Source organism: Caldimonas hydrothermalis, from assembly GCF_056746695.1.
In genome coordinates, this window is record NZ_JBWQXA010000001.1 from 335,717 (window position 1) to 445,786 (window position 110,070).

The following is a 110,070-nucleotide window of genomic DNA, read 5'->3' on the forward strand; positions in this document are numbered from 1 at the left end:
GCGGCCAGCATGGCCGCAAAGCGCAGGCCGCCGGTGGCCGCATCGTAGTAGGGGTAGGTGTGAACGGTGAAACCTGCCCCCTCGAACATCGCGCGGTGATTGTCCCAGGTGGGGTCGCTCACCCACACCTCGGACTGCGGGAAGTAGCGCTTGAGGAAGTCGCCACCCACCTTCAGCCCGCCTGAGCCGCCCAGGGTCTGTATGGTGGCGATGCGCCCGCTCTTCACCGCTTCATGGTCAGCCCCGAAGAGCAGGTGCTGCACGGCCTGTCGGTAGTTGGCCGCGCCTTCCATCGGCTGGTAGGGCCGCGCGCCGATGGATTGCAGCATCGCCGACTCGGCCTGCCGCACCGCGCTCATCACCGGCAGGCGGCCGGCATCGTCGAAGTACACCCCGATGCTCAGGTTGATCTTGCCCGGCCGGGGGTCCTTCTGGAAGTTCTCGTTCAGCGTGAGGATGGGGTCGCCGGCGTAGGGGTCGACGTGCTGGAACATGGGGTCTCCTTCAAAACGGGGCGGATCGATTATCCCGTGTCCCCCGTCAGTCGGCGGCCAGCGCCGCCTCGATGTCACGCTCGATGGCCTCGGGCTTGTCGGTGGGGGCATAGCGCTTGAGCACCTTGCCGTGGCGATCGACGAGGAATTTGGTGAAGTTCCACTTGATCGCCTTGGTCCCCAGCAGGCCGGGGGCCTGCGCCGTGAGCCACTGGTACAGCGGATGGGCGTCGGCGCCGTTGACCTTGATCTTGCTCATCATCGGAAAGCTCACGCCGTAGTTCACCTGGCAGAAGCTCGCGATTTCCTCGTTGCTGCCCGGGTCCTGGCCGCCGAACTCGTTGCTGGGAAAGCCCAGCACCACCAGGCCCCGGGCCGCATGCGTCTTCCAGAGCTTTTCCAGCCCGGCCAACTGGGGCGTGAAGCCGCACTGGCTGGCGGTGTTGACGATGAGCAGAACCTTGCCGCGATAGTCGGCCAGCTTCACCGGTCGTCCGTCAATGGACAAAGCGTTGAAGTCATAAATCGTGGTGGGTTTGCTCGCGTCGCTCATACCGAGCATGGTAGCGAGCCGGCGCGAAAGCCGAAAGGCGCGACTCCCTGAAGCCGCCCGCCCCCCCTTTTTCGGGCTTGACGCTTGGGCCACCCCCACCGCAACATCGCCACAGCCTTTTGCTGGGGCGGCGCACCGACGGTCGGCGCTTGCCGCTGGCCTCAGGAGCCCTCTTCTCATGAGCATGCGTTACCGGGTGGCCGTCCAGGGCTTCAGCGCCTTCGAACGCTCGACCTTCCAGTCCTTTTTCCGCCTGGCGGCACGGCGCCAGCCGGCCTACGACCTCGTCGAGGACCTGCACACCGCCGATCTGGTGATCGCCGACGCCGACCAGGCGGCGGCCGTCTCGGCCGTGCGCGACGCGGGCCGGTTGCCGCGCTGCCTGTTCATCGGCGCGCACGATGTGGGCGCCGGGCTGGGCCGGCTGCCGCGCCCGATCAACCTGATGAACGTGCTGCGGCTGCTCGACGAGATGAGCCAGCCTGGCGCCGACCCGCAGCGGCCGGCGGCGCCCCCCGCGTCGCCCCGCCCGGCGCCGAGCCTCGCCCTAGACGCCATGCCGGCTGCGGCCACGGGCCGTTCCCTGGCGAAGGCTCCGGCCGGCCCCGAGGTCCCCAGCGGCAGCGACTTCTCCAACTCCGTCACCGTCGATGGGGACGAACGCTTCGACCACATCCTCGTGGTCGACGACTCCGACATCGCGCTGCGCTTCATGCAGACGCGCCTGAAACGCTTCGGCTTCAAGGTGCATCTGGCCCGCAGCGGCGAGGAGGCGCTCGAGCGCATCGCGCGCCAGCCCTTCGAGTTCGTCTTCCTCGACGTGATGATGGCCGGCATGGACGGCTACCAGACCTGCAAGGCCATCAAACGCAAGGCCCCGCCGCCGGGCCGCCGGGTGCCGGTGGTGGTGATGCTCACCAGCCGGGCCGGGCCGGTCGATCGCATCCGCGGCACCCTGGCCGGCTGCGACGCCTACCTGACCAAACCCCTGTCCGAGGATGAGCTGGTGCGTGTCATCAGCACCTACGATGCCGCCTTCCAGCGAGGCTTCGAGAACACGGCCGCCGACTGACCCGGCGCCATGCCGGGGCCCCGTGGGCGTTTGCGCCACACCGCGACGGCCGCGGGCCGCGCCGCGCGTGGGGCGGGCTTCCTTGGATGGCCCGGGCGCCTCTACACTGCGGCGCTAACCCCGATGCGTGCGACGTGAGCCTGCCCCCCGACGCCCCACCCCTCAGCGCGGCTGCCCCTCCGCAGGCCCAGGGCCTGCGCTGCGGCCCTTGGGCGCTGGCCTTCCCGTTCACCTGGGCGCGCAATCTGGTCGACGAGGTGGAGCTGTCGGACGTGCCGCACGCGCCGGCCTGGCTGCTGGGAGCGGCCAACGTGGACGGCACGGTCATCCCGGTGTTCGACCTGCTGCGCTGGCTGGATCCGGCGCAGGGCACGCCAACGGGCCCGGGCAGCCATGTGCTGATCGGCGGCGACGGTGACCAGGTGGCCGGTCTGATCTTTCGCGGCCTGCCCACGCGGGTGCGCCCGGTGGGGGGCACCGCTCCCGGGGTGCCGCCGGCCCTGGCCGAGTTCGTGCGCGGCGCGGCCGTCGATGCCCAGGGCCATCCCTGGGCCCTGATCGACGCCCCGGCCCTCCTCGAGGCCTGGGCGGCCGAGCTGAGCCTGGCCTGAACCGCGATGCCCGTGACCACCCCCTCCAGGAACCCTGCATGAACCTGAGCCTGAAGCTGTTGCTGGGCGGGGCCGGGGCTGCCGTGCTCGGCGGGGTCGCGGCCTGGGCGGCCCTGCGCTGGGCGCCGGCCGCGGCAGGGCAGGCCGTGCCGTGGCCCGCCGTGGCCGCCATCGGGCTGGCCATGGTGCTGGGCGCGCTGGTGCTGGCGCACCTGGGCCGGCGCTGGCAGGCCCCGCTGCAGCAATTGCGCGACACCCTGGAGCGTGCCGCCCGCGGCGACACCCAGGCCCGCGCACACCTGGACCGCCGCGACGAATGGGGGGCGCTGGGCGCCGCACTCGACCGCGTGCTCGACGAGCGCGGCCAACGCCTGGAACGCATCGCTCACGAGAACGAAAGCCTCAACCGCTCGGTCGTGGGCCTGCTGCACACGGTGTTCCAGATGTCGAACAAGGACCTCACCGCGCGCGCGGAGGTGACCGAGGACATCATCGGCACGCTGTCGGCCTCGATCAACCAGCTCGGCGAGGAGACCAGCCGCACCCTGCACGAGGTGCAGGAGATCGCCGACCAGGTGCGCAGCGCCTGCGAGTTCGTGGGCGAACAGGCGCTGCGCGTGGACGAGACCGCGCAGGAGGAGCGCGCCGCGCTGGAGGGCATGGCCGCCCATCTCGGCCAGGCCACCTACCAGCTCGCCCAGATGGCCGCGTTGTCCACCAACTCCAGCGAGGCTGCCGAGCTGGCCAGCGCCGCCACCGACGCGGCCCTGCGCGCGGTGGACGCCACGGTGCGCGGCATGGAGACGCTGCGCGGCACCATCGCCGAGACCGAGAAGCGCTTCAAGCGCCTGGGCGAGCGCAGCCAGGAGATCTCCACCGTCGTCAACCTCATCAACACGATCGCCGAGCGCACCCATGTGCTCTCGCTCAATGCCTCGATGCAGGCCAGCAATGCCGGCGAGGCCGGACGCAGCTTCGTGGTGGTGGCCGAGGAGGTGCAGCGTCTGTCCGAATCCGCGCGGGCGGCCACCGCGCAGATCGCCCAGCTCGTGCAAAGCATCCAGGTCGAGACCGGCGACACGCTGTTGACGATGAACCGCCTGATCGCCGAGGTGGTGAGGCAGTCCGAGCAGGCCCGCCAGGCCGGCGTGCAAATGGCCGAGACGCGCGACACCACGGCCCAGCTCGTGAGCCTGGTGCAGCAGATCGCCGCCTTCTCGCAGGCCCAGAGCACGCTGGCGCACGAGCTGCGCCTGTCGGTCGATCAGCTCAACCGCGGCTCGGCCCAGACCATCCTGGCCATCGAGCAGCAAACCGAATCCACCGCCACCCTGGTGGACTATGCCCGCCGCCTGTCCGAAGCCGTCGGGCAGTTCCGCCTGCCGCCCCCGCAGGGGCAGTGAGCCGCTCATGAAGACCGAGGATCTGCTCGAGGTGCTGCGCGAGGAGTTTGCGCAGGCCAGCCCCGAAGTCGACGCGGCGCTGATGCACTGGCTCAGCAGCCCCGACGACCCGGCCCCCGCTGCCGAGGCGGCCACGCTCTTCGACCGCCTGGGCCAGGCCTGCCGCGTCGTTGGCCTGGACGGACTGGCCCTCGTGCTGGACCTGCTGCGCGACAGCGTCAGCGCGCTGGCGACCCTCGAAACGCCCGACCGCCAGACGGCCCTGGGCTGGCTCGCGCAGTGGCAACCGCCGGTGCAGGCCTACCTCGACCGCCCCGCCTCGGAGGCGGCCACGCAGGCGCTGGCCGACTTCCTGCGCAGCGGCCCGCTGGCCCCGCCGCCCGAGTCGTTGCAGGCCCTGCGCGAGCGGCTGCGTCAAGCGCCCGCCGCCCCCGGGGCTGGGGCCGACGACACGCCCGACCTCGCCGCGGCGGCCGCCGGCGCGCCCACCGACGAGGTCTCGCTCGACGTGCCCGAGGACGTGGACGCCGCGCTCTACGAGGTCTTCCTCGACGACGCCCCGGCCCAGGTGGCCACGCTGGCCGAGGCCGTGCGCGCCTTGGCGGCTGGCCATGCCGATGCCCCAACCCTGCACGAGGCCCGTCGCGTGGCCCACACGCTCAAGGGCAGCGGCCACATCATCGGCATCCGCGGCGTCGGGCGGCTGGCCCACCGCATCGAGGACGTGCTGGACCATGCCGTCGAGCGCGAAGGCCGCCTGCCAAGCGCCCTGGCGCGCGACCTCGAGCAGGCCGTGGCCTGCCTGGACCAGATGGTCTATGCGCTGCGCGGCGAGGAGCAGGCCCCACGCGACGCCCGGGACTGGCTGGACCGGCTGGAACGGTGGGTCCAGGCCATCCACGACGGCCGCGTCGAAGCCCTGGCGCTGGAGACGGTGCCCGCCCCCCTGGAGGCCGCCCCCTCCCCGCGCGACGACACGGCGTCTGTGAGCCCCCCACCGCCCGGACCCGACGAGGCGGCGCGCGCCACGCTGCGCATCGCCGTGGAGCGGCTGGACCGCCTGGTGCGGCGTGCCGGCCAGGCGCTGGTGCATCAGGGCCGGGCCGAGGAGATGGTGCGCCAGGTCGAAGACCGGCTGGCGCAGCTCGAACGGGCCCAGCGCTCGCTGCAGGACCGCCTGCGCGACCTCGAGCTGGCCGTCGACCGCCAGGGCCATGCGCTGGCGCCGCCCACGCAGGCCGAAGGCGGGGCCTTCGACAGCCTGGAACTGGACCGCTACAACGAACTGCAGTCGCTCGTGCGCTTCACCGCCGAAACCCTGGCCGACGAGGCCGAACACACCCGCGCCGCACGCGAGCAGGTGCAGGTGGCCGTGCAGGCCCTGCGCAAGCAGGGGCAGGAGCTCGTCGAGCAGCACCGCGAGCTGATCGGCGCACGCCTGGTGCCCGTGCGCCAGATCGTTGCGCGCCTGAAGCGCAACGTGGCACAGACCGCGCGGGCCACGGGCAAAGACGTCGAGCTGCGCATCGAGGGCGAGCAGATGCCGCTGGACACCGAGGTGCTGGACCGCCTGACCGAGCCCTTGCTGCACCTGCTGCGCAACGCGGTGGACCACGGCATCGAGCCCAGCGCCGAGCGCTTGGCGGCCGGCAAGCCGCCGCGCGGCACGGTGCTGCTGCGCTTTGCCCGCGACAGCCGCACCGTCACCGTCGAGTGCAGCGACGACGGGCGCGGCCTGGACCTGGCGGCCATCCATGCACGCGCGCTGGAGCTGGAGCTGCTGCAGCGTGACGACCCCATCACCGAGGCCGAACTGGCCCGGCTGATCCTGCTGCCGGGCTTTTCCACACGCAGCGAGGTCAGCGAGATCTCCGGTCGCGGCGTGGGCCTGGACGTCGTGGCCGACCGCCTGCGCGCGATGAAAGGCCGCATCGACATCGACAGCCGCCCCGGCCTGGGCAGCCGCTTCGTGCTCACGGTGCCGGCCACCACGGGGCTGCAGCATGCGCTGATGGTCGAGGTGGGGGGCCAGGTCTATGCCCTGCCCAGCGAAGGCCTGACGCTGGCGCTGGCCCCCGGGCAGGGCCAGCTCGTCCTGGGCCCGCAGGGGGCGCAGTTGCGCCATGCCGGGCGTCTGTACCCCTACCAGCGGCTCGGGGCCTGGCTGGGCCTGCCGGCCCCCGCCTCGGCCGCGGCGGCCCGCGCGGTGGTGCTGGCGCGCGTGGGCGGCCGCGAGATCGCGCTCGAGGTGGACCGCATCGTCGACTCGCGCGAACTCATCCTGCAGGACATCGGGCGCTACCTGCGCCGCCTGCGCGGTGTGGCCGGCGGCGCCTTCCGGGCCGACGGCCGGCTCGTGTTCCTGCTCGACCTCGAGGCCCTGGAGCAGGCCTACGCCTCACCGGTGCGCCGCCAGGCCGCCGAGCGGCTGCGCCGGCGCATGCAGGTCGAGCGCAAGCATGTGCTGGTGGTCGACGATGCCCTCTCGGTGCGCCAGACGCTCGCCCAGCTGCTGGGCGATGCCGGCTACGACGTCACCACCGCGCGCGACGGCTTCGATGCGCTGGATGCGCTGATCCGCCGCAAGGCCGACGTCGTGCTCACCGACCTGGAGATGCCCAACCTCAACGGCCTGGAGCTCACCCGGCGCCTGCGCGAATCGCGCCTGTGGAAGGCGCTGCCGGTGGTCATGCTCACCTCCCGCGCCACCCACAAGCACCTGCGCAGCGCCGAGCAGGCCGGTGTGGATGTCTTCCTCACCAAGCCCTACGAGGAGGCCGAGCTGCTCGCCGAGGTGCGCCGGCTGGCCTTCGCCGAAGGCTGAACGCCACGGCCGCTGCGCGACGGCCCGATCGTCGCCAGCAGCGCCGCCGCGACGATCAGCCCCCCGCCCAGCAGGGTGCGCCCCGACAGCGTCTCCCCGGCGATCGCCACCGACGACAGCGCAGCGAACACCACCTCGGTGAGCATCACCACCGCCGTGACGTTGGCCGGCAGCCGCGAGGCGCCGTGCTGGTAGGCCAGGTTGCCGGCCAGGAAGGCCAGGGCCGTGAGCCCGAGCACGGCCACCCAGGCCGCCTGGGCAGGCGGGGGCCAGGGCACCAGGCCCGCGCCGGTGGCCGGCCCCAAAGCGAGCGCCAGCGCCAGCGACACCCCCACGCAGCCCATCAGCATCGCCAGGGCGCGGCCTTCGTCGCGCGTGACCGCCGCATGGCGCCGCACCAGCACGCTGTTGCAGGCGAAGGCGAAGCCGCCCAGCAGCCCCAATGCATCGGCCAGGCTGCGCGGCAGCGGCCAGGCCAGGCCCTCGGGTTGCAGCACCAGGGCCGCCCCACCCAGCGCCAGCCCCACCCGCAGCACCCCGCCCGGCCCCAGGTGCTCACCCAGCCACAGCCGTGCCAGCAGCGCCGTCCACACCGGCATCAGGTAGAACAGCAGCACCACGCGCACCACCTCGCCGATGCTCACGCCCCAGTTGAAGGCCGCGTTGACCACCCCCGAAGCCAGAGCCATGGCCCACAGCACCGGCGTGCCCAGCACCTGGCCCAGGGCCCGGGGCCGCCAGGCCAGCAGCACGGCGCAGCCGATCAGGAACAGCCCGACATTGGTCCACAGCGGATGCAAGCCCAGGCCCTGCAAGTGGCGCATCGGCCACCAGGACAGGCCCCACACGGCGGCGTTGAACAGCAAGGCCAGCACGGGACCGGGGGAAGAACGTGGCAGAGTCATCGGACGATTGTCCCCGAGCCCGTCTATCATCGCGACACATCAACAAGTGACATGCCGTCCCGCCGCGCGGGCGGCGCCCAAGGCAGCCTGTCGGGGCTGCCCTGCCGGGGGAGTGTTGTCCGATGGCCTTCAGCGAATCCACGGTGACCCTGAGGCGCGCCCTCGTGCTGGCCAACCTGGTCGTGCTGGCCCTGCTGGCCGCGCTGATCACGCTGCAGGCCCGCACCGACCGGGCCCGGGTGATCGAGATGGCCTACCGGGACGCCGAGAATCTGGCCGATGCACTGGCCGAGCACACGCGCCAGACCCTGGCGGCGCTCGACCTCGGCCTGACCTCCGCCATCGCGGCCCTGGGCTCGCCGCCGAAGGACCACGCCCGGCTGCACGAGGTGCTGGCCGGCCGCCAGGCCGGCTCGGCCGGCACCTACGCCTATTTCATGCTCGATACCCAGGGCCGCCTGGTGGCCAGCTCCCGCACCCCGCAGCCCGAGCCCGCGGACCTGTCGGACACCGACGAGTTCCGCGTTCACCGCCAGCGGCGGGACGTCGGGCTCTACCTGGGCAAGCCGCGCCTGGGCCGCGTCGGCTATGCCCAAGGTCAGTGGATCGTCAATGCCTCGCGGCGCATCGAGACACCCGATGGACAGTTCGCCGGCATCGTGGCTGCCGTCGTCTCGCTGGACCATCTGCGCCGCTTCTACGACAAGCTGCGGCTGGGGGAACAAGGCGCCGTGGGGCTGTTCAGCGCCGAAGGCGTGCTCATCGCGCGCAGCCCCTGGGTCGAGCGTTTCCTGGGCCAGGACTTCAGCGGCCAGGCCGTCTACCGCGACCAGTTGGCCCGCCAGCCCCGGGGGCGCTTGTCCGGGGCTTACGTCACCGACGGCGTGGAACGTCTGTCCGCCTTCCGCCGGGTCGGCGACACCGCAGCCACCGTCTACGTGGGCCTGGGCCGCGACGAGGTGCTGGCCCCCTGGCGCGAGCGGCTGGTCTTCCAGGTGGCCATCGGCGCCCTGGCGATGTCCGTGTTCTTCGGGGCCTCGGCGCTGGCGCTGAACCATGTCGTGCGGCGCGAGCAATGGCAGCGCCAGCGTTCGCAGCGGCTGCGCGATCTCGCCGAGACCTTCGCCCGGCTGGTGCATGCCCCCACGGTCGAGGCGCTGCTCGAGCAAACCCGTGAGGCCGCGTGCCGGTTGATCGGTGCACAGACGGGCCGTGTTCACCTGGTGAGCCCCGGGGCCACCCCCGCCCCGCAGGCCGGCAGCCCGCCGGCAGACAACGCCGCGCAGCCCGGGACACCCGGGCGGCCGGGCCAAGGCGGCCAGGCGCAGCTGGCCGTGCCCCTGGTGGGGCAGGACGGTCATCGCCTCGGCCTGATCGAGCTGGCCGACAAGCCCGAAGGCGCCTTCACCGCGGACGACCGCAACGAGCTGATGCAACTGGCCAGCGTGGCCGGCGCGGCGCTGGAGAACCTGCTGTCGGGCCAGGAACGCGAGGCCGCGCTGGCGCAGACGCAGGCGGCGCAGGCGCGCATCGAGACCATCCTGTCCTCGATCTCCGATGCCGTCTATGCGCTCGACCCCGACTGGCGCTTCACCTACCTGAACGACGAGGCGCAGCGGCTGCTGCAGCGCCGCCGCGACGAGCTGCTCGGCCGCAACGTCTGGGAGGCCTTTCCCGAAGCGCGCGACACCGTGCTCTACACCGAGTACCAGCGCGCCTGCGCGCACAAGGTGTCGGTCAGCTTCGAGTTCTTCTACCCCCCGCTGCAGACCTGGTTCTCGGTGCGCGCCTTCCCCCATGACGACGGCCTGACCGTCTACTTCCAGGACATCACCGAGCGCGTCGAGACCGAAGCACGGCTGCGCCAGGCGCAGAAGATGGATGCCCTGGGCCAGCTCACCGGCGGTGTGGCCCACGACTTCAATAACCTGCTCACGGCCATCCTCGGCGCCGTCGATGCCCTGGACGAGCAGCTCGCCGCCGGCCCCGACGGCGCACGCCCCCACGTCGCGATGATCCGCCAGGCCGGCGAGCGCGCCGCCGCCCTCACCCACCGGCTGCTGGCCTTCGCCCGCAAGCAGCCGCTCGATCCGCGCCAGACCCAGATCAACGAACTGCTGGCCGACTTCGAGCCGCTGCTGCGGCGCACCCTGGGCGAGCACATCGACATCGAATTCGTCCGCGGCAGCGGGCTGTGGAAGGCCCTGGTCGACCCCAACGAACTGCAAAACGCCATCCTCAATCTCGCGATCAACGCCCGCGATGCCATGCCCGACGGCGGCCGGCTCACCATCGAGACGGCCAACATGTCCGTCGCGCGCGACTATGCCGAGATCCACGGCATCCAGCCCGGCCAGTACGTGCTCGTGGCCGTCTCCGACACCGGGCCGGGCATGCCGCCGGAGGTGGTGGCACGCGCCTTCGATCCCTTCTTCACCACCAAGCCGGCCGGCCAGGGCTCGGGCCTGGGGCTGTCGATGGTCTACGGATTCGCGCGCCAGTCCGGCGGCCATGTGAAGATCTACAGCGAGCCCGGCCACGGCACCACGGTCAAGCTCTACCTGCCGCGCGCCGATGCCGCCACCGAGGCCGACTACCGGCGCGTGGAACGCGCCCCGCTGGCCCCGGGCCACGAGCATGTGCTGCTGGTGGAGGACGACGACCTCGTGCGCCTGGTCACCGTGGCCAGCCTGGAAAAACTCGGTTATCGGGCCACCGTGTGCAGCAGCGGCCGCGAAGCGATCGAGCAGTTGCGCCACGGCCCGCACTTCGACCTGCTGCTCACCGATGTGGTGCTGGCCGGCGGCATCTCGGGCAAGGAGGTGGCAGCGGTCGCCGCCCAATTGCGCCCCGGCCTGAAAGTGCTGTACATGTCGGGCTACACCGAGAATGCCATCGTGCACCACGGCCGGCTCGACCCCGGCGTGCACCTGCTGAGCAAGCCTTTCCGCATCGACGAGCTCGGCCGCAAGCTGCGCGAGGTGCTCGACGGCTGATCAATGCCGGTCGCTGCGCGCGATCTCCAGCAGGTGCGCCACCTCTTCGGCGTGGTGGCGCAAGTTGTAGGCATGCCAGCGACCGATCGCCCACATCGTGCCGGCCACCACCAGGCCGAAGGCCGTGATCGCGCCAAACGCCGACAGGCCCAGCTTGGTCATCACGGTGTAGAAAGCCCCCAGGCCCAGGATGCAGGCCTGCTCATTGAAGTTCTGCACCGCGATCGAACGGCCCGCGCCCATCAGGTTGTGGCCGCGGTGCTGCAGCAGCGCGTTCATCGGCACCACCAGAAAGCCGCCCAGCCCGCCCAGCAGGATCAGGAAGGGCGCGGCCACCCAGACGTTGTCGATGAAGTTCATGCCGATCACCAGCACCCCCATCGCGATGCCCAGCGGGATGACCCGCGTGGCCCCGTCCAGGCGCATGTAGACCGAGGCCACCACCGCCCCCACCGCCGTGCCCACCGCCACCACCCCCACCAGCGAGGAGGCCTGCGTCGTGGTGTAGCCCAGCGCCGCGGCCGCCCAGGCCAGCACGATATAGCGCAGGTTGCCCGAGACGCCCCAGAACAGCGTGGTCGTGGACAGCGAGATCTGCCCCAGCCGGTCGCGCCACAGCCGCCGGTTGCAAGTGCGGAAGTCGCGCAGCATCTCCAGCGGCGAGGCCGGCAAGGGCTGCAGCGTGGCGCTGGTGCGTGGGATGAAAAGATTGAACACCGCCGCCACCACATAGAGCCAGATGATCGCGGCAATGGCCGCATCCGGCGCGTTGGCGATGCCGGTGTCGATTGCGGGCAGCAGGTCGATGGACAGCAGCCAGTTCCCCAGCACCGGCCCGACGAGCTGGCCGCCCAGCAACACCCCCAGGATGATGGAGGCGATCGTCAGCCCCTCGATCCAGCCATTGGCCTTGACCAGCTGCGAGGGCGGCAGCAGCTCGGTGAGGATGCCGTACTTGGCCGGTGAATAGGCCGCCGCCCCCAAGCCCACGATGGCATAGGCCACCAGCGGATGGGTGCCGAACAGCATCAGCAGGCAGCCCGCCACCTTGATGCTGTTGGAGACGAACATCACCTTGCCCTTGGGCAAAAAGTCCGCAAACGCCCCCACGAAAGGCGCCAGCACCACGTAGAACAGCGCGAACATCGGCACCAGGGCCGCGCGCTGCCATTCACCGGTGCCCGACAAGCGCAGCAGTTCCACCGCCGCGACGAACAAGGCGTTGTCGGCCAGCGAGCTGAAGAACTGCGCCGACATGATGGTGTAGAAGCCTTTTTTCATTCGCTGGGCTCGCTGGGCGCCGGCTTCCGGGCTGCGTGAAATCCTTGAGACTGCGGGGGCAACGGGCACTTCCTCGGGGCCGGAAGCGCCCGGGTTTATAGCATGCGGTGGCGGCCCTGCCGTGACCGGAAAACCCGTGAAAGCTTCGTCCGCAACGCTCCAGCATCGCATCCGATGCGGCGGGGCCGCTGGCAGAATCGACCGGTCCTCCCCCCCCCCCCCCGGAACCTGCGGCCATGCCCCGTCCCATCGAAGCCCTGATCCACCCCGACGCCCTTGCACGCAACCTGCAGCGCGCCCGCGCCGCCGCGCCCGACGCCAAGGTCTGGGCCATCGTCAAGGCCAACGCCTACGGCCACGGCATCGAGCGCGCCTACGCCGGCCTGCAGGGTGCCGACGGCTTTGCCCTGCTCGACATCGCCGAGGCCGAGCGCGTGCGGGCCCTGGGCTGGCGCGGCCCGATCCTGCTGCTGGAAGGCTGCTTCGAGGCCCGCGACCTGGAAGCCTGCTCGCGCCTGAATCTGTGGCACGTGGTGCACACCGAGCAGCAGATCGACTGGCTGGCCACCCACAAGACCACCTGGCCGCACCGCGTCTTCCTCAAGTTCAATTCCGGCATGAACCGGCTGGGCTTCCAGCGCGACGCGTTGCGCACCGCCTGGCTGCGCCTGAGCGGCCTCACTCAGGTGGACGAGATCTCGCTGATGACCCATTTCGCCGACGCCGACAGCGACCGCGGCATCGCCCAGCAGGTGGCCGCCTTCCAGGCCGCCACCGCCGACCTGCCGGGCGAGCGCTCGCTGTGCAACAGTGCTGCCACCCTGCGCCATGCCGGCGCGCATCCCGAGGTGCGCGCCGACTGGGTGCGCCCGGGCATCATGGTCTACGGCTCGTCCCCCGATTTCCCCGCCCACACCGCCCGCCACTGGGGCCTGCTGCCCACCATGACCCTGAGGTCCCGCCTGATCGCCACCCAGTCGCTCGAGGCCGGCGACACCGTCGGCTACGGCAGCACCTTCACCGCCCCCCATCCGATGCGCATCGGCGTGGTGGCCTGCGGCTACGCCGACGGCTACCCGCGCCACTGCGGCACCGGCACCCCGGTGCTGGTGGACGGCGTGCCCACCCGGGTGGTCGGCCGCGTGTCCATGGACATGCTCACCGTCGACCTCACCCCGGTGGAACAGGCCGGCCGGCACGCCGATCTGGGCGCCGAAGTCACGCTCTGGGGCCAGGGCCCCCACGGCAGCGTGCTGCCCATCGACGAAGTGGCGATGGCCGCCAACACCGTGGCCTATGAACTGATGTGTGCGCTGGCTCCGCGTGTGCCGGTGACGGTACGCGATTTGTGGCCGCAGACGTCATAGTCCAGACAACAGGGGCTGGCACGTCGCTCCCTCATCCGCTGCGTGGCGAGCCCTGCCGGTGCTTGGCGTGCCGACCACGGGCCCGGCGCGGCACCCTGGCCGACCTCGCCCCCAGCGTCGCTGGTCCGGTCGTCAGAGCAGGGCCTGTTCGAGCCGTTGCTTGCGGGGCTGCCAATCCGGCATGACCTGTCCAAGCCAAGCGAAAAACTCCGAGCCGTGATTCTTGTGAATCAGGTGGCACAACTCGTGCACGATCACGTATTCGACGCACGGTCGCGGTGCTTGCACCAGCCGTGAGTTCAAGGTCATTTGCCCGCCGGGGGACAAGCTTCCCCATCGGCGGCGCATCTCACGCACGACGATGCGCGGCCTCTCGTGCCCAAGACGCTGGAACGTATCGAAGACATCCCTCAGCACCGCATCGAACACCTCGCGGGCGCGCCCGAGATACCAACGTCGCAGCAACGCCTTCACCTTCGATGGTGGCAGGTTCCCAGGGCCGATGACCCACATCTCGCCCCGGGTCAGTTTCACGTGATCTTGTTGGGCGTCCGGGTCGTGGGCCTTGACGCGCAGTCGGTACTGTCGCCCCAGGTAGCGATGTGATTCACCGCTCAGATACTGCCGGGGTGCAGTGTGGGTTTCATAACGCGAGAACGTTTCCAGCTGGCGGCTGACCCAGCCGGCGCGCAGGCGAAGTTTCTCTTCGATGGTGGCGTCATTGCATCCGCTGGGCGTCAGCACGAGAACGCGCCCGTCCGGGTGTACTTCGATGCCCAGTGTTCGTCTCAACGGGCGCTCGACGACCTGATAACGGATGATCTCGTCGCCGTAGCAAACCGAGCCCCACCTACCGCTCATAACACCATCCGGTGCCTGGCCAACTGCATCGTCCGGCCGATGATGTCGTCCATCTCGCCGGTGGTGAGCATGACCCCCTTCTTGCCCTTGACCTCGTCGTACAGGTAGTCGTCGATCTCGTTCATCGTTCGGCGTTGTGCGTCCAGGTCGTCCCAAAAGCCCACCTTCTTGTTTCGTTGAATGATGGCCCAGATGTCAACAGCCGCATCGGCAGCCAGCGTTGCTGCCGTCTCTTCCGCTTTCACGTGGCCTGCCACGTAGGGCTTGAGAACGCCATACAAAGCAAGGGCATGGTCATGACCGGCCAAGCGCGCCGGGGCATCCTCACTGCGCCGGTTGACCACCGCATCCTTGATCTCACTGACCTTGTTCAGGTATTCCAGATCGGAGATGCGTTGGGCCCGAAAGTCGTCGATGGCCTGCTGGATGAGCTTCGAGAACTTCTCGTAGAACGCAGGGTCTTGCTCCAAGCGCTCGCTGATGGCCTTCTTGGTTGCGTGCGCGATCATGTCCGCCTTGGCGGCCGTCGTCCTGGTCTCACCTTGTTCTTCGACCACCTGCTTGAACGCCTTCTCATCGAAGATGTTCACGGGTTCATTCAGGCGCACCACTTCGTTCGCCGAGATGTGCGTATCCAAGAGTTTCTTGATCTTCGGCTCGAAGTCCCGGTAGTCCACCGATTCGGCGTAGCGCAGCTTGACGGACGCCTTCAGGCTCAAAAACCGCTTGAGATCGTTTTTGTAGGACTGCAGCTTCTTCTCTGGCGTCGATGCGATGAACTGCTCGGACGACATCGCGATCGACAAGGTCTTGCCATAAGCCGCCAGTCGCTCATAGAAAGAGTCGCGCAGCTTTTCATCCGCCAGCAGCCGCTCGTAGGCTTCTTCGTCGTGCTGGTTCTTGACCTCTTTGAAGAGGTCCCAGAGATCGGCGTGGCGCTGAGGCAGCTTGGCCACTTCTTCATGGATGCTGACCAAGGCCCCCGCCAGGTCGTCCTCGTCAAAGCCATCCAAGGCGCTATAGGTGGTCAGCGCCTGATCGAGCTCGCCCAAAATACCGGCGTAGTCGATGATGTAGCCGAACTCCTTGGGTTTCATGCCCTCGTCGTCGTCATACAACCGGTTCACGCGCGCGATCGCCTGAAGCAGCGTGTGCTCGCGCAGTTTGCGCGTCAGGTACAGCACCGTGTTGCGTGGCGCGTCGAAGCCGGTCAGCAGCTTGTCGACGACGATGAGAATCTCCGGATCGTCGCCGTGCTTGAACAGGTTGATGATCTGCTTGTTGTACTCCTCCTCGGAGCCATACCGCTTCATCATCCGTTCCCAGAAGGCGACGACCTCATTGGATGGCTCGTCGTCTACCTCCTCGTTGCCCTCGCGGGTATCCGGTGGCGAAATGATGACTTCGCTGGTCACGTGCCCGATCTCGTCGATGAACTTCTTGTAGGTCAGCGCGGCCGCCTTGCTCGGGGCGACGAGCTGCGCCTTGAAGCCCGTGCCCTGCCAGTTCTGCCGGAAGTGCTCGCTGATGTCGAAGGCGCGCATGTAAATCACCTGGTCGGCCTTGTTCAGCATCTCGGCACGGCTGTACTTCTTCTTCAAGTCGGCCTTCTGCGCGTCCGTCAGGCCTTGCGTGTGGCGCTCGAACCAGGTGTCGATGGCCTTCTCGTTCTGCTCCATCTCCACATGCCGCGCTTCGTAGAGCAGCGGCACCACCGCCCCATCCTTGACGGCCTGATCGATGGCGTAGGTATCGATCAAGCCACCGAACTTGGCGAAGTTGTTTTTCTCCTTTTTCATCAGCGGCGTGCCGGTAAAGCCCAGGTAGCAGGCCATCGGGAACATCTGCCGCATGCGCGCGGCAAAGCCGCCGAAATTGGTGCGGTGGCTCTCATCGACCAGGATGAAGATGTCGGCCGACTCCTCGACGTGCTTCTTGATCGACAGCGCCTTGTCAAACTTGTGAATCAGCGTGGTGACGATGTGCGCCTTGCTCTCGGACACCAGCTCCAGCAGGTGGCGCCCGCTGTCCGCCCGGTCGGGCGCGAGACCACAGGCGGCGAAGGTGTTGCCGAGTTGTTTGTCGAGGTCCACCCGGTCCGTCACCAGCACGATGCGTGGGTTGCGGATGTCCGGGTCCAGGGCCAGCGCGCGGGCCAGCATCACCATCGTCAGCGACTTGCCCGACCCTTGCGTGTGCCAGATGATGCCCCCCAGGCGTCGTCCCATGTCGTCCCGGTGCTTCACCCGCTCGAGCACCCGCTGGATGGCGAAGAACTGTTGATACCGAGCGACTTTCCGAACGCCGCCATCGAACACGGTGAACTGCAGCGCCAGGTCCAGTAGACGCGCAGGGCGGCACAGGCTGTAAAGCGTCCTGTCCTGTTCTGTCACCTGGCGCTCGCCCTCTCGTTCCATCGCGTCGAAGAACGCGCGAGCGATGGCGAAGTCGCCCGAGAACAGGGCTTCCTTATCCTGGGGCTTCAGCGGGGCATTGACCACCGCCGCAACTGTCTTCTCTTCGTCAAGTTGCTCGCGCCACAAGGCCCAGAACTTGGCCGGTGTTCCGGTTGTGGCGTACTGGCCGCCGTTCTTGTTCACGCCGAGCAGCAATTGCGTGTAGGTAAAAAGCTTAGGGATGTACTCCTCACGCTGATTGCGGATCATTTGCGACACCGCCTGGCCGACCTCGACCTTGGGCGATTTGCACTCGATGACGGCAAACGGAATGCCGTTGACGAACAGCACGATGTCCGGACGGCAAGTCTCTTGGCTTCGGGTACGCTCGACCGGGAACTCGGCAGTCACGTGGTAGTCGTTGTTGGCCGGATTCTTCCAGTCGATGTAGTGGAGGGTGAAGCTCTTGCTGTCGCCCTCGATGGACTGCTCCAGCGACACGCCCAACGTCAACAGGTCGTAGATGGCCTCGTTGGTCTTCAGCAGGCCATCGTATTTGACGTTCTTCAGGCGCTGGATGGCCGTCTGGATGTTCTCCTCGGAGAAGAGGTAGCTTTGCCCCTTGTACTGGATGCGGTTGTTCTTCTTCAGTCGCTCGCGCAGCACCCCCTCCAGCAGCACCTGCCCCGGCTTGCCACCGCGTGCGGCCAGCGCCTGCTCGGGCGTGAGGTAGGTGTAGCCCAGGCTGATGAGCAACTGCAGCGCGGGGATTTGCGAAAGGTACTTCTCGTTGAAGTGAAAACCGCTCATTTGACCGCTCCTCGCAGTACGCCTTGGAGCGCATGACGGCTCGCAACCAGATTGATATTGGCCTTGAGCAATGCCTCGCCAGAGCTTCGGAGTCGTGTTTTGCGCATCGTTAGTTACTCATCAAATCACCCAAGCTGGGTGCTTGATAGCGTTGAAAAAGTCGACGCACTCGGATTTCGGCGTCCGCCCCAGCCGTTCCCGTCGGGAATCAAGCTTGTGAACCAGGCCCTCGTAGAACGCCTGTTCCCCGGGATAGGCTTCCGGAGACGCCTTGAGCTCTAGCCATCTGCGATACACATACGAAACTGCATCGGCAACTTGAACAAGTGAGGAATGTTCCGACTTGATGGCGAATGCGGTGTTGATGATTTGGTCGAAGCGTTCTGATTGCTTGAGCTGTTGCCACACCGCCTTGCCCTTGATGGTCCTGCACTGTTGGTAGAGCCCGTCAAACCAGGGATTCGCGTAATACAGGCCATCCGACAGCTTGGGCATGTGAACCTTGTTGTCGTCAAAGATGATGACAGACAGGCCCTTGTTGTTCGACTGCGTCTGCATCTTCTTCTGGATCAGTCCACTGATGAACATGCCAAGCAGGGTCCAGTAGTCCTTCGATCCAGGTATCGCGTATGCGCCACTGGCACAAGCTGCATTGAAGGCTTGGAAGGACATACCGAAGCCGTAGATCCTCGACACCTCAACGGCCAGGTCACACATGCCCGTGAGGAACTGTTTGCGCTCATCAGGGGCTACGACGTTCCAGCCGCCTTTGCCATTGATGAAGGCTTTGGTCTTGAGCTCCTTCGGGGAACCTGGATGCTTTGCCAAAAAAGCGGCCAAGGCCTGATCGAACTGGCTTGTGTACTTGCGCAGGCGGTACGCATCGATCAGCAACCCGGCCATGACGAACACGTCACCTTCGCCGGCGTCTCCCGACTCATCGATATAGGCGAACTTCATACGGCCACCTCCTCGGGAACAGGCACGCGCCACTCGCCCGTGAGCAGCTTTTGCATCAGGCCGCGTTTTTGGCGCTTGAGGGCGTCGAGCGACCTTTCGAACAGGTCGATTTCCTCGCGCAGCGCGTTGAGGTAGCGGGCGATGGCGGTTTGGGTGGAAAGATCAGGCAAGATGACTGGAAAATTCTCTAGGTCTGACCTCTGGATGTTGGGCAATCCTGATCCAACCCGTAGCGCCATGACGCGTTCTTGATTGCCTTTGAGGCAATGAAACAGGTAGTGGACATCCACGATCTTTGCTACATCCTTGAGGGCGTAGCAGTGACCACCACACCAAAAGCGCTCGCTGTTATAGGAAACGAAACCGCATGAGTTACCACCTTCACTGATCGTGATTGTGTTCGCTTCACAATTCCAATCCGTTGTCCGGCCCGAAGGTTTTGTGCCGCCGTTGAGAGCGTAGTAAGGACCATCCTCGACCATGGCATCGCGGTTGAGCTGCTGGCCCTTCCAGACGGTGGCAATCTCAGCTAGCGTGACTGTGCGGCAAGCATTGCGTTCGCGAACTTCGCGGGCAACGGCGCCGACATGCGTGCGTGGATGCTGGCCGCGACTGATGAGGCGTGAGAGTTCGTGGGTGTAATGGCGCTCCTTAGCCGCAATCAGGCGCTCGGTGGTTTCGATGGCCCGATACCAATCACCAACGATCGCTGCGATGTTTTTCTGTTCCCACACCGATGGAAGCACAACGGGTATGCCCTCAACCGTCGCTTGATTGATCTTTTTCATGCTTCCGCTTGTACCGGTAGCATGCTTCTGGATATAGCTGACAACAGCTTCGCTCTTCAGATAGAGTTCCAAGTAATCCGGATCGACCTGGTTTGGATTGGGTCGAAAACGCATCATCAAGTCGGGGTAAGAGCACTGTTCGATCTCGCCTCGGAATACGCCGACGCGCCCCACCTTATCTGCGGTATTTGAGCGGCTAATCAGAAAATCACCAGGTTCTAACCGAAACTTGTCAACCAGGGGGTCGTCAATGGGGGCAGGTTTCAAACCGCTTGGATTGAAACCGTAACCGTCTAACGCGGCCAAACTGAGGACCCACTTACCTGTGGGCGTATCTGGGCATACTGGGGAGTAACCGTTTTGTGGGCGCTGTTCAAGAAGGGCTCCGAGTGGGGCTACCTCGAATCTTGGTTTCATCATTTTCCCTTCCTCCCTGGGCGTCCCAACTCCCGCTCGATCCGCTCCAACGCCCGCACATCCTCCGCATCGGCCGTCATACTTCCCCGCACCACCCGGTCGAAATCGGAAACATACTCCGCCTCCTGAATGCGCCGGTATTTTTCGAACTCGCTTTCCGCGTGCAGGCGGGCTGCTTCGGCGCTGATGCGGCCAGCATCACTCAGGATGCCGCGGTCGGTCAGTTCCAGAAAGCGGTCGAGCTGCTGGGCCCAGTCTTCCATCGTCATGGGGATGTGGCGGCGGGCGCGGTCTTCGGCGAGGTCGAGGTAGCTGTTGACGAGCCGCCCCAGCGCTTGCAGTTCGTCCTGGGTCAGGTAGTTCTTGGCGATGGTGACGTCGCTTTTGAGGATGCGGCCGTGCGGTGCTTTTTCCCAGGAGGTCAGGCCCATGTGGGGCTTGCTGGCATCGGCGCGGGCGTGGATCAGCTCGGCAGCGGTCTGGCCGTGGATGGCGTAGTGCAGCTTGTTTTGCACCTTGGCAAAGAACGCGCGGGTGGTGGGGGCAGCCGCGTCGTAGTCGATGGCGGTGGCGTAGATGTCGGTGATCTTCTGGTAGAAATGCCGCTCGGAGAGGCGGATTTCGCGGATTTCTTCGAGCAGGCGCTGGAAGTAGTCCACGCCGAGGAAGGTGCCGTTTTCCAGCCGTTTTTTGTCCAGCACGTAGCCCCGGATGGCGAAGTCGCGCAGCACCTGGGTGGCCCAGCGGCGGAACTGGGTGGCGCGCACCGAGTTGACGCGGTAGCCGACGGAGATGATGGCGTCCAGGTGGTAGTGCTTGGTCTGGTACTGCTTGCCGTCGGCCGCAGTGATCCGGAAATTCCGGACAACTGCGGCTTCGTCCAGCTCGCCGCTGGCGAAGATGTTGCGCAGGTGTTCGCTGATGGTGCGCACGTCCACGCCAAAGAGCGCGGCCATCAGCTTTTGGGTGAGCCAGATGGTGTCGTCCTGGTAGCGCACCTCGATGCTCTGCTCGCCCGCTTGCTGGGTGAAGATGAGAAACTCGGCGGCACTGGCGCGGATGTGCAGCGTGCCGTCGGTGGGTGGTGTCGGGGCGGTGCGTTTGCGGGTCATACGCCCTCCACCCCCAGGGCCTTGAGGTGCTCGCGCATGCGGGCGCGCACGTCCGCCAGCTCTCGTTCGAGCCGCTCGATCTCACGCTGCACGGCGGCGACGTCGATTTCCGCCTCTTCCTCGAAGGTATCCACGTAGCGGGGGATGTTGAGGTTGAAGTCGTTCCCGGCGATCTCGTCGAAGCCGGCGACATAGGCGTACTTGTCCACGTTTTGCCGGTTGCGCACAGTGGCGACGATCTTGTCGAAGTGCGCCTCGGAGAGCTGGTTCTGGTTCTTGCCGGGGATGAACTCGCGGCTGGCGTCGACGAACAGCACGTCCCGCACGTGTTCGCGCGGGCCGCCTTTCTCGCGCGCGCGGTCGAACAGCAGGATGGCCACCGGAATCGAGGTGGTAGGGAACAGGTTGCCCGGCAGGCCGACGACGGCATCGAGCAGGTTTTCTTCGATCATCGCGCGGCGGATGCGCCCTTCGGCACCGCCACGGAAGAGCACTCCATGCGGCACGACGACCGCGACCCGGCCTTCCTGAGGCAAGGCACGCTCGATCATGTTGGTGATGAAAGCCCAGTCACCCTTGGACTTGGGCGGCACGCCGCGCCAGAAGCGGTTGAAGCGGTCGTTATCCGCGTGGTCCGCACCCCACTTGTCCAGCGAGAACGGCGGGTTGGCCACGACCACGTTGAACTTCATCAGCCGGTCGCCTTCGATCAGCGCCGGGCTGTTGAGCGTGTCGCACCACTCGATGCGGGCGGCGTCCTTGCTGTGGATGAACATGTTCATGCGCGCCAGGGCCCAGGTGGCACCGTTGACCTCTTCGCCGAAGAGGGCGTAGTTGTGGCTGCCTTGGGCCTCGACCCATTGGGCCGCTTCGATCAGCAAGCTGCCGGAGCCGCAGGAGGGGTCACAAATACGGTCGCCGAGCTTGGGGTTGGCCAAGGCCGCCAACAGGCGCGAGACCATCTTGGGCGTGTAGAACTCGCCCGCCTTCTTGCCGGCATCCGACCCGAAGCGCTCGATGAGGTAGATATAGGTGTTGCCGATGACGTCTTCGGCCACCCGAGAGGGGCGCAGATCGAGCTTGGCGAAGTCCTCCAGCAAGGTCTTCAGGCGGCGGTTGCGGTCCTTGGCCTTGCCGAGGTTGGCCTCGCTGTTGAAGTCGATGTTGCGGAAGACGCCCTCGAGCTTGGCCTTGTTCGCATCTTCGATGTGGTCAAGCACGATGTTGATCAGCTCGCCGATGTTAGGCTCGTTGCGGCGTTCGTACAGCGCGTTGAAGTCCCCCAGGAATCGGTCGATGACGCGGACTTTCCCGGTCTGTGGATCTTCTTCTTTCAACTCGACATACGGCAGGACGAAGCGCTCGCGCTCGAGCTTGCGGCGGATGCGTTCGTCGTCATCGCCGTACTGGGCCTTGTATTCGGCGTAATGGTCGTTCCAGAGGTCGCTGATGTACTTCAGGAACAGCATCACCAGGATGTAGTCCTTGTACTGCGCGGGATCGACCACGCCCCGGAACGTGTCGCATGCGGCCCAGGCGGTGGCGTTGACTTCTTGTTGGGTGAGCTTTTGGGTCATGGGGTGTTCCAGTTCATGATTTCCGGCTTCACGCCTGCGCGGCTTGCTGTCGCAGGATGCCATCGAGCAGCGCCTTGCGGCGGCACCTCAATTCCTCCAACAAGGCAGCCTCGCGCGACGCGAGCTGTGCGATCTCGACGATGAGTCGCTGCCTATCAAGCGGCGGCAGGGGGACTTCGAGACCATCGAGCACCGCTTTGCCGATCATCTTCACAGCCGTTCCGGCTGCCTGCTCAGCAAGTACGGCCTGAGTCGCCGGGTGGTTGATGAACCACTGCAGGTAGGCGGGCTCGACGATATCGGCCTTTGGCCGGATCAGCAGCATCGGTGCAGCCAGCACGGCACGGCCAATGCCGGGGCCCACGAGCGCAGCCGAGTAGGTCACGCCCCGTGACCGAAACAGCAGGTCCCCCGCCTGAACCAGGTGCCGGTCTTTCAGGTCGGGCATCTGGACGCGCGCCAAGCCATCCGGGTGGAGCAGGTTTGCGTCGTCGATGTCCTTCATCTGGATGACAGCGACATCGCCTTCCGCAATCGTTTCCAGGCGGCTGCGAAACGAGTAGCCCATGCGGACCTCTGCGACGTCGAGCAGGAAGGCATTCATCGTGCTGTAATCAGATTTCTGTATTCAAATATGCTTTGTGAGCGAATCCTAGGCGTTTAAGATCAGTCCATCAAGTGCTGTAAAGAGGTTTCTGGGAATTTATGCAGGGGGCCGGGGCAGATACTCTGACGAGAGCCAGTGCGGCCAAATCATCGAATCCATGCCCTCAAGGCCCAGGCATTGCTATCCGGGGTCGGAAAGCAGACGCGGGCTCGGTTCCGTGCCCGCCCCACCAATCACGAAACCCCAATCGTTCGCGGTTGGGGTTTTCTTGTCCCATGCTGCCGCTTACCGCGTGAGACCTGCGAGAGCGACTCACCACTTCCCTTGGCTGACCCTCGCGCCCCCTGATCCGATCGCCACGACGTTCTGAGGCTTGGCCGGATCGTTCTTCATCAGGGGTTGCTCGCCGAGCTTCACGCCCTTGGCGGCGACGCTGTCCATCCCCGCCAGCTTCTTTGCGCCGCCAAGCGCCGCGAGCCGGTCGTCGTAGTACTCGAACCACGGCAGACCGGCGTTCGTATAGTCGGCTGCCGACGGAGGCTGTCCGGGCGCAGGCCGGCCGGTGGCGTGTATCCATTGCGCACTGTTGAGGATGTGAACGAAGCATCGGCTGGAGATGGACAGGTCCCAGGCGTCGTACCCGTACGCATCTTCGTAGATCGTCTGCCGCATGAGCCCGCCGGGTGCCAAGCCCATCGACAGCGGCTCGCACGCTTCGGCAACGCTGAAGTAGACGCCGGCCTCATGAACGCGCGTGCTGCGCTTGAGCATCTCTTCGTAGCGTTCGCGCTTCATCGGGTACGCGATGATCTGGAGGCCGCCATGCTCTGCGACGCCGCATAGCTGCTCCTCCGCGGTGTAGCCTTGCCCCAGCGGCATGGCGACGAACTGGCGGATCAACCCCTTTTGCACGCAAAAGCCGTCGAGCCAGGGCTGATCGGGCACCACGAGGTAATCCTGTGGATCTTGACCCAGAACGTTGCTCCATGCGTCGCCGGTCACTGCGTTGACCTTGCCGGCGGCGATCTTGATGGCAAAGGGATAGCGCGTTGCACTGGACAAGTTGATCCACAGGGCTTCGGCCTGGTACATGGGCAGCAGCACGCCGCCATGCTCGACCCATGCAGGAGGCAATCGCGCGGCATGGTCCTCGACGTGCTCCATCGGAAAGCGCCCCAAGCCCGGCGGCAGGGGGTACTCCCGGTTGTCGTCAGGGATGCGCAGCGTGCGCTGAAAGTTGACCTGGCACACCGCGTCCTTGTGCACCTCGGGAAACCGAAAGATCAGTTCGTTGTTGCTCAGCTCGATCATGGTCCGTGCTCCTTTGCGGGGCTACCAAGCCCCGTCCCTGACTTCCCGAACCACACGAAGGATGGCGTGATCGGGGACTTCTTTCAGCTGCCGCAACAGTTCCGCAAAGAGCCTGGGGCGCTGCATGATGATGTGCTGCAAGTCGCTGGAGAGCTTGCCAGCCAGGGCGAGCAAGACATCCTTGTCCTCGCCGAGGACCTCCGCCAACTTCACGATGACGTCTTCGGACGGCGGCGGGAAAACGCCCCGCTCGATCTTGGACAGGTAGGCCGGCTCGATCCCGACGCGAGCGGCCACCTGGCGGAGCGAAAACGATCGGTCGCCCGCGTGAAGGGCCTCTCTGGCCTGTCGAATGTGTTCACCAAATGGCATGATGTGTAGTGTGTACTACACATTCATCATCAATGCAAGTTCGATGGCGTAACGATGGCCCGGCTCATCCGCCGGCTGCGCCACGGCAGGAACCAGGGTCATGCGTCCTGCAAGCCGTTGAAACAAGGCTTCACGCCCCCACCCACAACATCACCGCATACACCGCCGTCCCCAGCAGCGTGGGCGCTGCCAGCCCGCCGAGCAGGCGCTGCAGGAGGATCACGGCGCCCAGGGCCACGGCGGTGGGCAGGGCGCGGGTGGGGCCGGCCGCGGGCCATAGCAGCGGAAAGAGCGAGGCCACCAGCAAGGCCGCGATGGCGGCCGGGCCGATGGCCAAGGACCAGCGGCGGATGAAGTGGGAGCGCTCGGCGCTCTGGCGCAACCCCCACCAGAAGGGCAGCGCGCGCAGCACGAAAGTGCCCAGCCCGCAGGCCAGCACGGTCAGCAGGAGCATCCAGCCGGCTTCACCCATCGTTGCCGTCCTCGGTCTCGCGCGCCTGCAACAGCTGGAAGGCCGCACCGCCCAGCATGCCGGCCGGGATGGCGACATGCGCCGGGCCCAGGACGAGGCCCAGCAGCGTGACGCCGGCCGCCCCCCACAGCGCCCTGCCCCGCCCGCGCACCCCCATCTGCAGCAGCAGCGACAGGAAGAGTGCCGGCAGCACGAACTGCAAGGCCTCATGCAGCAGGGGCACCCGGTCGACCAGCTGGGCGCCGGTCTCGGCCCCCAGCCAGGTGCCGGCGATCCAGGCACCATAGGCCCCGGCCTGCAGGCCGGCCAGCCAGCCCGCACGCTGCTGCGGGGCCAGGGTGGGCAAACGTGCGGCCGCGCAGGCGAAGACTTCGTCGGTCAGGCCGAAGGCCAGGGTCGGACGCACGCGGGCAGGGCGCGCCTGCGCCAGCTGCTCGGCCACCACCCGGCCGTAGAGCAGGTGGCGGGCATTGAGCAGCCAGATCGTGGGCACCACCGCCAGCGGCCCACCCCCCGCGGCCAGCAGGGACACCAGCACGAACTGGCTGGCCCCGGCGAAGACGATGGCCGAGATGGCCACGGCCCATGCGGCTCCCAGGCCCATCTGCACGGCCGCCAGCCCAAAGGAAAAGGCCACGGGCACATAGCCCGCCGCGATGGCCAGGCTGTCGCCCAGGCCGCGCCACACGAGGGAGGTCATGCGCCGCCCGGTTTGCTGAAAGTAAAGACGTGGGTGCCACCCCCCCAGTCGTCGCTGCCGGCGGTGGCAAACACCCGGCGGTGGCGGCGCAGCTCGAGCCCGGCCAGCGCCGCCAGGCCGGCAAAGCGGCGGGGGAAGGTCTTGCGCTCGACTTCGTAGTCGAAGCCGGCCACCATGGCTTGCAGCTCCAGCCAGTAAAAGCGCACGAAGGCCCCGATCTCGTGCACCGGGCGCTCGCGCACACCGGACTCGCACAAACGCGCATACAGGTGGCGGCACAGGCTCACGGCCTGGGTGGCCTTGCCCTCGGTGGCCGCCACCATGGCCATGGTGATGGAGCGGCGGAAATCGCGGTAAAGCTGGAGGTCCACCCCCCCTTCGCAGGCCTGCGGCTCGCCCACCCAGGCCATGCTGGCCAGCAGGTAGGCGCTGTGGTGGCGCACCAGGGCGAGGTTGCGTTCATCGACGCTGCCGAACTCCGGCAGGAATTCGTCGGCCACCACCAGCAGCCCGCCAGGCTTTAGCAACTGCAAGGCCTTTTGCAGCATGAAGGCCGTGTTGAAGTGATGCGAGGCCCCGAAAGAGGTGATGAGCGGCGTCTGGCCCCCCGGGAGATCCAGCTCGAGGAAGCCGCCATGGTGCAGCTCGAGGCCTTCGACCCCCTGGGCGTTGCGCTGCAGGCACGCGAATGCCGCCTCGTCCGGCTCGACGGCCAGGAAGCGGCAGCCCGGGTGCAGTTCATGCAGCATCAGCAGCGGCAGGCCCGGCCCGGTGCCCACATCGATGGCCTGCAAGGCAGGCTGCGGTCCGGCGAAGCTGGCAATGTCCTGGGCGGCGGCCACCACCTGGCGGGCATAGGCCGGGTGAAGCAGTTCGAAACCGTCGTAGTGCTCCACGTCGATGCGGCTGGAAAACGGCCCCTCCCGGCCACCGCGCCGCGTCGCGCCCGGGGCAGGGCGCACGTGATGCAGCTGCCGCGGCATGCACAGACGGCCACGCTGCAGCAGCACCTCGGCCGCCAGGCCGTTGAGCACCCAACTGTGGCCCTCCAGATGGGCTTCGATGGCCGCCGTCTCAGGTGCAGTCAGCTCGATGAAGGGCGATTCGGCCAGCCGGGCCAGCCGGGTGGCTGCCGCGGCCAAGGCGCCTTCGGCCCAGGCGGCCGGCGCCTGGTCGGGCCGCGTGAAGGCCCCGGGCAAAGGCATGGGCACCACGCCGACATAGGGCCCCTGGGCGTCGTCGTCCACCAGCGCCAACACCGGCCAGCGCCAGGGGCCGGCGGTGGCCTCCTGCAGCATCTGGCGCAGCGTGAGCAGGCCATCCCGCCCATGGAGCGGCTCGCCGCGCAGGCGCAGGATGCGCGCGCCCAGGCCATTGGACACCTCCAGCAAGGCGCGCTCCATCACACTGCGCACCCCCTCCCAGGCACCCGGCGCCTGCGGCCACTCCAGGTAGAGCGTGGAGGCGCTTGCCGAATAGGTCTTGCGCGGATACTCGATCACCACCATGGCCCGCCCGCCTTGCTCGGTGGCCGCGTACACATGCGGCACATCGGCGTCGAAGGCGTGGGTGTCGCCCGCCCGCACCATGCGCGGCCGATCGGCCGGCCCCACCAGCATCGCGCCTGATAGCACGGTGATGCGCTCCTTCACCCCTTCCGGGTGCGGGGCGGAGTCCTTGCGACAGCCCGGCAGGAGTTCGATCAGATAGACCTCGATCTCCGGATCGTCGGTTGATTTTTCGATCAATCGAACGATCACCCCCTGGCCCGACAGCTCGCCGCCGTCGCTCAGCTCCTCGTTGACCAGATGGCCAAAGGGCACGCCCAGGGCATTGGCCACCGCCCACAAGGTTTCGATCGTGGGATTGCCTTCGCCGTTTTCGAGCTGCGAGAGGGTGGATTTGGCCACCCCGCTGCGCTCGGACAGGCCCGCCAGTGTGAGCCCGCGCTGCTCCCGGAACCGCAGCAGATTCCTGCCAATGGCTGAGACGGTGCTCACGAGGCCTCCCTGAGAGATGCTGGCGTGAGTTCATTATAACGAACACCGGGTTCGTTCTGTCGGACGGCATCCGCAGCCGGCTTTCATGGCACGATGGCGCCGCATTGCATTCAGGGAAGGAGGTTCACGCCATGTCCATCGTCCTGTTCATCGTTGGCCTGGCCGCCCTGGTGGCCGGCGCCGAAGCCCTGGTGCGCGGCGCCTCGCGCCTGTCGCTGTCCTGGGGCATCTCGCCGCTGGTGGTGGGCCTCACCGTCGTGGCTTTCGGCACCAGTGCGCCCGAGATGGCGGTGTCGGTGGGGGCGGCCGCCAGTGGCACCACCGACCTGGCCGTGGGCAACGTGGTGGGCAGCAACGTCTTCAACGTGCTCTTCATCCTCGGCCTGGCCGCACTGATCACGCCGCTGGCCGTGCATGTGCAGGTCATCCGCCAGGAGGTTCCGATGATGCTGGCCGCCGGGCTGGTGCTGGTGGTGATGGCGCTGGATGGCGGCATCTCGCGCCTGGAAGCGGCCCTGCTGGTGGCGCTGATGGTGGGCTACACCGCCTTCCTGATCGTGCAGGCCCGGCGGGCGCCGGCGCAGGACCAGGGCGAGTTTGCCGCCGAGGCGCCCGACAGCCCGTGGGACCGGCACTGGAGCGTGCAGATGCTGCTGGTGCTGGCGGGGCTGGCGCTGCTGGTGCTCGGTTCGCGCTGGCTCGTGCAGGCGGCCACTGCCTTCGCCACGGCGCTGGGCGTGAGCGACGTGATCATTGGTCTGACCATCGTGGCCGCCGGCACCTCGCTGCCCGAGGTGGCGGCCTCGGTCGCCGCCTCGCTGCGCAGTCAGCGCGACATCGCCGTGGGCAACGTGGTGGGCAGCAACCTCTTCAACATCCTGGGCTGCCTGGGCTTGGCCGGGGTGGTGGCGCCCAGCGGCCTGCCCATCCCCGAGGCGGTGCTGAACTTCGATCTGTGGGTGATGATGGCGGCCTTGCTGGCCTGCCTGCCCATCTTCATGACCGGCCGCGAGATCGCCCGCTGGGAAGGCGGCGTGCTGCTGGCCTACTATGGGGCCTACACGGCCTATCTCATCCTGGCGGCCCAGCACCATGCCGCCCTGGCCGCCTATTCCACCGTCATGATGAGCTTCGTGCTCCCGCTGACCATCGTCACCCTGGCGGTGATGGTGGTGCAGCGCAAACCCCACTGACCACCCTCACCCGCCACATGGACCTGCCCAGCCACCAACTCTCGATGACCGTGCTGATGACGCCGGACATGGCCAATTTCTCCGGCAATGTGCACGGCGGCACCATCCTCAAGCTGCTCGACCAGGTGGCCTATGCCTGCGCCAGCCGCTACGCCGGGCGCTACGTGGTCACGCTCTCGGTGGACCAGGTGATGTTCCGTCAGCCCATCCACGTGGGCGAGCTCGTCACCTTCCTCGCCTCGGTGAACCACACGGGGAACTCCTCGATGGAAATCGGCATCAAGGTGGTGACGGAAAACATCCGCACCCAGGTCGTGCGCCACGCCAACAGTTGCTTCTTCACGATGGTGGCGGTCGACGACGAGGGCCGGCCCACGCCGGTGCCGCCGTTCACCCCCACCACGCCGGACGAGAAGCGCCGTTTCGAGGCCGCCGTGCTGCGCAAGCAGTTGCGCCGGGAGCTGGAGCAGCGCCACCTGGGCATCAAGAACGCCTGACCGGAGCTTGCGATGGCCTTTCCATGGATTGCCGCCTTCAAGATCATCCCCTGGAAGGATGTGATCGAAGCCACGCCGGCCATCGTGCGCGGGGCCAAGCAGTTGTGGAGCCGAGTGCGCCAAGACGAATCGGCGCCCCAGGCGGCGATGGAGGGCCCCGCCGCCGACCCGGGCTCGCCCGAGGCGCGCCTGGCCCAGCTTGAACAGCGCGTGGCCGAGATGGGCCGCGAGGCCGTGGCCTGCAGCGAGCTGATCCAGGCCCTGGCCCAGCACAACGAACGCCTGGTGGCGGCCGTCGAGACCCTGCGCCTGCGCACCCGCGTGCTGATGTGGGTGAGCGCGCTGCTGGCCGGCGCAGTGCTGGCGCTGTTCTTCCTGCGCTGAACCGGGGCCACAATCGCCCCCCATGGCCAAGGACAAGACGATCTACACCTGCCGCGAGTGCGGCGGCAGCGCCCCGAAGTGGCTGGGCAAGTGCCCCCACTGCGGCGCCTGGAACACCCTGGAAGAGACCGTCGCGCAAAGCGCCTCGGGCTCGAAGAACCGCTTCCAGTCCTTGGCGCAGGCCACGCCGGTCACCACGCTGGCCGAGATCGAGGCCAGCGACGTGGAACGCACGCCCACCGGCCTGGAGGAGCTCGACCGCGTGCTCGGCGGCGGCATCGTCGAAGGCGGCGTGGTGCTGATCGGCGGCGACCCAGGCATCGGCAAATCGACCCTGCTGCTGCAGGCGCTCGACGCCCTGTCCCGGACGCTGCCCACGCTGTATGTGACCGGCGAGGAAAGCGGCGCCCAGGTGGCCCTGCGCGCCCGCCGCCTGGGGCTCGATGCCTCCAGGGTGCGCGTGCAGGCCGAGACCCAGCTCGAGAAGATCCTGGCCACGCTGGCGGCCGAGCAACCCGCCATCGCGGTGATCGACTCCATCCAGACGCTGTACTCCGAGCAGCTCAGCTCGGCGCCCGGCTCGGTGGCGCAGGTGCGCGAATGCGCCGCCCACCTCACCCGCACGGCCAAGGCCAGCGGCACGGCCGTCGTGCTGGTGGGCCATGTCACCAAGGAAGGGGCGCTGGCCGGCCCGCGCGTGCTCGAGCACATGGTGGACACCGTGCTGTACTTCGAGGGCGACACGCATTCCAGCTTCCGCCTGGTGCGCGCCATCAAGAACCGCTTCGGCGCCGTCAACGAGATTGGCGTGTTTGCGATGACCGAGCGCGGCCTCAAGGGGGTGGCCAACCCCAGCGCCATCTTCCTGTCCACCCACAGCACGCCGGTGGCCGGCTCGTGCGTGCTCGTCACGCTCGAAGGCACCCGGCCGATGCTGGTGGAGGTGCAGGCCCTGGTGGACAGCTCGCCCATTCCCAGCCCGCGGCGGCTGTCGGTGGGCCTGGAGCCCAACCGCCTGGCCATGCTGCTGGCGGTGATGCACCGCCACGCCGGCATCGCCTGCTTCGACCAGGACGTCTTCGTCAACGCCGTGGGCGGCGTGCGCATCACCGAGCCGGCGGCCGACCTGGCCGTGATGCTGGCCATCCAGAGTTCGCTGCGCGGCAAGGCGCTGCCGCGCGGCTTCCTCACCTTCGGCGAGGTGGGCCTGGCCGGCGAGGTGCGCCCGGCGCCGCGCGGGCAGGAGCGGCTCAAGGAAGCCGCCAAGCTCGGCTTTTCGGTGGCGATTGTGCCCAAGGCCAATGCCCCGAAGAAGCCGATCGAGGGGCTGACCCTCCATCCGGTCGAGCGGGTCGAGCAGGCCATCGATTTGGTGCGAACGCTCACTTAGGCCTGCAGCCTTTTCCTGTCGAAGATCCTTCCGCTTGCCCTGGGGCGCAAGTCGCAGTACGGTGGTGCGGCTTTGCGAAAGTGCATTTGTTGCAATGCAACAAACTGCCTAGGATCGCACCCTTTTTGCGGCAACAAGAAGAGGACACAACATGCAACTCATCGTCTCGGCCGGGTTGATCCTGGCCGTCGTGCTGTGGGGGCTGCTGGCGCCGGCTTCGCTGGGCGCCTTCTTCAACGAGGCCCTGGGCAGCATCACCCACAACTTCGGCTGGTTCTATTTGTGGGTGGTGCTGGCGCTGGTGGTGCTGGCGATGCTGCTGGCCTTCAGCCGCTACGGCGACCTGAAACTCGGTGGCGAGGACGACGAGCCCGAATTCTCGATCGGTGCGTGGTTTGCGATGCTGTTTGCCGCCGGCATGGGCATCGGCCTGGTGTTCTGGGGTGTGGCCGAGCCCATCTCGCACTACACCGCCCCGCCCCCGGGCATCGCGCCCGAAACCCCCGAGGCCGCCAATGCGGCCATGCGCTACGCCTTCTTCCACTGGGGCCTGCACCCCTGGGCGGTGTATGCGGTGGTGGGCCTGAGCATCGCCTTCTTCCAGTTCCGCCGCGGCGCCAGCGCACTCGTGAGCGCCTCCACCGACGCCCTGCCCTGGAAACCGCTGCAACGCCTGTCGCCAGTGGTCAACGTGCTGGCCGTGGTGGCCACGGCCTTCGGTGTGGCCGCCTCGCTGGGCATTGGCGCGCTGCAGATCAACAGCGGGCTGAACACCGTCTTCGGGCTGCCGGTGGGCCGCTGGGCCCAGGTGGCCATCATCGGGGTGGTGACGGCCATCTTCCTCGCCTCGGCGCTAAGCGGCGTGACGCGCGGCATCAAGTGGCTGTCCACCTTCAACCTTGTGGTGGCCGCCGCGCTCACGCTGATGGTCTTCGTGCTGGGCCCGACCGTGGCGCTGATCGACACCTTCACCACCACCCTGGGCGCCTATGTCAGCGAGTTCGTGCGCATGAGCCTGCGCACCACGCCATTTCGCGACAGCAACTGGGTGAGCGGCTGGACGGTCTTCTACTGGGCCTGGTGGGTGAGCTGGTCGCCCTTCGTGGGCCTGTTCATCGCGCGCGTGTCGCGCGGGCGCACGATCCGCGAATTCGTCGTCGGCACGGTGCTGGCGCCCACGCTGGCCGGCTTCGTCTGGTTCTCGGTGTTCGGCGGCACGGCCCTGCACCTGGAGATCTTCCAGGGCGTGCCGGTGGCCGAAGCGGTCCAGGCCGACGTCTCTACGGCCCTGTTCGCGATGTTCGATGCCCTGCCGCTGGGCCTGGTGATGTCCTTGGCCGCCACGCTGCTGGTGCTGGTCTTTTTCGTCACCTCGGGCGACTCAGCCACCCTGGTGCTGGGCATGATGAGCACCCAGGGCAATCCCAACCCGCCGGCCCGGGTCAAGCTGATCTGGGGCGTGCTGGTGGCCGGCATCGCCATCAGCCTGCTGCTCACCGGCGGCGTGCAGGCCGTGCAGACGGCCACCATCGTCTTCGCCCTGCCCTTTGCCGTGGTGATCGCCGGCATGGCGGTGTCGCTGTGGCTGGCCGTGCGCCACGACTGGCGCGAGGAGCAAAGGCGCGAGCGTGCGCTGCGCCAGCGCATGCGGGAGCTGGCCGGTCAGAAGTGAGGCCTGCGGGCACTACGCATCGGGCCGGCCGGCGCGACCGATAGACTCGCGGCCATGAATCCCTGGATCGGCTGGGGCCTGGCGGCCCTGTTCACCCTGCTGGCGTGGCGTCAACACGGCTGGCAAGGCCTGCTGTTTGCCTTTTCGGCCATCACCTTCTGGCTGCTGCTGCAGTTCAACAAAGCCGTGCGCGTGATGCGCCAGGCCGGCAGCGCGCCCATCGGCTACATCGACAGCGCTGTGATGCTCCACGCCAAGCTGCACAAGGGCCTGCCCATGCTGAAAATCGTGATGATGACGCGCAGCCTGGGCGAGAAGGTGGGCGACGATCCGGAAGCCTACCGCTGGACCGACCCGAGCGGTTCGCACGTGACGCTGGAGTTCCGCGGGGGCAAGCTCGTGCGCTGGACGCTGTGGCGCCCCGAAGTCACCGGGCAGGACGCGCCCCCGGCCCCGTAAAATCGCCGCTTTACCCCGTTTCCCCAAGGAGCCTTGCATGGGCATGGAAGACCGCGACGGCAAGATCTGGATGGATGGCCGGTTGGTGGACTGGCGCGACGCCAAGATCCATGTGCTGACCCACACGCTGCACTACGGCTGCGGCGCCTTCGAGGGCGTGCGCGCCTACCACACGGGCCAGGGCACGGCCATCTTCCGCCTGCGCGAGCACACCGAGCGCCTGTTCAACAGCGCGAAGATTCTGCGCATGAAGATCCCCTACACCGTCGAACAGGTGATGGAGGCCCAAAAAGAGGTCGTGCGCGCCAACGGGCTCGACAGCTGCTACATCCGCCCCCTGACCTGGATCGGCTCGGAAAAGCTGGGCGTGAGCCCCAAGGGCAACACCATCCACCTGATGATCGCCGCCTGGGCCTGGGGCGCCTACCTGGGCGAGGAAGGCTTGAAGCGTGGCATCCGCGTCAAGACCAGCAGCTACACCCGTCACCACGTCAACATCACGATGACGCAGGCCAAGACGGTGAGCAACTACACCAACTCCATCCTGGCCAACATGGAGGCCACCGACGACGGCTACGACGAGGCCCTGCTGCTCGATGCGGCCGGCTTCGTCTCCGAGGGCGCGGGCGAGAACCTGTTCATCATCAAGGACGGCGTGGTTTACACCCCCGACCTGTCGGCCGGCGCGCTCAACGGCATCACGCGCAACACCATCTTCGCGATCTGCCAGGACCTGGGTCTGAAGCTCGTGGAAAAGCGCATCACCCGTGACGAGGTCTACATCGCCGACGAAGCCTTCTTCACCGGCACCGCGGCCGAGGTGACGCCCATCCGCGAGCTCGACCGCATCCAGATCGGCGCAGGCGCGCGCGGGCCCATCACCGAGAAGATCCAGACGGCCTTCTTCGACATCGTCAACGGCCGCAACCCCAAGTACGCCGAATGGCTGACCCTGGTCTGAGGACATTGGCGATGAGCAGCAAACCTGTCGACGTCGTCGAGCTGTCGGCCCGGGACCTGCAGGGCCATGGGGTGGTGTTCTGCCCCAACCCGAAGATGCCGCTGTGGAGTGCCCACCCCAAGGTCTACATCGACGTGGCCACCACCGGCGAGGGCAAGTGCCCCTATTGCGGCACGGTCTACCGGCTCAAGGCCGGCGAGAAGGTCCACGGCCACTGAGACCGGCACCTCGGCCCGCCCCCCTCGGCTGGCGGGCGGGGAGACTCAGCGCGGCGCTGATCCCGCTGTCGCGCCTGGTGCCGCCGCTGTACGAGCTCCGCGCGCGCGCATCCTGGGCGGCGCCCCGGCCGCCGGCCGATCAGATCTTCAGCGGGTCGAGTTCGGCGTAGGCGTGGTTCATCCACAGCTTCAGGCGCTGGCGCTCCATCAGGCCCAGGCTGCTGCCGTCGCCGCCGCTCGTGTTGCGCGCGGCCCAGAAGCTCATGTTGGCCGCGTCGATCTTCTGGGCCACCGAATCGTGCAGCCGCCGGATCGTGATGTGCCTGGCCCCCAGGGCGATCGCGCGCTCCAGTTCGCCCGAGCTTTCGAGCTGGCTGAAGTCGTCACCGCGCAACTGATTGAGCACCAGCACGTATTGCAAGCGACGCCCGAAGCGGTCGAGCAGCTTCTTGAGCAAGTCCACCGAGTCCTTGCCGGCATCCATCACATGCCAGTAGTAGATGGCCAGGTCCGAGACGTCGGCCAGATCGAGCACGCCGGATTCGTCCATCCACTTCACCAGCGGCGCATGGGTCTGTGCGGCCAGATCGACCAGCACGCGCCGGCCGGGGTGGTCGATGGCCGATTCGATGATGGCGTCCAGCGCCTCGTAGCGCTCGACCGTCATCGGCGAGGCATAACCGGCGTAAAAGCGCATGAAGGTACCATGCGAGCGGTCGGTGTCGAAGCCGACGAAGGGCAGGTTGTGGTCGATGAAATACTGGGCCAGAAGGCGCGAGACGAGGGACTTGCCCACGCCGCCTTTCTCGCCGCCGACCAAGTGGATGACGGACTTGGGTGCAACCTCCAGGGTTGGGATCTGCGTCATGCGGTCGATCTCCTTGCAGTTTGAGCCGGTCGCTCGGGCTTTTTCACCCGATCGCGCCAGCGTCCCACCCGCGATGATGCCAGCATGCCGCGCGTCATCCTGCTACAAGCCCACGCACCGGCCAAACCCCACCCCGGACAGCCTTGCAATGGCTGCGGCGTGTGTTGTGCGGCCGAGCCCTGCCCGCTGGGGCAAGTGCTCAGCCGGCGCCGCCGCGGCCGCTGTCGGGCGCTGCATTGGGACGCCAGCGCTCATCGGTATCGCTGCGGGGCGCTGACACGCCCGCAGCGCCACCTGCCGGGGCCCCTGCAGACGCTGTGGCCCTGGATTGCGCCGTGGCTGCGGCGCTGGATCGCCGCCGGGCGCGGCTGCGACAGCCACGCCGTGGTGCTCGGGCGCTGACTCAGCGGGCGTAGAACACGTAATCCGCCTGATAAGACACTTGGCGGCGCTCGCCTTGATGGGCCGCCGTACAGGCTTGCGCGGGCGCCACGCCGCCGCGGGTGTTCAACCGCTGGATGTAAGCCGTGCCCTGCATCACGCCCATGCCCATGGCCGGGTTCGCCTGGACGAGCTGCAGCGGGATGTTGCCCGCGCCGGCCGGCGCCACCGCGAGCTGCTTGCCGGTCACCTTCGAGCCGTCGTTGGCCTCCCAGGTCGGGCCGCCGTAGTACTTGCCCACCACCTTGCGTTGCATGTCGTAGAGCGTGGCCACTGGGGTCACGAAGACCCATTCGAACTGGCCGGCCGCACCGGCCTTGGCCCGGCATTCATAGGTGATCTCGCCGATGCCCACGGTGTGCATCGTCTGGCGTGCGCCCGCGGGCACGCGGATCTCCGGCGGCAGGCTCATGTTGTCGACCTGCGCGCTCGCCATCGGCGCGGAGGTCATCGATCCGCAGGCGGCCAGGCTGAGCGAGGCCAGGGACAGCAGGACGGTCTTGTGCATGGAAGTCTCCGATCGGTAAGACAAGGACAAGGCCGGGCATGACAAGGCCATGCCCCGGCTGTCGTCCTGTACGCAATCGAAGGCCGTGCGGATGCACGACGACGGCGGCTCAAAGCGAAACGCGGCCGGTGTAGAGGATGGGCCCGGTGGGCGCACCGGTGGGCGAGCCGCCCGGCGGCTCCAGGCTGACCGCCAGCGCCGCGGTGGCCGGCAGTTCCAGCCGGCGCCGCACCACCGTGGGCTGGTCCGAGCGAATCAGCCCCAGCGAGCGCGGTGCCCCCTGGCCGGGCACGGCCCACAGTTCCAACGCACGCCCAGCCTCGACCTGCACGGCCGCCAGGGGCCGCACGACCAGGCTGTGGCCATCGGGGCTGAGGCTGGCCACGAAGGTGTTGGCCCCTTGCGGGGCGGCCAGCACCACCACCACCGGCGGCGGCATCGGCGTGGGCTGCATGAGCAGCACCGCCATCACCACGGCCGCCGCGGTGGCCAGCACCGACCAGCCGCGCCAGAAAGCCAGCGCCCCCCACAGGCGGCCTCGCGCCGGCACGGCGGCCGTGCCGTCCAGCCGGGCCTCGATGGTGCGCCAGACCCGCTCGGACGGCGTCACCGGCGGCACCACCTCGGACAAGGGCTGCAACCGGTCCTGCCAGCGCACCACCGCCGCGCGCAGCATCGGATGGGCTCCCATCAGCGTCTCGAAGCGCCGGCGTGCCCCGCCACGCAGCGTGCCCAGCACGTACTCGGCCGCCAGCCGGTCGGCCACCTCGGGGCGCAGCGCGATCATGCGAGCCCTCCCGGTGCGAGCCGCTCCAGGCAAGTCTTGAGCGACTGCAGCGCCCGACGGATCCAGGACTTCACCGAGCCCAGCGGCTGACCCAGGTGCTCGGCCACCTCGCTGTGCGACAGCCCCTGGTAGTAGGCCAGTGCCAGGCTGTGCTGCTGGTCGGGCGACAGCCCCCCGAGACAGCGCTGCAGCAGCCGCGCCTCGATGGCGCGCTGCAGCAGCTCGGCCGGGCCGGGCTGGGGGTCGGGATGCTCGTCGTACACGTCGCGGTGGTCCTGCTCGTCGTCGAAGGCACCCTCATCGCTGAAGCGGGGGCGGGCCTGGGCCCGCCGCAAGCTGTCGATGGCACGGTGGCGGGCAATGCTGGTCAGCCACGTCAGCGGCTGGCTGCGCGTCGCATCGAAGCTGCCCGCCGCCTTCCAGACGGCCAGGTAGACCTCCTGCAGCACGTCCTCGGCCTGGGTGCGTTCCCCGGTGATACGCAGGATCACGCCCAGCAGATGCGACGCGGTGAGCCGGTACAGCTGCGCAAAGGCGGACCGGCGGCCCAGCGCCGTCTCGGCCAGCAGGCGACCCAGCTCCTGGCTGCGCTCACTCCAGTGGGAATCCGACAGGGCGGTCATGGCGGCGCATTGTGCCGCGGCAGGCCGCCGGCGTACAGCCTCCGTACAATCGGCGGGGTCTGAAAGCCAACATGAACACAACCCAGGAATTCATCCTCACCCTGTCGTGCAAGGACACCAAGGGCGTGGTCTATGCGGTCTCGGGCCTGCTGTATCAGGCCGGCTGCAACATCCTCGACTCCCAGCAGTTCGGCGACGTGCAAAGCCCCGATGGCACCGGCCTGTTCTTCATGCGGGTGCACTTCGAGGCGCCCGAGCACCTGGCCGACGTGGCCACACTGGACAAGCTGTTTGCCCATGTGCGCCAACAATTCGGCATGCAGGCCTCTTTCCATGCGCTGTCGCGCAAGTCGCGCGTGCTCATCATGGTGAGCAAGCATGGCCATTGTCTCAACGACTTGTTGTTCCGCCACCGCTCGGGCCTGCTGCCCATCGAGGTGCCGGCCATCGTGTCCAATCACCCCGACTTCGCCGAGCTGGCCGCCAGCTACGGCATTGCCTTCCACCACCTGCCGCTGCCCACCGGCGCCTCGCATGAAACCAAGCGAGCGCAAGAGCGCCAGATCGAGCAGCTCATCACCGAGCACGACATCGACCTGGTCGTGCTGGCGCGATACATGCAGATCCTCAGCCCCGAGTTCTGCGAATTCCTCAAGGGCCGCGCGATCAACATCCACCACAGCTTCCTGCCCAGCTTCAAGGGGGCCAAGCCTTACTACCAGGCCCACGACCGCGGTGTGAAGCTGATTGGCGCAACGGCCCACTACGTCACCGCCGACCTCGACGAAGGCCCCATCATCGAGCAGGACGTCGAACGCGTGGACCACACGCTCAGCCCCGAGGATTTCACCGCTGTGGGCCGCGACGTCGAATGCGTGGTGCTGGCCCGTGCGGTGCGCTGGCATGTGGAGCATCGCGTGCTGCTCAACGGCCACAAGACCATCGTCTTCAAGTAAGCCAGGACAGCCTCCATGCCCCGCCCGCTCGCGCCCCTGGCTTCGCCCGACGACACCGAGGCCCAGTTCTACGAGGCCTTGCAACAAGGCGACATCGACAAGCTGATAGCCGTGTGGGCCGATGATGACGAGGTCGTGTGCATCCATCCCGGCGGGCCGCGGCTGGTGGGGCTGGGCGCCATCCGTGCCCAGTTCGAGGCCATGTTCGCCCATGGCAGCATCCAGGCCCAGCCCGAACGCGTGCGGCGCGTGCACACGCACGACAGCGCGGTGCACAGCGTGGTCGAGCAGGTGCGCGTGATGACCGAGGACGGCCCGCGCTCGGCCCATGTGATCGCCACCAACGTCTACGTGAAGACGGCCCAGGGCTGGCGCATGGTCTGCCACCATGCGAGCCCCGGCACGCCGCGCGAACCCGCCGAAGTCTCCGAGGCGCCCACCACGCTGCACTGAACGATGGAGAGCTACCGCGCCCCGCGCTGGCTGGCCGGCCCGGGCCCGGTCGGCGGCAACGTCCAGACGATCTGGCCCGCGCTGTTCTCGCGCCGCTTCGTCGGGCCGCGGCCCGTGTATGCGCGCGAACGCTGGACCACCCCCGACGGGGACTTCATCGACGTCGACCGCCTGACCGGGGCGGCCCAGGCCCCGTGCGCCGACGCGCCGCTGCTCGTGCTCTTCCACGGCCTGGAAGGCTCCTCGCGCAGCCACTATGCCGAGGCCTTCGCCCACTGCGCCGGACAACGGCGCTGGCACTACGCGGTGCCGCACTTCCGCGGCTGCTCGGGCGAACTCAACCTGGCGCCGCGGGCCTATCACTCAGGCGACTTCGAGGAGGTGGGCTGGATCCTGCAGCGCCTGCGCACCGCCCACCGCGGCCCGATGCTGGCCGTGGGCATCTCGCTGGGCGGCAATGCCTTGCTGCGATGGGCCGAGGAGGCCGGCGAGACGGCCGCGCAGACCGTGCGCGCGGTGTGCGCCATCAGCTCGCCGCTGGACCTGGCCGCCGGGGGCGCGGCCATCGGCCGCGGCTTCAACCGGCTCGTCTACACGCGCATGTTCCTGCGCACGATGAAACCCAAGGCCCTGCGCAAGCTCGCCCAGCACCCCGGGCTTTTTGACCGCGAGCGCCTGCTGGCCGCGCGCGACCTCTACGAGTTCGACAACGTCTTCACCGCGCCGCTGCACGGCTTTCGCAACACCGAAGACTACTGGGCGCGGGCCTCGTCCAAGCCCCACCTGCACCGCATCCGCGTCCCCGCCCTGGTGCTCAATGCCCTCAACGACCCCTTCGTGCCCGCCCACAGCCTGCCCAAGCCGCACGAGGTGGGCGCCTGCGTGACACTGTGGCAGCCGCCGCAGGGCGGCCATGTGGGCTTTCCGGCTGGCCGGCTGCCCGGCCATGTGATGACCCTGCCGCAGGCGGTGACGGGCTGGCTGCACGAGCAGCTTTGAACGATCATTGCGGTATGGATGAGATCGTCAAAGCCGCGCTGAAAAAGTGGCCCAACGTGCCCGCCTGCCGCGGCTGGCTGGCGCTGGACGCCCGCGGCCACTGGTACATGCGCGACGAGTGCATCCAGGCTGCCGGCCCCTTCCCGCAGGTCAAGGGCAGCCGCATCACGCACGACAAGCTGCGCGAGTTCATCCACCGCAACTACGAGGCCGACGAGCAGGGCCAGTGGTACTTCCAAAACGGACCCCAGCGGGTGTATGTGGAGCTCGAGTCCACACCCTGGGTGTGGCGCTTGCGCAGCCGCGGGCCGGCCCAGCCTCCAGCGGTGAGCAGCCACACGGGGCACGACGTGGCCGAGGTGCGCGAATGCCTTGTCGACGAGGCCGGCCGGCTCTACCTCGTCACCGACCTGGGCCCGGGGCTGGTGCACAGCCAGGACATGCACGATGCCGCCCAGGCGATCGAGGATGGGTGGTGGCAGCCACGGGACGTGCGTGCCGCCGACCTGCCCGGCCGCTACGGCTATGTGCTCAGCCCCCAGGCCGCTGCCGCCTCCTTGCCGGCGTAAAAAAGCCGGCCCGCGGCCGGCTTGTTCGGATGGGGCTTGCGCCCCTTACTGCGAGGCGGCCGCCTCGGCCGCCGGTGCCTTGGGCTCAGGCAGATTGGCCCCGGAGTTGTTGGTCATGTAGACCACCGCACGGCCGATCTCCAGGTCGGTGAACTCGCCGCCGCCCTGGGCGCCCATCGCACCCTTGCCTTTCAGCGCCGAGTTGAGCAGGGCCTCGTAGCCCGTGGCCACGCGCGGCGCCCAGGCCGCGGCATCGCCCAGTTTGGGCGCACCGGCCACGCCGGCCCCATGGCACACCGCGCATTGAGCCTGGTACACCTCCTGGCCGCTCTTGAGCACGCGCGGCGCCGAGGCGTCGCGCAGCTCGACGGTGCCGATGGGCTGGATGCGCGCAGCGATCGCTTCCTCCGAGAAGCCATCGCTGCCCGCGCCCGTCTTGCTGCCCGAAGCCACGAAGTTGACCAGCAGGATGATGCCCACGATGGGCACCAGGAACGAGAAGATCACCGCCAGGACCAGCTGCTTGGGCGTCTTGACCGGCCCTTCGTGGGGGGCGTCGTGTTCGTCGTGGGAGTGTGCGTTGTCGCTCATGTAAGAAATTCCTCGGCTTCGAACCGGACGTCAAAGCGCCACAGCGGTCGGCAGCGCAAAACCCATCGATTATAAGCGAGCGCACGGCCGCCTTACAGGCGGCGCGGCGCGGCTGCTAGAATGTGCGTTTCACGCGCCCGTAGCTCAGTGGATAGAGTATTGGCCTCCGAAGCCAAGGGTCGCTGGTTCGATTCCAGCCGGGCGCGCCACCCAAGGCCCCGCCGGGGTCACGGCGGATGCGCCGCCCGATGGCATGATGGTGTGGCCATGCGCCAGTTCCTCCGCCGCTGGATCCCCACCGAAGATACCCTGCGCGCGCACCCTTCGCTGCGCTGGATGGGGCCCCTGCTGCGCCGGCCCTGGCTGTGGCAGCTCAACCGCCGGCGGGTCGCCCTCGGGGCTGGACTCGGCGTCTTCTTCGGCTTCCTGATCCCCGTCTTGCAAATCCTGGGCGCCGCGGTGTTTGCCGTGCTGCTGCGCGCCAACCTGCCGGTGGCCGCCGCTGCCACGCTGGTGTCCAACCCGCTGACCTATGCCCCGATCTTCGTGCTGGCCTACCGCACGGGCTCAGCGCTGCTGGGCGCAAACATCGAACCCGACCAGGCCGAAGCGCTGATCGAGGCGGTGCAGGCCCAGGACGAGCGCTCCTGGATCGACCATGCCAAGGCCGTCGGCAAGCCGCTGTTCCTGGGGCTGGCCGTGTTCGCCGTGGTGGGCGGGGTCGTGGCCTGGGCCACGGTGCACGTGCTGTGGACGCTGGCCGTGTGGTGGCGCCGCCGCGGCAGGCGGCGGCGCTAACAACTCGTGCGACACCTGTCACGCCGGGCGCTCCGGCGTGAGCGGCTGCGCACGGGCAGCGCCCCGGCCTGCGCTACCCTACGCACCCATGTGCGCTGCCCACCTTCCCGTCCGGCCGAGCGGGCCGTGCCTGCGCCTGGGGCTGCCGGCCGCCGCGCTGGTGCTGGCCCTGTTCGCCGGCTGTTCGTCCACACCGCGCAGCGGCGGCTACGACCAGGGCGACGGACCGGGCCAGCGCCCGGCGGCCGAACTCGACCGCATCCCGGATGCCGTGCCGCGCATCGAACCCTTGGCCAGCGGCCCCAACCGTCCTTACGTCATGTTCGGCCGGCACTACGCGCCACAAACGGCCGACCTGCCCTATCGCCAGCGCGGCCTGGCCTCCTGGTACGGCCGCCAGTTCCACGGCCGGCCCACGTCCAGCGGTGAGCGCTACGACATGTACGCCATGACGGCCGCGCACCCCACCCTGCCCATCCCGAGCTATGCCCGCGTGCGCCACCTGGCCAACGGCCGCGAGGTGATCGTGCGCGTCAACGACCGCGGCCCCTTCGTCGGCGGACGCATCATCGACCTGAGCTATGCCGCGGCGCACCGACTGGGTTTCGTGCAGCAAGGCCAGGCCGAGGTCGAGGTCGAGCGCATCACCCATGCCGAGATCCGCGCCGGACGCTGGCCGCGAGGCCCTGTGGAGGCGCCGGAGCCGTTCACCCGGCCGCCCCCCGTGGCCGACGAACCCCTCCACTGGGTGCAGCTCGGCGCGTTCCGCCAGCGTGACGGGGCCGAGCATTTCCTGAGCCAGGTCAGTGCCCAGGTGGCGTGGCTGGCCCCGCGGCTCACCATCGTCACCGAGGCGTCGCTGCACCGCCTGCAGGCCGGCCCCTATGCCAGTCGCGACGAAGCGCTCGCGGCCGCCGAACGCATCCGCGAGGCCTTGCAACTGGTGCCGGTGATCGTGCAGCGCTGACTCTCACGGCGCCGATCCGCGCAGCGCCAGCGCGCGGGCATATAGCGCCTTGCGTGGCGCGCCGGTGTGCTCGGCCGCCAGGGCCACGGCCTGCTTGAGCGGCAGCACCTCGACGAGGGCCTGCAGCAACGGTTCGGCGCGTGCAAGCGCCTCGTCGGCCTCGCCCGTGGCCTGCTGCGGGGCATGCAGCACGAGCACGAACTCCCCGCGGCGGCGGTGGGGGTCGCCGGCGAGCCAGTCCGGAAACGAATGTGTCGGCAAGGTCACGATGGTTTCGAACTGCTTCGTCAGCTCCCGCGCCACGGTGAGCAGGCGTTGCGGGCAGGCCTGCGCCAGGGCGCGCGCCAGCGTCTCGATGCGGTGCGGCGACTCGAAGACCACCTGGCTCATGGGCCGCGCCGCGATCGCGCGCACGGCCTGCTCGAGCTCGCGCGGCCGGGCGGGCAGGAAACCCACGAAGCAAAAGCCCGCCGAGCGCACGTCGCCCGCCACGCTCAGGGCCGCCGTGACGCTGCTGGGGCCCGGAACAGGCACCACGCCGCAACCGGCCTCCCGCACGGCCGCGACGAGACGGGCGCCCGGGTCCGAGACGGCCGGCGTGCCGGCATCGCTCACATAGGCCACGCGCTCGCCCGCGCGCAGCCGTTCGATCACGGCCTGCGCCGCCTCGCGTTCGTTGTGCTCGTGCACGGCCAGCAAGGGCTTGTCGATCCCGTAGTGACGCAACAGCGGTGCGGTGTGGCGCGTGTCCTCGCAGGCCACCGCCTCGACCGTGTGCAGCACCTGCAGGGCGCGCAGACTCAGGTCGGCCAGGTTGCCGATCGGCGTGGCCACCACATACAGTGCGCCGGCAGGATACTGCTGGGCACCGGCCGCGCGCGCGGCCGCCTCGCGCCACAGCGCGGCATCGGACCAGAAGGAGGAGGGATTGTTCACGACCAAGCACAAGGGAGACGCCGCCGAGCAGCGGGCGCTGGCGCATCTGCAGCGCGCCGGCCTGGCACTCGTCGAACGCAATTATCGGGTGGCGCGCGGCCCGCGCGCCCACGCCGGCGAAGTGGACCTCATCATGCGCGATCGCGACGGCACGCTGGTCTTCGTCGAGGTGCGAAGCCGCGCCAGCACGGCCCATGGCAGTGCGGCCGAGAGCATCGGGGCGGCCAAGCGGCGCGCCATCGTCCTGGCCGCCCGCCACTACCTGCTGCGTCTGGGCTCGCCGCCGCCCTGCCGCTTCGACGTGGTGGTCATCGAGGAGGGACGGCTGCAGTGGCTGCGAGCCGCGTTCGAGGCCTCGTGAGGCCCCCCCGTGCCCCGGCGCGCGCAGCCTGTCCTGCGACAGCGGAACCTTTGACCCCGCGCGGGCGTCCATGACGCTGACTTATGATGCCGCCCATGCTTGAACCCCGCATCCAGCAGCAGTTTTTCGAAAGTGCCGACCTGAAGTACCAGTGCGCCGACCAGCTCGCCCGGCCGATTGCCGAGGCCGCGCAGGCCGTGGTGGGTTGCCTGACGGCCGGTGGGAAGGTGCTCGCCTGCGGCAACGGCGGCGCGGCGGGCCTGGCCCGGCATGTCGCCTCCTTGCTCGTGGGCCGTTTCGAGCGCGAGCGCCCTGGCCTGGCCGCGCTGGCGCTGAGCCCCGACGCCGTGCACCTGGGCGGTCTTGGTGAGGACCCGGTGCTCGCGCACGCCAAGCAGGTGCAGGCCCTGGGCCAGCCCGGCGACGTCTTGCTGGCGATGTCGGTCAGCGGCAGCACGCCCAGCGTACTGGCCGCCGTGCAAGCGGCGCACGACAAGGAGATGATCGTCATCGCCTTGACCGGTAAAAACGGCGGCAAGCTCAAAGACCTGCTGATCGAAACCGACGTGCACATCGCCGTGCCGCACGAGCGGCCCGTGCGCGTGCACGAGGTCCATCTGCTTGCGCTGCACTGCCTGTGCGACGCGGTGGACACCCAATTGCTTGGAGAACAGGATCATCCATGACACCGCATGCTTCCCGTCCCCGTCTGCTGCGCCCGCTGGCGGCCGTGCTGGCCGCCGCCGGCCTGGTCACTGCCCTGTCGGCCTGCGCCCCCCTGCTGGTGGGCGGCGCCGTGGTGGGCACCGTGATGGTCGCCAGCGACCGCCGCAGCTCCGGCGCCCAGCTCGACGACCAGGCCATCGAACTGAAGGCCATGAACCGCCTGCGCGAGACCTTCAACGAGCAACGCGTGCACGTCAACGTGACGAGCTACAACCGCATGGTGCTGCTCACTGGGGAGGTGGCCAGCGAGGAGGACAAGCAGCGCGTCGAGCGTATCGTGGCGGGCGTGGACAACGTGCGCTCCATCGTCAACGAGTTGGCCGTCATGGGGGTGAGCTCGCTGACCTCGCGCTCCAATGACGTGATCCTGGGCGGCAAAGTCAAGGCCACCTTCGTCGATGCGCGCGACCTGCAGGCCCAGGCCGTGAAGGTCGTGGCCGAGCGGGGCACCGTCTATCTGATGGGGCGGGTCACCGAACGCGAAGCCAAGCGGGCGGCCGAACTGGCGCGCAGCGTCGGCGGCGTGAACAAGGTGGTGACGGTGTTCGAGATCATCACCGAGGAGGAGCTGGCGCGGCTGCAGCCCAACCGGCCCTCGGCGACGGGGGCCTCGCCCGGCCAGTGAGTCACTTCAGCCGGCGGATCAGGCTCGAGGTGTCCCAACGGCCACCCCCCTGGGCCTGGACATCGGCGTAGAACTGATCGACCAGGGCCGTGACCGGCAGCCGCGCACCGTTGCGCCGCGCTTCTTGCAGGCACAGGCCCAGGTCCTTGCGCATCCAGTCCACCGCAAAACCGAAGTCGAAGCGGTCTTCGATCATCGTGGGGCCGCGGTTGTCCATCTGCCAGCTCTGGGCGGCGCCCTTGCCGATCACTTCGAGCACGGCTTTCATGTCCAGGCCGGCCTTCTGACCGAAAGCAATCGCCTCGGCCAGCCCCTGCAGCAAACCGGCGATCGCGATCTGGTTGACCATCTTGGCCAGTTGGCCGGCCCCCTGCTCGCCCAGCAGCGTCACGGCCTTGGCAAAGGCCATCGCCACCGGCTGGGCCCGCGCGAAGGCGGCGGCATCGCCGCCGCACATCACGGTGAGCGTGCCGTTGATCGCCCCCAGGTTGCCGCCGGACACCGGCGCATCGATGAAGAACACGCCCTGCTGGCGCGATCGCTGGCCGAGCTCGCGCGCCACCTCGGCCGAGGCCGTGGTGTGGTCCATGAAGATCGCCCCCGGCTTCATGCCGGCCAGCGCGCCATGCTCGCCCAGCACCACCGAGCGCAGGTCGTCGTCGTTGCCCACGCAGGCGAAGACGATGTCGGCGCCTTGCGCGGCTTGCCGCGGTGTGGGCGCGCTGGCGCCACCGTACTCGGCCACCCACTGCTGCGCCTTGGCCGCCGTGCGGTTGTAGACGGTCACGCGATGCCCGGCGCGGGCGAGATGCCCGGCCATCGGGTAGCCCATCACGCCCAGGCCCAGGAAGGCCACGGTGTGGGGGGCTATCGGGGCGTAGGTCTTGGTGCCGCTCATGGTCAGACGATCGTCAAATGTTCGGTGCCGGCGGCCAAATCGGCGTTGCGGGCGCGGTTGCTGTTGAGCTTGATCTGCAGGCGCAGGTCGTTGACCGAGTCGGCATTGCGCAAGGCGTCCTCATAGGTCACGAAGTTGCCCTCGTACAGGTCGAACAGCGCCTGGTCGAAAGTCTGCATGCCCAACTCGCGGCTCTTCTTCATGATCTCCTTGATCTCGGCCACCTCGCCCTTGAAGATCAGCTCGGAGATCAGCGGGGTGTTGAGCAGGATCTCGACCGCCGCGATGCGGCCCTTGCCTTCCTGGCGCGGCAGCAGCCGCTGAGAAACCATGGCCTTGAGGTTGAGCGACAAGTCCATCAACAACTGGGCGCGGCGCTCTTCGGGGAAGAAGTTGATGATCCGGTCCAGGGCCTGGTTGGCACTGTTGGCGTGCAACGTGGCCATGCACAGGTGGCCCGTCTCGGCGAAGGCCACGGCATGCTCCATCGTTTCGCGGTCGCGGATCTCACCCATGAGGATCACATCGGGCGCCTGGCGCAAGGTGTTCTTCAGCGCCGCCTCCCAGCCGTCGGTGTCGATGCCCACCTCGCGTTGCGTGACGATGCAGTTCTTGTGCGGATGCACGAACTCCACCGGGTCTTCAATGGTGATGATGTGGCCCTGCGAGTGCTCGTTGCGGTAATCGACCATGGCCGCCAGGGTCGTGCTCTTGCCCGAGCCGGTGGCGCCCACCATGATGACCAGGCCGCGCTTGGTCATGGCCACGTCTTTCAAAATGGTGGGCAGCCCCAAGCCATCGATGGTGGGCAGGGTCTGCGGAATGACCCGCAGCACCAGGCCCACATGCCCTTGCTGCACGAAGGCATTGACACGGAAACGTCCGATGCCCTGGGGGGCGATGGCGAAGTTGCATTCCTTCGTGCGCTCGAACTCGGCGGCCTGCTTGTCGTTCATGATGGCCCGCGCCAGGGCCATCGTGTGCTGGCCGGTCAAGGGCTGGGGCGACACCTTGGTGATCTTGCCGTCCACCTTGATCGCCGGCGGAAATTCGGCGGTGAGGAAAAGGTCCGAACCGTTGCGCGCCACCATCAGGCGCAGCAGGTCGTTGACGAACTTGGAAGCCTGGTCTCTTTCCATGATGCATCCTCAGCCGCGCGACAGCAGGGCACTCAGGCGTGCACTGACCTGCCGCAACCGCAATGACAGGCGACGCGCCAGCGAGGCCAACAGGGCCAGGCCCAGGCGCGGCTCCTGCATGATCATGCGGTCGAGCCCCTGGGCATCGACCACCGCGAGCACGCAGGGGGTGAGCGTGGTGCAGGCCGAAAACCGCGAGCCTGCGTCCAGCAGCGACATCTCGCCCAGCATGTCGCCAGGGCGGGCCTCGGCCAGGCGTGCGCGCGCACCCCAGGGCTGGATGCGGTCCACCGCGATCGTGCCCTCGAGCACGATGAGCATGTAGTCGCCCAGTTCGTCCTGGCCGATGATCTCCTGGTTGGCGCCCACCTCGACGAAATCGAGGTACTGGCTCATGCGAGCGAGGTCCTGCGGGCCCAGCGCCGCCACATAACGGTCCACCCCCCAGAGCTGGGCGAATGTCTGCGCCCCGCGCTCGCGGTCATAGGGTCGCGCGCCGATGCGCTGTGCGCGCTCGCGCCAGGTCGCCTGGGGCAGGTTCTCGTCGGCGCGCTCCTGGAACATCGTCGAAAAGAAGCGCGAGTCCTCGTTGGGATCGGCGCCGCTGCCTTCGGGGACCGCACCGGTCCCCCCTTTGAGCTTTTCAATGAGTTTCTTCATGGCGGTGACGGCGGTCGCTCCCCGGTGGCGCGCACGGGCTTCAGCCCGGGAAGTTCTCGGGGAACTTGGCCTTGCCGCGCGCTTCGGCCGGGGAGATCACGTTGCGGCGCACGAGGTCGGTCAGGCACTGGTCCAGGGTCATCATGCCCATGCTGTTGCCCGTCTGGATGGCCGAGTACATCTGCGCGATCTTGTTCTCGCGGATCAGGTTGCGGATCGCCGAGGTGCCCAGCATGATTTCATGCGCAGCCACGCGACCCGAACCGTCCTTGAGCTTGCACAGGGTCTGCGAAATCACCGCCACCAGCGATTCGGACAGCATCGCACGCACCATCTCCTTCTCGGCGGCCGGAAAGACGTCGACGATGCGGTCGATGGTCTTGGCCGCGCTCGAGGTGTGCAGCGTGCCGAACACCAGGTGGCCGGTCTCGGCAGCCGTGAGCGCCAGGCGGATGGTCTCCAGGTCGCGCATCTCGCCCACGAGGATGGCGTCCGGGTCCTCGCGCAGCGCCGAACGCAGCGCGTTGTTGAAGCTCAGCGTGTGCGGCCCGACCTCGCGCTGGTTGACCAGGCACTTCTTGGACTCGTGCACGAACTCGATCGGGTCTTCGACGGTGAGGATGTGGCCGTATTCGTTCTCGTTGAGATGGTTGACCATCGCCGCCAGCGTGGTCGACTTGCCCGAGCCGGTGGGCCCGGTCACGAGGATCAAGCCCCGCGGCTTGAGCGCCAGCTCGGCGAACACCTTGGGCGCGTTGAGCTGCTCGAGCGTGAGGATCTTCGACGGAATGGTGCGGAACACCGCGCCGGCGCCGCGGTTCTGGTTGAAGGCGTTGACGCGGAAGCGCGCCAGCCCCTGGATCTCGAACGAGAAGTCGCACTCCAGCGTTTCCTCGTAGGCCTTGCGCTGCGCATCGTTCATGATGTCGTACACCATGTCGTGCACCTGCTTGTGCTCGAGCGGGTCGACATTGATGCGGCGCACGTCACCGTGCACGCGGATCATCGGGGGCAAGCCGGCGGACAGGTGCAAATCCGATGCCTTGTTCTTGACCGAGAACGCCAGCAGTTGCGTGATGTCCATATTGCCTTTCAGGCCCCCGAGGTGGTGCGCGGCGCGCGGTTGTGCGAGGAAGCGGCGATGTGCCTTAAGCTCGCGCCATTATGGCGACGATCGCTCGGAACATACAACAAGTGAGGGACCGCATCGCGGCGGCCTGTGCAGGCGCGCAACGCGACGTGCAAAGTGTCACATTGCTGGCGGTCAGCAAGACCTTCGGTGCGCAGGCGGTGCGCGAGGCCCTGGCCGCGGGCCAGCACCGTTTCGGCGAAAACTACGTGCAAGAGGCGCTGGAGAAGATGGCCGCGCTGGCCGATGTGCGAGCGCGCCTGGAGTGGCACCTCATCGGCCCGCTGCAGAGCAACAAGACGCGCGCGGTGGCCGAGCATTTCGACTGGGTGCATACGGTGGACCGGCTGAAAATCGCGCAGCGCCTGTCGGACCAGCGCCCTGCACACCTGCCCCCGCTGCAGGTGTGCCTGCAGGTCAACATCAGCGGCGAGGCCAGCAAGAGCGGCCTGGCCCCGGCCGAGGTGGGCGCCCTGGCGCGCGAGGTCGCCGCCCTGCCCCGCTTGCGCCTGCGCGGCCTGATGGCCATCCCCGAGCCTGCGGGGGACCGGGATGCCCAGCGCCGGCCGCACCGCGCCCTGCGCGAGCTGCTCGACAGCCTTCGCGCCCAGGGCCTGGACCTGGACACGCTGTCCATGGGCATGAGCGCCGACCTGGAAGCCGCCATCGACGAAGGCGCCACGATCGTGCGCGTGGGCACGGCCATCTTCGGCGCGCGCTGATCAGATCGGCAGGCGGGCGGTGTTCTTCACCTCCTCCATCACCGCATAGGTGTGGGTCTCGCGCACGCCCGGCAGCGACCACACCACCGTGCCGATCAGCTCACGGTAAGCCTGCATGTCGGCCACACGGGTCTTGATGAGATAGTCGAAGCCGCCGGCCACGAGATGGCACTCGAGGATCTCGGGCCGGGTCTGCACCGCCGCTTTGAAGGCGTTCATGACATCGGGCGTGGTGCGGTCGAGCACCACCTCGACGAAGACCATCATGCCCGCGCCCAGCAGGTGCGGGTTGAGCCGCGCCTCGTAGCCCAGGATGTAGCCGTCGCGTGTCAGGCGCTTGACCCGCTCGAGCACCGCCGTGGGCGACAGATGCACCGCCTCGGCGAGCTTGAGGTTGGCGATACGTCCGTCCTCCTGCAGGATGCGCAGGATCTTGCGGTCGATCTTGTCCAGGCTGCGCGGGACCTCGGTCTCGCATTTCATGTTGGATGATTCTCTAGATTCACCGATATCCGGCGACAATCATCCTATGGATTTCGGTCCATACTGGCAATCCATACCGACAGCAAGTCCCTGAGGAGCCCACCCATGGTCTGCGCCGTGCACACCCGCTGGATCGAGCTGCCCCAGCCCGACGGGCCCCAGGCCGCCTACCTCGCCTTGCCGCCGGCCGGCCGCGGTCCGGGGCTGGTGCTGTTCCAGGAGATCTTCGGTGTCAATGCGCACATCCGCGCCGTGGCCGAGCAGTACGCGCTGGCCGGCTACGTGGTGCTGGCGCCGGACGTCTTCTGGCGCCAGGCCCCGCGTGTCGAGCTGGACTACGAAGGGGCCGATCTGCAACGCGCGCGCGCCTTGCTGGCCAGCACCGACCCCGCATCACTCGCCCAAGACGCCGTTGCGGCCGTGCAAGCCCTGCGAAAGCGCCCCGAAATCACCGGCGGCGTGGGGGTGTTGGGCTATTGCATGGGCGGGCGGCTGGCCTATCTTGCGGCGGCCTCGACCGACGTGGACGCGGCCGTGTCCTACTACGGCGGCGGCATCCAGGACCGCCTCGACCTGGCCGCTCGCGTGCGCTGCCCGATGCTGCTGCACTACGGTGAAACCGACACCCACATCCCATCCGAGGCGGTGGAGCGCGTGCGCCAGGCGCTGGCGCCCTCGCGTGCGCAGGTGCAGGTCTACCCCGGTGCCGGCCATGGCTTCAACTGCTGGGCCCGCGGGACCTATCATCCCCCCTCGGCCGCGCTGGCGCTGGCGCGCAGCCTGGCGCTGTTCGCCACCACCCTGTTCCCAGCCTCCTGAGACGGCATCTTCCATGAGCACCACCTCCACCCTGGCCTTCATCGGCGGGGGCAACATGGCCCAGGCCATCCTCGGCGGCCTGATCCGGGCCGGGCACCCCCGCGAGCAGTTGCTCGTCGTCGAACCCTGGGCCGAGCAACGCGAACGCCTGCGCCACGAACTGGGCTTGTCGGCACTGGCCGCCGCCGGCGCGGCACTGGCGCAGGCCGACACGGTCGTGTGGGCGGTCAAGCCCCAGCTCTTCAAGGAGGCGGCAGCCCCCTGCGCCGCCCACGTCGGCCAGGCCCTGCATCTGAGCGTGATGGCCGGCATCCGCACCGAGGCCCTGGTGCGTGCCACCGGCAGCGTGCGCGTCGTGCGGGCCATGCCCAACACCCCGGCCCTGATCGGCCAGGGCATCTCGGGCCTGTACGCGCGGCCCGAGGTGAGCGGCGACGAACGCCGCCGCATCGAGCAGCTCCTGGCCCCCACCGGCGCCACGCTGTGGGTGGCGCAGGAAGCCGACTTGGACGCCGTGACGGCGTTGTCGGGCTCCGGCCCTGCCTATGTGTTCTACTTCGTCGAGGCGATGATGGCCGCCGCCCAGGAGATGGGCCTGAGCGCCGAGCAGGGCCGGCAGCTCGCGCTGGCCACCTTCGCCGGAGCGGCCGAGCTGGCCCGCCGCTCGGACGACCCGCCCTCGGTGCTGCGCGAGCGCGTCACTTCCAAAGGAGGCACCACATACGCCGCCTTGCAATCGCTGCAAGCCGACGGCGTGGGGCCCGCTTTCGTGCGGGCGCTCAAGGCCGCCCAGCAGCGCGCGCGCGAGCTGGGCGACGAGTTCGGCACCTGATCAGCCCCGCTTCTTCAGCAGCGCGTACAGCGCGATCGCGCCGAAGGTGGCCGTGCCGATGCCGCCCAGGGCGAAGTCGCCGATCTTCAGCGTGAAGTCGCCCGTGCCCAGCACCAAAGTGATGGCGGCCACGATCAGGTTGGTGTTGTCGGAGAAATCGACCTTGTTGTCGACCCAGATCTTGGCGCCGGCCACCGCGATCAGGCCGAAGACCACGATGGACACGCCGCCCATCACGGCCAGCGGCACGGCCTGGATCAGCGCACCGAACTTGGGGCTGAAGCCCAGCACGATGGCGATCAAGCCGGCCACGACGAAGATGGCCGTCGAGTAGATCTTCGTGGCCGCCATCACGCCGATGTTCTCGGCATAGGTGGTCACCCCCGTGCCCCCCGAGGCGCCGCTGACCATCGTGGCCAGGCCGTCACCGACGAAGGCCCGGCCCATGTAGGGGTTCATGTCCCGGCCGGTCATCGCGCTCACCGCCTTGATGTGCCCCAGGTTTTCCGCCACCAGGATCACCGCCACCGGTGCGATCAGCAAGATCGCGTTGAGCTCGAACACCGGCGCGGCAAAGCCCGGCATGCCGAACCAGGGCGCGTTGGCGATGCCCGACAGGTCCAGCGGCTTGCCCAGGCCGAAGCCGTTGGTGAGGATGGCGTAGACGATGGACGCGACGATCAGCCCCACCAGGATGAGCAGGCGCTGCACCATGCCGCGCGTGAAGACGGCCACCAGGCCCACGCAGACGAAGGTGAGGGCCTGCATCCAGGCGTCGAAGGGCGTGGGGGCCATGTTCTTCACCGGGATGTGGGCCAGGTTCAGGCCGATCACCGCCACCACCGAGCCGGTGACCACCGGCGGCATGAAGCGCTCGATCCAGCCCGTGCCCGCGGCCATCACGATGAAGCCGATGATCGCGTAGACCAGGCCGCAGATGACGATGCCGCCCAGCGCCACACCGAGGTTGGCATTGGGGCCGCTGCCGGCATAGCCGCTGGCGGCGATCACCACGCCGATGAAGGCGAAGCTCGAGCCCAGGTAGCTCGGCACCTTGCCGCCGACCACGAAGAAGAAGATCAAGGTGCCGATGCCGCTCATCAGGATGGCGACATTGGGGTCGAAGCCCATCAGCAACGGCGCCAGCACGGTGGCGCCGAACATCGCCACCACATGCTGGACGCCCATCGCCACCGTCTGTGGCCAGGGCAGGCGTTCGTCGGGGGCGACGACATCCTGCGTGGTCTCGCGCCATGTCGGGAAAAAGCTCATGGAAGAAAGCTCCGTGTTGTGTGATGTTGCACCGGGACGCCGCGCCTCATGCGGGCACGGTCGTGCGCGAGTGTAGGAGCAGGCTGCACGCGAACACCAGGGGGGGTGGTGCGGCGCCCCACAAAAAAAGAACCCGCCATGCAAAGCACGGCGGGTGGTGGACTCCGTTAAGGAAAGGCGGCCGGGGCTCTCGCTCTCTCAGACCCCGGCCGCCCCCTCTTCCCCCGACGTCCCTGGAAAACGGTGGTTCAGCGACGACCCAGCTTCAGCGTGAGCTGCGCCGGCTCAGAACGCGACTGCAGCACCTGGTACTGGCGCAGCCCGGCGCTGCCGGCCTGGGCCGACGGCATTGCCGGCGCGGCTTGCGGCGTCTGCTTGCTGGCCAGGTGCCGGGCCAGCACGGTGGAGGCAATGGCGGCAGTGCGGGCGCGGATCATGATTTCGTCAGCCACTGGCTGGGTGCAAAGTCGGTGCACAGGAAGGCCGGCGCGCTGGGCACCGGCTTGCCCAATCGGGCCAGCGCCAGGCTGGGCCAGCCTTGCGAGGGCGAGGTCTCGCCCTGCAGCGGCGTGAGCCGCAGCATCGATGACCAGCCCCCCGGGCGGCGCGGCGCCAGGCTGGTGGGCGATTGTTGGCGGCCGCGGCGCGCGATTTCACCCGCCTGGGAGCGGCTCGCCGCGCGACGCTTGAAGCTGAGCAGGGCCATGTCGGAACTTCCGGTGAGACAGCAACGCCCATCCCATGGCAGCTTTCATGCCAGCCCCCGGAACGTAACGAAATATGGCCACCTGCGCCGGAGGCGGAGATATCGCACGCCCGGCCGCGCCCTGCTGACAAAGATTGTCACCCGAGCGGGCACACCTGTGCAGTCTGCGTCATGGTGCAGTGCGCCATGCGTGCACCACCTCGGCCCGGCATGGCCAGGTTCTGCGCCGTGCAGCAGGGGCCCAGCCAGGAAGTGAGCATCAACCCGGCAGCCGGCAACGCTGCGGACAGGCGCTTGCCGTCGGCGACCGGAACCGTCAGGTGGTCGCGGTCATGCGCCACCCTCACCGGCTGGCGCAGCCGACCAGGGAGGGCCCCGACATTGCATGCGGTCGGGCTGTCGGCCCGCGGCATCAAGGCGCCTTCATTCAGGATCGCGTGCGCAGGCGCTGCGACGCCAGGCCGCGGTATCGTCAAAGTCGAGCGAGAAGTCCTCGTTGCGCCGCGGCAGACCCTCCATCAGACGCAGCGCTGCCCAGATCAGACGCAACAACAAGGCCAGGCCCAGCAGAAGCAGGATCAGAATCATGATGCTCTCCTAAATTTCGCACGATCGTGCGAATCATTGCCACAGTCAAAGGCGCCTCGTGGGCGCCGGGGTCATCAGGGGGTGGAGGCCTCCTGCGCGCGCTCCCCCGAGGGGGTCAGGCAAGCTTGGGGCCGCCCGGCGATGCCTCGCGAGGCACCGGCACCGGGCCGCGGTAGTCGTCGATCAGGCGCTGATAGGCCCGCCAGGCCCGCTCGGCAGCCCGAGGGTCACGCAGAAAGCGGGCGTCGCGCATCAGCGCGATGAACAAGCCATCGAGCTCGAACACCAGTTGCTCGACGTCGGTATCGGCACGCAGATGGCCGGCTTCGATGGCCTGCAGCACCGAACGCCGCAATGTCGCGCGCCAGCGCATCACACCGTCGAGCAGCAAATCGCGCAGGGGGCCGTCACGGTCGTCGAACTCGAAGGCCCCGGCACAGTAGATGCAGCCGTGGCGGAACTCCACCTCACGGGCCCGCTGCAGCCACAAGCGCATCACGGCGTTCAGGCGCGGCAGGCCCCGCGGCTCGCGCATCGCGGGCACGAACACTTCCTGCACGAAGCGCCGGTCATACTCCTCGATCACCGCGGCCTGCAAGGCCTCCCGCGAGCCGACGCGCGAAAACACCCCGCTCTTGGACAGCCCAAGCCGCTTGGCCACCTCGCCGATGGTGAGGCTCTCCAGGCCATCCTGCGCCGCCATCAGCAAGGCGGTGTCGAGGATGGCCGCGCGGGTGAGCTCGCTGCGGCTGGTTTTGGCTTCCATGAATGGAGCTTAGCACGACCGTGCGAAATATCAAGGCTTCGCCAGATCCCGCCAGCTCAGGCCCTGCGGCTGCGGCCCGCACGGAAAACCCGGCGCCTCGGGCGGCTCGCACACCGCCAGGAAGTCGCGGCCCAGCCGGTGCCGGAACTCGCGCAGCCGGTGCACCACGTACAGCGCCCGGTCGTCCTCGCCACCTTCGTGCAAGGCCTTGGCATAGGCGATCATCAGCCGGGCATCGATCAGGTGCTGGAGCGGCCGCTCAAACCGGCCGAACACCTCCGAGGGCCGCGGCGCCGTGGTCACGGCCGCGTAGTCGGCATGCACGGCAAACCAGTGGCTGCCCTGGCCGATGCGGATGCGTTCACCCAGCGGCGCGCTCCCGGCCGGCCCCGAAGGCGCAAAGATCTGCACCACACGCTGGTAGTCCACAAGGGCATGGACCGCACCGGCCACCATCAGGCCGCCGGCCAGCACGAACAGCCGAGGGGCCCAAGGCGGCGAAGGCCTCACCGGGCGCTGGGGCGCCCCCAGGCCCAGGAACAGCCCCAGGGCCAGGGCGGCCGGCAACAGGAAGTAGGGGTACCACAGCGGATACTCGAGCAGGCTGTGCCAGCCCAGCACCGCCAGCACCATCAACGCCGAGCGCGCCGCCCGCCCTCTGGGGCCCGGCAGCGACAAGGCGCCGCGGGAGCGCCACAAGGCCCAGACCAGCCCTCCCAGCAAGGCCAGCGCCGCCGGAATGCCCAACTCCACCATCCACTGCAGCACCAGGTTGTGGCTGTGGTCGAAGAAGGCCACCGGCCGCTCGGGAAAGGGCGTGAAGGTCCAGGCCGCGTTGAAGTGGCCGAAGCCCACGCCGGTCCACGGGTGGGCCGCGATCAGCGCCAGCGTGTTCGACCAGATCGCAAAGCGCGAACTGCTGAAATCGCCGCCGCCCTCCATCCGCGTTTCGCCGTAGTAGGCCGTGCCCCCCATCTCGCCCCAGGCCCACAGCCCCAGCCACCACCCCACCGCCACCACCGGCGCCGCCCAGAACAGGCGTCGCGCCCTGTCGGGCAAGCCGCGGTCGATCGCGGCCCACAGTGCCAGCCCCCCCAGGCCCACGAGCCCGGTGCGCGAACTGCTCAGTGCCACCCCCAGCGCCAGGGCCCCCAGGGCCGCCCAGGCCCAGCGGCCCCGCCCAGAGGTCATCAGCACGGGCAGCACGCACAGCCCCAGCAGCATCAACGAGGCCAGGTGGTTGGGCTGGCGCAGGTTGCCGAAGGCCCGTCCCGGCGTGGTGGGCCGGGCGATCCAGATCCCGTCGGCCCAGGAGGGGGCGAAATATTGCACCAGCGCGACGCCCACATTCAACAGCGCCGCCAGCAGCAGGCCCCAGGCCAGCGCGCTCAGAAGCGCCCGGGCCGCCGGCCCCTGCCACACCGGCCCGCCCAGCCAGCGTCCGAAGGCGGCCACCGCCAGCGCTGCCGACAGGGCAGCCCCGGTGCGCGAGCCCTGCACGAAAGCCCAGCCCCCCAGCACCAGGGCGGCCAGCCCCCAGACCCAGGCCGCGCAGGGCACCGCCCGGCCATCACGGCCCATCCGCCACGCCCCCAAGCCCAGCACCGCGCCCCAGCCCGCGAGGGCGAGCACGACGTTGTAGAACGACGAAAACGGGGGCTGGGTCCAAGCGATGGCCCAGCCTGGCACCAGCAAGAGAGCAAGGAACGGGGTCACCGCAAGGTGTCAGACGGAAGGAGACATGGGCGCGACTGTAGCGTCCCCGCCCGCGAAATCCGGGGCTCAAGCGCCGCTTGAAGGCCCGGCCCCGGCGTCTGCGACCACGGCATTGCGGCCGGCCGCCTTGGCGGCATAGAGCCGCCCATCGAGCTCACCCAGCGTCTGGCCCACAGGCCGCAGCGGGGCCATCTCGATCACGCCGATGCTCTTGGTCACCGGAATCACGCCGCCGCCCTCTACGGCGTGCAGTCCCACCACGAAGAACGGCGCAATGATAGACATGAAGCCGCGCACCGTTTGATGCCCTCTGAGTTGTGACGTGCGCATCGAGCTCATGTGCTGGGCTGGACAGGATGACATGATCCAATTCACGGTCCATGCACAGAGCAGCCAACGCTTGCCCGTCCCACCGAATAGGGTGGTAGAACGGTGCATGCAAATCGTGTTCGTTGAATTGACCCTCCCACTGCGGGGAAGGCTGGAGATTCCTGATACGATGCAGCCGATCATGAATCAGCAAAGCGTGATCTTGGGAAAACAAGATACCGATCGACTGGACATTTTGGGCATAACCGGCAGTGGCCAGTTCAAACCAAGGCCCAAGTTCATTATCTGGCCAATACACCACCTCGCCGCGACGATATACGGTATCTTGCAGACCCTCTTGTCCACCGACAGAGTATCCCGACTCAATCAAACGCTGTGCCGCTGTACGCTGGTCCCACAGGGTCCACGACAGTATCGCCAAAGGAACCGCCCACAAGATCCTCGCCGCCCCCTTCGCGTTGATCACGATCCATGTCAGTAACAACGGCACCACGAGTCCAGTCAGGATCGTCGGGACGACAAAATGAACATCCGTCCAAGGAATTGATCGCTGCACATATGTCAATGGGAGACTGCAAAAGACAGTAACTCCCACCAACCATAGCCCCCCAATCATCTCGATAAACCTTTGAGAGGATCGCGACAACTGACTCCAAAGAGATGTCAACGCGCGGCGAAGCCATGGGCACACGTACACGCACCACGCTACGAGCAAAAGAGTGCCACCGAACGCCCGCCCAGCCAACATGTACGACGCCAGTAGCGCCGCAAGCCAATACCAGCGATGGGCCGACTCCTGCATGCGCTTAACTACATCGATCCCCGCAACGATTCCGACGGCCGCTGCCAACCACAGGGCGCGCCAAGGTTGAGCCTGGACCGGCCATACCGCCGGATAGTAGAAGGACAGCACCAGGCTCGCCAGAAAGCCCCAGGCTGCGAGCCATGCCACGAGCAAATACAGCCTTCGGTAAGGCGTGGATCCCAAGCGCCCACCAAGCAGCAGAATGGCCAGCCACCAAAGATTCTGATCCAAGGCCACGGCGTCTGGGGTCGGCGCCAGCACGACGGAGGATGTGCTTTGCACCAACTGGAACCAAAGACCTGCCATGGGCTCAAGCCGCTCATAGCCTGCAGCCGCCGCGAAGATCGCCGCAAGCGACCCCACCACCAGAATCACAGCGAGAACGGAGTCAGCAATTCGGCAACCCGCGAGCGCCAATATTCCCCATATGGCAATGAGTGGGTGAAAGACAAAGCCCGTGAACAATGCAACGACCGCTACCCAATGACGACCCGTCAGATGCGCCGCCACCCCCATCAGCGTCAGCCCCATGGCATAAGGCCGCGCAGTCGCGAACGACTCCGTTAATACAAAGATCTTTGAATCAACAAAGGTATAGGGAGGCGCCAAAACGGATAGCAAGACGGCCGCCCACAGCCCCCAGCGCGGACCGATCACCGTATGCGCAAACCAGAACGCGCCAATCGCCCACGTCACACCGCCACCGAGTGCTACCACCTTAGCCGTGGCATCAACGGGACCTAAGCGCAAGAGTGCCGCATACACCTCGTCGAACAGGCTGGAACGGTCTTGCGATCCGAACAAGAACCAGACATCCCGCTCGAAAGCCTCCGGCACCACGTGACGGTAGGCCATCACGAGGTACACGCGCGCGTCGTGCCATATCCCTTGGTAAGGGTTGGCCCACAGCCACGCAGCCCAGACCACCAACAAGGCGGCCGCAAAAGGAGTTCGAGAGGATGCTGTTCGCGGTAAAGACATGGGGCGGTCAGCCGCGTCCGCCCGATACGGCTGGTACTCCCTCGCCTGCGTCTGTGGGCTGCGCGTCACGATCCACTTTCATCTCGTGATATTCGTCGTCGATGTTGACGGCCCAGATTTCAGCGCGATCCACATGTCCAAACATGATCGCTTCGGCAGCCAGTTTGCCGGTGAGCATCGAGTGATCTTGGTTGTTATAGCGATGCATCCCATTTCGTCCCACCAGATACAAGTTGCCGAACGAATCCACCCATTGGCGGATCACACCGAAACGGTCGTAGCTGCCAAAGTAAGCTGGATAGGCTTTTTCAACATGGACCACGTTCCAATCCAGAACATCGGCCGGATCGATGAGGTCAATTGAAGCCAACTCCTGGATAGCAAACCGAGCAAACTCCTCTTTGGGCATGCTCCACAGCGCATCGCCTTCGTTGCAGAAATACTCGAGGCCAAGCCACACTGTGTCTTGATCTCGAACCAAAGCCGAGCTCCAGTTGTTGAAGATTTGCAGGCGACCCAGCTTGACTTCTTTTTCCTGCACGTAGATCCAGTTGTCGGGAAGCACGTGCGTGCGGGTTCCGGCTGCTGCATAACGGCTGGGCTTGAGCTTGCGCACCAACAAGCCCACGGTGATGAAGTCACGGTACAGCAAACCCCCGGCAACCTCTAACACCTCTGGCGGTGCCGCGGGCACCATGCCTTGCACCAGTTCGCGCACCGGCATCGTCGAAATCACCTCATCGGCGGGGATGAACTCTTTCGACCCGCCGTTGCGGACCACCTCCACGCCTTGGATGCGGCCATCGGCGTGACGCACTCCAACCACTTTGACGCCAAACTCAATCCGCCCGCCCAAAGCGCAGACCTTGTCCGCCGCGGCTTCCCACATCTGCCCGGGCCCCAGCGGTGGATAAAGAAACTGCTCGATCAAACTGGTGTGCTTCACCCTACCATCGCGCTTGGGCAGGAAGCGGCCCACGGCGTGCTTCAAGGCTTCAGAAATGGACAAACTCTTGATGCGTTGCGCACCCCATTCGGCACTGATCTCCGAACAGGGCACACCCCATACCTTCTCTGTGTAGTCTTTGAAAAACGTACGATAAAGCTCTGCGCCAAAGCGATTGATGATGAAATCTTCCAGGCTCTTTTCATCCCGAGGGCGTATCTTGGCCGCGGCATAACTGAAGAGAATTCGAGCCAGACGCCACCCCCCCAGATTGGAAATGGTGGTCCAGTTCAGCTTGAGCGGGTAATCAAAGAAACGCCGAAGAAAATAAATTCTTGACAATCGCGGGCGCAACAACAGGCATGCCTGCCCCCCCTCAGAGCCAGAAGGCATCACCGTCTGCTGTTTGCCGTGGTAGTGCACCGTGACCGGTCCGTCCGTCGGCCCTTGCAAAGGCAGCAGGGCCTGCCACCATCGCATGACCCAGTCGGACTTGGAAAAAAAACGGTGCCCACCGAGGTCCATGCGATTACCGCGGTATTCGATCGTCTTGGAAATGCCTCCCACTTGGGTATCGGCTTCCAAGATGATTGGTTTGATATCCGAGCGGGTCACCAGCTCGTGGGCAGCCGTCAACCCAGCGGGGCCCGCACCAATGATCACTACTGTTTTGGAAGAGGCTGCCATAGAGGTCTGCGCGGTTCAGACGCGTTTGAACACAAAAGTCGAGCGAAAGTAAAAGTTGAGAACAACAACCACCCCCGCCGCGGAAAACTTTGCGATGAGCAGCGGCCAAGCCAGACGGGTGGCGAGGGCCTCCACCAACATCACGGTCACCAACAAACCACCCATGCCACTGAGCACGAACCCGCCAAACTGCGTGGAAAGGCCCATTCCGCGGGCGTCAGGGAACACCAGTTGCCGGCACAGCACGAAGTTCACGATGAGCCCCGCTACGAATCCCGCCGCAGCGCTGGCGCCGGCTGGCACACTCCACATCTGTGCCGCCACCAGCAAGACCAATGCATCGACCACAAAGGCAAGGCCGCTGACCATCGTGTAAGCGATCAACTGCATGATCTAACAACGTCGAAAAGGCAGAGTGTCAAAACCGGCACGTGGCACCGTGATAAAAAACCCCGCCAAGGCGGGGTTTCCATGATTCTCAGGCAGAGCCGTGGGCTTGCATTAGGTGTTGCGGCATTCCTGCGGCACAAAGCGATGATTTGTGGCAGGCGCCGTGCACCGCCAGGTCACGGCGGCAGCTGTGGCACTGGCGGTCGGCGTCAGCGTGATAGTGAAGTTGCCAGCACGGTTCGTGGTGGTCACAGTGAGCACGCCGTTGTTACAAGCCGTCGAGGCCACATTCTGGGTTGCCACCGAAATCGCAGTAAAGCCATTGCAAACCGTCGCATTGTCGATCGTCCCACCATTGGACGCGATATTTTCGGCAACGGTGGCTTTGGCGCCAGCCAATTGGGCCAAGGCCTCAGACACCCGCGCGCGCACGGTGTAATCCTGGTACGCCGGCAGCGCAATCGCCGCCAGGATACCGATGATCGCCACGACGATCATCAGTTCGATCAGCGTGAAGCCCTTCTGGGCCGAACGCTTCATCATGTGCAGTTGCTTCATACAGTCTCTCCAAAGAGGTTGGGGGTTGTGCGCCCACTTCCATGCAGGGGCCGTGCCAGCGGTTCGGGCCGGCACGGATCGTGATGGAATCGGCATTTGCAGACCGGCCGTGCTCTTTTGGGGGACTGGAAGCGTCAGCTTGGAGGGACCATGCTGACAAAAATGGTCAGGCCAGCGCCGGGTAGTCGATGTAGCCCTGCGCCCCGCCCCCATAGAAAGTCTTCACGTCCCAGGCGTTGAGCGGCGCGCCTTCGCGCAGGCGACGTACGAGGTCGGGGTTGCTGATGAAAAGCCGGCCGAAGGCCACGGCGTCGGCCCGGCCTTCGGCCACGGCGGCTTCGGCCAGGGCTTTGTCGTAGCCGTTGTTGACGATCCAGGCACCGGTGCCGCCGGCGTGGCGGTACGCGTGGCGCAGGGCCTCGAAATCGAAGGGGCGGTCGGGCAGTTCTCGGGGGCCGCCGGTGGCGCCTTCGATCACGTGGATGAAGGCCAGGCCCAGGGGCGCGAGCTCGCGCACCACGTGTTCGAACAGCGGCTGGGGCTCGGCATCGACGATGTCGTTGGCCGGGGTGATGGGCGACAGGCGGATGCCGGTGCGCCCACCGCCGATGGCGCCGGCCACGGCGCGCGTCACTTCGAGCAGCAATCGGGCACGGTTCTCGATGGAGCCGCCGTAGGCATCGGTGCGTTGGTTGCTGCCGGTCTTGAGGAACTGGTCGAGCAGGTAGCCGTTGGCGGCGTGGATCTCCACCCCGTCAAACCCGGCCTCTTCGACCGCCGCACGGGCCGCGCGGGCGTAGTCGGCCACGAGGGCGGGCAGTTCGGACGCGTCCAGCGCGCGCGGGGCGGACACCGGCTCGAAGCCGCCCTGGCCGTCGGGGCCGATGAGGTAGGTGCGGGTCTTGGCCGGCAGCGCCGACGGGGCCACCGGGGCCTGGCCCCCGGGCAGCAGCGAGGTGTGCGAGACGCGGCCCACGTGCCAGATCTGGGCCACGATGCGCCCGCCGGCGGCATGCACACTGTCGGTCACGCGCCGCCAGCCGGCGAGTTGCTCGGGCGTGTACAGGCCGGGCACGTCGGCATAGCCCTGGCCCATGGGGCTGATGGCGGTGCCTTCGGAGACGATCAATCCGGCGCTGGCGCGCTGGGTGTAGTAGGTGGCGTGCAGTTCGTGCGGCACGCCGCGCGGGGCACGGTTGCGCGTGAGCGGGGCCATCACGATGCGATTGGCGAGAAGCAGGTCGCCGGCCTTCAGGGGGTCGTACAAGGTGTTCATGGCCGCCAAGGGTAGCGTCGGCGCCGCCGCTTTGCAGTGGACGCAAGGGCAGCGCGGCTTTGCAACTTCTGCTAGGCGCCGCGGAGTCCTCACCGTGAGGGCGCACGCCGATAATGGCGCTGGCCTCGATGGCAGGAGCAACGCTGCATGAGCCTGGTTTTCGCCCGCCCCATGCACCCGCGCGATGTGGATCGTTGCGTGCAGCTGCTGCGCGCAGGCGGCGTGCACCCCGGCTTGCTGCAAGCATCTCTGCTGCGCCAATGGCTGCGGGACGGGCGGCTGGTGGCGCGCGTTTTCGAGGAGGTCGTGGGCACGGCGCCGGTGGGTCGCTTGCGCGGCTGTGGGTTGAGCGTGCCGGTGCCCCTGGACTGGGCGCAACGCGCATGCGCAGGGGCGGTGTCGCCGCTGGTGGAGGCGCTGCTCGACGACCCCTTGCGGCTCACTCTGGATCGCCGCGCGCAAGCACGGGCCCTGGGCGAGCACGCGATGTGCATGTTCGTGCTGGGGTTTGGCCTGGACGATGAGGCCGGCGCTGCGATGGATGTGGTCAATGCCGTGGCGCAAGCCGCTTTCGTGCAGGCCCACGCCGGCTATGGCCTGCGCTATTTGATCGGCGAGGTGGCGGCCCACCACCCGCAGGCGCGGGCCTACCGCGCCTCGATGCTGGCAATGGGCTGCCGCCGCGCCCCCCTGCCCCGCACGGCGGCCACCGAAGTGTTGTACTTGGCCGACCATCATCTGGCCGACGCGCCGTATCACGCGCTTTACGGCTTGTTCCGCTATCAACCGCGACGCTGGGGATTCACGCCTGCGCAACAAGCCCTGTTGGAGTTGGCGCTGGCCGGGCTGGACGATGCTCAGGTGGCGCAGCACTTGGGGCTGAGCCGGCACACGGTGCACAAGCGCTGGCGAGCGATCTACGCGCTGGTGGATGACGACCCCGGGGCCTGGGCGATGCTGGGTCTGTCCTCGACGAGGGCGACGGTGCGGGCGTGCCGTGGCCTGGAGAAACGTCGTCATTTGCTGGACTATGTGCGCATTCATCCCGAGGAGCTGAGGCCTTGGCCTGCGACGGCGCCGTGTCTGCAGGAGAGGGACCCTTTTTGGGGCCTGCGCCTGGGGCACGAAGTCTCCTAGCATCGACGCACAGGTGCTTGGCATCCTGAAGGAGACGGCAATGGTCGACGCACTCGGGTGGATCCAATGGACCGTTTGCGCGGCGGCAGCAGTCCTGTCACTGGCCGGTTGTGGCGGGGGGTCGGGCTCGGACGAGCCGGATCTGGTGGTGCGGGGGTCGTCCTCGCGCACCGGCACGGTGGCTTCGCCGGCGTGGTGGATGCGCTGGTGGGCTTGGCTGCCCATGGGTGGCGCGGTGGCGCAGGCCACGACGCCGACGGGCTCGCCCCTGTCGATGCGCCTGCGCCTGTACGCCTTGTGGATCAGCCCCCAGGCCGATTGCTCCGGACCCTACACGCTGGTGCAACGCTACGAGGGTGGGCGGGAGTTCGATTTCGTGGCCTCCCCCACGCTGTTTGCGGGCGACCCGCCTGCGGGCAGTTATCGTTGCATCGTGTTCGAAGCCGACGACCGCTTGGTCGTGCGTCCCGACGCGGTGGCCGCCGCGGCGTTTCCCGGATCCTGTCGCAGCGACGCCGACGCGGTGACGGACTTGTACCGGGCGCCGGATGCGGATTACCGCACGCCCGAGGGAGCCCCCATCAGCGCCCGGGGGTCGCGGGCCGCGCCGGTGACGGACCGGGTGTATTTCTTCGCCGCCACCGATGTCGATGCCGCCACGAGCCGGCCCAACGGGCCCAGTGCCAATCAGACCCTGGAGCTGTCCGCGCCGCTGGTGGTTCCCGGCCGAACGACGCTGTACCTCGATGCGACGAACGGTTTGCTGGGCGGTGAGGAAGACGGGGTGGCGTTTTGCAGCGTCGAAAACGGGGTGCTGGGGTTCCGCTGAGACACTGGGCGGTTTGCGTTCCTCACACCTCGAACACCTGCCCCGCCTCCAAATGGGCGATGCGCTGGCCTGTCTCCAGGGCGCGCACCTGCTCGGCAATGCAAGACATTTCCCCCGGCTTGGCGTGGGTGAGGTAGACGGGCAGGTTTGGCGGCGCGCGGTCGAGCTCGCGCCGCAGGCTGCTGGGGCAATGGTGCTGGCTCAGCGCGGCCAGCTCGCGCTCATGGTCGCTGAAGGCCGTCTCGATCACGAGCATGCCGATGCGGCGAGCGGCCACCCGGGGCCACAGCGCAGGGTTGGGGCCGGTGTCGCCGGTGTAGACCCACCAGGGGGTGTCGGGCGTGGGCGTGCCGCCGCACACGGCATAGCCCACGGCCGGCACGGTGTGCTCGGCCGGCAGCACCTCGACCGTCTTGTCGCCCAGCCTCAGGCGCTGACCCACGGCCAGCGGCGCAAAGCGCAGCACCGGGGCCTCGACCGAGGGCAGGCGGCTGAAGTCGGGCCAGATCACGTCGTTGAGCACGTGGCGGCGCATCGCCTCGATCGTGGCCGGCAGCGCATGGACGGTGACGGGCCGGTGGCGCCGGCCGATGACACTGTCGGCCAGGAGCGGGATGGACACGATGTGGTCCAGGTGGGAGTGGCTGACCAGGATGTGGTCGATGCAGGCCAGTTCGTCCAGGGTCAGGTCACCCACGCCGGTGCCCGCATCGACGAGCAGGTCGTCATCGAGCAGGAAGGCCGTGGTCTTGCAACCGGCGGCGATCGCGCCAGAGCAGCCCAGGACGCGGATCTTCATGGTGGACGGGCGTGGCGGGTGTCGGTGGCCGTGCGGCACACAGGCTCACTGTGCCGCAGATTGGCTCGGCAGTGTGCCAACAAACCACCCTCGAAAGGGGGTTGGGTCTGCGCGTTTCGCGCGGCCGGCGTGAGCTTGTTCACGCCGCGCCCGGCTTCGTCGGCGGCGCAGACTCAGCTCTGCACGAACTGCATCTGGGTGCCGGCCAGTTCGATGATGTCGCCGTTCTTCAGGTGCACAGGGTCGTTGCCGACGGCTGCGCCATTGACGGTGGGCTTCATCGCGCCTTCGACATGGGCGAAGACGTAGCCGCCGGGTCGCTTGGTGATCGAGGCCACCTGGACGCCGGGCTTGCCGACGGTGGTGACCACCTTGGTGAGGCTGACCTCCCGGCCCGCCGCCGCGCCGTTGAGCACCTTGATCGTGGCGGTGGGGACGGCGGCGCCCAGGCCGCCGAAGCCCGAGGGGGCCCCCAGCCCGCCGAAGCCCGAGGCCGCGCCGCCGGCCAGCGGCGAGACGGGGGTCGTGCCGCCCAGGGAGGCGCCGGCGGAGAAGCCGCCCGGCTTCATGACCATGGTCTTTTCGTAGTCGGGCGCGTCTTCGGTGAGGTACTTGATCTTGTACTTGCCGATCTCGACGGTGTCGTTGTTCGACAGGAGCTGCTTTTTGATGGCCTTGCCGTTGACGTAGGTGCCGTTGGTGCTGTTGAGGTCTTCGATGAAGACGTCGGCCCCCACCATCTGCAGCACCGCGTGCTCACCGCTGACGGCCAGGTTGTCGATGACGATGTCGTTGTAGGGCCGGCGCCCGAGGGTGGTCTTGTCCTTGGTGAGCTGGACTTCTTTGATCACCACGCCATCGAGTGACACCACGAGTTTCGCCATGCTTGACCTCTAGTCAGGTAGTCTCTTTGAGGATTGGCCGCACACGTCAACGCCGGAAGGGCCACCACGAACGCCCCGCCGCGGCGGGTGCGCCCACGGCGCGCACCAGAATGACGGCTATGTTATCCCTTCCACCTGCGGCATTGGCAGCCGCCACCAAGGCGGCGCCGGCTTCGGGCAAGTCGTTGGTGGACTGCAACACTGCGGCAATCTCGTCGTCGCTGATCATGTCCGACAGCCCGTCGGAACACAGCAGGATGAGGTCGCCGGGCTGCAGGTCGTGCAGGTGGGTTTCCAGCAGCACGCTGTCTTCCACGCCCACGGCCCGGGTCACGAGGTTCTTGTTGGACGAATAGGCGGCCTGCTCGGGGGTGATCAGGCCGGCATCGAGCTGCTCTTGCAGCAGGGAGTGGTCCTTGGTGATCTGCGCGAGTTTGCCGGCGCGCCATCGGTAGGCCCGCGAGTCGCCGATGTGGCCCACGAGCAAGCGCCCCTCGCGCAGCACGCACACCACCAGGGTGGTGCCCATGCCGGCGTACTGCGGGTTGGAGTTGGCCGCGTTGTAGATGGCGCGGTTGGCGTTTTCCACGCAGATGTCCATTGCGCGGCGCACGTCGGCATCGCTGGCCTGGGCCGAGGCCTCGGTGAGCCAGCGCCCCAGCTCGGACTTGATGAAGGCCGTGGCCATGCCGCTGGCGATCTCGCCGGCGTTGTAGCCGCCCATGCCGTCGGCCAGCACGGCCAGGGCCGCCTGCTCGTCAACCGCCACCGAGTCCTCGTTGTTGTCGCGCGCGCGCCCGGGGTCGGTGAGGCAAAAGAACTCGAAGGACATGGTGCTCGTCTGCACGGTGCCGGAAGGGGGGGCTAAGCATCGCCGAGGGCCCCGACGGGCAGCGACACGCCGCGCCTGCCGGGTTCTGGGCCCGGATTGTGCCGCGATTTGTAACGAAGCTGCGCAGCCCCCCACCCCTGGACCCGGGGGGCGACCCGGGCCCGGCCGGCGTCCGGCCGCGCGGCCCGCCGGATGCAGGCGCAGTGCTGCGTCCGTGGCGTGCTCGCGTCGTTGTGGTGGACCATGCAGTAGGCGCCGGACGGCGCTGAGTGGTGGGCAAGGCCCGGTGGCGGCCGTGGACTGCGCTGCGACACCGGGCTCACGCACGTTAGCAGAGCGCCTGCCGCAAAACAAGGCGGGGGCCCATCGGGCCCCCGTCACTGCTTGCAGATGTTGCCGGTCGTTGCGTGTGCGCCCGCGCTCAGGCCGCGGAGGCGGTCTGAGCGCGCTGGCGCGCCACCCACTTGCCCACGGCCAGCACCAGCAGCGCACCGGCGATGCCCATCGCGTATTTCACGACGGCATCCTGCGGGAGCTTGGGCATCCAGGTCCAGTCCGCGGGGTTGGCCACGGCCGGGTCTCCCAGGGCCATGGTGCCGGCGATCCAGCCCAGCAGCATGCCGCCCAGGGTGATGATGACGGGGAAACGGTCCATGAGCTTGATGACGAGCTGGCTGCCCCAGACGATGATGGGGATGGACACCAGCAGGCCAAAGATCACCAGGCCCATGGTGTGGTTGCCGCCGGCGCTCTCGGCCGCGCCGGCGATGGCGATGACGTTGTCGATGCTCATGACCAGGTCGGCCATGATGATGGTCTTGATCGCGCCCCACAGCCGGTCGCTGCTCTCGATGTTGGCATGGTCGCCCTCGTCATCGGGGGCCAGGAGCTTGACACCGATCCACACCAGCAGGGCCGCCCCCACGAGCTTGATGAACGGGATCTGCAGCAGCGTGAGCGCAAAGAAAATGAAGATCACCCGCAGGCCGATGGCCCCGGCCGTGCCCCAGAGGATGCCGGCCATGCGCTGCTTGGCGGGCAGCCGGCGGCAGGCCAGGGCGATGACGACGGCGTTGTCGCCGCCGAGCAGGATGTCGATCAGGATGATCTGACCGACAGCGATCCAGAATTCTGGAGTCGTAAAGGCATCCATGATGTGGTGTCCTGGGTTCTTGGATGGGCTGCGGCGCCGACACCGGGGTGTTGGCGCCGTTGGCGGGAGTGTAGAGGTGGCGTCGGGGCCGGCGCTGCGCGGAACTACGTAGCGGCGGCCTGAGGCCACCTCTGACAAACGACGGAAGGCCGCCCAAGGCGGCCTTCGCGGCAAGCCCAGGCCGGGCTTAGAGGATGGACTTGAGCAGCTTGCCCATCTCGGAGGGGTTGCGGGTGACCTTGAAGCCGCACTCCTCCATGATGGCGAGCTTGGCATCGGCGGTGTCGGCGCCCCCCGAGATCAGCGCGCCGGCATGGCCCATGCGCTTGCCGGGCGGCGCGGTCACGCCGGCGATGAAGCCCACGACGGGCTTCTTCATGTGGGCCTTGCACCAGCGCGCCGCCTCGGCCTCGTCGGGACCGCCGATCTCGCCGATCATGATCACGGCGTCGGTGTCGGGGTCGTCGTTGAACATCTTCATCACGTCGATGTGCTTGAGGCCATTGATCGGGTCGCCACCGATGCCCACGGCCGAGCTCTGGCCCAGGCCCAGCTCGGTGAGTTGTGCCACGGCCTCGTAGGTGAGCGTGCCCGAGCGCGAGACCACGCCGATGCGGCCCTTGCGATGGATGTGGCCGGGCATGATGCCGATCTTGATCTCGTCCGGCGTGATCAGGCCGGGGCAGTTGGGGCCCAGCAGCAGGGTCTTCTTGCCGCCGGCGGCCTCCTTGGCCTTCATCTTGTTGCGCACCATCAGCATGTCGCGCACAGGGATGCCCTCGGTGATGCACACCACGAGGTCCAAGTCGGCCTCGACGGCCTCCCAGATCGCGGCAGCGGCGCCCGCCGGCGGCACGTAGATCACCGAGACGGTCGCGCCGGTGGCGGCCCGGGCCTCCTGGACGGTGGCGTAGATCGGGATGTCGCTGAACTTCTCGCCGGCTTTCTTCGGGTTCACGCCCGCCACGAAGGCGTTCTTGCCGTTGGCGTAGGCCTGGCAGCCCAGGGTGTGGAACTGGCCGGTCTTGCCGGTGATGCCCTGGGTGATGACCTTGGTGTCCTTGTTGATCAGGATGCTCATGTTCGTTTCCTTCAGGGCTCTGTCAGGCTTGAACGGCGGCGACGACCTTCTGCGCGGCCTCGGCCATGGTGTCGGCGGAGATGATGGGCAATCCGGAGTCGGCCAGCATCTTCTTGCCCAGGTCCTCGTTGGTGCCCTTCATGCGCACGACCAGCGGCACCGACAGGTTCACGGCCTTGCAGGCGGTGATCACGCCCTCGGCGATGGTGTCGCAGCGCATGATGCCGCCGAAGATGTTGACCAGGATGGCCTTCACGTTGGGGTTCTTCAGCATGATCTTGAAGGCCTCGGTGACCTTCTCGGCCGTGGCACCGCCGCCCACGTCCAGGAAGTTGGCCGGCTCGCCGCCGAACAGCTTGATGGTGTCCATCGTGGCCATGGCCAGGCCGGCGCCGTTGACCAGGCAGCCGATGTTGCCGTCCAGGCTGATGTAGGCGAGGTCGAACTTGGAGGCCTCGACTTCGGCCGGGTCCTCTTCATCGAGGTCACGGTAGGCGACGATCTCGGGGTGGCGGAACAGCGCATTGGCGTCGAAGTTGAACTTGGCGTCCAGCGCGATCAGGCGGCCCTTGGAATCGCAGTTCAGCGGGTTGATCTCGACCAGCGAGGCGTCGGTCTCCATGTAGCAGGTGTAGAGCTTCTGGAAGAGCTCGACGCCTTGCTCGACGGTGGGGCCAGACCAGCCGATCGCGGTGGCCACCTTGCGGGCCTGGTCGGACGTGAGGCCCACGAGCGGGTCGATGTACTCGGTGATGATCTTCTCGGGCGTGCGGTGGGCGACTTCCTCGATGTCCATGCCGCCCTCGCTGGAGGCGATCAGCGCAACCTTCTGCGTGCTGCGGTCGGTCACCAGCGAGACGTAGTATTCCTTTTGGATGTCGGCCCCTTCCTCGATGTAGAGGCGGCGCACCTTCTGGCCTTCGGGGCCGGTCTGGTGCGTCACGAGTTGCATGCCCAGGATCTGCTCGGCCAGGGTCTTGACCTCGTCGATCGACTTGGCCACCTTCACGCCCCCGCCCTTGCCACGCCCGCCGGCGTGGATCTGGGCCTTGACCACCCAGACCGGGCCGCCCAGCTTCTGGGCCGCCTCGATGGCTTCCTGCACGGTGAAGGCGGGGATGCCGCGCGGCACCGGCACACCGAAGTGGCGCAAGATTTCCTTGCCTTGGTACTCGTGGATCTTCATGGTGTGTCTCTCTACTTGGAGGTCTGGGGGGGAGAGGGGGGAGTGAGAGTGCCGGCGGCGGACGCATCCGCCCGGTACCAGCGCGGGTAATAAGTGCGTACCGCCTCGCCGTCGGCGCGCAGCGCATGGCAGCGGTCGATCTGGAAGGGCTGGCGGTCGGTCTGGGCCTGTCCGCTTTCCTGGGTGTCGAGCACCTCGCCGGCAAAGGCCTGCACCACCGCGGTGGGCAGCACCTGGGCCATCTCGGTGAGGTGGGTGCAGCCCTGGATGCCACCCAGCCGCTCCTTGACGCTTTGGCGGAAGCGCTGCATCAGGTTCAGGCCGACGAGGCGGCCATAGGCATCGCCATAGGCGTCGCAGTGGCCGGGATAGGGCATCCAGTCGGTCTGCGCACCGGCAGCCAGGATGTTCATCTGCTCGTCGATCACCAGGCGCAGCGTCATGTCGTGCACCGGATCGCCGGCGCGGCGCACGCCGCCGGCCAGCGGGTAGTCACGCGCCTTGACATCGACCAGCCGGGCCTCGACCTCCCACCGCCCGCCGCCACAGGCATACACCGCCACGTCGATGCTGCGGCGGTGCTTGAGCTGGCGCTCGGGATGGGCCGGAGGCAAGGCCATGGGCGGGAAGTTTCAGGCGGTTTCGGCAAGCCCATCACTTTAGCATGCTGCGCCGCACCAAAAGAGGGGCGTTGTGCGACAGGCGAACACTTGCCGCTCCGCCATGAAGCAGCCTCAGCCAGGCCATGCAAAGCTTGCATGGGCGCAGATGTCACTTTGGCGACGCGGCGCACTACAGTGCGTGGCACGGCCTGCCAGGGGTCACGAGCCCCGGGCAGCAGCCCTCTTTCGGTCCACTGCAGGAACACAGCATGAGCCACACCTCCTCTTCCACGCCCACCTCGTTTTCGGGTCTGTCGTACGTCAACCCCTCGCCCACCAGCCCTTGGGGCACCTACCTGTCGCAGGTGGACCGCGTGATCCCCTACCTGGGCCCGCTGGCGCGCTGGGCCGAGACGCTCAAGCACCCCAAGCGCACGCTGATCGTCGACATCCCCATCGAGATGGACGATGGCACGGTGCGCCACTTCGAGGGCTATCGCGTGCAGCACAACCTCTCGCGCGGCCCCGGCAAGGGGGGGGTGCGCTATCACCCGGCCGTGACGCTGGAGGAGGTGATGGCCCTGGCGGCCTGGATGACGGTAAAGAACGCCGCCGTCAATCTGCCCTACGGCGGGGCCAAAGGCGGCATCCGCGTCGACCCGAAGCTGCTGTCGATGAAGGAGCTGGAGAAGCTCACGCGGCGCTACACCAGCGAGATCGGCATCATCATCGGCCCGCAGCAGGACATCCCGGCCCCGGACGTGAACACCAACGCCCAGATCATGGCCTGGATGATGGACACCTACTCGATGAACGTGGGGGCCACGGCCACCGGCGTGGTCACGGGCAAGCCCATCCACCTGGGCGGCTCGCTGGGCCGCGTGAAGGCCACCGGACGCGGCGTGTTCGTGACCGGTCGCGAGGCCGCCCGCCGTCTGGGCCTGAACCTGGACGGCGCGCGCGTGGCGGTGCAGGGCTTCGGCAACGTGGGCTCGGCCGCCGCTGAGCTGTTCGCCGGTGCCGGCGCCAAAATCGTCGCGGTGCAGGACCACACCGGCACGATCTTCAACCCGCGGGGCTTCGACATGCACGACCTGATGGCCACCTTGCACCGTGACGGTGGCGTGGGGGCCTTCACCGGCGGCGAACGCATCGACCCCGAGGCCTTCTGGGACGTGGACTGCGACATCCTGATCCCCGCGGCGCTGGAGGGCCAGATCACGCCGGCCCGCGCCAACCGCATCAAGGCCCGGCTGGTGCTCGAGGGCGCCAACGGCCCGACGCTGCCCGAGGCCGACGACGTGTTGGCCGACCGCGGCATCCTCGTGGTGCCCGACGTGATCTGCAACGCCGGCGGCGTGACGGTGAGTTACTTCGAGTGGGTGCAGGACTTCTCGAGCTTCTTCTGGACCGAAGACGAGATCAACGTGCGTCTGGACAAGATCATGGTCGATGCGCTCAAGAAGATTTGGGAGACAGCCGACCGCCTGAAGATCTCGCTGCGCACCGCCACCTTTGCGGTGGCCTGCGAGCGCATCCTGATGGCCCGCCAGGAGCGGGGCTTGTACCCCTGATCAGCGCAGCCAGGGGTCGATCACCAGCCCGAGGAAGACCGCCAGGCCCACCCAGTGGTTCTGGCGGAAGGCGAGGAAGCAGCCCTCGCGGCTGCGGCTGCGGATCAGGCCGTAGTGCCAGACGATCTGGGCCAAGGCGGCAGCCAGGCCCAGCAGCAGGCCGCCGCGGTAGCCCTGCTGCCAGCACAGCACCCCCCAGGTGGCCAGGTACAGCCCATACAAGCCCATCACGGCGCACACATCGAAACGCCCGAAAGTGATGGCCGAGGTGCGGATGCCGATTCTCAGGTCGTCATCGCGGTCGACCATCGCGTATTCGGTGTCGTAGGCCACCACCCAGAAAAGGTTGCCCACCAGCAACGCCCAGGCCAGCGGCGGCACGCCGCCGGTGACCGCCGCAAAGGCCATCGGGATGCCGAAGCTGAAAGCCACGCCCAGGACCGCCTGCGGCATCGAGAAGAAACGCTTGGTGAACGGATAGACGATGGCCACGGCCAGCGCGGCGAACGACCAGGCGATGGTGGCCGCATTGGTGGTGAGCACCAGCACGAAGGCCGCCAGCGCCAGCACGGCCCCCACGGCCAGCGCCTCGCGCGGCGAGACGGCACCGGTGGTGACAGGGCGCTGGGCGGTGCGCTTGACGTGCCGGTCGAAGTCGCGGTCGGCCACGTCGTTGACGGCACAGCCGGCCGAGCGCATCAAGAAGGTGCCGGCCGTGAAGACGAGCAACAGGTGCCAGCCTGGGAAGCCTCCGGCGGCGATCCACAGCGCCGCCAGCGTGGGCCACAGCAGCAGCAGCGAACCCACGGGCCTGTCCCAGCGGATCAACTGCAGGTACAGGTCGAAGCGGGAGGAGGCGAGCGCGGTGTTCACAGCCCGTGATTATCCAACCGCCGCGGCGGCGGACGGTGTGTCACACCTCCAGCAAGCTGCGCAGCATCCAGGCGGTCTTTTCGTGGATGTCCAGTCGCTGGGTGAGCAGGTCGGCGCTGGGTTCGTCGCCGGCCTTGTCCACCAGCGGAAAGATGCCGCGGGCGGTGCGCGCCACGGCCTCATGCCCCTCGACCAGGATGCGCACCATCTCTTCGGCCTTGGGCGGGTCGGCCGGCACGTCGGGCACGCTGCTGACCTTGGCGAAATGGGCATGCGAGGCCATGGCGGGGAAGCCCAGGGCACGGATGCGCTCGGCGATCGGGTCCACCGCGTTCCACAGCTCGGTGTACTGCTCCATGAACATGGTGTGCAGCGTGTTGAACATGGGCCCGGTGACGTTCCAGTGGAAGTTGTGGGTGGTGAGGTACAGCGTGTAGGTGTCGGCCAGCAGCTTGTTCAGACCGGCGGCGATGGCGGCGCGGTCCTTCTCGGGGATGCCGATGTTCACCGGCAGGCGGGTGGACTGGGTCTTGCTCTTGGCCATGGAAAGACGCTCCTTGAGAGGTGGGGGATGGAAAATCATTCGGACAGCTTGTGCACGCCGGCCAGCTCGCAGGCATAGATGGCGTTGCGCAGCGCGGCGATGGCCTCGTAGCGGGTGAAGGTGCGCCGCCACACCAGCACCACGCGCCGCGTGGGCACCGGAGCCGCAAAAGGCACGTAGGCCACGTGGGCCTGCGGTTCGCGCGGCACGCTGAGCTGGGGCACGACCGTCAGGCCCATGCCGGAGGCCACCATGTGCTTGATGGTCTCGAGCGAGGAGCCTTCGAAGCTCTTGCGGATGCCTTCGGCATCGCTGGAAAAGCGCGCGAATTCGGGGCAGACCTCCAGCACGTGATCGCGGAAGCAATGGCCGGTGCCCAGCAGCAGCATGGTCTCGCGCTTGAGCTCCTCGGAGGCGATGTGCTCGCGCGAGGCCAGCGGGTGGGTGCGGGGCACGGCCACCACGAAGGGCTCGTCGTACAGCGGCGCCACCGCCAAGCCGGCTTCCGGGAAGGGTTCGGCCAGGATGGCGCAGTCCAGCTCGCCGGTGCGCAGCATCTCCAGCAGCTTGATCGTGAAGTTCTCATGCAGCATCAGCGGCATCTGCGGCACGCGCTCGATCGCGTTGCGCACCAAGTCGGGCAGCAGATACGGGCCGATGGTGTAGATCACGCCCAGCTTGAGCGGGCCGTTGAGCGGATCCTTGCCCCGTTTGGCGATCTCCTTGATCGCGGCGGCCTGGTCCAGCACGGCCTGGGCTTGGCGCACGATCTCCTCGCCCAGCGGCGTGACGCTCACCTCGCTGGCGCCGCGCTCGAAGATCTTCACGTCGAGCTCGTCCTCGAGCTTCTTGATCGCCACGCTCAGCGTGGGCTGGGAGACGAAGCAGGCCTCGGCCGCGCGGCCGAAATGCTTCTCGCGCGCGACGGCAACGATGTAGCGCAGTTCGGTCAGGGTCATCGCGGGTGCCTCCGGCAGTCGAAGGAAAAAGCTATCGGGGCCATGCCACGATTGTGCGCCGGTTGGCCGCCCGTGGATAGCCTGGGGCTATGCCTTGAGGTAGTCGGCCTTGGTGCCCAGCCAGCGCTCGATGTGCGCCCGTGCGGCGGCGGGATGGCGATCGAGCAGCACGCTGGCGATGCGCCGGGCGGCCTGCAGCCAGTGCAGATCCTGGTTCAGATCGGCAAAACGCAGCAAGGGCGCGCCGGATTGGCGCGCGCCCATGAACTCGCCGGGCCCCCGGATCTCGAGGTCGCGGCGGGCGATCTCGAAGCCGTCGGTGGTCTCGGCCATGGCCTTCAGACGGGCTTTGCCCGTGTCGGACAAAGGCGGGGAGTACAAGAGCACGCACACGCTGGCCACCGCGCCGCGGCCCACGCGCCCGCGCAACTGGTGCAACTGGCTCAGGCCGAAGCGTTCGGCATGCTCGATCACCATCAGGCTGGCGTTGGGCACGTCCACACCCACCTCGATGACGGTGGTGGCCACGAGCAGCTTCATTTCGCCGCCGGCAAAGAGCGACATCACCGCCGCCTTCTCGGCCGCCGGCATGCGCCCGTGCAGCAGGCCCACCAGCGTGCCCGGCAGGGCCTCGCAGAGCTGCCGGTGGGTCTCGGTGGCGTTGCGCAGGTCCAGCGCCTCGCTCTCCTCGATCAGCGGGCACACCCAGTACACCTGCCGGCCCTGCGCCACCTCGGCGCGGATCTTCTCGATCACGGTGTCGCGCTTGTCGTCGGCAAACACCTTGGTGACGATCGGCGAGCGCCCGGGCGGCAGCTCGTCGATGGTGCTCACGTCGAGGTCGGCGTAGTAGCTCATCGCCAGCGTGCGCGGGATGGGCGTGGCGCTCATCATCAGCAGATGGGGCTCCAGCGCCTGGCCCTGCAGCTTGCGGCGCAGCGCCAGGCGCTGGGCCACACCGAAGCGGTGCTGCTCGTCGATGAGGGCCAGCCCGAGCTTGGCGAACTCGACGGGCTCCTGGATCACCGCATGGGTGCCCACCACGAGCTGCGCCTCGCCCGAAGCGACCCGGGCCATCGCCTCGCGCCGGGCCTTGCCCTTGAGGCTGCCGGTGAGCCAGGCCACGCCCACGCCCAGCGGCTCCAGCCAGTCGATGAGCTTGCGGAAATGCTGTTCGGCCAGGATCTCGGTGGGCGCCATCAGCGCACACTGCCAGCCCGCATCGACGGCGATCGCCGCGGCCAGTGCGGCCACCACGGTCTTGCCCGAACCGACGTCGCCCTGCAGCAGGCGGTGCATGGGCTGCTCGCGGGCGATGTCCCGCGCGATCTCCTCCACCACACGCCGCTGGGCCCCCGTGAGCGCAAACGGCAGGGCCGCCAGCAGGCGTTCGTGCAGGCCCTCGCGGCGCGTGGGCAAAGCCGGCGCGCGCAGGCGCGCACGCTCGCGCTGGGCTTGCAATTGCGAGAGCTGCTGCGCAAGCAGCTCCTCGAACTTCAGCCGCTGCCAGGCCGGGTGGCTGCGGTCTTCCAGCGCGGCCAAGGGCGTGCGCGGCGGCGGGTGGTGCAGAAGGTGCAAAGCCTCGCGCAAGGGGGGCAGGCCCGGCGGGATGAACTCGGCCGGCAGGAGCTCGTCCAGGTCGGCCCGGCCCAGCCCCGAAGCCACGGCCTTGCGCAGATAGGCCTGGGGCAGCGCGGCGCTGGTGGGATAGACCGGCGTGAGCGTGGTGGCCAGCGGCGTGTCCTCACTGACGGCCTTGAAGCTGGGATGGACCATCTCGCGGCCGAGGAAGCCGCCGCGCAGCTCGCCGCGGGCGCGCACGCGCCGGCCCACGGCCAGGGTCTTCTGATGGTGGGGGTAGAAGCTGAAAAAGCGCAGCAGCACGGTGTCGCTGCCGTCATCGAGCGTCACCTGCAATTGGCGGCGCGGGCGCAACACGACCTCGCAGCGCGTGACGAGACCTTCGACCTGGACCGTCTGACCGTCGCGCGCATCGGCCAGGCGGGTGAGCCGGGTCTCGTCCTCGTAGCGCAGCGGCAGATGCAGCGCCAGATCGATGTCGCGCACCAGACCCAGTTTCTCCAGGGCCTTCTGGGGGGCGGACTTTTCGGGCTTCGACTCGGCGCGGACCTCGGACATGGGACAATTCTGCCTTTGCATTTCGCCTTCACCGTTGGCACGGGTCGGTCTGGCCCTCAACCCTCATGAGCCACCGCTACACCCTGAGCGACTTCGACTTCGCTCTGCCCCCCGAACTCATCGCCCAGCATCCGGCGCCCGAGCGCAGCGCCTCGCGCTTGCTCGACGGCCGCGCCTGGCCCCCGGTGGACCGCATCTTCCGCGAGCTGCCGGCGCTGTTGACCCCCGGCGACCTGCTCGTCTTCAACGACACCCGCGTGATCAAGGCACGGCTGTTCGGCACCAAGCCCACCGGCGGCGCGGTCGAGGCTCTGGTCGAGAGGGTGCTGCCCGGCCATGAGGTCTGGGCCCACCTGCGCGCGAGCAAGTCGCCCAAGACCGGCAGCATCGTGCGCTTTGCCGACGCCTTCGACGCCGAGGTGCTGGGCCGCAGCGGCCCGGACGACGGTCTGTTTCACCTGCGTTTCCCCGACGATCCGCTGGTGCTGCTAGAGCGCCATGGCCACGTGCCGTTGCCGCCCTACATCACGCATGCCGACAGCGAGGACGATGCCCGCCGCTACCAGACGGTGTTCGCCGCCAAGCCCGGCGCCGTGGCCGCGCCCACTGCGGCCTTGCACTTCGACGAAGGCGTGCTGGCAGCCTTGCACGAGCGGGGCGTGGGTCTGGCGCGGGTGACGCTGCATGTGGGCGCGGGCACCTTCCAGCCGGTGCGCACCGAAAACCTGGCCGAGCACAGGATGCACAGCGAATGGTTCGAGGTGAGCGCCGACACGGTGGCCGCCATCGAACGCACCCGCGCCGCCGGCGCTCGCGTCGTCGCCGTAGGCACCACGACGCTGCGCGCGCTGGAGTCGGCGGCCGTCTCGGGCCAGCTCGTGGCCGGCAGCCGTGACACCGATCTGTTCATCACCCCGGGATTTCGCTTCCGCGTGGTCGATGTGCTTCTCACCAACTTCCACCTGCCCAAGAGCACCTTGATGATGCTGGTGAGCGCTTTGGCGGGCTACGAGCACATCATGGCCTTGTACCGGCATGCGATCGAGCAGCGCTATCGCTTCTTCAGCTACGGGGATGCGATGCTGCTGGAACGCACCCCGGCTCACGATTGAAAGACCTGGCATGACCACCTCTTCCCTCACTCGCGGCCTGCACTTCGAGGTTCTGAAGACCGAAGGCCATGCGCGCCGTGGCCGCCTCACACTCAACCACGGCGTGGTCGAGACGCCGATCTTCATGCCCGTGGGCACTTACGGCACCGTCAAGGGCGTGATGCCGCGTTCGCTGGAGGAGATGGGCGCCCAGATCATCCTGGGCAACACCTTCCACCTGTGGCTGCGCCCGGGGCTGGACATCATCGGCCAGTTTGGCGGCCTGCACCGCTTCGAGGGCTGGGCAAGACCCATCCTCACCGACAGCGGCGGCTTCCAGGTGTGGTCGCTGGGGGAGATGCGGAAAATCTCCGAAGAAGGCGTGCGCTTCGCCTCGCCGGTGAACGGCGACAAGCTGTTCCTCACGCCCGAGGTGAGCATGCAGGTGCAGCACGTCTTGAACAGCGACATCGTGATGCAGTTCGACGAGTGCACGCCCTACGAAACCAAGGGCCACGTCACCACCGAACGCGAGGCCCGCGCCTCGATGGAGCTGAGCCTGCGCTGGGCGAAGCGCTGCCGGGACGAGTTCGAGCGTCTGGGCAACCGCAATGCGCTGTTCGGCATCGTGCAAGGGGGCATGTACACCCATCTGCGCGAGGCCTCGCTGGCCGCACTGGAAGCACTGGACCTGCCCGGCATCGCCGTGGGCGGCCTGAGCGTGGGCGAGCCCAAGGACGAGATGTTGCGCGTGCTCTCGCACATCGGCCCGCGCCTGCCGGCCCACAAGCCGCATTACCTGATGGGCGTGGGCACGCCCGAGGACCTGGTCGAAGGCGTGGCCTGGGGCATCGACATGTTCGACTGCGTGATGCCCACGCGCAATGCGCGCAACGGCCATCTCTTCACCCGCTTCGGCGACCTGCGTCTGCGCAACGCACGCTACAAGAGCGACGAGCGCCCCATCGACGAGACCTGCCGCTGCTACACCTGCGCGAACTTCAGCCGCGCCTACCTGCACCATCTGGACCGCTGCGGCGAGATGCTGGGCCCCATGCTCACCAGCATCCACAATCTGCACTACTACCTGAACCTGATGCGCGAGGTGCGCGAAGCGCTGGACGCCGGCCAGTTCGAGGCGTTCCGGCAGCGCTTCCGCGCCGACCGGCAGCGCGGGGTGTGATCACACCGCGTGCTGCTCCAGCAGGTAGCTGGCGCCGTCGTACTGCGCCAGCACCTCGGTGAGCCAGGGCAGCACCCCGGCCAGGGTGTCGTGCAGCACCCACGGCGGGTTGATCACGAACATCCCGCTGCCCAGCAGGCCGTAGCCGGCTTCCACCGGGCGAGCCACCGTCATGCGCACATGCAGCCAACCCTTGGGCGCCACGCCCTTGAGCCGCTGGGGCAGTTGCTGCGACTCCAGGCGCTGCAACTGCGGGTACCAGACCATGTAGACCCCTTCGGCAAAGCGCTGTACAGCCTCGCGCAAAGCCGCGACCACCTTGCCGTAGTCGGCCTTGAGCTCGTAGGGTGGGTCCATCAGCACCGCGGCGCGGCGCGAGGGGGGCGGAAGCTGGCCTTTCAGCGCCGCAAAGCCATCGGCCGCATGCACCTCGATGTGGGGCTGGCCACCGAAGCTGCGCGAAAGCAGCCGGTGGTCGGTGGGATGCAGCTCATACAGGCGCAGCCGGTCCTGCGGCCGCATCAGGGCGCGCGCAAACGCCGGCGAGCCGGGATAGTGCCTGAGCACGCCCCCCGGGTTGTGCTGCCGCACGATCTCGACGTAGTCGTTCACGGCCGGCGGCAGGTCGTCGCGCTCGACCAAGCGGCCAATGCCCTCGAGGTATTCGGCATGCTGTTGAGCGTGGCGGCTGTGCAGGTCGTAGCCGCCGGCCCCCGCGTGGGTGTCGATCAGCCAGTAAGGCTTGTTCTTTTCACCAAGGTAGCGCAGCACCTGCGTGAGCACCAGGTGCTTGAGGACATCGGCATGGTTGCCCGCGTGAAAGGCGTGGCGGTAAGCGAGCATGGCGGTGTGGGGCCGGCAAAGGCCCCACTGTAACGCCCGCGCGGCCTCAGACGATACCGCGCGCCTTCACGGCGGCGATTTGCTCGTCGCTGAGCCCCAGCTCCCGCAGCACCGCTTCGGTGTCTTCGCCCAGCGTGGGTGCACGTCGCGTGATCCCCCCGGGCGTGCGCGACAGCTTGGGCACGATGCCCGGCACCTCCAGCCTCAGCCCATCGGCGGTGGTGATGGACTCGATCATGCCGCGGGCGCGGTAGTGCGGGTCTTCGGCAATGTCGCGCGCGGTGTAGATGCGCCCGGCGGGCACCTGGGCGGCATTCAGCTTGTCGAGCACCTCGGCCACGGTGCGCGAAGCTGTCCACGCGCCAATGGCCGCGTCGATCTCGGCCACGCGCTTGACGCGGCCCACGTTGTCGGAAAGCGTCGGGTCCTGCCCCAGGTCGTCGCGGCCGATGGCGCTCATCAGGCGCTTGAAAATGGAGTCGCCGTTGCCAGCCACCAGCACCCAGCCGTCGGTGCAGGCGTAGGCGTTGCTGGGCGCGATGCCGGGCAGGGCCGAGCCGGCCGGCTCGCGCACCACGCCGAAGGCGCTGTACTCGGGCAGCAGGCTTTCCATGACGTTGAAGACGCTTTCGTACAGCGCCACATCGACCACCTGCCCGCGGCCAGAGCGATGGCGCTCGTGCAGCGCCATCAACACGCCGATCACTCCATGCAATGACGCCAGCGTATCGCCGAGGCTCACCCCCACGCGCACGGGCACGCGGCCCGGCTCGGCCGTGAGGTGGCGCAGGCCGCCCATGGCTTCGGCCACCACGCCAAAGCCGGGGCGGTCCTTGTAGGGGCCGCTTTGCCCATAGCCGCTGATGCGCAGCATCACCAGGGCCGGGTTGGTGCGCGACAGTTCGTCGTAGCCCAGGCCCCACTTTTCCATCATGCCGGGCTTGAAGTTCTCGATCAGCACGTCGGCCTCGTCAGCCAGGCGGCGCACGATGTCGCGGTCGGACGGCTCGCGCAGGTCGAGCACCACGCTCTTCTTGTTGCGCGACTGCACCTGCCACCACACGCTGGTGCCGTTGTGCAGCAGCCGCCATTGGCGCAGCGGGTCGCCGTGGCCCGGCGGTTCGATCTTGATCACCTCGGCGCCGAAATCGGCCAGTGTCTTGGCCGCAAAGGGGCCGGCGATGAGCTGGCCGAGTTCGAGGATCTTCAGGCCGGCCAGCGGGCCGCGGGAGACAGGCGGGGTGTTCATCGGGAAGCAGGGGGACTCATCGTGGGCATGCCGCGTTCGCGCAACTCAGCGCAATGATCACGTGAGGGTTGGGCCGCGGCCACACGCACCTCGTCGAAACCTTCCGCAGGCTCGCTGCCTGCGGGTGCAAACGCCGTGGTACGTACCCTCAAGGTGGGGGCATGACGCGGCAGGTGCAGCGGCACGCCCGTGGCACGCGAGGCATGCACCGCCCCGGCCAGCAACAGCACGACAGCCTCGGACGGGGCGCCGCGCGCCGAGGCGGCGATCGTGGCGGCCAGCGCATCGTCGCGGGCGATCTGCATGCGCGCCATCGCGGGCAGTTGCGCTTGCGGCACCAGGCCGCAGTGGCCGTCGCGCACGGCCTCCACCAGACGCTGGCGGGCCGCGGCCGGCACGGCATCGTCCCACCCGGCCTGGCCCATGGCCGCACGCAGCTCGGCGCGCGGCAGGTTGCCGCCGTGCACCGGCACCCCCGCGCGCACCGCCGCCATCACGACCGGGCCGTACACGGCCCAGGGCCAGCCGGGCTCATGCCAGGCCAGGGCCTCGCGCACCTGCGCGTCGGACGCATCGCGCGGCAGACCTTCGGTGTGGCGGCCGCGCTCGGCCATCTCGAGCACCAGGGCCCACAAACGGCCTTGCGCGGCCAGCTCGCCAACGATCTGCGCCGCCTGGCGCTGGTGATCGGGCTGGTCGTGCAGTTCGCCCAGCAGCCAGGCCGTCTGGGCCGCGGCCGCCGCGCACCCGACCATCCACAGGGCCACGAGGAGTTGCTTCATGCCGGCATCTTAGGGCCGGACGGCGCCATGGCCCGACGCAAGGCCTCGATCGCAAAGCGTACCTTGGCAGGCTGGGCCTCACGCTGGGGCGTGAGGGCATACATGCCCAGCGGTGGCGGCCGCCAGTGAGGCAACAGGGGCACGAGGCGTCCGCTTTGGAGGGCGTCTTCGATGTCGAGGTCGCCCAGCACCGCCAGGCCCAGGCCGGCCTCGCACATCTGCTGCAGCGACAACTGGTTGTTGCTGATCACCCGCGCCTGCACCCGCAGACGCTCGACCGCGCCGGCCGGGCCGTGCAGTTCGAGCACCGCCCCCAGGCTGCCGCCGGCGGTGCGCAGCCAGTCGTGGGCCAGCAGCTCGGCCGGCGAGCCCGGCACGCCGCGCGCAGCCAGATAAGCGGGCGCAGCGCACACCATCATCCTCAGCTCGCCCAGGCGGTGCGCCACCCAGGTGGAGTCGGGCAGCCGGCCGAAGCGGATGGCCAGGTCGATGCGCTGCTCGACCAGGTCGATCAGGGTGTCGTCCACCTGCAGGTGCAGCCTCAGCCCGGGGTTGGCCGCCAGCAACGGCGCCAGCGCCGGCCCCAGGTGGCGCGCAAACCCCACCGGCGACGACACCCTCAGCTCGCCCACCGGTGCGTCGCGCATCTGCGCGAGCTGTTCGCCGGCACCGCGCGCAGCGGCCAGCATGGCGGCACAGCCTTCGTGGAAGCGCTCGCCGGCCACGGTGAGGCGCAGCTTGCGCGTGGAGCGCGTGAGTAGCGTGACGCCCATGTCGCGTTCGAGCTGGCGCACCTGCTGGCTCACGGCCGAGGCAGTGGTGCCCAGCGCCCGGGCTGCTGCGTTCATCGAACCCTGCTCGACCACGGTGGCGAACACCGCCATGCGCTTGAGCTGCTCGATCATGCAGTTTTTCTAAACAAGAAAGTCAGATTTCGCAGACTAGTTTAGTTTGATTTGCGGATCTATCGTTCAGGCCTCGCAACCCATCGCTCGAGGAGCTCTATGAAGATCGCCCTGATCGGCCCCACCGGCTTCGTCGGTTCGGCCGTGCTGACCGAAGCCCTGCAACGCAACCATGCCGTGACCGCGCTGTCGCGCGAGCCTGCCAAGCTCGCCCCCCGGCCCGGCCTGACGGTGGTGCAGGCCGATGCCACCGACCCCGCCCAGGTGGCCGCCGCCGTGGCCGGCACCGATGCCGTGGTGAGTGCCTACAACCCGGGCTGGACCCACCCGCAGATCCATGACGAATACCTGCGCGGCACGCGCGCCATCTTCGAGGGGGTGAAGCGCTCCCGCGTGAAGCGCCTGCTGGTGGTGGGCGGCGCGGGCAGCCTCTACGTGGCCCCCGGCGTTCAACTGGTGGACACACCCACCTTCCCCGCCGAATGGAAGCAGGGGGCGCTGGCCGCCCGTGAAGCGCTCCACCTGATCCGCCAGGAGACAGCGCTGGACTGGACCTTCCTGTCCCCGCCCGTGTTCCTGCAGCCCGGCGAGCGCACCGGCGCCTACCGCCTGGGCGGCGACGAGGTGTTGATGGCCGGTGAGCAGCCGGCCGGCATCTCGGTGGCCGACCTCGCCGTGGCCGTGCTCGACGAGATCGAGCATCCGAAACACCTGCAGCGGCGCTTCACGGTGGCTGGCGCCTGAGCCGGTCAGGCCGCAACGCAGCTTTCCGAGCTCGTTGACCGCGTTCACGCCGACCTCGTGCACCGCACAGCCGCCTTCCATCGTGAAAACGGTGGGCCCTTCGCGGTCCCGCACTGCACGTGCCGCATCGAAACCCACGATGGACGTGCAGATGCCGGCAATGAAGCGGCTCAACCCGGCCAGCGCAGCGCCAGCGCCTCGGCCCGTGCCAGTTGCCGCGTCAGCCAGTGGCGGGTGACGGCCGCCTGCGGCGTGTCGTCGCGCAGCCAGCGGGCATAGGTGGCCAGGAAGAGACCGCTGAGCGCCACCTCCTCGGCTTCGCGCCGCAGCCCCACGCAGGGCAGGCGCGCCACCTCGCGCCACCACTGCACTGTGCGGCTCACGCGAAGCGCACCCTGAGCCTGCAGGTGCAGGTGATCTATCTGCAGCTTGTAGCGCAGCATCGCGGCGCTGAGCCGGCGGTGCGGGGCCTGGGCCTGCAGCCAAGCCCACAGGGCCCGCTCCAGGCGGTCGCGCACCGGCAGCGCCTCCCATCCCGGAGTCTCCCCGGCGGCCAGCAGGGCGCGGTCGGCGCGATCGAACCAGGCCTCGGCCAGCGCGTCCTTGCCGGCATAGTGGCGGTGGATGACCGGCAGGCCCACCCCCAGGGCCTGGGCCAGGTCGTGCAAATGCAAGGCGTCCCAGCCCAGGCGCTCGCCCAGGACGAGGGCCGCATCGAGGATCTGTTCGGCGTTGGGCTGCAAGGAGTCGTCCATGCAGCGACGGTAGCGCGAGGCTGGGCGCTTGTCGATCACCGGGCCTCGGCCAGGGCTTCGGCAGTGTGTGGGTCCCTCATGGCGGCAGCGTCGGACCTCTCCGACGAGCACACCCCGCCCATCGGATCGGCCACGCTCATGGAGTCCCTCCACATCGCGTCCGGCGCCCCCTCAGGGCGCCTCGCCATGGACGCCGACGGGGGTGTCCATGCCAACTCCTTGCGCTTAGGTGGTCCCGCGTGCAACGAACAGGCCGTTCAGCGCCCCATCGGGTTCACGCCGAACAGCCAGGCATGGGCCCAGACCACGAACACGCCGTAGATCACCAGGCCGCCGAGCACGGCCAGCGCGTCGTTCACCACGGACCCCGGCGCATCGTCCTTGGCGGGACGGCGCTTGACCGCGATGCGGTCGGCCACGGCCCAGGCCAGGAAGCCGCCGAACAGCAGCACGTCGGCCAGCGTGCCATTGGCCAGCAGGTGGGCCAGGGCCCAGAACTTGGTGGCCGCAAGCATGGGGTGCTTGGCGGCGCGTTGGATGCGCCCGGGCAGGTAGGCCGCCAGCAGCAGCACGAAGACCGGCAGCATCAGCAGCATCGCCCCATGGCGCAGGGCCACCGGCGGCGTGTAAAGCACCACCGGCGCCTGTCGGGCCAGGCCGTAGCCATAGACGATGAGCGCGAAGCCCGCCAGCGAGACGAGCGAATACAAGCCCTTCCACGGGCCCTCGCCCAGGCGTGCCACCATGCCATCCCGCCAGGGGCGCGACACGATGGACACCGAATGGACGCCCAGGAAAAGGACCAGACCCAGGATCAGCAGGCTCATCGGGACTCCCGTCAAGGTGACCGCGGCCACCGCGGCCGCCACGGCGCGATGCTAGGCAAAAAGCGGCGCGCTGTCTTGCTGACAGCGTCATGTCAGCACGATGCGCCGATGCCGCAGGTCCGATGCACGCGGCCCACAAAATGCACCTCGTGGCACGCCGCGCGCAGGCCGTGCACCTGGCCGGGCAGCACTTCGACTGTGCCGCCGGCGACCGGCTGCACACGGCGTCCTCCTACAAGTACAGCGTCGAGGGCTTTCGTGCCCTGGCTGCGCCATCGGGCTTCGTGCCCGAGGCCGTGTGGCGCGATCCGCAGCGTTTATGCTCGGCACACTGGCTCAAGAGCAAGGCATGACGATGCAAGCACCCCCCCTGCCCCCCGCTGGTACTGGGAAGACTTCGCCCCCGGCACGGTGCGCGAGTTCGGCGCCAAGCGCGTCGAGCGCGACGAGGTGATCCGATTCGCCCGCGAATTCGACCCCCAACCCTTCCATCTCGACGACACCGCGGCCGCCGCCCACCCGCTGTTCCGTGGCCTGGCCGCCAGCGGCTGGCACACCTGCGCGATGGTCATGCGCATGATGTGCGACGCCTATCTGCTGGAAGCCGCCAGCCTGGGCTCGCCGGGGCTGGACAAGCTGCAGTGGCTACGGCCCGTCTATCCCGGCGACGTGCTGCGCGTGCGCATGCAAACCCTCGAAGCGCGGCCGATGAACAGCAAGCCGCACGTGGGCCTGGTGCGCACGCAGTGGGAGGCCATCGCCCGCCGTCCTTCGGGCGAGGACGAGGTGGTGCTGCGCATGGAAGGCTGGGGCATGTTCCAGCGCCGTGGCGTGGCGGCGCAGGATGCGGTCTGATCAGAAGCCGAGGGACGCCAGCAGGTCGTCCACCTCGTCCTGCTTGAGCGCCTTGTCGGGCACCTGCGGCCCGGCGAGTTCCTGACTGGAGGGCACGCTGGCCGGCCTGCTGCGCTCGGCCGGGGCTGCGCCGCCGACCCCCTGGAGTTGCTCGGGCGCGCTGGCCACCAGCAGGTCCAGCAACTGGCGCTCGGTGCGGGTGATGATGTCGATCACCTTCTTGATGACCTGGCCGGAGAGGTCCTGGAAGTCCTGCGACAGCATGATCTGGCTGAGGATCTCGCCCTGCCCCTGCGCAAAGCCCGCGGCGCGCTCGGCATAGTCGGCACACAGCTTCATCATCGCGCGCGAGCGCTCAGGCGACAGCTCCGCCGTCTCGGCCAGGCGGCGCAGGCTTTCGGCCAGCTCACGGCCCTGAGCCGCCACCTCGTTGCACCGGGGCTTGGCCTCGTCCACCAGGTTGAGCACCTTGTTGGCCGCCTCCTCGGTCATCTTGCCCACATAGGCCAGGCGCTCGCGCGCATCGGGGATCTCCTGGGCCACGCGGTGCAGCTCCTGGCCTGCCCCCAAGGCCAGCATCGCCTCGTGGAGCTGGCGCGTGATGCGGCCCAGCCACATGAAGGCTTCGTCCTTGGAAATGGTGGGAGTCGTGCCGGGATCGGTCTGCATGGGAGTTCGGGAGAAAGCGGCCAAAGCGTGACACCCATCGGCCAAGGCCAGGGGGCCCGCCGATTCTGCCAAAGGCACGCCAGACTCCCCACGCTGGACTGCCAAGCCGGGGTGTCCCTGGGGGACATGGCCGGCCCGCGCTGCGCTACAGTGTGCGCAACGGCCGTCGTCCGGCCGATGGACCCTCCCCATGGCCAAGCCGACACTGTTGTGCCTGACAGCCCTCGCCCTGATGGGGAGCGGCGGGGCCGCGCAGGCCGAAGACGTGCGCTGGGACGCCCAGGGCGCCGCCAGCCTCGTTTTCACCATCGCCACCAAGTCCGAACACGAAGCCTGCAGCCGGCTCGCCTCGGGCGAGCGGGTGGTCTGGGCTTTCGTCGCGCAAGGGCCGGTGGATTTCACCCTCCGCGACGCACACACCCGGCAGGTGGTGGGCGGTGCCACGCGCAGCGCCGTGCGCGAGGCGCGCGACGCCCTGGAAGTGCCGCGCACGCAGGTGGTGTGCTGGGCCTGGGTCAACCGCGGTGCGGCCGACATCCAGGTGTCACTGCAGTTGCGCAAGCGCTGAGACCGTACGGGTCATGCCAGTCGATCCAGCCCTGCGCGCCCTGAACATCGACCTGCCGGCCCGGCCCGAGGTGCTGGTCCAGCTCTCGCTGCTGCTGGCCGAGGACGAGGTGGACTTCAAGGCCATGGCCAGACTCATCGAGGGGGACATGGCCCTGGCCGCGGGCGTGCTCAAGGCCCTGAACGCGCCGATCTACGGCCTGCGCCACCAGGTGCGCACCGTGCAGCAGGCCCTGCAGTACCTGGGCAGCAGCCAAGTGGCGGCGATCGCCTATGAGATGGGCCTGCGCTCGGTCTTTCCCGCCACGCCCGAACTGGAGGCCCTGTGGTCCCGCGCGAGCCGGCGCGGCCTGCTGATGGGCCTGATGGCCCGCCAGCTCGGGCTGAACGCCTTCGTGGCCCATTCGGCCGGGCTGTTCGAGGAATGCGGCAAGGCCGTGATGCTGCGGCATGCCCCGCAGCGCTACGGCCCGATGCTCAAGACCGCGCCTTCGGACGACCTGCTGGTGTTGCAGGAGATGCAGGCCTTCGGCGTGAGCCACGATGCGTTGGGCGCCGCGCTGTGCGAAACCTGGATGCTCGATCCGGCCGCCATCGCCTGCGTGCGCTACCACGTGGCGGTGCACAGCGGCGGCACCTGGCCCAGCCTGCCGCCGGCGCGGCCCCTGTGTGCGCTGTCCACCGTGGCCCACTACCTGCTGCGCGCGCCCGACATGCTCGAAGCGGCCGTGCCCGCCGTCGCAGCGCTTGCGCCATTGGACGAAGCGGCCCTGATGCAGGTCGCGCGCGAGGTGCAATCCGTGATGTCCACACGCCTGTGAACTGCAGGTCGGAACCGGACCGCAGGTCCTGACCCCTGCGCGACAGGCTTTCAGGACAAATCCGGGTGGTCCGGGGGTCGGGGGGGTGTCATCCTCGTTTTCCCTTGCTTTCGAGGTGATTCCATGAAGCGTCGACACATCCTGCGCGCCCTGGGCGGGTCCGCCGTGGCTCTGGGCGTGGCCCCCTGGGTCCGGGCCCAGGCCTTTCCCAGCCAACCGATCAAGCTGCTGATCGCCTTTCCCGCAGGCGGCCCCACCGACATCACGATGCGCGTACTCGCCGAGAACGCCTCCAAGATCCTCGGCCAGACCGTGGTGGTCGAGAACCGCTCCGGGGCCGGCGGCACCCTGCCCGCCCAGGCGCTGCAGACCGCCAAGCCCGACGGCTACACCCTCGCCCAGATCCCGCTGGGCGTGTTCCGCCTGCCCTACACCACCAAGATCAACTGGGATCCGGTCAAGGACATCACCTACATCCTGTGCGTCACCGGTTATGCCTTCGGCGTGGTGGTGCCGGCCGACTCGCCCTTCAAAGAATGGAAGGACTTCGTCGCTTATGCCAAGGCCAACCCCGGTAAGCTGAGCTACGGCTCCACCGGGGCCCTGACCAGCCCGCACCTGACGATGGAGGAGATCGCGCAGAAGCTGGGCATCCAGCTCAACCACATCCCCTACCGCGGCAGCGCCCCGCTGATGCAGGACCTGCTGGGCGGCCAGCTCATGGCCGCCGCCGACTCCACCGGCTTTGCCCCGCATGTGGAAGCCGGCAAGCTGCGCCTGCTCAACACCTGGGGGGCCAAGCGGCTCAAGCGCTTCCCTGACGTGCCCACGCTGATGGAACTGGGCCTGGGCATCGTGCAGGCCTCGCCCTACGGCATTGGCGCGCCCAGGGGCATGGACCCGGGGCTGGTCAAGACCCTGCACGACGCCTTCAAGCAGGCAATGGAGATGCCCAACCACGTGGAAGCCCTGGCGAAGTATGACCAGGAGCTGATGTACATGAGCTCGGCCCAGTACACCCGCTTTGCCGAAGAGACCTTCGCCAAGGAGAAGGCCCTGATCGAAAAGCTCGGACTGGCCAAGCCGAGCTGACCGCCCTGCGGTGTGTGCCGGCGGCCGCGGCGGCCGGCACACGTCACGGCGCCACGTACGACCCCGACTTGCCGCCGTGCTTTTCCAGCAGGCGGATGCCGCCCATGGTCATGCCCCGGTCCACGGCCTTGCACATGTCGTAGATCGTGAGCAGACCCACCTGCACGGCGGTGAGGGCCTCCATCTCGACGCCGGTGCGCCCGAGCGTCTCGACCTGGGCGCGGCAACGCACGCGGCAGGCCGCGGCATCGACCTCGAAATCGACCGCCACCCGGGTGATGGGCAGCGGGTGGCACAACGGGATCAGGTCGGCCGTGCGCTTGGCACCCTGGATGGCGGCAATGCGGGCGATGCCCAGCACGTCCCCCTTGCGGGCCGTGCCGGCCACGATGGCTTGCAGCGTGGCCGGCCGCATCTCGATGTGGCCTTCGGCCACCGCCACGCGGTGGGTCACGTCCTTGGCGGCCACGTCCACCATGTGAGCCTGGCCCTGCGCATCGAAATGTGTCAGCCCCCCGGCCGGAGGGCTTGGAGCGGGATGATTCATGATCGGTGCATGATAGCGAGGACCGCCGGAGATGTTTCCGCCGTGTAAAGGCACCGAACCTCGCCGTCCCCCCGGTTTCCAATGAGGCTGTCTGCCACGAACCGGGCTTGCGCCCTGGTAAGGTCCGCTCCATGCACCGCCTCTCGATCCTCCCCCGTCGCCTGACCTGCCTGGCGCTGGCCCTGAGCCTCGGGCTGGGCAGCCTGGGCCCCGCGGCGGCCCAGTCCGCGGCCGCCCTGCCCGCATTGGGCGACACGGTCTCGGCCGACTTCAGCCCGGCCGCCGAGCGTCAACTCGGTGAACGCATCATGCAGGTGATCCGCCGCGATCCCGCCCATGCCGACGATCTGGTGCTGCAAGACTACCTGCTCTCGCTGTGGCGCCCGTTGCTGTCGGCCGCCCGTGCGCGCGGCGACCTCTCGGCCGAACTCTCCGACCGCTTCGCCTGGGAGGCCTTCCTCGTGCGCGACCGCTCGGTCAATGCCTTCGCCTTGCCCGGCGGCTACGTGGGCGTGCACCTGGGCCTGATCGGCATGACCACCACCGGCGATGAACTCGCCTCGGTGCTCGCGCACGAACTGGCCCACGTCACGCAACGCCACATCGCCCGGGGCCTGGCCCAGCAGCGCCAGCAGTCCATGCTCGCCATCGCCTCGATGATCCTGGGCGTGATGGCCGCCAGCCGCAGCCCCGATGCGGCCAATGCCCTCATCACCGGCGGCCAGGCGGCGGCCCTGCAGGGCCAGCTCAACTTCTCGCGCGACATGGAGCGTGAGGCCGACCGCATCGGCCTGGGGCTGCTTGAAGGCGCCGGCTTTTCGGTGCTGGGCATGCCCAGCATGTTCGAGCGGCTGCAGCAGGTCTCGCGCCTGAACGACAACAACGCCTTCCCCTACCTGCGCAGCCACCCGCTGACCAGCGAACGCATCGGCGAGGCCCGCACACGCACCGGCCTGAACGGCCGCACACCGCCGTCGCCCACGCTGGAGCATGCCCTGATGCAAGGCCGTGCGCGTGTGCTGATGGACCCGCGCCCCGATGCGGCTCGCAACTGGCTGGCCACCGAAGGCAGCCCCTCGCCGGACCGCGCCGGCGCCTTGCTGCAAGCCAGCACCGAGGCCCATGCCGCGGCCGCCTTGCGCGACTGGCCGCGCATGCGCGCCGCGCTCGAACGCGCCCAGCCCCTGGTGCAGGGCGACCCCCGTGCCACCCGGGCCCTGGCCCTGGTCCGTGCCGACCTGGCCCTGGCCCAGGGCGAGGCCGCCCAGGCCCAGGCCGCCCTGGCCCCCCACCGCCGCGACGGCTCACGCGCCAGCGAGCTGCTGGGGGCCCAGGCCATCTTGGCCGACGGCGGCGCGGACCCCGTCGCCTGGCGACGCGCCACCGAGGACCTGCAGACCTGGGCCTCGCTGCACCCGCGCGACCACCGCGCCTGGGAACTGCTCGGGCAGGCCTGGGAACGCCTGGGCCAGCCGCTGCGCGGCATCCGTGCCCAGGCCGAGGCACGCTACCTGCTCGGCGATCTCCAAGGGGCGATCGACCGTCTGCGTGCCGCACAGCGGCTGAGCCGCCCCGCCGAAGGCTCCGCCGACTTCATCGAGGCCTCGGTGATCGACGTGCGGCTGCGGGAGATCGAGGCCGAATGGCTGCAGCGGCGCCGGGAGGAGATGGGGCGCTGACCGGGGCGTGAACTGCCTCAGTCGTCCTCGCCGCCGCGCACCACGCGGCGGATGATCTCGGTGGCAAAGCCGCGCGCAGCCAGGAACCGCATCTGACGCGCCCGCTCGGTGGCATCGGTGGGGGCGTTGCCGCCGAAACGGCGCGTCCAGACGGCACGGGCGCGTTCGAGTTCGGTGTCGCGCAATTGCTCGACAGCCCCGGCCACCGCTTCCGGCGCCAGGCCGTGACGCTGCAGTTCCTGGCGGATGCGCGCCGTGCCCAGGCGGGCCGCCTTGCGGTGCAGCACCGATTCGACGAAGCGCTCCTCGCTCAGCCAGCCTGTGGCCTGCAAGGCGTCGAGCACGGCGTTGATGTCGTCCGCGTCATCGGCATGCGGCGCCAGCTTGCGCGCCAGCTCCGCGCGCGAATGTTCACGCTGGGCCAGGTACTTCAGCGCCCGGCCCTTGAGGGAGAGCTTGGCAAAGCCCACGCCGGATCATTCCTCCAGGGGCACTTCGGCGTCCTTGGCGGCCCGGGCCTTGCCCTTGCCGGCGGCCTTTTCAGGTTTGTCGGCCGCCGAAGCCGCGGCGCCGGCCAGCGCCGGCACCCCCAGGGCCTCGCGCACCTTGTTCTCGATCTCGAAGGCCAGCTCGGGGTTCTCTTTCAGGAATTCGCGGGCATTGTCCTTGCCCTGGCCGATCTTCTCGCCGTTGTAGGCATACCAGGCTCCGGACTTCTCGAGCACGCGCGTGTTCACGCCCAGGTCGATGATCTCACCTTCGCGCGAGATGCCTTCGCCGTACAGGATGTCGAACTCGGCGGTCTTGAACGGGGGCGAGACCTTGTTCTTCACGACCTTGACCTTGGTCTCGCTGCCAATGACCTCCTCACCCTTTTTGATCGAGCCCACGCGGCGGATGTCCAGGCGCACCGAGGAATAGAACTTCAAGGCGTTGCCGCCGGTGGTGGTTTCGGGCGAGCCGAACATCACGCCGATCTTCATGCGGATCTGGTTGATGAAGATGACCATGCAGTTGGTCTTCTTGATCGTGGCCGTGAGCTTGCGCAGCGCCTGGCTCATCAGGCGGGCTTGCAGGCCGGGCAGAGCGTCGCCCATCTCGCCTTCGATCTCGGCCTTGGGCGTGAGGGCGGCCACCGAGTCGATGATGACGAGGTCGACCGAGCCCGAGCGCACCAGGGCATCGACGATTTCGAGGGCCTGCTCGCCGGTGTCGGGCTGGCTGATGAGCAGGTCCTGCAGGTTCACGCCCAGCTTCTGCGCGTACTGCACGTCCAGCGCGTGTTCGGCGTCGATGAAGGCGCACACGCCGCCTTGCTTTTGCATCTGCGCCACCACCTGCAGCGTCAGCGTGGTCTTGCCCGAGGACTCCGGGCCGTAGATCTCGATCACGCGGCCACGGGGCAGGCCGCCCACGCCCAGGGCGATGTCCAGGCCCAGCGAACCGGTGGACACCACCTGGATGTCCTCGACGGCTTCGCCCTCGCCCAGCCGCATGATCGAGCCCTTGCCGAACTGCTTCTCGATCTGGGCCAGCGCGGCCTGCAGGGCCTTGGCTTTTTCGGTGTTCAGGGCCTTGACGGGTGCGTCCACGAATCTTTCTCCTTGAGGGTTGGCGATGGGTGTCCTGGGAGCCTGTCTTTGCACACAGGCTGGATGCATGAACAGTATTCTGCGGGGGTCGTACCTCCGAGTAAACAGGTTTTTTAGTCAGTTTGCCTTACTATCAAGGCATGTACTCCTCCTCCCCCGATGACACCTGGCGCCAGATCCACCTGGGCCGCCTGCTGGGCCATGCCCTGCGCCGCTTCGATGCCCGGGTGCTCGCGCTGATGGCCCGCGATGTGGAGGTGCCGCTGGCCCTGGCCCACCTCGCGGCGCGTCAGCAGGTGACGGCCGCGCACATCCACATCACCCGCCACCTGGCGCTGGAGGGTTCGCGCCTGACCGAGCTGGCGGCCCGCGCCGGCATGAGCAAGCAGGCCATGGGCGACCTGGTGGACCAGTGCGAGGCCTGGGGCCTGGTGGTGCGCGAGGCCGACCCGCGCGACGCGCGTGCGCGGCTCGTGCGTTTCACCCCCACCGGCCTGGCCTGGCTGGACGCCTTCCGGCGCGCCGTGGCCCAGGCCGAGGCCGAATTCCGCGCCGAAGTGGGCCACGAGGTGGCCACGGTCGTCATGCTGGGGCTGGAGGCTTATGCCGCAGGCGGGGCGGCCTGACGCAAGGCAGCGTGAGGTGCGCTCGCCTAGAATCGAGAGCTCACACTGTGAGGAGACAGCCATGCGCATCCTGATCGCGGAAGACGATCAAGTGCTGGCCGACGGCCTGCTGCGCTCGCTGCGCGGCGCGGGCTACGCGGTCGACCAGGTCGGCTCGGGCACCGAGGCCGACGCGGCGCTGGCTTCGCACGAGTTCGACCTCATCATCCTTGACCTGGGCTTACCCAAGCTGCACGGCCTGGAGGTGCTGCGCCGGCTGCGCGCGCGCGGCACGTCCACCCCGGTGCTCATCCTCACGGCGGCCGACAGCATCGAGGAACGCGTCAAGGGCCTGGACCTGGGCGCCGACGACTACATGGCCAAGCCCTTTTCGCTGCAGGAGCTGGAAGCGCGCGTGCGGGCGCTGACGCGCCGTGGCCTGGGTGCGGCCTCCACGCTGATCAAGCACGGGCCGCTGACCTTCGATCAGACCGGGCGCGTGGCCTACATCAACGACCAGATGATCGAGCTGTCGGCACGCGAGCTGAGCCTGCTGGAGGTGCTGCTGCAGCGCACCGGCCGGCTCGTGAGCAAGGACCAGCTCGTCGAGCGCCTGTGCGAGTGGGGCGATGAGGTGAGCAACAACGCCATCGAGGTCTACATCCACCGCCTGCGCAAAAAGATCGAGCAGGGGCCCATCCGCATCGCCACCGTGCGCGGCCTGGGCTACTGCCTTGAGAAGATCCCGCAGTAACGCACGAGACACAGGCATCCCACCTTGGCCCGCGAGCAGCGTTCGCTCTTCGGCGAGATCCTCGACTGGATGCTCGCGCCGCTGCTGCTGCTGTGGCCGATGAGCGTGGGGCTGACCTGGGTGGTGGCCGAGAACATCGCCAACCGGCCCTTCGACCGCGCGCTCACCGAGACGGCGCGCAATCTCGCGCAGCAAGTGGCAGTCTCGCACAACGAGGTGGTGCTCCAGCTGCCGCCCACGATCTCGGAGTTCCTCAAGGCCGACAACGCGGATGACATCTACTTCCAGGTGCTGGGGGTGCGCGGCGAGTTCGTCAGCGGCGACCGCAGCCTGCCAGTGCCGGTGGCCGAGGAGCCGCACGACCCGGGCACGGTGAAGCTGCGCGCCGACGAGATCGACAACGTGCCCATCCGCGTGGCCTATGTCTGGGTGGAGGTGCCCGGCGCCGACGAAGGCCAGCATGCCCTGGTGCAGGTGGCTGAGACGCTGAACAAGCGCTCGCACCTGGCCACCGAAATCATCAAGGGCGTGATCCTGCCGCAATTCGTCATCCTGCCGCTGGCGGTGGTGCTGGTGTGGCTGGCGCTGTCGCGCGGCATCGCGCCGCTGTCGGAGCTGCAGCAGCGCATCCGGCGCCGCCAGAGCGACGACCTCAGCCCCATCGACGAGCACGAGGCCCCCGAGGAGGTGGCGCCGCTGGTGCGCTCGATCAACGACCTGCTCGCGCGCCTGGACCAATCGATCAAGACGCAGAAGCACTTCCTGGCCGACGCGGCCCATCAGCTCAAGACGCCGCTGGCGGGCTTGCGCATGCAGGCCGAGCTGGCACAGCGCGAAATCGACGCCGGCCAGCGCGACCCGCAGGAGCTCAAGCGCTCGCTGCGCCAGATCGCGCGCTCCAGCCAGCGCGCCGCGCACATGGTCAACCAGTTGCTGGCGCTGGCGCGTGCCGAAAACCAGGGCCAGACGCCGCGCCGGCACGAGGTGCCGCTGGGCGAGATCGCCACCGAGGTGGTGCGCGACTTCGTGCCGCGCGCGATGGACAAGCGCATCGACCTGGGCTACGAGGGGCCGCAGCGCGGCCTGGGGCCGGCCGGCCGCTCGCTGCTGCGCGGCAACCCGCTGCTGGTCAAGGAGCTGGTGCGCAATCTCGTGGACAACGCCTTGCTGTACACGCCGCCAGGGGGCACGGTCACGGTGCGCGTGCTGCACGACCCCTTCGGCCAGGTGGTGGTGCTGCAGGTGGAGGACTCCGGCCCCGGCATCCCCGAGAACGAGCGCGAGCTCGTGTTCCAGCCTTTCTACCGGGCCCTGGGCACCGAGGTGGACGGCAGCGGCCTGGGCCTGGCCATCGTGCGCGAGATCGCCCAGCAGCATGGGGCCGAGGTCTCGATCGAGGACGTGCGATCCGCCCCCGCCGAGGCCCGCGGCACGCGCGTGACGGTGCGCTTCCCGGTGGCACGCGAGGCCATGGCCCACGAGGCCGCGACCCCCACGCCCGGCGAGCGTCAGGAGGTGCACCCCTGAGCGGGGACGCCTTCCCAGGGCTCCTCTGGGAAAACACGGGTGTGCAAAAAAGAACGGCCGTTCTTTAATGCGCTCACCACGCCACGGCGGGCCCCACGCAGGCCCGGCTGCAGCAGTCGAGCGTGGACCCTGACCCCGAGGAGACACCCTGTGAAACGACGCTTGCCCCGCAGCGCGCTGGCCTTGGCTTGCCTGGCTGCCGCCCTGCCCCTGTCGGCCCAGGCCGACACCTACACCCAGACCCGCCATCCCATCGTGCTGGTGCACGGCCTGTTCGGCTTTGACGCCGTGGGGCCGATCGACTACTGGTACGGCATCCCTTCGGCGCTGCGCGCTGGCGGCGCGCGCGTGTACGTGACGCAGCAGTCGGCCGCCAACGCCAGCGAGGTGCGTGGCGAGCAGCTCCTGGCCGAGCTGCGCCGCCTCAAGGCCGCCTACGGGCACCAGAAGTTCAATCTCATCGGTCACAGCCACGGCGGCCACACCATCCGCTACGTGGCGGCCGTGGCGCCCGACCTCGTCGCCTCGGTCACCACCGTGGGCACGCCCCACCTGGGCAGCCCGGTGGCCGACGCCATCCAGGCCGGCACTGGCGTGACCGGCACCACCGCGACGGTCTCGGCCCTGGTGAACGGCTTTGCCAGCGTGATCAGCCTGCTGTCGGGCGCGCCGGGGCTGCCGCAGAACTCCGAGGCCGCGATGATCTCGCTCACCACCAAGGGCAGCGCCGCATTCAACCAACGCTTCCCTCAGGGCCGGCCCACGAGCTACTGCGGCCAGGGCCCGTCCAGCGTGAACGGCGTGCGCTACTACTCGGCCAGCGGCACCTCGGTGCTCACCAATGTGCTCGACGCGAGCGACGCCTTCCTGGGCTTGAGTTCCCTGGCCTTCTGGGGCCAGGACAACGACGGTCTGGTCGGACGCTGCTCCTCGCGCTGGGGCGTGGTGCTGCGCGACAACTATCCCTGGAACCACCTCGACGAGGTCAACCAGGCCTTCGGCCTGCGCGGACTGTTCACGCCCGACCCGGTGGCCTTCTATCGCACCCAGGCCAACCGGCTCAAGCAGGCCGGGTTGTGAGATGGCCGGGCGTCCCCTGGCGCTGATGCTGGCCGCCACCGCGGTGGCGGCGGCGATCGCCTGGGGCCTGCTGCGCCAGGCTCCCGAGGCCAACGTGCCGGCACCCGCGGCGGCCCCCGTGGGCCGGGCCGAAGGCTTCAGCCTGATGGGTGCGGCGCCCTCGCCGTTGCGCAGTCTGGGGCCGGCGCTGGCGCGCTCGGTGGCCGACGTGGACCATGCCCTGTTCGTCGACGGCTCGCTGCGCGAGGCCGCGCTGGACGGCGACTGGGGCGTGGACGCCCAGGGCCGCTTGCAGCCGAGCCTGGCTCTGCGCCGCCGCTTCGATCAGCTGCTCACCACGCTGGGCGAGGTCAACCTGGATGAACTGACCGCCTGGCTGCTCGACCGCACACTGCGCGACGTGGGGCCGCAGGCCAGCACCGAGATCATGGCCGTGTGGGAGCGCTACATCGCACTGCAGGAGCGACGCCATGCCACGGCGGCCCGGCTGGACGACCCGCGCAGTTGGGCCCAGGCGCTGGCCGAGCGCCAGCGGGTGCGCCGCGAGATCCTGGGCCCGGTGTGGGCCGAGGCCTTCTACCGCGACGAGGAGGAGGCGATGCGCCGGCGCATCGAGCAAGGGCTGCAGGCGAGCTCGCCGGCGTCCTCGACGCTCGACCCGCTGCTGCACCCCGACCCCCAGCTCAGCGCCGACGAGCTGCACCGGCGACGCATTGCGCAGTTCGGCGCGGAGGCGGCCGAACGCCTGCGCGCCGAGGACGAAGCCGAGGCGCTCTGGCAGGCCCGGCTGGCCCAGGCCCGCGCGCAGGTGCAGGCCTTGCAGCAGGCCGCCCATTTGTCCGAGCCGCAGCGCCGCGACGCCATCGAGGGCTGGATCGCCAGCCACTTCGACGAGCGCGAGCAGTGGCGCGTGAAAGCCTTGCTGGGCCTGTAGGGCTCAGCGCCCCATCACCTGCTGCGGCAGCCAGGTGACGATCTCGGGAACGAGGTAGATCAGCCCGAGTGCGACGATCATCAGCACAAACATCGGCGCGGCCTGACGTGCGATCCAGGGCAGCTCCCTGCCTGTCATGCCCTGCAGCACGAAGAGGTTGAAGCCCACCGGCGGCGTGATCTGCGCCATCTCCACGACGATCACGAGAAACACGCCAAACCACAGCAGGTCGATGCCCGCCCCCTGCACGATGGGCAACACCACGCCCATGGTCAGCACGATCATCGAGATGCCGTCGAGGAAGCAGCCCAGCAGGATGTAAAACACCATCAGCGCCACCAGCAGGGCCAGCGGCGACAGGCCCAGCGAGCCGATCCATTCGGCCAGGTGGCGCGGCAAACCGATGTAGCCCATCGACAGCGTGAGGAAGGCCGCCCCGGCGAGGATGAGCGCGATCATGCAGTACAAGCGCGTGGCGCCCATCAGCGAATCGCAGAAGGTGCGCCAGGTCAGCGAGCCCTGCGCGGCCGACAGCACCAGAGCCCCCACCACGCCCAGGGCCGCCGCCTCGGTAGCGGTGGCGATGCCGGTGTAGATGGAACCGAGCACCGCCAGGATGAGCAGCACCACCGGGATGAGGTTGCGCGAGGCCCGGAGCTTGTCGAGCAGGGACAGCCCCGGGTCGGCCGCCGGGATCTGTTCGCGGTGCAGGGCCGCCCAGACCATCACATAGACCATCAACAGGCCCGCCACCAGCAGGCCGGGAAAGACCCCGGCGGCGAACAGGCGCGCGATCGACACGTCGGCCGTGACACCATAGACGATCATGATCAACGACGGCGGGATCAGCAGGCCCAGCGTGCCGGCGCCGGCCAGCGAGCCCACGACGATGCCGTCCGGGTAGCCGCGGCGCTTGAGCTCGGGCAGCGCCATCTTGCCCACGGTGGCGCAGGTGGCGGCCGACGAGCCCGAGACCGCGGCAAAGATGGTGCAGCCCAGGATGTTGGTGTGCAGCAGGCGGCCGGGCAGGCGGTTCATCCAGGGGGCCAGCCCATTGAACATGTCCTCCGACAGCCGGGTGCGAAAGAGGATCTCGCCCATCCACACGAACAGCGGCAGCGCCGTGAGCGTCCAGCTCGACGCCGAGCCCCAGATCGTGAGCGCCATCGCATCGCCCGCCGGGCGGGGGCTGAAGAGCTGCATGCCAATCCAGGCCACACCGGTGAGCGTCAGGCCGATCCACACCCCAGACCCCAGCAGGGCAAACAGGCTCAGCACCAGCAAGGTGGTGATCAGGATGTCGTCCATCAGACCCCCGCTTCGCGCACCTGCGATGCACGGCCGCGCACAGTGAGCCACCATTCATCGACGAAGGCCACGAAGAGCAGCAGCGTGCCGGCCGCCATCGCGAGCTGTGGGATCCACAACGGCGTGGCATCGATGCCGGTGGAGATGTCGTGAAAGGCATGCGACTGCCACACCAGCCGCGCGCTGTAAAACGCAAAGAGCCCGGACAGGCCCACCGCGACCGACAGGCTCCACAGCTGCAGCGCACGCCGCCCCTGCGTGCCCAGGGCATTGAGCACGAGCGTCACGCGGATGTGCTCGCCGCGCTTGAGCGTGTGGGCCAGCGACAGGAAGGCGGCGGCGGCCATGCAGTAGCCCGCATAGGCATCCATGCCGCGCAGCGGCAAGGTGTGGAAGCGGTCGATCACGCTGCCCAGCACCATCGCCAGCGTGCCGATCATGCACAGCGCGGCGAGCACCGCCGCGCCGTCATAGAGCGCATCGAGGACGCGACGCATCACATCTTCTTGTAGGCATCGACGATGGCCTGGCCTTCAGGGCCGGCCTTGTCCAGCCATTCCTTCAGCAGCACCTCACCGACCTTCTGCATGTCGGCCTTGAGCTGGGCCGACGGCGGCAGCACCTCCATGCCGTTGGCCTTGAGCTTGGCCTGGGTGTCGGTGTTGACGCGCTGGCTGGCGGCCCAGCCGCGCTCCTCGGCGGCCGCGGCGGCTTTGAGCACGGCGTCCTGCGTGGCCTTGTCCAGCGCATCGAAGGCGCGCTTGTTGGCGATCACCGCGTTCTTGGGCAGCCAGGCCTGGGTGTCGTAGTAGTACTTCAGGTGCTCGTAGAGCTTGCTGTCCACGCCGGTGGCACCGGAGGTCATCATCGACTCGACCACGCCGGTGGCCAACGCCTGGGACAGCTCGGCGGCCTGCACCGTGACGGGCTGCGCGCCCACCAGCTCGGCGATGCGCGAGGTGGCCGGGCTGTAGGCGCGCCACTTGCTGCCCTTGAGGTCGGCCGCGGCGTTCAGCGGCTTCTTGCTGTAGATGCCCTGGGGCGGCCAGGGCACCGAAAAGAGCAGCATCATGCCCTGTTCGGAAAGCTTCTTTTGCAGCGCCGGTTTCTGGGCCGCATAGAGCTTGCGCGCCGCGGCGTAGCTGTCGGCCAGGAAGGGGATGCCGTCCAGACCGAAGGGTTGCCATTCATTCTGGAAATTCACCAGCAGGATCTCACCGGCCTGAGCCTGGTTGCCCTGGACCGCACGCTTGATCTCCGGCGCCTTGAACAGCGAGGCCCCGGGATGCACCGTGATGGCCAGCTTGCCGCCGCTGGCCTCGCCGGCCTCCTTGGCGAACTGCACGATGTTTTCAGTGTGGAAGTTGCTGGCGGGATAGGCGGTGGGCAGGTCCCACTTGGTCTGGGCAAGGGCGCCGGCGGCAAAGCCCACCAGCACGGCGGCGACAAGAGACGGCTTGAGCATGGAAACCTCCAAACGTTCGGGAGCGGAAGCGGCACACGTCGCCGCAGGCAGGGCTGGTCACGCAAGAACGGGGCCAGGGCGTGCCCACCAATGTAGTGAGTTGCCACCGATCCGGGATCAGTGTTTTCCCGTCATGTTGACATTTTGTCGATAAAACGTTGATGTATGGCGTACATTATCTGGGTGGTCGGCCCCCTGGCAGGGCCGCTATGACCGGTTTTGGTGCGCCGTGAGGCACCTGCTTGGAGAAAAACCATGTCCCGCCGCAAATCCGCGCCCGCCCCGACGGCAGGTGTGCCCCTCGAGCCCCGACGGCCCATCGTCTCGTCGGCCCATCTGGTCTCGCCGCGCAGCAGCGAACTCAGCGAGTTCGAATTCGGGCTCATCGTCTCCAACAATGCCTTCTCGCGCTGGATCGTGCACTGCATGGCCGCCGCCGGCCTGCGCGAGCTCACGCCGCTGGACGTGCTGGTGTTGCACCACGTCAATCACCGGGCCCGAGACAAGCGCCTGTCCGACATTTGCTTCATCATGAATGTCGAGGACACGCATCTGATCAACTATTCGCTGAAAAAGCTGCAGAACCTTGGGGTGGTGCAGTCCAGCCGCAACGGCAAGGACGTCACCTATGCCACCACCGAGGCGGGCCGGCGCCACGTCGAGCGTTACCGCGAGATCCGCGAGGCCTGTCTGGTGAGTGCGCTCAACGCCAACGAGGCGCTCAACCACGAAATCGGCGAACTGGCCCGGCTGCTGCGCGTGCTCTCCGGCGTGTACGACCAGGCGGCCCGCGCCGCCGCTTCGCTGTGAACCCATGGAGGCCCGTATGAGCACGCCCTGTCCCACAAATACGCAGCGCTGGCAGTTCTGGATCGACCGGGGCGGCACCTTCACCGACATCGTCGCGCGGCGCCCCGACGGTTCGATCACGACGGCCAAGCTGCTGTCGGAGAACCCCGAGCAGTACCGCGACGCCGCAGTGGCCGGCATCCGCAGGCTGCTGGGCCTGGGGTCCGGCGAGCTCATCACGCCGGCCCAGGTCGAATGCGTGAAGATGGGCACCACCGTGGCCACCAATGCGCTGCTGGAACGCAAGGGCGACCGCACGCTGCTGGTCACCACGCGGGGCTTCCGCGATGCGCTGCGCATCGCCTACCAGAACCGCCCGCGACTCTTCGACCGCCACATCGTGCTGCCCGAGCTGCTCTACGAGCAGGTGATCGAGGCCGACGAGCGCATCGGCGCCGACGGCGAGGTGGTGCAGCCGCTCGATGCCGGCGCCTTGCGCACGGCCCTGGAAGCCGCCTACGCCGACGGCATCCGCGCCTGCGCCATCGTCTTCATGCACGGCTACCGCCACACGGCCCACGAACGCAAGGCCGCTGATCTGGCGCGCCAGATCGGCTTCACGCAGGTGTCGGTCTCGCACGAGGTGAGCCCGCTGATGAAGTTCGTCTCGCGCGGCGACACCACGGTGGTCGATGCCTACCTCTCGCCCATCCTGCGCCGTTATGTGGAGCAGGTCGCCTCCGAGATGCCGGGCGTGCCGCTGTACTTCATGCAGTCCAGCGGCGGCCTCACCCAGGCCGACCGCTTCCAGGGCAAGGACGCCATCCTCTCGGGCCCGGCCGGCGGCATCGTCGGCATGGTGCGTACGGCCGAGCTCGCCGGCTTCGAGCGCGTGATCGGCTTCGACATGGGCGGCACCTCCACCGATGTGTCGCACTATGCCGGCGAGTTCGAGCGCGCCTTCGAGACCCAGGTGGCCGGCGTGCGCATGCGCGCGCCGATGATGAGCATCCACACGGTGGCCGCCGGCGGTGGCTCCATCCTGACCTTCGACGGCTCGCGCCTTCGTGCCGGCCCGCACAGCGCTGGCGCCAACCCCGGCCCGGCCTGCTATCGCCGCGGCGGCCCGCTGGCGGTGACGGATGCGAACGTGATGCTGGGCAAGATCCAGCCCGCCTACTTTCCCCAGGTGTTCGGCCCCAACGCCGACCAGCCGCTGGACCGCGAGGTGGTGGTCGAGAAGTTCACCGCCCTGGCCGCGCAGATCGAGGCGGCCACCGGCGTGAAGCGCTCGCCGGAGGAGGTGGCCGAAGGCTTCATCGACATCGCGGTGGGCAGCATGGCCAATGCGATCAAGAAGATCTCGGTGGCCCGCGGCTACGACGTGACACGCTACACGCTGCAGTGTTTCGGCGGCGCCGGCGGCCAGCATGCCTGCCTGGTCGCCGATGCCCTGGGCATGACGCGCGTGTTCGTGCACCCGCTGGCCGGGGTGCTCTCGGCCTATGGCATGGGCCTGGCCGATCAGCGCGTGATGCGCGAAGCGGCGGTCGAGCGCCCGCTGAACGAGGCCGCACTCGAGGCCTTGGCCGCCCAGGTCGAGGCCCTCGAACGCGAGGCGCGCGAGGACCTGCTCGCCCAGGGGGTGAACACCCGGCACGTGAGCACCGAGCGCCGTGTCCGCGTGCGCTACGAGGGCACGGACACCGCGCTGTCGGTGCCGCTGGGTACGGTGGCGCAGACGCGGGCGGCCTTCGAGGCCGCCTACCGCCAGCGCTTCGCCTTCCTGATGCCCGACCGGGGCCTGGTGATCGAAGCGGTGTCGGTCGAAGCGGTGGGGGCCGGCGAAGCCCCGGTGGAGCCGCGCCAGGCGGAGGCGTCCGACGCGCCCGCACCGGTGACGGCGCAGGTGCGGATGTTCAGCGGCGCCCGCTGGTGGAGCGCCTCGCTGGTGATACGCGAGCAGACCCGGCCCGGCCATGTGATCGCCGGCCCGGCGATCATCGCCGAGCGCAACGCGACCACCGTGGTCGAGCCCGGCTGGCAGGCTCGTGTGACCGCCTTGAACCACCTGGTGCTCGAACGGGTCGAGGCGCGCACGCAGCGCAAGGCCATCGGCACCTCGGTCGACCCGGTGATGCTGGAGGTGTTCAACAACCTGTTCATGAACATCGCCGAGCAGATGGGCCTGCAGCTTCAGAACACCGCCTACTCGGTGAACATCAAGGAGCGGCTGGACTTCTCCTGCGCGCTCTTCGACGGCGAGGGCAACCTGATCGCCAACGCGCCGCACATGCCGGTGCACCTGGGCTCGATGAGCGAGTCGATCAAGACCGTGATCGCGCGCAACCCCGGCATGCGAGCGGGCGATGTCTATGTCCTCAACGACCCCTACCATGGCGGCACCCATCTGCCCGATGTGACGGTGGTCACCCCGGTGTTCCTCGACGGACATGCGCGGCCGCTCTTTTACGTCGGCTCGCGCGGCCATCATGCCGACATCGGCGGCACCACGCCCGGCTCCATGCCCCCCTTCTCGACCCGCATCGAGGAAGAAGGGGTGCAGATCGACAACTTCAAGCTCGTCGATGGCGGCGTGCTGCGCGAGAAGGAGATCCTGGCCCTGCTGGCCAGCGGCGAATACCCCTCGCGCAACCCGCAGCAAAACCTCGCCGATCTCAAGGCCCAGATCGCCGCCAACGAAAAAGGTGTGCAGGAACTGCGCAAGATGGTCGAACAATTCGGGCTGGACGTGGTGCAGGCCTACATGGGCCATGTGCAGGACAACGCCGAGGAGTCGGTGCGCCGTGTCATCACCGCGCTGAAAGATGGCCAGTTCACGCTGCCGCTGGACAACGGCGCGCGCATCCAGGTGGCCATCCGAGTGAACCGGGTGCAGCGCAGCGCGGTGATCGACTTCACCGGCACCTCGCCACAACTGCACAACAACTTCAACGCCCCCAAGGCGGTGTGCATGGCCGCGGTGCTCTATGTCTTCCGCACCCTGGTCGACGACGACATCCCGCTCAACGCCGGCTGCCTCAAGCCGCTGGAGGTGATCATCCCAGAGGGCTCGATGCTCAACCCGCACCCACCGGCGTCGGTGGTGGCGGGCAACGTGGAAACCTCCACCTGCATCACCAACGCGCTGTACGGCGCCTTGGGCGTGCTCGCGGCCAGCCAGTGCACGATGAACAACTTCACCTTCGGCAACGAGCGCTACCAGTACTACGAGACCATCTCGGGCGGCTCGGGGGCCGGGGTGTACACCGACGACCAGGGGCGGGTGGTGGACGGCTTCGACGGCACGAGCGTGGTGCAGACCCACATGACCAACTCACGGCTGACCGACCCGGAGGTGCTGGAGTTCCGCTACCCGGTGCGGCTGGACAGCTATGAGATCCGCCGCGGTTCGGGCGGCGCGGGCCGCTGGCGCGGCGGCGACGGCGGCGTGCGCCGCATCCGCTTCCTGGAGCCGATGACGGCGTCCATCCTGTCCAACGGTCGCACTGTGCCGGCCTTCGGGCTGGCCGGCGGCGAGCCGGGCGCCCTGGGCGTCAACCGCGTCGAGCGTGCCGACGGCAGCGTGGAGGTGCTGGCCCACATCGGCAGCACCGAGATGGGCGTGGGCGATGTCTTCGTGATCGAGACGCCCGGCGGCGGCGGCTGGGGAGCCCCGGCCGGCTGAACGGGGGGGCAGGCCCGCCGCGAGGAGACGGATCGAAGCGATTCCCCAACCGCTGCAACACACCCGCACGGGGGCCTGCCAGAAAACCGGGGTGGCGCGACGCGCCACCTTGCATTTTTACCACCAGGTCTCGGCCTGGATGCCGATGGAGGTGCCCGCCTTCTTGTCGCCATACACCTGCTGGAGGCGACCCGTCAGCGCGTTGCGTGCGGCCTCGTTCCAGATCGCATGGGTCACGAACAGCCGGATGGTCGGGCGCGACCAGGCCTCGTTGCCGGCCGACACCGCACCGGCCAGCGTGAACTTCGTCATGTGCCGCGTGCCGCTGCCGTCATCGGGCTTCACCTGGTCATGGCCCACCTCGAGCAAGACCCGGAACGGCCCGGAGATGTGCGTGTCGGTGCGTGCGCCCAGGGCCAGCCACTTGTTGCCGGCATCGGCGGCGTCCTTGCGCACGCGGTACTCGCCCACCACGTCCAGGTGGGTGCCGGCCGTGATCTTGCCGCCGAACTGGACGATGCCGCGCGTGTTCTTCAGCTCGCCCTGCTTGTCGTGCCGCAAGCCGAGCAGCCAGTTGCCACCCATCACACCGTTGAGCCGCTGGTACAGACCCACGGCCAGGCCGTTGTCCTGGTCGGCCGGGTCGAGGCTGGTGGTCTGGTCACGGCTCTTCAACTGGCCCGAGGGTGTGACGTAGATCGAGAGGTCGCCGCTGGGCGTGGTCTGCAAGCCGGTCAGACGGATGGGCAGCGCATAGCGGTTGTCGTTGGCCGGGCCGCGGCCATTCATCATGAAGCCGATGCTCAGCTTGCCGATGCCCACGTCCATGTCCTCGATGCCGGCGCCATCGCCGTCGTTGATCTCCAGGAACTGGTCGTTGATGCCCGTCTGCAGACGGTTGTAGAAGCGCCGGCCCGCCCAGACCTTGCCGTTGGCCAGCCCGGCGATGTTGGTGCCATAGGCATAGACCTGGCCGAAGCGCGTGGTGAGCTCATCCGTGCCGGCCTCGACCTGGCCCCAGGCACGATAGACGCTGGGCATGAAGTGCACATGCCAGTCCGAGCCTTCGAAGCTCGCCAGCTTGGCGCTGAGGTTGGGTTCGATCACGTAGTCGCATTCGTTGCCCAGGCGCCATTTCGTGTCGGCGCCGGGCAGTCCGAAGCACACCTGGGTGCCGCCGCGTGCGTTGATGCCGGTGCCCGCGCGCATGTAGCCGGAGAAGTCGATGGACGCCGCATGGGCGACGCCCGCCAGGCCGGCCCAGGCCAGGGCGGCGATCAGGATCTTGGTGTTCATGGTCGGCAATCTCCTCGTCTCTTGTGATGGGAAGGAACAGGGCCGGTGAATCCGGCGGTTGAGAAAACGGTCACTGCAGGGCGCGCCCCTGGGGGTCGAAGAGCAGCAAGTGCTGCGGATCGGGCCGCAGGCCCACCGACTGGCCCACGGCCGGTTCGGACTGGCCGGGCGCCAGCCGCACGGCCAGCGGCTCGCGGCCTTCGCCGCGCAGGCTCGCGTGCACGATCAGCGCATCGCCCAGGTGCTCCACCAGGTCGATGCGGGCGGCCCAGCCCTCGCCTTCGCGGCACAGGGCCAGGTGCTCGGGCCGCACGCCCAGGGTGAGCACCTCGCCCGGCGCGGCCGCACCGGCCGGCAGCGGCACCGCACCGGCCCCGTGCACCTGCAGGTGCAGCCCGGTGCCGGTGTCAGCAGCCAGCCCCTCGACGAAGTTCATGCGCGGCGAGCCCAGGAAACCGGCCACGAAGCGGTTGGCCGGGCGCTGGTAGAGCGCGAGCGGTGCGCCCACCTGCTCGACGCGCCCGCCGTTGAAGACGGCGATGCGGTGGCCCAGGGTCATGGCCTCGACCTGGTCGTGGGTGACGTAGACCATGGTGTTGCCGATCTCGCGGTGCAGGCGCGACAGCTCGATGCGCATCTGCACACGCAGGGCGGCGTCCAGGTTCGACAGCGGCTCGTCGAAAAGGAAGACCTTGGGCTTGCGCACGATGGCGCGGCCGATGGCCACGCGCTGGCGCTGGCCGCCCGAGAGCTCGCGCGGCTTGCGCGCCAGCAACGGCCCGAGCTGCAGGATCTCGGCCGCGCGGCCCACGGCGGCGTCGATCTCGGCCTGGGGCCGGCCGGCCATCTTCAGCGCAAAGCCCATGTTCTCGGCCACACTCATGTGCGGGTACAGCGCATAGCTCTGGAAGACCATCGCCACGCCGCGCTGGGCGGGCGGCACGTGATTGAGGCGTTCGCCGCCCAGGACGATCTCGCCGCCGTCGATGTCTTCCAGGCCGGCGATCATGCGCAGCAGGGTGGACTTGCCACAGCCCGAGGGGCCGACGAAGACGGTGAACTCGCCGTCGGCAATGTCCAGGTCGATGCCGCGGATCACCTCCAGTCCGCGGCCATAGCTCTTGCGCACGCCGCGCAGGGTCAGGGCTGCCATCTCAGGTCCTCCGCTGCGAGGCGATGAAATCGCGGTACCAGTACGCGCTGGCCTTGGGCGTGCGCACCTGGGTGTCGTAGTCCACATGCACCAGGCCGAAGCGTTTGCCGTAGCCCGAATCCCACTCGTAGTTGTCGAGCAGGCTCCAGTAGAAGTAGCCCCGCACATCGACGCCGGCCTCGATGGCGCGGGCGAGGGCCTGCAGATGGGCGTGCACGTAGTCGATGCGGGGCTGGTCGGCCACGGCCCCGTCCACCAGCCGGTCGGCATGGGCCATGCCGTTTTCGGTGATGTAGACCGGCGGCAGGCGGTAGTTGCGATGCAGCCAGGTGAGCAGCTCGGTGAGGCCCTCGGGATAGATCTCCCAGCCCATGTCGGTCTCGCCCTGCCGCTTGGGCGCCGGCACCGGGGGCTGGGCCGTCGAGGCCCAGATGCGTGTGTAGTAGTTGATGCCCAGAAAATCGAGCGGCTGGGCCATGATCTCGAAATCGTTTTCATCAACAACCGGATGAAGGGCCCGGCCGTCGATCGTGGGATAGCGCTTCAGGAAAAGCGGGTCCATGTACCAGCGCACGAAGGCGGCGAACTGGCGTTGGGCTTCGGCGCGGTCGGCCTGGCCGTCGGTGGCCGGCGTGGCGGGCGACTGGTTCAGCACGATGCCCAAGGAGGCCCTCACCCCCGAGGCACGCATCGCCTGGAGCGCCAGCCCATGGGAGAGCAGCAGATGGTGCGCCACCTGCACGGCGGCCTGCGGATCGCGCCAGCCTGGGGCGAACTTTCCCACCTCATGGCCCAGGATGGCGGTACACCAGGGCTCGTTGTGGGTAGCGATCGCCGCGACGCGGTCGCCCAGGCGGCGGCCCATGCGCTCGGCATACTCGGCAAAGCGCTGTGCGGTGTCGCGCACCACCCAGCCGCCGCGCTCCTGCAAGGCCTGGGGCAGGTCCCAGTGATACAGGGTCACGTGCGGCGCGATGCCCTTGGCGAGCAGCCGGTCCACCAGGCGGTCGTAGAAGGCCAGGCCTTTCTCGTTCCACGCGCCCTGCCCCAGGGGCTGCACGCGCGGCCACGAGACCGAGAAACGGTAGGCCTGCAGGCCCAGCG

Annotated in this window: 111 protein-coding genes and 1 tRNA gene (2 of these 112 only partly in view); 47 read left to right on the forward strand and 65 right to left on the reverse strand. The window is 68.1% G+C overall.

The window, feature by feature from the left end:
• Together AC1ECW_RS01645 and AC1ECW_RS01650 are read right to left on the reverse strand one after the other, a co-directional pair.
• Positions 1-494, reverse strand: partial view of an amino acid aminotransferase gene (locus AC1ECW_RS01645; protein WP_481201027.1) — the beginning only. The gene continues 703 nt to the left of window position 1, outside the view; only the first 494 of its 1,197 coding nucleotides appear in the window; its start codon is at positions 492-494; its stop codon lies off the left edge, out of view.
• Positions 495-540: 46 nt separating this feature from the next.
• Positions 541-1,047, reverse strand: a complete 507-nt coding sequence (locus tag AC1ECW_RS01650) for a glutathione peroxidase (RefSeq protein ID WP_481201028.1) — start codon at positions 1,045-1,047, stop codon at positions 541-543.
• Between the two features lie 178 nt (positions 1,048-1,225).
• Between AC1ECW_RS01650 and AC1ECW_RS01655 the strand changes: the two genes are divergently transcribed.
• From AC1ECW_RS01655 to AC1ECW_RS01670, 4 genes are all read left to right on the forward strand, one after another.
• Complete coding sequence (locus AC1ECW_RS01655; protein WP_409705535.1) at positions 1,226-2,119, forward strand: response regulator; 894 nt, start codon at positions 1,226-1,228, stop codon at positions 2,117-2,119.
• Between the two features lie 134 nt (positions 2,120-2,253).
• On the forward strand, positions 2,254-2,730 hold the full coding sequence (locus AC1ECW_RS01660) for a chemotaxis protein CheW (RefSeq protein WP_409705532.1): 477 nt from the start codon (positions 2,254-2,256) through the stop codon (positions 2,728-2,730).
• 38 nt (positions 2,731-2,768) lie between these two features.
• Positions 2,769-4,133, forward strand: a complete 1,365-nt coding sequence (locus AC1ECW_RS01665) for a methyl-accepting chemotaxis protein (RefSeq protein ID WP_481201029.1) — start codon at positions 2,769-2,771, stop codon at positions 4,131-4,133.
• 7 nt (positions 4,134-4,140) lie between these two features.
• The gene (locus AC1ECW_RS01670; protein WP_481201030.1) at positions 4,141-6,957 is read left to right on the forward strand and encodes a hybrid sensor histidine kinase/response regulator; all 2,817 of its coding nucleotides are present in this window, start codon (positions 4,141-4,143) and stop codon (positions 6,955-6,957) included.
• Here AC1ECW_RS01670 and AC1ECW_RS01675 read toward each other — a convergent pair.
• Positions 6,900-7,862 (reverse strand): DMT family transporter, encoded by a 963-nt coding sequence (locus tag AC1ECW_RS01675; RefSeq protein WP_481201031.1) that lies wholly within the window; start codon positions 7,860-7,862, stop codon positions 6,900-6,902. The two genes, AC1ECW_RS01670 and AC1ECW_RS01675, sit on opposite strands and share 58 nt — an antisense overlap.
• Positions 7,863-7,984: 122 nt before the next feature.
• On the opposite strand from AC1ECW_RS01675, the gene AC1ECW_RS01680 reads away from it, so the two are divergent.
• Entirely contained in the window at positions 7,985-10,858 is a 2,874-nt protein-coding gene (locus AC1ECW_RS01680; RefSeq protein ID WP_481201032.1) for an ATP-binding protein, read from the forward strand.
• Here the strand turns inward: AC1ECW_RS01680 and lplT are convergent, their stop codons facing one another.
• The gene (lplT, locus tag AC1ECW_RS01685; RefSeq protein WP_409710174.1) at positions 10,859-12,139 is read right to left on the reverse strand and encodes a lysophospholipid transporter LplT; all 1,281 of its coding nucleotides are present in this window, start codon (positions 12,137-12,139) and stop codon (positions 10,859-10,861) included.
• 236 nt (positions 12,140-12,375) lie between these two features.
• Between lplT and alr the strand changes: the two genes are divergently transcribed.
• A complete protein-coding gene (gene alr, locus AC1ECW_RS01690; protein ID WP_481201033.1) occupies positions 12,376-13,506 on the forward strand; it encodes an alanine racemase in 1,131 nt (376 codons plus the stop codon).
• Positions 13,507-13,638: 132 nt separating this feature from the next.
• Here alr and AC1ECW_RS01695 read toward each other — a convergent pair whose 3' ends face one another.
• The 12 genes from AC1ECW_RS01695 to AC1ECW_RS01750 form a co-directional block, all read right to left on the reverse strand.
• Positions 13,639-14,367: a M48 family metallopeptidase gene (locus AC1ECW_RS01695; protein ID WP_481201034.1), complete on the reverse strand. Its 729-nt coding sequence runs from the start codon at positions 14,365-14,367 to the stop codon at positions 13,639-13,641.
• Positions 14,364-17,573, reverse strand: a complete 3,210-nt coding sequence (locus AC1ECW_RS01700) for a type I restriction endonuclease subunit R (protein ID WP_481201035.1) — start codon at positions 17,571-17,573, stop codon at positions 14,364-14,366. The genes AC1ECW_RS01695 and AC1ECW_RS01700 overlap by 4 nt, the downstream gene beginning before the upstream one ends.
• A 120-nt stretch (positions 17,574-17,693) precedes the next feature.
• Positions 17,694-18,533, reverse strand: a complete 840-nt coding sequence (locus tag AC1ECW_RS01705) for a DUF3800 domain-containing protein (protein ID WP_481201036.1) — start codon at positions 18,531-18,533, stop codon at positions 17,694-17,696.
• Positions 18,530-19,588, reverse strand: coding sequence for a restriction endonuclease subunit S (locus AC1ECW_RS01710; RefSeq protein ID WP_481201037.1), 1,059 nt, complete (start codon positions 19,586-19,588; stop codon positions 18,530-18,532). The genes AC1ECW_RS01705 and AC1ECW_RS01710 overlap by 4 nt, the downstream gene beginning before the upstream one ends.
• Positions 19,589-19,737: 149 nt before the next feature.
• Positions 19,738-20,850 (reverse strand): virulence RhuM family protein, encoded by a 1,113-nt coding sequence (locus AC1ECW_RS01715; RefSeq protein WP_481201038.1) that lies wholly within the window; start codon positions 20,848-20,850, stop codon positions 19,738-19,740.
• Positions 20,847-22,427, reverse strand: coding sequence for a type I restriction-modification system subunit M (locus AC1ECW_RS01720; protein ID WP_481201039.1), 1,581 nt, complete (start codon positions 22,425-22,427; stop codon positions 20,847-20,849). The genes AC1ECW_RS01715 and AC1ECW_RS01720 overlap by 4 nt, the downstream gene beginning before the upstream one ends.
• Before the next feature lie 28 nt (positions 22,428-22,455).
• On the reverse strand, positions 22,456-23,031 hold the full coding sequence (locus AC1ECW_RS01725; RefSeq protein ID WP_481201040.1) for a restriction endonuclease subunit S: 576 nt from the start codon (positions 23,029-23,031) through the stop codon (positions 22,456-22,458).
• A gap of 315 nt (positions 23,032-23,346) precedes the next feature.
• Positions 23,347-24,345 (reverse strand): hypothetical protein, encoded by a 999-nt coding sequence (locus AC1ECW_RS01730; RefSeq protein WP_481201041.1) that lies wholly within the window; start codon positions 24,343-24,345, stop codon positions 23,347-23,349.
• A 21-nt stretch (positions 24,346-24,366) separates the two neighbouring features.
• Positions 24,367-24,717 (reverse strand): helix-turn-helix domain-containing protein, encoded by a 351-nt coding sequence (locus tag AC1ECW_RS01735; protein ID WP_481201042.1) that lies wholly within the window; start codon positions 24,715-24,717, stop codon positions 24,367-24,369.
• Between the two features lie 130 nt (positions 24,718-24,847).
• Positions 24,848-25,189 carry an AzlD domain-containing protein gene (locus AC1ECW_RS01740; RefSeq protein ID WP_481201043.1) on the reverse strand — a complete coding sequence of 114 codons (342 nt, stop codon included), beginning with the start codon at positions 25,187-25,189 and terminating at the stop codon, positions 24,848-24,850.
• Positions 25,182-25,889 (reverse strand): AzlC family ABC transporter permease, encoded by a 708-nt coding sequence (locus tag AC1ECW_RS01745; protein WP_481201044.1) that lies wholly within the window; start codon positions 25,887-25,889, stop codon positions 25,182-25,184. Before AC1ECW_RS01745 ends, AC1ECW_RS01740 begins: the two co-directional genes overlap by 8 nt.
• Positions 25,886-27,889, reverse strand: a complete 2,004-nt coding sequence (locus tag AC1ECW_RS01750; protein WP_481201045.1) for a helix-turn-helix domain-containing protein — start codon at positions 27,887-27,889, stop codon at positions 25,886-25,888. The genes AC1ECW_RS01745 and AC1ECW_RS01750 overlap by 4 nt, the downstream gene beginning before the upstream one ends.
• 131 nt (positions 27,890-28,020) lie before the next feature.
• Here AC1ECW_RS01750 and AC1ECW_RS01755 point away from each other — a divergent pair, with 131 nt between their 5' ends.
• The 8 genes from AC1ECW_RS01755 to AC1ECW_RS01790 all read left to right on the forward strand — a co-directional run bounded on the left by AC1ECW_RS01755 (position 28,021) and on the right by AC1ECW_RS01790 (position 34,663).
• Positions 28,021-29,082 (forward strand): calcium/sodium antiporter, encoded by a 1,062-nt coding sequence (locus tag AC1ECW_RS01755; protein ID WP_481201046.1) that lies wholly within the window; start codon positions 28,021-28,023, stop codon positions 29,080-29,082.
• A 17-nt stretch (positions 29,083-29,099) separates the two neighbouring features.
• A complete protein-coding gene (locus AC1ECW_RS01760) occupies positions 29,100-29,579 on the forward strand; it encodes an acyl-CoA thioesterase (RefSeq protein WP_409704900.1) in 480 nt (159 codons plus the stop codon).
• Between the two features lie 12 nt (positions 29,580-29,591).
• Positions 29,592-29,963, forward strand: coding sequence for a hypothetical protein (locus tag AC1ECW_RS01765; protein ID WP_481201047.1), 372 nt, complete (start codon positions 29,592-29,594; stop codon positions 29,961-29,963).
• Between the two features lie 22 nt (positions 29,964-29,985).
• A complete protein-coding gene (radA, locus tag AC1ECW_RS01770; RefSeq protein WP_481201048.1) occupies positions 29,986-31,353 on the forward strand; it encodes a DNA repair protein RadA in 1,368 nt (455 codons plus the stop codon).
• Positions 31,354-31,504: 151 nt separating this feature from the next.
• Positions 31,505-33,025, forward strand: a complete 1,521-nt coding sequence (locus tag AC1ECW_RS01775) for a BCCT family transporter (protein WP_481201049.1) — start codon at positions 31,505-31,507, stop codon at positions 33,023-33,025.
• A gap of 54 nt (positions 33,026-33,079) precedes the next feature.
• The gene (locus tag AC1ECW_RS01780; RefSeq protein WP_481201050.1) at positions 33,080-33,484 is read left to right on the forward strand and encodes a hypothetical protein; all 405 of its coding nucleotides are present in this window, start codon (positions 33,080-33,082) and stop codon (positions 33,482-33,484) included.
• A gap of 37 nt (positions 33,485-33,521) precedes the next feature.
• A complete protein-coding gene (locus tag AC1ECW_RS01785; protein ID WP_481201051.1) occupies positions 33,522-34,445 on the forward strand; it encodes a branched-chain amino acid transaminase in 924 nt (307 codons plus the stop codon).
• 11 nt (positions 34,446-34,456) lie between these two features.
• Positions 34,457-34,663, forward strand: a complete 207-nt coding sequence (locus AC1ECW_RS01790; protein WP_409704887.1) for a zinc-finger domain-containing protein — start codon at positions 34,457-34,459, stop codon at positions 34,661-34,663.
• A gap of 139 nt (positions 34,664-34,802) precedes the next feature.
• Here the strand turns inward: AC1ECW_RS01790 and AC1ECW_RS01795 are convergent, their stop codons facing one another.
• The gene (locus AC1ECW_RS01795; RefSeq protein ID WP_409704885.1) at positions 34,803-35,531 is read right to left on the reverse strand and encodes a P-loop NTPase family protein; all 729 of its coding nucleotides are present in this window, start codon (positions 35,529-35,531) and stop codon (positions 34,803-34,805) included.
• A gap of 84 nt (positions 35,532-35,615) precedes the next feature.
• On the opposite strand from AC1ECW_RS01795, the gene AC1ECW_RS01800 reads away from it, so the two are divergent.
• Positions 35,616-35,933 carry a hypothetical protein gene (locus AC1ECW_RS01800; protein ID WP_409704883.1) on the forward strand — a complete coding sequence of 106 codons (318 nt, stop codon included), beginning with the start codon at positions 35,616-35,618 and terminating at the stop codon, positions 35,931-35,933.
• 1 nt (position 35,934) lies between these two features.
• Here AC1ECW_RS01800 and AC1ECW_RS01805 read toward each other — a convergent pair whose 3' ends face one another.
• The 3 genes from AC1ECW_RS01805 to AC1ECW_RS01815 form a co-directional block, all read right to left on the reverse strand.
• Positions 35,935-36,480 carry a DUF3455 domain-containing protein gene (locus AC1ECW_RS01805; protein WP_409704881.1) on the reverse strand — a complete coding sequence of 182 codons (546 nt, stop codon included), beginning with the start codon at positions 36,478-36,480 and terminating at the stop codon, positions 35,935-35,937.
• Positions 36,481-36,589: 109 nt separating this feature from the next.
• Positions 36,590-37,267, reverse strand: a complete 678-nt coding sequence (locus AC1ECW_RS01810; RefSeq protein WP_481201052.1) for an anti-sigma factor — start codon at positions 37,265-37,267, stop codon at positions 36,590-36,592.
• The gene (locus tag AC1ECW_RS01815) at positions 37,264-37,890 is read right to left on the reverse strand and encodes a sigma-70 family RNA polymerase sigma factor (RefSeq protein ID WP_409704877.1); all 627 of its coding nucleotides are present in this window, start codon (positions 37,888-37,890) and stop codon (positions 37,264-37,266) included. Before AC1ECW_RS01815 ends, AC1ECW_RS01810 begins: the two co-directional genes overlap by 4 nt.
• Before the next feature lie 71 nt (positions 37,891-37,961).
• Here AC1ECW_RS01815 and purU point away from each other — a divergent pair, with 71 nt between their 5' ends.
• Genes purU through AC1ECW_RS01835 form a run of 4 tightly spaced genes read left to right on the forward strand, consistent with a single transcriptional unit; the run spans position 37,962 to position 40,867 of the window.
• Positions 37,962-38,846, forward strand: a complete 885-nt coding sequence (gene purU / locus AC1ECW_RS01820; RefSeq protein WP_409704876.1) for a formyltetrahydrofolate deformylase — start codon at positions 37,962-37,964, stop codon at positions 38,844-38,846.
• Positions 38,847-38,861: 15 nt separating this feature from the next.
• Positions 38,862-39,299 (forward strand): YybH family protein, encoded by a 438-nt coding sequence (locus AC1ECW_RS01825; protein WP_409704874.1) that lies wholly within the window; start codon positions 38,862-38,864, stop codon positions 39,297-39,299.
• A 3-nt stretch (positions 39,300-39,302) separates the two neighbouring features.
• A complete protein-coding gene (locus tag AC1ECW_RS01830) occupies positions 39,303-40,298 on the forward strand; it encodes a YheT family hydrolase (protein WP_409704872.1) in 996 nt (331 codons plus the stop codon).
• A 14-nt stretch (positions 40,299-40,312) separates the two neighbouring features.
• Positions 40,313-40,867, forward strand: a complete 555-nt coding sequence (locus AC1ECW_RS01835) for a DUF2946 family protein (RefSeq protein ID WP_409704870.1) — start codon at positions 40,313-40,315, stop codon at positions 40,865-40,867.
• Positions 40,868-40,912: 45 nt separating this feature from the next.
• Here the strand turns inward: AC1ECW_RS01835 and AC1ECW_RS01840 are convergent, their stop codons facing one another.
• Positions 40,913-41,458, reverse strand: a complete 546-nt coding sequence (locus AC1ECW_RS01840) for a c-type cytochrome (RefSeq protein WP_409704868.1) — start codon at positions 41,456-41,458, stop codon at positions 40,913-40,915.
• Between the two features lie 133 nt (positions 41,459-41,591).
• Between AC1ECW_RS01840 and AC1ECW_RS01845 the strand changes: the two genes are divergently transcribed.
• From AC1ECW_RS01845 to AC1ECW_RS01855, 3 genes are all read left to right on the forward strand, one after another.
• Positions 41,592-41,667 (forward strand) — tRNA-Arg (locus AC1ECW_RS01845).
• A gap of 58 nt (positions 41,668-41,725) precedes the next feature.
• The gene (locus AC1ECW_RS01850; RefSeq protein WP_409704866.1) at positions 41,726-42,256 is read left to right on the forward strand and encodes a DUF2062 domain-containing protein; all 531 of its coding nucleotides are present in this window, start codon (positions 41,726-41,728) and stop codon (positions 42,254-42,256) included.
• A gap of 88 nt (positions 42,257-42,344) precedes the next feature.
• Positions 42,345-43,223, forward strand: coding sequence for a septal ring lytic transglycosylase RlpA family protein (locus AC1ECW_RS01855; protein WP_409704864.1), 879 nt, complete (start codon positions 42,345-42,347; stop codon positions 43,221-43,223).
• A 3-nt stretch (positions 43,224-43,226) separates the two neighbouring features.
• Here the strand turns inward: AC1ECW_RS01855 and rsmI are convergent, their stop codons facing one another.
• The gene (gene rsmI / locus AC1ECW_RS01860; RefSeq protein ID WP_481201053.1) at positions 43,227-44,159 is read right to left on the reverse strand and encodes a 16S rRNA (cytidine(1402)-2'-O)-methyltransferase; all 933 of its coding nucleotides are present in this window, start codon (positions 44,157-44,159) and stop codon (positions 43,227-43,229) included.
• Here rsmI and AC1ECW_RS01865 point away from each other — a divergent pair.
• From AC1ECW_RS01865 to AC1ECW_RS01875, 3 genes are all read left to right on the forward strand, one after another.
• Positions 44,152-44,520, forward strand: a complete 369-nt coding sequence (locus tag AC1ECW_RS01865) for a YraN family protein (RefSeq protein ID WP_481201054.1) — start codon at positions 44,152-44,154, stop codon at positions 44,518-44,520. The two genes, rsmI and AC1ECW_RS01865, sit on opposite strands and share 8 nt — an antisense overlap.
• 95 nt (positions 44,521-44,615) lie before the next feature.
• Positions 44,616-45,206, forward strand: a complete 591-nt coding sequence (locus AC1ECW_RS01870) for an SIS domain-containing protein (RefSeq protein ID WP_409708865.1) — start codon at positions 44,616-44,618, stop codon at positions 45,204-45,206.
• Complete coding sequence (locus AC1ECW_RS01875) at positions 45,203-45,871, forward strand: BON domain-containing protein (RefSeq protein ID WP_481201055.1); 669 nt, start codon at positions 45,203-45,205, stop codon at positions 45,869-45,871. The genes AC1ECW_RS01870 and AC1ECW_RS01875 overlap by 4 nt, the downstream gene beginning before the upstream one ends.
• Before the next feature lies 1 nt (position 45,872).
• Here the strand turns inward: AC1ECW_RS01875 and AC1ECW_RS01880 are convergent, their stop codons facing one another.
• The 4 genes from AC1ECW_RS01880 to AC1ECW_RS01895 are packed head-to-tail and all read right to left on the reverse strand — an operon-like array spanning position 45,873 to position 49,652.
• Positions 45,873-46,769 (reverse strand): NAD(P)-dependent oxidoreductase, encoded by an 897-nt coding sequence (locus AC1ECW_RS01880; protein WP_409708871.1) that lies wholly within the window; start codon positions 46,767-46,769, stop codon positions 45,873-45,875.
• 2 nt (positions 46,770-46,771) lie between these two features.
• On the reverse strand, positions 46,772-47,908 hold the full coding sequence (locus AC1ECW_RS01885; RefSeq protein WP_409708874.1) for a PilT/PilU family type 4a pilus ATPase: 1,137 nt from the start codon (positions 47,906-47,908) through the stop codon (positions 46,772-46,774).
• Positions 47,909-47,917: 9 nt separating this feature from the next.
• Positions 47,918-48,568 (reverse strand): cyclic nucleotide-binding domain-containing protein, encoded by a 651-nt coding sequence (locus AC1ECW_RS01890; protein WP_409708877.1) that lies wholly within the window; start codon positions 48,566-48,568, stop codon positions 47,918-47,920.
• Between the two features lie 40 nt (positions 48,569-48,608).
• Positions 48,609-49,652, reverse strand: coding sequence for a type IV pilus twitching motility protein PilT (locus AC1ECW_RS01895; protein ID WP_409708880.1), 1,044 nt, complete (start codon positions 49,650-49,652; stop codon positions 48,609-48,611).
• An 80-nt stretch (positions 49,653-49,732) separates the two neighbouring features.
• On the opposite strand from AC1ECW_RS01895, the gene AC1ECW_RS01900 reads away from it, so the two are divergent.
• Positions 49,733-50,419, forward strand: a complete 687-nt coding sequence (locus tag AC1ECW_RS01900) for a YggS family pyridoxal phosphate-dependent enzyme (protein ID WP_409708883.1) — start codon at positions 49,733-49,735, stop codon at positions 50,417-50,419.
• Here the strand turns inward: AC1ECW_RS01900 and AC1ECW_RS01905 are convergent, their stop codons facing one another.
• Positions 50,420-50,902, reverse strand: coding sequence for an Lrp/AsnC ligand binding domain-containing protein (locus AC1ECW_RS01905; protein ID WP_481201056.1), 483 nt, complete (start codon positions 50,900-50,902; stop codon positions 50,420-50,422).
• Between the two features lie 105 nt (positions 50,903-51,007).
• Between AC1ECW_RS01905 and AC1ECW_RS01910 the strand changes: the two genes are divergently transcribed.
• Both AC1ECW_RS01910 and proC read left to right on the forward strand, forming a co-directional pair.
• The gene (locus tag AC1ECW_RS01910) at positions 51,008-51,721 is read left to right on the forward strand and encodes a dienelactone hydrolase family protein (protein WP_481201057.1); all 714 of its coding nucleotides are present in this window, start codon (positions 51,008-51,010) and stop codon (positions 51,719-51,721) included.
• 13 nt (positions 51,722-51,734) lie between these two features.
• Complete coding sequence (gene proC, locus AC1ECW_RS01915) at positions 51,735-52,553, forward strand: pyrroline-5-carboxylate reductase (protein WP_409710660.1); 819 nt, start codon at positions 51,735-51,737, stop codon at positions 52,551-52,553.
• On the opposite strand, the gene AC1ECW_RS01920 is transcribed toward proC, so the two are convergent.
• From AC1ECW_RS01920 to AC1ECW_RS01970, 11 genes are all read right to left on the reverse strand, one after another.
• Positions 52,554-53,825, reverse strand: coding sequence for a solute carrier family 23 protein (locus AC1ECW_RS01920; protein WP_481201058.1), 1,272 nt, complete (start codon positions 53,823-53,825; stop codon positions 52,554-52,556).
• A gap of 248 nt (positions 53,826-54,073) precedes the next feature.
• The gene (locus AC1ECW_RS01925) at positions 54,074-54,262 is read right to left on the reverse strand and encodes a hypothetical protein (protein WP_409709622.1); all 189 of its coding nucleotides are present in this window, start codon (positions 54,260-54,262) and stop codon (positions 54,074-54,076) included.
• Complete coding sequence (locus AC1ECW_RS01930) at positions 54,259-54,531, reverse strand: hypothetical protein (protein ID WP_409709625.1); 273 nt, start codon at positions 54,529-54,531, stop codon at positions 54,259-54,261. Before AC1ECW_RS01930 ends, AC1ECW_RS01925 begins: the two co-directional genes overlap by 4 nt.
• Before the next feature lie 423 nt (positions 54,532-54,954).
• Complete coding sequence (locus tag AC1ECW_RS01935; protein WP_409709628.1) at positions 54,955-55,119, reverse strand: hypothetical protein; 165 nt, start codon at positions 55,117-55,119, stop codon at positions 54,955-54,957.
• Between the two features lie 115 nt (positions 55,120-55,234).
• Positions 55,235-55,885, reverse strand: a complete 651-nt coding sequence (locus tag AC1ECW_RS01940) for a TetR/AcrR family transcriptional regulator (RefSeq protein ID WP_409709631.1) — start codon at positions 55,883-55,885, stop codon at positions 55,235-55,237.
• A 30-nt stretch (positions 55,886-55,915) separates the two neighbouring features.
• Positions 55,916-57,601: a PglL family O-oligosaccharyltransferase gene (locus AC1ECW_RS01945; protein ID WP_481201059.1), complete on the reverse strand. Its 1,686-nt coding sequence runs from the start codon at positions 57,599-57,601 to the stop codon at positions 55,916-55,918.
• Positions 57,602-57,755: 154 nt separating this feature from the next.
• Positions 57,756-59,603, reverse strand: a complete 1,848-nt coding sequence (locus tag AC1ECW_RS01950) for a hypothetical protein (protein ID WP_481201060.1) — start codon at positions 59,601-59,603, stop codon at positions 57,756-57,758.
• Between the two features lie 121 nt (positions 59,604-59,724).
• Complete coding sequence (locus AC1ECW_RS01955; protein WP_481201061.1) at positions 59,725-61,350, reverse strand: NAD(P)/FAD-dependent oxidoreductase; 1,626 nt, start codon at positions 61,348-61,350, stop codon at positions 59,725-59,727.
• A gap of 15 nt (positions 61,351-61,365) precedes the next feature.
• Positions 61,366-61,740 (reverse strand): GtrA family protein, encoded by a 375-nt coding sequence (locus AC1ECW_RS01960; RefSeq protein WP_481201062.1) that lies wholly within the window; start codon positions 61,738-61,740, stop codon positions 61,366-61,368.
• A gap of 111 nt (positions 61,741-61,851) precedes the next feature.
• Complete coding sequence (locus tag AC1ECW_RS01965; protein WP_481201063.1) at positions 61,852-62,298, reverse strand: pilin; 447 nt, start codon at positions 62,296-62,298, stop codon at positions 61,852-61,854.
• Positions 62,299-62,464: 166 nt separating this feature from the next.
• Complete coding sequence (locus tag AC1ECW_RS01970; protein ID WP_481201064.1) at positions 62,465-63,574, reverse strand: alkene reductase; 1,110 nt, start codon at positions 63,572-63,574, stop codon at positions 62,465-62,467.
• 147 nt (positions 63,575-63,721) lie between these two features.
• Between AC1ECW_RS01970 and AC1ECW_RS01975 the strand changes: the two genes are divergently transcribed.
• Together AC1ECW_RS01975 and AC1ECW_RS01980 are read left to right on the forward strand one after the other, a co-directional pair.
• Complete coding sequence (locus AC1ECW_RS01975; RefSeq protein WP_409707757.1) at positions 63,722-64,711, forward strand: hypothetical protein; 990 nt, start codon at positions 63,722-63,724, stop codon at positions 64,709-64,711.
• 40 nt (positions 64,712-64,751) lie between these two features.
• Positions 64,752-65,540 carry a hypothetical protein gene (locus tag AC1ECW_RS01980; protein ID WP_409707754.1) on the forward strand — a complete coding sequence of 263 codons (789 nt, stop codon included), beginning with the start codon at positions 64,752-64,754 and terminating at the stop codon, positions 65,538-65,540.
• Between the two features lie 22 nt (positions 65,541-65,562).
• Here AC1ECW_RS01980 and AC1ECW_RS01985 read toward each other — a convergent pair whose 3' ends face one another.
• From AC1ECW_RS01985 to AC1ECW_RS02015, 7 genes are all read right to left on the reverse strand, one after another.
• Positions 65,563-66,339: an MBL fold metallo-hydrolase gene (locus tag AC1ECW_RS01985; protein ID WP_409707751.1), complete on the reverse strand. Its 777-nt coding sequence runs from the start codon at positions 66,337-66,339 to the stop codon at positions 65,563-65,565.
• A 173-nt stretch (positions 66,340-66,512) separates the two neighbouring features.
• Entirely contained in the window at positions 66,513-67,223 is a 711-nt protein-coding gene (locus tag AC1ECW_RS01990; RefSeq protein WP_481201065.1) for an FHA domain-containing protein, read from the reverse strand.
• 46 nt (positions 67,224-67,269) lie between these two features.
• Complete coding sequence (locus tag AC1ECW_RS01995) at positions 67,270-68,055, reverse strand: Stp1/IreP family PP2C-type Ser/Thr phosphatase (protein ID WP_409707746.1); 786 nt, start codon at positions 68,053-68,055, stop codon at positions 67,270-67,272.
• Positions 68,056-68,476: 421 nt separating this feature from the next.
• Positions 68,477-69,208 carry a TerC family protein gene (locus AC1ECW_RS02000; protein WP_409707743.1) on the reverse strand — a complete coding sequence of 244 codons (732 nt, stop codon included), beginning with the start codon at positions 69,206-69,208 and terminating at the stop codon, positions 68,477-68,479.
• A 187-nt stretch (positions 69,209-69,395) separates the two neighbouring features.
• Positions 69,396-70,289: a succinate--CoA ligase subunit alpha gene (gene sucD / locus AC1ECW_RS02005; RefSeq protein ID WP_481201066.1), complete on the reverse strand. Its 894-nt coding sequence runs from the start codon at positions 70,287-70,289 to the stop codon at positions 69,396-69,398.
• Between the two features lie 22 nt (positions 70,290-70,311).
• Entirely contained in the window at positions 70,312-71,475 is a 1,164-nt protein-coding gene (sucC, locus tag AC1ECW_RS02010) for an ADP-forming succinate--CoA ligase subunit beta (RefSeq protein WP_409710003.1), read from the reverse strand.
• An 11-nt stretch (positions 71,476-71,486) separates the two neighbouring features.
• Positions 71,487-72,095, reverse strand: coding sequence for a DUF2889 domain-containing protein (locus AC1ECW_RS02015; RefSeq protein WP_409710006.1), 609 nt, complete (start codon positions 72,093-72,095; stop codon positions 71,487-71,489).
• A 251-nt stretch (positions 72,096-72,346) separates the two neighbouring features.
• Between AC1ECW_RS02015 and AC1ECW_RS02020 the strand changes: the two genes are divergently transcribed.
• On the forward strand, positions 72,347-73,651 hold the full coding sequence (locus AC1ECW_RS02020) for a Glu/Leu/Phe/Val family dehydrogenase (RefSeq protein WP_481201067.1): 1,305 nt from the start codon (positions 72,347-72,349) through the stop codon (positions 73,649-73,651).
• Here AC1ECW_RS02020 and ubiA read toward each other — a convergent pair whose 3' ends face one another.
• From ubiA to recG, 4 genes are all read right to left on the reverse strand, one after another.
• Positions 73,652-74,524 (reverse strand): 4-hydroxybenzoate octaprenyltransferase, encoded by an 873-nt coding sequence (ubiA, locus tag AC1ECW_RS02025; protein WP_481201068.1) that lies wholly within the window; start codon positions 74,522-74,524, stop codon positions 73,652-73,654.
• A gap of 40 nt (positions 74,525-74,564) precedes the next feature.
• Positions 74,565-75,068 carry a Dps family protein gene (locus tag AC1ECW_RS02030; protein WP_481201069.1) on the reverse strand — a complete coding sequence of 168 codons (504 nt, stop codon included), beginning with the start codon at positions 75,066-75,068 and terminating at the stop codon, positions 74,565-74,567.
• A gap of 35 nt (positions 75,069-75,103) precedes the next feature.
• Positions 75,104-76,027: a LysR substrate-binding domain-containing protein gene (locus AC1ECW_RS02035; RefSeq protein WP_409707677.1), complete on the reverse strand. Its 924-nt coding sequence runs from the start codon at positions 76,025-76,027 to the stop codon at positions 75,104-75,106.
• 87 nt (positions 76,028-76,114) lie between these two features.
• On the reverse strand, positions 76,115-78,166 hold the full coding sequence (recG, locus tag AC1ECW_RS02040) for an ATP-dependent DNA helicase RecG (protein WP_481201070.1): 2,052 nt from the start codon (positions 78,164-78,166) through the stop codon (positions 76,115-76,117).
• Between the two features lie 65 nt (positions 78,167-78,231).
• Between recG and queA the strand changes: the two genes are divergently transcribed.
• Together queA and tgt are read left to right on the forward strand one after the other, a co-directional pair.
• The gene (gene queA, locus AC1ECW_RS02045) at positions 78,232-79,278 is read left to right on the forward strand and encodes a tRNA preQ1(34) S-adenosylmethionine ribosyltransferase-isomerase QueA (RefSeq protein WP_481201071.1); all 1,047 of its coding nucleotides are present in this window, start codon (positions 78,232-78,234) and stop codon (positions 79,276-79,278) included.
• Positions 79,279-79,288: 10 nt separating this feature from the next.
• The gene (gene tgt / locus AC1ECW_RS02050) at positions 79,289-80,440 is read left to right on the forward strand and encodes a tRNA guanosine(34) transglycosylase Tgt (protein WP_481201072.1); all 1,152 of its coding nucleotides are present in this window, start codon (positions 79,289-79,291) and stop codon (positions 80,438-80,440) included.
• Here the strand turns inward: tgt and AC1ECW_RS02055 are convergent, their stop codons facing one another.
• Genes AC1ECW_RS02055 through AC1ECW_RS02070 form a run of 4 tightly spaced genes read right to left on the reverse strand, consistent with a single transcriptional unit; the run spans position 80,441 to position 84,216 of the window.
• Positions 80,441-81,283 carry a 23S rRNA (adenine(2030)-N(6))-methyltransferase RlmJ gene (locus tag AC1ECW_RS02055; protein WP_481201073.1) on the reverse strand — a complete coding sequence of 281 codons (843 nt, stop codon included), beginning with the start codon at positions 81,281-81,283 and terminating at the stop codon, positions 80,441-80,443.
• A 46-nt stretch (positions 81,284-81,329) separates the two neighbouring features.
• The gene (locus AC1ECW_RS02060) at positions 81,330-82,532 is read right to left on the reverse strand and encodes a CaiB/BaiF CoA transferase family protein (protein WP_481201074.1); all 1,203 of its coding nucleotides are present in this window, start codon (positions 82,530-82,532) and stop codon (positions 81,330-81,332) included.
• Positions 82,529-83,314 carry a ChaN family lipoprotein gene (locus AC1ECW_RS02065; RefSeq protein WP_481201075.1) on the reverse strand — a complete coding sequence of 262 codons (786 nt, stop codon included), beginning with the start codon at positions 83,312-83,314 and terminating at the stop codon, positions 82,529-82,531. Before AC1ECW_RS02065 ends, AC1ECW_RS02060 begins: the two co-directional genes overlap by 4 nt.
• Positions 83,311-84,216, reverse strand: a complete 906-nt coding sequence (locus AC1ECW_RS02070) for a LysR family transcriptional regulator (RefSeq protein ID WP_409704583.1) — start codon at positions 84,214-84,216, stop codon at positions 83,311-83,313. Before AC1ECW_RS02070 ends, AC1ECW_RS02065 begins: the two co-directional genes overlap by 4 nt.
• Before the next feature lie 102 nt (positions 84,217-84,318).
• Between AC1ECW_RS02070 and AC1ECW_RS02075 the strand changes: the two genes are divergently transcribed.
• The gene (locus tag AC1ECW_RS02075; protein WP_409704543.1) at positions 84,319-84,963 is read left to right on the forward strand and encodes an NAD(P)-dependent oxidoreductase; all 645 of its coding nucleotides are present in this window, start codon (positions 84,319-84,321) and stop codon (positions 84,961-84,963) included.
• Between the two features lie 170 nt (positions 84,964-85,133).
• On the opposite strand, the gene AC1ECW_RS02080 is transcribed toward AC1ECW_RS02075, so the two are convergent.
• Entirely contained in the window at positions 85,134-85,757 is a 624-nt protein-coding gene (locus tag AC1ECW_RS02080; protein ID WP_409704545.1) for a TetR family transcriptional regulator, read from the reverse strand.
• Between the two features lie 218 nt (positions 85,758-85,975).
• Positions 85,976-86,545, reverse strand: a complete 570-nt coding sequence (locus AC1ECW_RS02085; RefSeq protein WP_409704547.1) for an NnrU family protein — start codon at positions 86,543-86,545, stop codon at positions 85,976-85,978.
• A gap of 89 nt (positions 86,546-86,634) precedes the next feature.
• Here AC1ECW_RS02085 and AC1ECW_RS02090 point away from each other — a divergent pair, with 89 nt between their 5' ends.
• Together AC1ECW_RS02090 and AC1ECW_RS02095 are read left to right on the forward strand one after the other, a co-directional pair.
• Positions 86,635-86,898 carry an L-histidine N(alpha)-methyltransferase gene (locus tag AC1ECW_RS02090; RefSeq protein WP_481201076.1) on the forward strand — a complete coding sequence of 88 codons (264 nt, stop codon included), beginning with the start codon at positions 86,635-86,637 and terminating at the stop codon, positions 86,896-86,898.
• 58 nt (positions 86,899-86,956) lie between these two features.
• Positions 86,957-87,400 carry a MaoC family dehydratase gene (locus AC1ECW_RS02095; protein ID WP_481201077.1) on the forward strand — a complete coding sequence of 148 codons (444 nt, stop codon included), beginning with the start codon at positions 86,957-86,959 and terminating at the stop codon, positions 87,398-87,400.
• On the opposite strand, the gene AC1ECW_RS02100 is transcribed toward AC1ECW_RS02095, so the two are convergent.
• Entirely contained in the window at positions 87,401-88,069 is a 669-nt protein-coding gene (locus AC1ECW_RS02100) for a protein phosphatase CheZ (protein ID WP_481201078.1), read from the reverse strand. It lies immediately after the preceding gene.
• A 190-nt stretch (positions 88,070-88,259) separates the two neighbouring features.
• Between AC1ECW_RS02100 and AC1ECW_RS02105 the strand changes: the two genes are divergently transcribed.
• From AC1ECW_RS02105 to AC1ECW_RS02115, 3 genes are all read left to right on the forward strand, one after another.
• Complete coding sequence (locus AC1ECW_RS02105) at positions 88,260-88,637, forward strand: hypothetical protein (protein ID WP_481201079.1); 378 nt, start codon at positions 88,260-88,262, stop codon at positions 88,635-88,637.
• Positions 88,638-88,650: 13 nt separating this feature from the next.
• Entirely contained in the window at positions 88,651-89,457 is an 807-nt protein-coding gene (locus AC1ECW_RS02110) for an HDOD domain-containing protein (RefSeq protein ID WP_481201080.1), read from the forward strand.
• Positions 89,458-89,580: 123 nt separating this feature from the next.
• Positions 89,581-90,549: a Bug family tripartite tricarboxylate transporter substrate binding protein gene (locus AC1ECW_RS02115; RefSeq protein WP_481201081.1), complete on the forward strand. Its 969-nt coding sequence runs from the start codon at positions 89,581-89,583 to the stop codon at positions 90,547-90,549.
• A 43-nt stretch (positions 90,550-90,592) separates the two neighbouring features.
• Here AC1ECW_RS02115 and moaC read toward each other — a convergent pair whose 3' ends face one another.
• A complete protein-coding gene (moaC, locus tag AC1ECW_RS02120) occupies positions 90,593-91,096 on the reverse strand; it encodes a cyclic pyranopterin monophosphate synthase MoaC (RefSeq protein WP_409704557.1) in 504 nt (167 codons plus the stop codon).
• A gap of 131 nt (positions 91,097-91,227) precedes the next feature.
• Here moaC and AC1ECW_RS02125 point away from each other — a divergent pair, with 131 nt between their 5' ends.
• Complete coding sequence (locus tag AC1ECW_RS02125; RefSeq protein WP_409704559.1) at positions 91,228-92,775, forward strand: M48 family metalloprotease; 1,548 nt, start codon at positions 91,228-91,230, stop codon at positions 92,773-92,775.
• Between the two features lie 17 nt (positions 92,776-92,792).
• On the opposite strand, the gene recX is transcribed toward AC1ECW_RS02125, so the two are convergent.
• Positions 92,793-93,245, reverse strand: coding sequence for a recombination regulator RecX (gene recX, locus AC1ECW_RS02130; RefSeq protein WP_481201082.1), 453 nt, complete (start codon positions 93,243-93,245; stop codon positions 92,793-92,795).
• A gap of 6 nt (positions 93,246-93,251) precedes the next feature.
• Positions 93,252-94,367, reverse strand: a complete 1,116-nt coding sequence (gene recA, locus AC1ECW_RS02135; RefSeq protein WP_409704563.1) for a recombinase RecA — start codon at positions 94,365-94,367, stop codon at positions 93,252-93,254.
• A 140-nt stretch (positions 94,368-94,507) separates the two neighbouring features.
• Between recA and AC1ECW_RS02140 the strand changes: the two genes are divergently transcribed.
• From AC1ECW_RS02140 to AC1ECW_RS02160, 5 genes are all read left to right on the forward strand, one after another.
• Positions 94,508-94,993 (forward strand): MarR family winged helix-turn-helix transcriptional regulator, encoded by a 486-nt coding sequence (locus AC1ECW_RS02140; RefSeq protein ID WP_409704565.1) that lies wholly within the window; start codon positions 94,508-94,510, stop codon positions 94,991-94,993.
• Between the two features lie 61 nt (positions 94,994-95,054).
• Positions 95,055-95,726, forward strand: coding sequence for a response regulator (locus AC1ECW_RS02145; RefSeq protein ID WP_409704567.1), 672 nt, complete (start codon positions 95,055-95,057; stop codon positions 95,724-95,726).
• 69 nt (positions 95,727-95,795) lie between these two features.
• Complete coding sequence (locus AC1ECW_RS02150) at positions 95,796-97,253, forward strand: sensor histidine kinase (protein ID WP_409704587.1); 1,458 nt, start codon at positions 95,796-95,798, stop codon at positions 97,251-97,253.
• A gap of 150 nt (positions 97,254-97,403) precedes the next feature.
• The gene (locus AC1ECW_RS02155; RefSeq protein ID WP_409704569.1) at positions 97,404-98,333 is read left to right on the forward strand and encodes a lipase family alpha/beta hydrolase; all 930 of its coding nucleotides are present in this window, start codon (positions 97,404-97,406) and stop codon (positions 98,331-98,333) included.
• A 1-nt stretch (position 98,334) separates the two neighbouring features.
• Entirely contained in the window at positions 98,335-99,267 is a 933-nt protein-coding gene (locus tag AC1ECW_RS02160) for a lipase secretion chaperone (protein ID WP_409704571.1), read from the forward strand.
• Positions 99,268-99,270: 3 nt separating this feature from the next.
• On the opposite strand, the gene AC1ECW_RS02165 is transcribed toward AC1ECW_RS02160, so the two are convergent.
• Genes AC1ECW_RS02165 through AC1ECW_RS02175 form a run of 3 tightly spaced genes read right to left on the reverse strand, consistent with a single transcriptional unit; the run spans position 99,271 to position 102,040 of the window.
• The gene (locus AC1ECW_RS02165) at positions 99,271-100,575 is read right to left on the reverse strand and encodes a TRAP transporter large permease (RefSeq protein WP_409704573.1); all 1,305 of its coding nucleotides are present in this window, start codon (positions 100,573-100,575) and stop codon (positions 99,271-99,273) included.
• Positions 100,575-101,072, reverse strand: a complete 498-nt coding sequence (locus AC1ECW_RS02170) for a TRAP transporter small permease (RefSeq protein ID WP_409704575.1) — start codon at positions 101,070-101,072, stop codon at positions 100,575-100,577. The genes AC1ECW_RS02165 and AC1ECW_RS02170 overlap by 1 nt, the downstream gene beginning before the upstream one ends.
• Positions 101,072-102,040, reverse strand: coding sequence for a TRAP transporter substrate-binding protein (locus AC1ECW_RS02175; protein ID WP_409704577.1), 969 nt, complete (start codon positions 102,038-102,040; stop codon positions 101,072-101,074). Before AC1ECW_RS02175 ends, AC1ECW_RS02170 begins: the two co-directional genes overlap by 1 nt.
• Positions 102,041-102,295: 255 nt before the next feature.
• Here AC1ECW_RS02175 and AC1ECW_RS02180 point away from each other — a divergent pair, with 255 nt between their 5' ends.
• Positions 102,296-102,850: a winged helix DNA-binding protein gene (locus AC1ECW_RS02180; protein ID WP_409704579.1), complete on the forward strand. Its 555-nt coding sequence runs from the start codon at positions 102,296-102,298 to the stop codon at positions 102,848-102,850.
• Between the two features lie 16 nt (positions 102,851-102,866).
• Positions 102,867-106,517: a hydantoinase B/oxoprolinase family protein gene (locus tag AC1ECW_RS02185; RefSeq protein ID WP_481201083.1), complete on the forward strand. Its 3,651-nt coding sequence runs from the start codon at positions 102,867-102,869 to the stop codon at positions 106,515-106,517.
• 117 nt (positions 106,518-106,634) lie between these two features.
• Here AC1ECW_RS02185 and AC1ECW_RS02190 read toward each other — a convergent pair whose 3' ends face one another.
• The 3 genes from AC1ECW_RS02190 to AC1ECW_RS02200 form a co-directional block, all read right to left on the reverse strand.
• Positions 106,635-107,813, reverse strand: coding sequence for a carbohydrate porin (locus AC1ECW_RS02190; protein ID WP_481201084.1), 1,179 nt, complete (start codon positions 107,811-107,813; stop codon positions 106,635-106,637).
• A gap of 70 nt (positions 107,814-107,883) precedes the next feature.
• Positions 107,884-108,966: an ABC transporter ATP-binding protein gene (locus tag AC1ECW_RS02195; RefSeq protein ID WP_481201085.1), complete on the reverse strand. Its 1,083-nt coding sequence runs from the start codon at positions 108,964-108,966 to the stop codon at positions 107,884-107,886.
• 1 nt (position 108,967) lies between these two features.
• Positions 108,968-110,070 carry the 3' portion of a GH1 family beta-glucosidase gene (locus AC1ECW_RS02200; RefSeq protein ID WP_481201086.1) on the reverse strand. It continues 208 nt past the right edge of the window, so the window shows 1,103 of its 1,311 coding nt (coding positions 209-1,311); its start codon lies off the right edge, out of view — the gene reads right to left on this strand; it ends in the stop codon at positions 108,968-108,970.

Bases quoted from the DNA above. Each gene is read 5' to 3' on its own strand.
- AC1ECW_RS01670 (WP_481201030.1), top strand. From the start codon at position 4,141: ATGAAGACCGAGGATCTGCTCGAGGTGCTGCGCGAGGAGTTTGCGCAG.
- radA (WP_481201048.1), top strand. From the start codon at position 29,986: ATGGCCAAGGACAAGACGATCTACACCTGCCGCGAGTGCGGCGGCAGC.
- AC1ECW_RS01830 (WP_409704872.1), top strand. From the start codon at position 39,303: ATGGAGAGCTACCGCGCCCCGCGCTGGCTGGCCGGCCCGGGCCCGGTC.
- AC1ECW_RS02190 (WP_481201084.1), bottom strand. From the start codon at position 107,813: ATGAACACCAAGATCCTGATCGCCGCCCTGGCCTGGGCCGGCCTGGCG.
- AC1ECW_RS01930 (WP_409709625.1), bottom strand. From the start codon at position 54,531: ATGGCCCTGCTCAGCTTCAAGCGTCGCGCGGCGAGCCGCTCCCAGGCG.
- AC1ECW_RS02055 (WP_481201073.1), bottom strand. From the start codon at position 81,283: ATGCTCGCTTACCGCCACGCCTTTCACGCGGGCAACCATGCCGATGTC.
- AC1ECW_RS01955 (WP_481201061.1), bottom strand. From the start codon at position 61,350: ATGGCAGCCTCTTCCAAAACAGTAGTGATCATTGGTGCGGGCCCCGCT.
- AC1ECW_RS01730 (WP_481201041.1), bottom strand. From the start codon at position 24,345: ATGATCGAGCTGAGCAACAACGAACTGATCTTTCGGTTTCCCGAGGTG.
- AC1ECW_RS02105 (WP_481201079.1), top strand. From the start codon at position 88,260: ATGGCCAAGCCGACACTGTTGTGCCTGACAGCCCTCGCCCTGATGGGG.
- AC1ECW_RS01870 (WP_409708865.1), top strand. From the start codon at position 44,616: ATGCTTGAACCCCGCATCCAGCAGCAGTTTTTCGAAAGTGCCGACCTG.
- AC1ECW_RS01680 (WP_481201032.1), top strand. From the start codon at position 7,985: ATGGCCTTCAGCGAATCCACGGTGACCCTGAGGCGCGCCCTCGTGCTG.
- tgt (WP_481201072.1), top strand. From the start codon at position 79,289: ATGACCACCTCTTCCCTCACTCGCGGCCTGCACTTCGAGGTTCTGAAG.
- AC1ECW_RS01675 (WP_481201031.1), bottom strand. From the start codon at position 7,862: ATGACTCTGCCACGTTCTTCCCCCGGTCCCGTGCTGGCCTTGCTGTTC.
- AC1ECW_RS01995 (WP_409707746.1), bottom strand. From the start codon at position 68,055: ATGTCCTTCGAGTTCTTTTGCCTCACCGACCCCGGGCGCGCGCGCGAC.
- AC1ECW_RS01790 (WP_409704887.1), top strand. From the start codon at position 34,457: ATGAGCAGCAAACCTGTCGACGTCGTCGAGCTGTCGGCCCGGGACCTG.
- AC1ECW_RS01895 (WP_409708880.1), bottom strand. From the start codon at position 49,652: ATGGACATCACGCAACTGCTGGCGTTCTCGGTCAAGAACAAGGCATCG.
- AC1ECW_RS01880 (WP_409708871.1), bottom strand. From the start codon at position 46,769: ATGAGCGGCACCAAGACCTACGCCCCGATAGCCCCCCACACCGTGGCC.
- sucC (WP_409710003.1), bottom strand. From the start codon at position 71,475: ATGAAGATCCACGAGTACCAAGGCAAGGAAATCTTGCGCCACTTCGGT.
- AC1ECW_RS01840 (WP_409704868.1), bottom strand. From the start codon at position 41,458: ATGAGCGACAACGCACACTCCCACGACGAACACGACGCCCCCCACGAA.
- AC1ECW_RS01850 (WP_409704866.1), top strand. From the start codon at position 41,726: ATGCGCCAGTTCCTCCGCCGCTGGATCCCCACCGAAGATACCCTGCGC.
- AC1ECW_RS01760 (WP_409704900.1), top strand. From the start codon at position 29,100: ATGGACCTGCCCAGCCACCAACTCTCGATGACCGTGCTGATGACGCCG.
- AC1ECW_RS01775 (WP_481201049.1), top strand. From the start codon at position 31,505: ATGCAACTCATCGTCTCGGCCGGGTTGATCCTGGCCGTCGTGCTGTGG.
- AC1ECW_RS02185 (WP_481201083.1), top strand. From the start codon at position 102,867: ATGAGCACGCCCTGTCCCACAAATACGCAGCGCTGGCAGTTCTGGATC.
- AC1ECW_RS02030 (WP_481201069.1), bottom strand. From the start codon at position 75,068: ATGGCCAAGAGCAAGACCCAGTCCACCCGCCTGCCGGTGAACATCGGC.
- AC1ECW_RS01805 (WP_409704881.1), bottom strand. From the start codon at position 36,480: ATGCACAAGACCGTCCTGCTGTCCCTGGCCTCGCTCAGCCTGGCCGCC.
- proC (WP_409710660.1), top strand. From the start codon at position 51,735: ATGAGCACCACCTCCACCCTGGCCTTCATCGGCGGGGGCAACATGGCC.
- AC1ECW_RS01740 (WP_481201043.1), bottom strand. From the start codon at position 25,189: ATGGGTGAAGCCGGCTGGATGCTCCTGCTGACCGTGCTGGCCTGCGGG.
- queA (WP_481201071.1), top strand. From the start codon at position 78,232: ATGAGCCACCGCTACACCCTGAGCGACTTCGACTTCGCTCTGCCCCCC.
- AC1ECW_RS01940 (WP_409709631.1), bottom strand. From the start codon at position 55,885: ATGGAAGCCAAAACCAGCCGCAGCGAGCTCACCCGCGCGGCCATCCTC.
- AC1ECW_RS01715 (WP_481201038.1), bottom strand. From the start codon at position 20,850: ATGACCCGCAAACGCACCGCCCCGACACCACCCACCGACGGCACGCTG.
- AC1ECW_RS01885 (WP_409708874.1), bottom strand. From the start codon at position 47,908: ATGGAAAGAGACCAGGCTTCCAAGTTCGTCAACGACCTGCTGCGCCTG.
- AC1ECW_RS01655 (WP_409705535.1), top strand. From the start codon at position 1,226: ATGAGCATGCGTTACCGGGTGGCCGTCCAGGGCTTCAGCGCCTTCGAA.
- AC1ECW_RS02065 (WP_481201075.1), bottom strand. From the start codon at position 83,314: ATGAAGCAACTCCTCGTGGCCCTGTGGATGGTCGGGTGCGCGGCGGCC.
- AC1ECW_RS02075 (WP_409704543.1), top strand. From the start codon at position 84,319: ATGAAGATCGCCCTGATCGGCCCCACCGGCTTCGTCGGTTCGGCCGTG.
- AC1ECW_RS02145 (WP_409704567.1), top strand. From the start codon at position 95,055: ATGCGCATCCTGATCGCGGAAGACGATCAAGTGCTGGCCGACGGCCTG.
- AC1ECW_RS01855 (WP_409704864.1), top strand. From the start codon at position 42,345: ATGTGCGCTGCCCACCTTCCCGTCCGGCCGAGCGGGCCGTGCCTGCGC.
- AC1ECW_RS02140 (WP_409704565.1), top strand. From the start codon at position 94,508: ATGTACTCCTCCTCCCCCGATGACACCTGGCGCCAGATCCACCTGGGC.
- AC1ECW_RS01985 (WP_409707751.1), bottom strand. From the start codon at position 66,339: ATGAAGATCCGCGTCCTGGGCTGCTCTGGCGCGATCGCCGCCGGTTGC.
- AC1ECW_RS01970 (WP_481201064.1), bottom strand. From the start codon at position 63,574: ATGAACACCTTGTACGACCCCCTGAAGGCCGGCGACCTGCTTCTCGCC.
- AC1ECW_RS01810 (WP_481201052.1), bottom strand. From the start codon at position 37,267: ATGATCGCGCTGCGCCCCGAGGTGGCCGACCGGCTGGCGGCCGAGTAC.
- AC1ECW_RS01755 (WP_481201046.1), top strand. From the start codon at position 28,021: ATGTCCATCGTCCTGTTCATCGTTGGCCTGGCCGCCCTGGTGGCCGGC.
- AC1ECW_RS01705 (WP_481201036.1), bottom strand. From the start codon at position 18,533: ATGAAGTTCGCCTATATCGATGAGTCGGGAGACGCCGGCGAAGGTGAC.
- recG (WP_481201070.1), bottom strand. From the start codon at position 78,166: ATGTCCGAGGTCCGCGCCGAGTCGAAGCCCGAAAAGTCCGCCCCCCAG.
- AC1ECW_RS01925 (WP_409709622.1), bottom strand. From the start codon at position 54,262: ATGATCCGCGCCCGCACTGCCGCCATTGCCTCCACCGTGCTGGCCCGG.
- purU (WP_409704876.1), top strand. From the start codon at position 37,962: ATGAACACAACCCAGGAATTCATCCTCACCCTGTCGTGCAAGGACACC.
- AC1ECW_RS02180 (WP_409704579.1), top strand. From the start codon at position 102,296: ATGTCCCGCCGCAAATCCGCGCCCGCCCCGACGGCAGGTGTGCCCCTC.
- AC1ECW_RS02110 (WP_481201080.1), top strand. From the start codon at position 88,651: ATGCCAGTCGATCCAGCCCTGCGCGCCCTGAACATCGACCTGCCGGCC.
- AC1ECW_RS01745 (WP_481201044.1), bottom strand. From the start codon at position 25,889: ATGACCTCCCTCGTGTGGCGCGGCCTGGGCGACAGCCTGGCCATCGCG.
- AC1ECW_RS01735 (WP_481201042.1), bottom strand. From the start codon at position 24,717: ATGCCATTTGGTGAACACATTCGACAGGCCAGAGAGGCCCTTCACGCG.
- AC1ECW_RS01700 (WP_481201035.1), bottom strand. From the start codon at position 17,573: ATGAGCGGTTTTCACTTCAACGAGAAGTACCTTTCGCAAATCCCCGCG.
- AC1ECW_RS02195 (WP_481201085.1), bottom strand. From the start codon at position 108,966: ATGGCAGCCCTGACCCTGCGCGGCGTGCGCAAGAGCTATGGCCGCGGA.
- AC1ECW_RS02015 (WP_409710006.1), bottom strand. From the start codon at position 72,095: ATGGCCTTGCCTCCGGCCCATCCCGAGCGCCAGCTCAAGCACCGCCGC.
- AC1ECW_RS01875 (WP_481201055.1), top strand. From the start codon at position 45,203: ATGACACCGCATGCTTCCCGTCCCCGTCTGCTGCGCCCGCTGGCGGCC.
- AC1ECW_RS02170 (WP_409704575.1), bottom strand. From the start codon at position 101,072: ATGCGTCGCGTCCTCGATGCGCTCTATGACGGCGCGGCGGTGCTCGCC.
- AC1ECW_RS01695 (WP_481201034.1), bottom strand. From the start codon at position 14,367: ATGAGCGGTAGGTGGGGCTCGGTTTGCTACGGCGACGAGATCATCCGT.
- AC1ECW_RS01825 (WP_409704874.1), top strand. From the start codon at position 38,862: ATGCCCCGCCCGCTCGCGCCCCTGGCTTCGCCCGACGACACCGAGGCC.
- moaC (WP_409704557.1), bottom strand. From the start codon at position 91,096: ATGAATCATCCCGCTCCAAGCCCTCCGGCCGGGGGGCTGACACATTTC.
- AC1ECW_RS02085 (WP_409704547.1), bottom strand. From the start codon at position 86,545: ATGAGCCTGCTGATCCTGGGTCTGGTCCTTTTCCTGGGCGTCCATTCG.
- AC1ECW_RS02100 (WP_481201078.1), bottom strand. From the start codon at position 88,069: ATGCAGACCGATCCCGGCACGACTCCCACCATTTCCAAGGACGAAGCC.
- AC1ECW_RS01800 (WP_409704883.1), top strand. From the start codon at position 35,616: ATGCCGCGCGTCATCCTGCTACAAGCCCACGCACCGGCCAAACCCCAC.
- AC1ECW_RS02115 (WP_481201081.1), top strand. From the start codon at position 89,581: ATGAAGCGTCGACACATCCTGCGCGCCCTGGGCGGGTCCGCCGTGGCT.
- AC1ECW_RS01765 (WP_481201047.1), top strand. From the start codon at position 29,592: ATGGCCTTTCCATGGATTGCCGCCTTCAAGATCATCCCCTGGAAGGAT.
- AC1ECW_RS01720 (WP_481201039.1), bottom strand. From the start codon at position 22,427: ATGACCCAAAAGCTCACCCAACAAGAAGTCAACGCCACCGCCTGGGCC.
- lplT (WP_409710174.1), bottom strand. From the start codon at position 12,139: ATGAAAAAAGGCTTCTACACCATCATGTCGGCGCAGTTCTTCAGCTCG.
- AC1ECW_RS01795 (WP_409704885.1), bottom strand. From the start codon at position 35,531: ATGACGCAGATCCCAACCCTGGAGGTTGCACCCAAGTCCGTCATCCAC.
- AC1ECW_RS02000 (WP_409707743.1), bottom strand. From the start codon at position 69,208: ATGGATGCCTTTACGACTCCAGAATTCTGGATCGCTGTCGGTCAGATC.
- AC1ECW_RS02020 (WP_481201067.1), top strand. From the start codon at position 72,347: ATGAGCCACACCTCCTCTTCCACGCCCACCTCGTTTTCGGGTCTGTCG.
- AC1ECW_RS01890 (WP_409708877.1), bottom strand. From the start codon at position 48,568: ATGAAGAAACTCATTGAAAAGCTCAAAGGGGGGACCGGTGCGGTCCCC.
- AC1ECW_RS02090 (WP_481201076.1), top strand. From the start codon at position 86,635: ATGTCAGCACGATGCGCCGATGCCGCAGGTCCGATGCACGCGGCCCAC.
- AC1ECW_RS01965 (WP_481201063.1), bottom strand. From the start codon at position 62,298: ATGAAGCAACTGCACATGATGAAGCGTTCGGCCCAGAAGGGCTTCACG.
- AC1ECW_RS01980 (WP_409707754.1), top strand. From the start codon at position 64,752: ATGGTCGACGCACTCGGGTGGATCCAATGGACCGTTTGCGCGGCGGCA.
- AC1ECW_RS01905 (WP_481201056.1), bottom strand. From the start codon at position 50,902: ATGAAATGCGAGACCGAGGTCCCGCGCAGCCTGGACAAGATCGACCGC.
- sucD (WP_481201066.1), bottom strand. From the start codon at position 70,289: ATGAGCATCCTGATCAACAAGGACACCAAGGTCATCACCCAGGGCATC.
- alr (WP_481201033.1), top strand. From the start codon at position 12,376: ATGCCCCGTCCCATCGAAGCCCTGATCCACCCCGACGCCCTTGCACGC.
- AC1ECW_RS01900 (WP_409708883.1), top strand. From the start codon at position 49,733: ATGGCGACGATCGCTCGGAACATACAACAAGTGAGGGACCGCATCGCG.
- AC1ECW_RS02150 (WP_409704587.1), top strand. From the start codon at position 95,796: ATGCTCGCGCCGCTGCTGCTGCTGTGGCCGATGAGCGTGGGGCTGACC.
- AC1ECW_RS01910 (WP_481201057.1), top strand. From the start codon at position 51,008: ATGGTCTGCGCCGTGCACACCCGCTGGATCGAGCTGCCCCAGCCCGAC.
- AC1ECW_RS02165 (WP_409704573.1), bottom strand. From the start codon at position 100,575: ATGGACGACATCCTGATCACCACCTTGCTGGTGCTGAGCCTGTTTGCC.
- AC1ECW_RS01815 (WP_409704877.1), bottom strand. From the start codon at position 37,890: ATGACCGCCCTGTCGGATTCCCACTGGAGTGAGCGCAGCCAGGAGCTG.
- AC1ECW_RS01990 (WP_481201065.1), bottom strand. From the start codon at position 67,223: ATGGCGAAACTCGTGGTGTCACTCGATGGCGTGGTGATCAAAGAAGTC.
- AC1ECW_RS01780 (WP_481201050.1), top strand. From the start codon at position 33,080: ATGAATCCCTGGATCGGCTGGGGCCTGGCGGCCCTGTTCACCCTGCTG.
- AC1ECW_RS02125 (WP_409704559.1), top strand. From the start codon at position 91,228: ATGCACCGCCTCTCGATCCTCCCCCGTCGCCTGACCTGCCTGGCGCTG.
- AC1ECW_RS01725 (WP_481201040.1), bottom strand. From the start codon at position 23,031: ATGAATGCCTTCCTGCTCGACGTCGCAGAGGTCCGCATGGGCTACTCG.
- AC1ECW_RS01665 (WP_481201029.1), top strand. From the start codon at position 2,769: ATGAACCTGAGCCTGAAGCTGTTGCTGGGCGGGGCCGGGGCTGCCGTG.
- AC1ECW_RS01650 (WP_481201028.1), bottom strand. From the start codon at position 1,047: ATGAGCGACGCGAGCAAACCCACCACGATTTATGACTTCAACGCTTTG.
- AC1ECW_RS01960 (WP_481201062.1), bottom strand. From the start codon at position 61,740: ATGCAGTTGATCGCTTACACGATGGTCAGCGGCCTTGCCTTTGTGGTC.
- AC1ECW_RS01785 (WP_481201051.1), top strand. From the start codon at position 33,522: ATGGGCATGGAAGACCGCGACGGCAAGATCTGGATGGATGGCCGGTTG.
- AC1ECW_RS02175 (WP_409704577.1), bottom strand. From the start codon at position 102,040: ATGCTCAAGCCGTCTCTTGTCGCCGCCGTGCTGGTGGGCTTTGCCGCC.
- AC1ECW_RS02035 (WP_409707677.1), bottom strand. From the start codon at position 76,027: ATGACCCTGACCGAACTGCGCTACATCGTTGCCGTCGCGCGCGAGAAG.
- AC1ECW_RS02060 (WP_481201074.1), bottom strand. From the start codon at position 82,532: ATGAACACCCCGCCTGTCTCCCGCGGCCCGCTGGCCGGCCTGAAGATC.
- AC1ECW_RS01975 (WP_409707757.1), top strand. From the start codon at position 63,722: ATGAGCCTGGTTTTCGCCCGCCCCATGCACCCGCGCGATGTGGATCGT.
- AC1ECW_RS02160 (WP_409704571.1), top strand. From the start codon at position 98,335: ATGGCCGGGCGTCCCCTGGCGCTGATGCTGGCCGCCACCGCGGTGGCG.
- AC1ECW_RS01835 (WP_409704870.1), top strand. From the start codon at position 40,313: ATGGATGAGATCGTCAAAGCCGCGCTGAAAAAGTGGCCCAACGTGCCC.
- AC1ECW_RS01920 (WP_481201058.1), bottom strand. From the start codon at position 53,825: ATGAGCTTTTTCCCGACATGGCGCGAGACCACGCAGGATGTCGTCGCC.
- AC1ECW_RS01935 (WP_409709628.1), bottom strand. From the start codon at position 55,119: ATGATTCTGATCCTGCTTCTGCTGGGCCTGGCCTTGTTGTTGCGTCTG.